A 115343-nucleotide genomic window follows, 5' to 3' on the forward strand; every position below is an offset into this window, starting at 1 on the left:
TAACACTCATTGCGCTCAAGACGCGCGCGGCAGCGCTGTGGCGCGGGTACTTCGATAACGCTTGCATGGTCCACTCCTTCAATTGGCGTGGAGCTTTTTGCAAGGCCTATGCCATTCACTGGAAGTACCGTACGGCCGGGCTGCACCGTGTTGGATCGGAACGGCGGTGTCAAGTAACTGGACAGCCGCTGTCCGGTTTCCCGACACAAGCCCGGCGTCAGGCCGTCACGCGTCGGAGTCAGACAGGCCGAGATTCGCCAGACGGGTGTAGAGCGACTGCCGGCTGATACAGAGCCGGCGCGCCGCTTCGGCGCGATTGCCATCGGCGAGCGCGAGCGCTCGGGCAATCAGTGCGCGTTCAAGTTGAGCGAGGGCGTCGCTCAAAGGTAGGTCGATAAGACTCGCAGGAATCGATTCGGCCGCGCTCGCGCCCGAATCGAACAGGAACGCGAAGTCTTCGCGGGTGAGCAGCGCGGCAGGCGCAAGCGCGCTTGCCCGCTCGATCGCGTTCGCCAGTTCGCGTACGTTGCCGGGCCAGGTGAAGCTGACGAGCAGGCGCTGGGCGTCCGCGGAGAGATGCTTGCGCGCCTGGTCGGACGAACCTGCGAGGGCCACCAGAAAGTGTTCAGCCAGCGGCAGGATGTCCGCTACCCGCTCTCGCAAAGGCGGCATGTGCAGCGGAATCACATTGAGCCGATACGACAGGTCCTGGCGAAACGTGCCCGCTTCGACCATGCCCGGCAGGTCGCGATGGGTCGCGGCTACGACGCGCACATCGACCGCGACCGTCCGGTTGGTACCGAGCGGCGTAATCTCGCGCTCCTGCAGCACGCGAAGCAGCTTCGCCTGCATCGCCAGCGGCATATCGCCGACTTCGTCAAGAAACAACGTACCGCCGTGCGCTTCTTCAAAACGGCCGCGCCGCTCCGCATGGGCACCCGTGAACGCGCCCCTGCCATGACCGAAGAGTTCGCTTTCGAGCAGGTCCTGCGGAATCGCTGCGCAATTCACGGCGACGAATGGGCCGTCGGCGCGCGCTGACGCGCGATGCAGCACGCGCGCGGCCACTTCCTTGCCGGTGCCCGTTTCGCCCGTGATCAACACTGTCGAGTTCGTGCTGGCCGCGCGGCCGAGGCGCTTCTGTACGTCTCGCATGGATTCGCTGATCCCAAGCAACTGCGGTTCACGCGAGGGCGGTTCTTCTGCAAAAGCCTGCGGGGGTTTCGCGACTGTCTCGTCGCTGCGGGCCGCAAGGATGCGCGCAAGGAGCATGGCGATTTCGTCGCGGCCGACCGGTTTCGTTAGATGCTCGTAGGCACCGAGCCGCATCGCGCGAATCGTATTGTCACTGGTTGCATACGCGGTCAGCATCACAACGGGAACGTGCTGCAGACCTGTCAGTCCGCGCAGCGACTCGAGCACCGAGAGACCGTCCGCGTCCGGCAACCGGAAGTCGAGAAAGACGCAGTCGGGCATCGCATGCGCACGCAACAACTCAAGCGCTTCCTTACCCGAGCGCGCCTCCAGCGGCGTGTGGCCAAGGTCGTGGACAGTTTCTGCGAGGCCGTCGCGATAGGCGTCGTCGTCGTCGATGATCAGGATGGTCGCCATGGTATATCGATCACAAAGCAGGTCAGATTTGACTCTTGAGCGAGCCACGCACGGCCGTTATGGGCCGACGCGATCTCACGAACCACGGCAAGGCCAAGACCCGATCCATCGGGCCGGCCCGTCACGAATGGCTCGAAGATGCGCTCGCGCTCGTCCGCACTCACGCCGGGACCATCGTCGATCACTTCCAGCCTGAGCCGTTTGTCGTCGTCAAGGGTGACGGCACGTGCCCGGACCGTCACGTGTCCGCCGGGAGGCGCATGCCGCAGTGCGTTGACGATCAGGTTATCCAGCGCACGTGCCAGTTGCGCAGCATCGAAAGCGAGGCGCGTTGCACAGGAATCGGCTTGCGCCGTCAACGATATGTGCCGGATTTCCGCACTCGACTCGTGCGCACGAACGACATCGACGAGCCATGCCCGCAGATCGACTTCCTTCGCGCGGACGATTACCGGCTGCGTAAGCGCAAGCAGGCTCGCGAGCTGCAATTCGACGCGTCCCACCTGCTCAATGACGGTTCTCAAGGCAGCTTCCCGGCGTGCCTCATCGCCGGCGAGCGCGTTTTCCGCCTTGAGCCGCATCGCTCCCACCGGATTGCGAATTTCATGCGCGATCTGTGCGGCCATCTTGCCCAGCGCGCCGAAGCGTTCTGCCTGCCCGAGTTTCGCGCGTAGTTCGTTCGCTTCGCGCTGAAGACGGTCCGAGCGCTCGACGTATCGGTTGAGCGCGTCGACGATGTCGTCCAGATCGCGTTCGCCGAGCCGCTCGATGTGCCTGCCCTGTTCAAGTCTACCGTTCGGCGCGAGTGCCAGTTCGATTTGCGTGAGGTTACGCTTCCAGCGTCTGAAAGCCATGGCGAGCAATAGCGCCATGATCACGATGATCGCGAGCACCCCGGCCAGAACGGTCGCGGCACGCTGACCATAAGGCCCGAACGGCGGGCGCGCACGCGTAAGCATCCATGCGAACAGGCCGGCATGATGTGGGACAGGACACGCAACAGCGATCACTGCATCAGCACTCGCGGATACCACGTCCGCCCGCATCTGGCCGGTGCTGGCAACGTTTCGAAGCGTACGAAGAATAAGCGGCGTCTCGGCCTCGGGGATATCGCGCTTTACACCGCTGCCTTCATAGGTAGGAAACGCATACGCGAGAAAGCCATTCGGTGCGTTGGCCACCGATACAACACTCCAGAAGCCGCCTTCGATACTTTCCGTGCGGATCAGCACGAGATCGAGCACGGCATGCATGAGGTCGACGTCGGCTTCACCCGGCCTCCGCATCGACAGGTCGTAGCGCGATGCCACCGCCGTGCAGGTCGCGGTTGCCTGTTGTTTCGCGGCATCGACACGCTCCCCGAGCGCTGATGACAACATGAGCCACACGGCCACGCACAGCAGGCCGCACAGGATGGCGACGAGGATCCAGAGCGCGGAAAGCTGCGAAGAAAACGACGGTTTTGGCATGGGAAGCCATATGGGAATCGAGCAAAGATGATCATTAGCAATTTCTCTGCCGCCTTCCATAGCACAGACAGCGCCCGGTCGAGCCTCACGGCGTGATCATTCGATGATGCTGGCGAGAATACGCTGGAATGGTTCAGGCGCGATGGAAGCATCTCGACTTGATAGAAGCGGCGGCATGCCTGACATATCGCTTACGCCGCGCGGCGCGTATCGATGCGCAAAGCCCAGCGCCGCGACAATATGCTGGTTAGAATATCTGGCAATCAGGCGCCGGCGCGTCGCGGCTTTATCCCTGCCTTTTGCAGCAATGCCGGCACCACACAAGGAGACAAGCGATGTGGTTCGTCGGAAAAAGCGAGCTTCTCGCGCTGATCGAACGCAATTGCCTCGAAGAGGTGATGCCGGCCTTCAGCGATCACCGCAGCCTGCGCAAGAACACCCTGATCTATCGCCCTGAAGAGCAAAGCGAATACGTGTACCTGCTGAAAGTCGGCCACGTGAGGCTCTATCGGCTCACCGAGGAAGGCCAGGAAATCACGCTGTCGTTCATCAAGGCCGGCATGATCTTCGGCGACGGCGACGTGCTGAATGAAGCGAGCTACTCGCACTACGCGGAGACACTCGCCGCAAGCCGCATCTGCTATATCCGCAAGGCAGACTTCAAAGACCTGCTGAAGCGGTACCACGTCATCAACCAGTTCGTGCTGCGCAGCCATCATCAGCGCTGGCAGGAAGCACAGAAGCTGATCGAGAATCTGTCGCTGCACGACGTGCGCAAGCGCCTCGTGAATATTCTCGCGATGTTCGCCAGCCAGATCGGCATACCCTTCGCGCATGACGGTGCGGGCGGCGCAGTGCTGATCGACCTGTCGATCGCACAGGACAAGCTGGCGGAGTTTATCGGCACGTCGCGGGAATCGGTGAACCGCCATTTCAGCGATCTGAAAGCCGAAGGCCTCGTCGATACGCACGAACGCAAGATCGTACTGACACCGGCCTTCGTCGCGCAATTTCTGCCAGCCATGACAACTGCGCTCGCCGCCACAGGCGGCACTACGCAATCTGTCGCGAGCAGCGGGCAGGCGCCACAGCATGCGTACAAGGCGCCGCTGGTGCGCGCCTAGTGTGCTGCCTGGTGCGTAGCTGACAGCGCGGCCTTGACCGTCGCCACGCCGCTTTGCGGGCTCGATAACACCGGCACGCGCGTCTGGCCAAGCGACGGTACGAGCCGCGCCATCGATACCTGCGCGAGCACCACTACGTCCACTTCGTCTGCAAGTGCAACGATGGTGCGCCTGAGCACTTCGTCGTGAAGCTCCGCGTCGCCCGCCAGCAGCGCCGCGAATGCTTCTTCGGCGACGCGCTCGATCACACTGATCTCACGGCCCGCTTCGGCTGCTTTCTTGCGGATCAGCCGCACGGTTGGCTCGAGCGTGGTCTTTACTGTGGCCACCACACCAATCCGCGTGCCGAGCCGGCTTGCTTCCTGCGCCATGGTTTCGTCGACCTTGATGATCGGCGTGCGGATCATGCCACGCAACGTATCGACCGCTTCGCCGACCGACGAGCACGCGTTCAGGATGAAATCCGCGCCCATCGCCTGCGCGTTCGACATATACGAGTACAGTCGACTCGTCACTTCGGGCGTCAGGTGTCCGGCGCTGCGTACGTCGTTCAGCAGGCTGTCGTCGACGATATTGATCATCCGCACGTCCGGCAGTTGCGCGGCGAATTGATCCTTCAACGGTTGAACCGTCACCGGACCGGTATGTACTACGACTATCGTGGTCATCTGGATTGCAACTCCGTGTTGAACAAATAGACTGTTGCGGCAAGACGTTATGCGGTTGCCGCCGCCATCACCCGCTCCTGGGTTGCGTCGGAGCGATCGAAGGTGCCGTTCAGGCGTCCTTCGCGCACCACCAGAATGCGGTCGCTGATCGCCAGCACTTCCTGCAGGTCCGACGAGATCGCAATGATCGCAATACCCTGCGCGGCAAGCCGTCCGAGCAGCGCGTGCACTTCCGCTTTCGCGCCGATGTCGATACCGCGCGTCGGCTCATCGACGATCAGCACACGCGGATTGCGTGCAACCCACTTCGCGAGCACGACCTTCTGCTGATTCCCGCCGCTCAGGTTGATCACTTTCTGTTCGATGGTCGGTGTCTTGACGCCAAGCGTGCGCACGAATTCGCGGCAGCACTCGTCTTCGGCCGCGCGCCGCACGAACTGAAACGGCGAGTAAGTTTCGAGGTGCGTCAGGCTGAAATTCTCGCGCACGCTCATGCCCGCTACGAGGCCCTGCCCTTTGCGGTCTTCGGTGACGAAGCCGATGCCGTTGGCGATTGCATCGTGTGGACTGTCGATCTCCACCCGCTTGCCGGCGATCAGCACGTCGCCACGCTTCGCCCGCATTCCGAAGATCATCTCCATGATTTCGGTGCGCCCCGATCCAACCAGCCCCGCAATACCGAGGATCTCGCCGCGATGCACAGCAAAGCTGATGTCGCGAATGCGTGCCGGCGCGTTGTCGTGTGCGTGGAGTTCCAGATTGCGTACTTCGAGCACGACCTCGCGTGTCGCATGCGATGCCGATACCGCATACAGTTCGTTCAGATCGCGATCGACCATCTTGCGCACCAGCCATTCGCGGCTTACCTCCGCCATCGGCGCACTGCCGACGGTTGCGCCATCGCGCAGCACCGTCACGCGGTCAGCCAGTTCGAACAGCTCTTCCAGCCGATGCGAAATATAGACAATGCCAATACCTTGCGTCCGCAGTCGCTTGATCAGGTCGAGCAGAATGCGCGTTTCGTGATGGCTCAACGACGCGGTCGGCTCATCCATGATGATGATCTTCGAATCGCATGAAATCGCCTTGGCGATTTCGACCATCTGCTTCTGGCCCACGCTCAGGCGGCTCACCTGTTCCCGCGGATCGACGCGCATGCCGATCGTTTCGAGCAATACGCGCGCCGCGTCGTTCATCCGCGCGCGGTCGATCATGCCGAAACGCGTCAACGGCTCGCGCGCGAGAAAAATGTTCTCGGCAATGCTCAGGTTTTCGACGACCGACAGTTCCTGATAAATAATGCCGATGCCCAATGCACGCGCATGATTCCCGTCGCGCAATGTCACCGGCGCGCCTTCAATACGGATTTCGCCGCCGGCATCCGGTTCGAGCACGCCGGTGAGAATCTTCATCAGCGTGCTCTTGCCCGCTCCGTTTTCACCCGCCAGCGCCAGCACTTCGCCGGGTGCGATCTCGAGCGTTACGCGGTTCAATGCGCGCACGCCGGGAAACGTCTTCGAGATATCGCGCACCTCGAGGAATGGCGTCATCGGCAGTCCCTGGCTGGTTGCATGGTGCGATTACTTCGTATAACTGCCGAGATTGTTCTTCGTCACCACAGTGACGCCCGTGTCGATATCGCTTGCCTGCTTCTCGGCGCCCTGGATCTGCGACACCAGATGGTCGACAGCCAGCTTGCCCATCGTCACCGGACGCTGCACCATGATCGCCTGGATCGAACCGTCGCGAACGCCCTTCACGGTGTCAGGCAGATCGTCGAACGCGATCACTTCGAGCTTGCCCTTCATCGCACCGAACTCTTTGGTGTTCAGCACCTTTGCCACCGCCGGGCCGCCGACTTGACTGACACCGAAGATACCCTTCAATTGCGGATGCGCACGCAGCGTCGTCTCGACCACTGAAACGCCGCGCGCCAGATCGTCGTCGGTGCCCTGTGTTTCGACTATCTTGATACCCGGATACTTCGCGAGGCCTTTCTTGATGCCTGCGATCCGCTCGTTCAGGTTCACCGCGCCCAGTTGCCCGGTGACGATCGCGACCTCGCCCTGGCCGTTCAAAGCCTTGCCCATCGTCTCCGCCATCGTCTCGCCAGCCGATTCGTTGCTGGTGCCGATATACATCGAGCGGCCGCTATTGGGCGAATCCGAGTCGTAGGTCAGTACCTTGATGCCGCTCTTTTCCGCGCGCTTCATCACGCTTTCGACCGACTTTGGCTCGTTCACCGAAATCGCGATACCGTCGACGTGTTTCGAAATCAGGTCTTCGATAATCTGCACCTGCGTCGAACCCTGAGTGTTCTGCGGCACGACCCATTGGTAATTCACGGAAAGCTTGTCGGCAGCGGCCTTTGCGCCGTTATTGCAATCGTCGAAGAACGGCACCGCCACTTTCGGAATCACCGCGACGGAAATATCCTTCGTGTCTTTCGCGTATGCGCTACCGGCCGGGATCGCACAGAGCGCCGCTGCGGCCGATACCGCGAGCAATGCGCTCAGGCTGCGCGTGTGGAGCGCGCGAGTCAGGGTTCGTTGCATGATGTCGTCTCCAGAATGCGTGGGTTTTTAGGAATTCGAGAACGTCACAACACTGGTCCGGCGCACCCGCCCGACCTGGCCTGCCAGCCTCAGCGCCCTCTATGGCGAAGTCGCCAGATATCGATGCTTACCGCGATCAGGATCACGCAGCCTGTGATGGTTTGCTGTGCATAGGTGTCGATATTGAGCAGCACAACCCCATTGCTGATGATGCCGGCCAGCGCCGCGCCGATAATCGCGCCTTCGACACTGCCAACACCACCCGACAGGCTCGCGCCACCAATCGCGGCGGCCGCGATCACGTCGAGTTCCGCGCCGAAGCCTGCGGCCGGTTCAGCCGACACGAAGCGCGAAAACGCGAGCACACCGGCCAGCGCCGCAATCGCGCCCGACAGCGCATAGACGATGAATTTCACGCGCGCTGTGCGTACGCCGCTTAACCGAGCGGCGGTTTCGTTGCCACCCGTCGCATACACATGGCGGCCAAAGCGCGTGCGCCGCATGACGATCGAAAAGCACACGGCAAGCAGCCCCATCACGACAACAGGAAACGGGATAAAGCCGAGATAACCCTGCCCGAGAAACGTAAAGCCATCAGGCACATCCGGTGTGACGGGCACGCCTTTGGTGATGATGTACATCAGTCCGCGGCCAATCGATAACGTGCCGAGCGTCGCGATGAACGGCGGTAACTGGACACGCGTGACAAGAAAGCCATTGAACGCCCCGACTACGACACCCGTCGCAAGACCCGCCGCAACGGCGACCGTGGCGTCGAGGCCGTGCTGGAACGACAGCGCGGTCACCAATGACGACAGACCCATTACCGATCCGACCGACAGATCGATCCCGCCGGTAATGATCACCAGCATCATGCCGACTGCCATGATGGCCGTCAGCGAGAACGAGCGGAACACGCCCATCAGATTGTTGGTGGTCAGGAAATACGGCGAGAACACACTGATCAGCACGCCGACCAGGATCAACACAGCAAAGATGTTGAATTCGCGCACCCTGACGCAAGCGCGCAGCAGCGCGAGCGGCATCGGCAAAGCGGGCGCGTCGGTTTTCGAAGAAAGGGCTCTCAACGGATAGTCTCCTCGGCGTCGCGCATTGGCATCACAGTGGGCTCGATGCGAGCGTTCGACATCGTGGACGATCATAGGTTGAGAGCGCGCCGCAAAACTGTGACGGGCGTCATACAAACCTATTGGGGTTGTCCCGGGATCAGAGATTGCTGCAGTGCGGCTGACGTGCGGCTTCAATGCGAGTGCAATTGCGCCGCAATAGAGGAAACGACAAAAAATGCCGTGGTGACCCGCAAATCGCGCATCGAACGCGTACGGCAATGCCGACTATGACGCCCGTCACAGAAACGTGCTGCACAAACTCTTAAGCTCTCGACAAGGTCTGCCGGCGCATACACGCGACACGCATCCGGCCCCTCTGACATTCTTTCAAGGAGCAAACCGCATGACGAAGCGAGTGATTGTGACCGGCGGCAGCGGACTCGCCGGAAAATGGGTGGTCGAAAATCTCGTCGAACACGGCTACGAAGTGCTGAACCTCGACCGCGTGCCGATGCCCAAACGCACTGCGCGCACGCTGATCACCGATATCACCGACGCAGGCCAGGTGTTCAACGCGCTCGCATCGAGCACCGCGCCTACGGAATTCGTGCCGGACATCGAGCCGAAGCCGATCGACGCAATCGTCCATTTCGCGGCGATTCCGCGCATCATGGTCACTACCGACAACGAGGTGTTCCGCATCAACGTGATGGGCACCTACAACATTCTGGATGCCGCTTCGAAGCTTGGCATCCGCAAGGTGATCGTTGCATCGAGCGAAACCACCTATGGCGTGGTGTTCGCGCACCGGCATCGCAATCCGCAGTACTTCCCGCTCGACGAGCAATATCCGGTCGACCCGATGGACAGTTATGCGACGTCGAAGGTGATCAACGAAGTAACTGCAAAGGCGTTTCATGCACGCACCGGCGCCGACCTGTACTGCTTCCGGATCGGCAACGTGCTGGATCCGGAAGACTATGCGAAGTTCGAGATGTGGAACAAGGACCCGTCGTTGCGCAAGCGCATCGCATGGAGTTATATCGACGGCCGCGATCTCGCCGAGGCGGCGCGCCTGGGTATCGAGAAAGACGGTCTCGGCTTCGAGGTGATGAATATCGCCGCCGACGATGTATCGTCCGATCTGCCGACTGCGGAACTGCTAAAGCGCTTTTATCCGGAAGTGCCGCTGAAGAAGCAACTCGGCGAGTTTGAGACGCTCTTGAACAATGAGAAGCTGAAGCGTCTGCTCGGCTGGAAGCAGAAGTACTTTTGGCGCGATCAGGCGAAGTGAGACTCACCTCACTTCCATCTCTCCTGCTTGTTTAGCCGGGTTCAGGCGTAGATTGTTTCTGCCGTGCGCCGCGAAGTCTTGCGGCGCACACCGCCCTGCGTGGGCATCGATCCGGTTGCCGTTGAAGTTCGTTAATTCCGCTAATCGTATTAGCAGAAGCGCTAACAGGTTCGTTTTGCCGCTGCCTCAAAGGCGAATCGGACGGGCGGATGATCGATGAGCAGTTTGACGGGTGGCAACGACGGCCTGCGCAGATGTCGGACGAGCAAGGTCGCGCCCCCATGCACAACGCTCGTCCCCATGTTTAATTGCGCCGTCGAGTCAGACACGTGCCGCTTTATCAAGGAAGGTCGTGATATCGCTATCCGATGCTGATACTACCTCGTACTGAGCTGCTGCTCCCGTCCGCCGGGCGTACCTGAAGCACCCGCGGTCAGCTTGCGCCCGGACGACGGGAACACCAGCAGCAACAACACGACACCCGCCATCAGCACCACGGCCAATCCAATCAATCCGTATTGGGCACTTCCCGTCTGGGTTTTCATCCAGCCGACGAACGCCGGGCTCACGAAACCACCCGTGCCGCCAAGACTCGTGATCATCGCAATACCACCCGCCGCCGACGAACGCGGCAGGAACGTCTGCGGAATCGTCCAGAACACGACGAAGCAGCCATAGGAAGCTGCCGCCGCAAGCGCGAGCAATCCGACACCGACCGCCACGTGATGGCCCGCCGCCGGCAGCAGCGCAAACGCGAGCGCCGTCACGGCTGCGCTGCCCGCGACATGCCAGCGGCGCTCCATCGTGCGGTCGGAACTTGCTCCGACCACATACGTCCCCAGCGCCGCCGCGATGAACACCAGTGCAGACAACAGCCCGACGTCGAGGACACTCGCCACACCCAGATCGCGGATGATGGTCGGTGCCCAAAAGCCGATGGCATTGAACGGCATCATGACCGCGAAATAGACGAGCGCCGCGAGATAGACGCGTGGATTCACCAGCGCGCCACGCAGTCCATCGAGATGGCTGGTGTGCTTCGATTTTTCGTCGGCGAGCAGTTCGCGAGCGACGAGGGCTTTCTCGCGCTCGTCAAGCCAGCTCACCTGCCCTGGAGTATCGCCGAGAAGGAAGAACGCCAGAATGCCGAGCGTCACAGCAGGCACGCCTTCCAGCAGAAACAGCCATTGCCACCCGGGCAAACCGCCCACGCCCGCGAGCCGCGTCATGATGAACCCGGAAAGCGGCCCGCCGACAATGCCCGCCACCGCCGTCGCCATCATCAGGAACGCTGTGACGCGTGCACGCCGGGCGCCCGGAAACCAGCAGCTCAGGTAGTAAATGATGCCGGGGAAAAAGCCGGCTTCCGTCACGCCGAGCAGAAAGCGCATCGCGTAGAACTGCGTCGGCGTGCGCACGAACATCATGAGGCTCGACACGAGACCCCACGCGAACATGATGCGAAGCAGCGTGCGGCGCGCACCGATACGCTGCATCCAGAGGTTGCTGGGCACCTCGAAGAGCACGTAGCCGATAAAGAACAGACCCGCGCCCAGGCCGTAGGTCGATTCCGAGAAACCGAGGTCGTGCATGAACTGCAGTTTGGCGAAGCTGATATTCACGCGATCGATGTAGCTGATCACATAGCAGAGAAACAGCAGCGGAATCAGCCGGTAAAACATCTTGCGATACGTGCGCTCGATTTCAGCGGGCGCGTAGTCGCTCGCGTCGTTCTCACCGGTAAGCGAAGAGCTGTGCATGATGGTCTCGCGAAGAAGGCGAATACGATGTTCGGTGGACGCCGCGATGAACGCGGGCGCCCGCTCTCACTACAGCTACATCACGCTTCTATCCGTCGACGACCGCCTGCCTGCGCGGCTCGTCTTCGCGCTCGTCTTCCTGTTTGTCCGCATCTGTCGCCGGCGCGCAGCGCGCGAACGCATCGCCGGCCCGCACGCCCTTGCCCGCTGGCAGCACGAAAAGCGGATTGATATCGAATTCCTGCATGCCGGGCGCGAGATCGAGCGCCATCGCGGACATCGCCACGATCGCATCAGCGAGCGCATCGATGTCGCAGCGTGGCTTGCCGCGTGCACCATCGAGCATCGCAAAGGCCCGCAATTCGCGGATCATCGCATACGCCTGATCATGCGTGACAGGCGCAAGACGCCACGTTACGTCCTTCAAAACCTCGGCATAGATGCCGCCGAGTCCGCACATGATGGCGGGGCCGAACGACGGATCGTTGTCGATACCGACGATCATTTCCACGGCATCGCTGATCTGTTCCTGCACCAGCACGCCTTCGATACGCGCCCCCGGAACGTGACGCCGCGCATTGCTGACGATCTCGTCGAATGCGCTTGCGAGCGTTGCCTCGTCACGCACGCCGACGCGCACGGCGCCCGCCTCCGTCTTGTGTGGAATATCCGGCGACTGGACTTTGACGACAACTGGAAAGCCAATGCTTCGCGCGAATGCGAGCGCTTCGTCTTGGGTCTTCGCAAGCATACTCTTGGGCGCATCGATGCCATAGCAGGCGAGCAAACGCTGGGCGGCGTGCTCGGTCAATTCGCCTGGGCTCTGCGCGATGAGCGCCTGCGCCCTGGTCGCGCGAAGCCGGTCGGATGCGGGCGCCTGTGCGGCGCGAGCAGCCGCTCGCGTACGCTGTGCCTGCGCGTAGCCCGACAGCATCGCGAATGCGCGCCCGCAACGCACAGGCGTCGCGTACAACGGCACGCCCGCCGCTTCGATCACACAGTACGCATCCGACGCCATGTCGCGGCGCGCGTTCCATGCAAGCATCAACGGCTTGTCGGTCGTCTGATAGACGCGCACGACTGCCTCGGCCATCGAAAGCGCGACAGCACCGCTCGCCGCTGCCGCCATGATGGCAATCGAATCGATGCCTGGATCGTCGGCAATGATCTGCAGCGTGTCCGTAAAGATTTGCGGATCGGCAAGGATGCCCGCCGTCAGGTCGACTGGATTGGCAAGCGATGCAAACGCCGGCACGATCGGCTTGAGCGCATCGAGCGTGGCTTGCGAAAGCGGCGGCACCGACATGCCGCGCTCGCTGCACGCATCGGTGATCAGAATTCCCGCGCCGCCCGACAGCGTCACGACCGCGATCCGGTTGCCGCGCGGCAGGCGCTTCGGCTCGAGCGCTTTCGCGTAATCGCCGAGATCGGCGACGTCGCTGACTTCGATCACGCCGGCTTGCCGGAACGCGGTGCGATACAACGTCGATGCGCCGCCCAGGTTGGCCGTGTGCGATGCCGCAGCCTTCGCGCCATCGGCGGTATTGCCGACCTTCCATGCGAGCAGCGGCTTGCCCGCATCGAGCGCGCGCGTCGCGACGGCGACGAGCCGGCGGGCGTCCTTCAATCCTTCAATGTAAGTCGCGATCAGCGACGTTTCCGGATCGTCTATACATGCATCGACGAGATCGAGCAGGCTCACGTCGGCTTCATTGCCTGTCGTGATGAAGTGGCGCAGGCCGATGCCCAGTTCGTCGGCCATCAGCAGAAGCGCGCAGCCGAAGCCGCCGCTTTGCGAAATCAGCGAGAGTCCGCCTGCGCGGTAATTGACGCCAAAGGGCGCGCCGAAGCCCGCATATACGTTTGCCCCGGTGCTGACGAAACCCTGGCAGTTCGGTCCGATCACGCGGATGCCGAACGTAGCCGCGACTTCGGCGCATTCGCGCTGCAATGCCGCGCCCGCTTCGCCCGCTTCTGCAAAGCCCGAGCTGTAGACGATCGCATAGCGCACGCCCTTCTTTCCGCACTCGCGCAACATGTCCGGCACGCGGCGCGCGGCAACGAGAATGAGCGCGAGATCCGGCGTCTGCGGCAAGCTGGCGATATCCGAATAACACGCGACGCCGTCAATCTGCGCGTACTTCGGATTGACGGGATACAGCATGCCGCGATAGCCGTGCTGAAGCAGGAAGCGCATCGGCTGGCCGCTGATCGACTTCGGGTCGTTCGACGCGCCCACGATTGCAATTGCACGCGGCGCGACCAGTCGATTGATGTCGAGCACGCTGCTCATGTTGATGACGTCGTTGGCGCTCATGCGGCACGCGCGGCCGTCGTGGCGACGCCGTCCATATTGTGTGCCGCGCGGCGCAGGGTGATCTTCGCGATGTTCAGCTGATGGATCTGCGTGGTGCCCTCGTAGATGCGAAACGCGCGCACATCGCGATAGAAACGCTCCACCGCATTACCAGCCAGATAGCCACGACCGCCGAGCATCTGCACCGCGCGATCCGCGACGCGTCCGCACATTTCGGACGCGAACATCTTGCACATCGACGCTTCGAGCGAAACATCCGCACCGGCGTCGCGCTTGCGCGCGGTTTCGAGAATCATCGAGCGCGCCGCGTAGATTTCCGTCTGGCTTTCGGCGATGAGCGCCTGAATCAGCTGGAATTCCGACACCGGCCTGCCAAACTGCTCGCGGCGCGACGTATAGGCCACGGCTTCGTCGAGCATGCGGATCGCGGGACCGGTGCACAGCGCCGCCAGATGGATGCGCTGTTTGTTCAGCACCTTCATCGCCGTGCGGAAACCCTGCCCTTCCACGCCGCCGATCAGACAGGACGCAGGCACGCGGCACGCGTCGAAATGCACATCGCCGACGGGCGAGCCGGCCTGACCCATTTTCGCGTACGGTTCGCTGGTCGACAGGCCCGGCGTACCGCGTTCGACGAGGAATGCGGAGATGCCGCCTGCGCCGGGTATCGACGGATTGGTGCGCGCCATCACCGTGAACAGCCCGGCGATCGGCGCATTCGTGATGAAGCACTTGCTGCCGTCGAGCATGTAATGGTCGCCATCGCGGCGTGCAGTGGTGCGCAGCGCGGTCGCATCGGAGCCGGCGTCCGGCTCGGTCAACGCAAATGCGCCCGTCAGCGCGCCCGATGCGATTTGCGGCAGATAGTGCCGCTTCTGCGCCTCAGTGCCATCTGCGATGAGTGCCTCCGAGCCGATGCCCGTATTGGTGCCGACCCGCGCCCGGAACGCCACCGACGCCTGGGATATCTCGAACGCACCGCGTACCAGCTGTTCGGTCGTGAGTCCCGCGCCGCCGTATTCGCGCGGCACGCTCCAGCCGAAATAACCGAGCTTGCGCATGCGTTCCACGAGGTCGTCCGGCACGGCGTCGGCCTGTTCGATCTCGTTCTCGCGCGGGATCGCTTCCTCGCGAACGAAACGCGCTACGTCGGCGAGCATCCAGTCAAAATTCGGGGCCTTGCTGTCCATTCGCTGTCTCCGTGATATCGGTCGATTTATGGACTTACTATCGAACTTTTTCTTTCGGATTGGCAGTGTTGTTCGACTATGCTGAACACAGTTTGGATATGCGGAACATGTGGCTCAGAATGAAGGCGACGCAACGGAGGCATCATGGCACGCAACCCTGCACCGGAAGCCGAGCCGGTGACGAGCGACTATCTGGAATCGAAGGCGCGCTACCTGCCCGACGAGTTCGACGGCGACCGCCAGTTCGCCACCACGCTGGCGCGCGGCCTCGATATCCTGCACTGCTTCACGCCGCGCGATTCGCAACTCGGCAATGCCGAACTCGCGGCGCGCACTGGCATGACGAAGGCGACAATTTCCCGCTTCACCTACACGCTGACGCGGCTCGGCTATCTGCGCGTGAACCGGATGAACAACAAGTTCCAGCTCGGGTCGGCTGTGCTGTCGCTCGGCTATCCGTTGCTCGCGAGTCTCACGGTGAGGCAGATCGCGCGGCCTTCGATGAAGGAACTGGCGGATCACATACGCGGTTCGGTGTCGCTCGGCATGCGCGACCGGCTAAGCGTCGTCTATCTGGAGAGCAGCCGCAGCAGCACGCCGCTCGGGTTGCCGCCGGATATTGGCCTGAGCTATCCGATCGTGCGCACCGCGATGGGCCGCGCGCTCCTTGCCGCGCTGCCCGCTGATCGGCGCGAAGCGTTACTCAACGAGATCGCCGTCAAGTCGCCCGACGACTGGGCGATGTTTCGCGAGCGCGTGCTGCGTGCCATCGACTACTTTCGGGAGCGCGGCTTCTGTGCGTCGTATGGCGATTTGCGGCGCGAAGTTCATGCGGTTGCGGTGCCGATGAAGCCGGCACCCGATGGAGAAATACTCGTGTTCAATTGCGGCGTGCCTTCGTATCTGCTCAAGGATGGACAACTGGAAGGCGATGTTGGACCGCGGCTCGTGTCGATGGTGCGCAGCGTGGAAGGGGCGATGGGGATCTTCTAGCCATGCGTTGCTGGTACAGAAGGCCCGAGCGAATGGCGCCACGAACATGGCGCTCACGCTACGGGCCTTCGTCGCTAGCGTACTTCCGTTGAATCACACTTCGCGCACTTCCCGCATGGGCGCGCGGGTGCGTTGCCGCGTCTCCCATCCTTCTGCCAGTCCGATCTGCGCGTCCGACGGTTGCAAGGTCGAAATGCCCTTCACGAGATCGGCTCCGCGCTCGGCGAGCATGATTGTCGGTGCGTTCAGATTGCCGTTAGGCTCTGTCGGGAAGACCGACGAGTCGATAACACGCAATCCCGCGATACCACGAACCCGCAACTGCGAATCCACTACGGCCATGTCGTCCTCGCCCATGCGGCAGGAACCGCACGGATGCATCGTGCTCTCCAGATTCGTCCTGACGAACGCATCGATCTCCGCGTCGGTCTTCACATCGGGACCCGGCGCAAGTTCGACGTCGCGGAAACGGTCCATCGCAGGTTGCCCGATGATCTCCCGCGTGAGTCGCACGCATCGCCTGAATCCCTCGCGATCCTCTTCGCGCTCCAGATAGTTGAAGCGTATTTCGGGGTGCACGAAAGGATCGACGGATGTCGCGCGCACATAGCCGCGGCTCTTCGGCTTGTTGGGTCCCGTCAGGATCATGAATCCGTGTCCCTTGAACGGTTTGTCGCCGTCGTAGCGCATGGCGGCCGGCAGAAAATGGAACTGGATGTCAGGCCAGCGAAGACCAGCCTCTGAACGGATGAACCCGCCCGCCTCGAAGTGATTACTCGCGCCGAGACCGTCCTTGAACAATAACCAGCGCAAGCCGATCATGAATTTGCTGAACGGATCCATCTTTCCGTTCAGCGTGACGGGCTCCTTGCACGCGTACTGGATGTAGATTTCGGCATGATCCTGCAGGCTTTCACCGACGCCCGGCAGATGATGCTTCACCTCGATTCCCGCCCGACGCAGCACATCGGACGGCCCGATACCCGAGCGTTGCAACAGGTGCGGCGAGCCGATCGGCCCGGACGAAACCAGCACCTCCGCGCGGCAACGTGCCGTATGAACAACGCCACCCTGTTCGTAGACAACACCCGTCGCACGCTTGCCTTCAACGAGAATCTGCCGTGTCATCGCGTGAGTCACGACACGCAGGTTGGGCCGCGTCATCGCTGGGCGAAGATAGGCGTTCGCGGTGGACCAGCGCACGCCATCTTTGACCGTCATGTGCATGGCGCCGAAGCCTTCCTGCATGTGTCCGTTGCAGTCGTCGGTGCCGATGTAGCCCGCCTGCACACCCGCCTCTATCCACGCGCCATACAGCGGGTTTCGCATATTGTTGCCGTTGTTCGTGCAAAGCGGCCCGCTATCTCCCCGATACGTGTCGCCGCCAAACTTGTAGTGCTCCGCGCGCCTGAAATAAGGCAGGCAATGACGATAGCCCCACTCTCTCGCGCCCAGCTCTTCCCATTCGTCGAAATCGTACGCATGGCCACGGATATACACGAGACCGTTGATCGACGACGACCCGCCCAGCACCTTGCCTCTCGGGCAATGCAACTGGCGCCCGTTCAGATGCGGTTCCGGCGTTGTCTGGTATTTCCAGTTGTATTTCTTCGTGTTCATCGGCATCGAAAACGCGCTGGGCATCTGGATGATGACGCTTCGATCGCTGCCGCCGTATTCCAGCACCAGCACGCTGACAGCGGGATCTTCGGTCAGCCGGTTAGCCAGCACGCAGCCAGCCGATCCGGCGCCAACGATGATGTAATCGTATTGCTCGGTTGCCATGATCTTTCCTGATTCGTAATCGTGGTGGCGTAGGTTGTCAGAACCGCTGATCGCCGGTGGTGTATTGCGGCATCGTCTTTTCGACATGGGCGATCACCGCCTCTTCGCGTTCGAGATCGAGCGAGCGGCTCAGCACGTAATACGCGATACCCGACACGAGCAGTCCGACCAGCCATGCTAGATCGAGACTGCCCATCCGGCGTGCTAGCGGGCCGACATACACCTCGTTTGTGCCATCGAAGATGCAGAAGAACGGCACCATGGCTGCAAAACCAATCGCGTACGAAATGAGTCCGCGCGCGCCCCATCGTCCATAGATGTTGTTATGAGGAAGGAAGAAGTGCGGAATCGCGTAACGGCCCTTGCGAACGAAAAAGTAATCGGTGAGATTGACGGCTGTCCAGGGCACGAGGAAGTAAAGCATCACAACCAGATAGATATTCAGGACCGACAGCCCCTTGCCCGACGTGTAGATGCTCAGCGCAATGCCCAGTTGCAGAAGCACGACGAAGATGATTGCGAGAATGCGGACTCGCGTAGTCGGCTCGACTTTGCGGAACGAGTCGACGCCCGTGATCGCCGTGAGTTTCGCGCTGTAGATGTTCATCGCGATCACCGGCAGGAATGCGAGAATCGTGACAGCGACGACGACGCTACCGAAGCCCGGCGCAAGCTCGCTGCCCACCTGATTCAGAGCGACCAGCACATCGGTTGCGTGCAGGTGGTCTCCGAGCCATCCGCCCACTGCGATCATCCAGGCACCCGACAACGATGCGCCGAGAAACACGGCGGCGATCAGTCTGCCGCTCGGTGTGTTCTTCGGCAGATAGCGCGAGTAGTCCGACACATACGGCGCATAGGCAATGTTGTAGCTCGCCGCGGCCGCAAACTGGGCGATGAAACCCGTCCACGCGAAGCCGAGCGGCACGGGTGGCGTCGCGCCCGGTACGACCGCCGGCAACGGCGCATCATGCACCCAATGCAGCAGGACCGCAGCCGTCACGATGCCATACAGCGGCAGCGACAGATACAGCGCCCACTTGAAGCTGCGATGCATCCAGTCGTGGCCGAGAATCGCGAGAATGGCGGCCGGAATCGTGACCACCAGCGCGACCTTGACGGGGTCCCAGCTGTAGAGCGTTTTCAGGCCCTGCATCATCAGCACGAGATTGACGATGTTGAAGCCCGCAAAGACGAACAGCGTCGCCATCAGGACCAGCACGACGCCGCGATAGCCGAACTGCGCTCTCGACTGGATCATCTGCGGCAAGCCGAGATGCGGCCCCTGCGAACCGTGAAACGCCATAAACAACGTGCCGAACATGATGCCGAGCGTACCGGCTATCGTCGTCCACAATGCACTGAGACCCACGCTCGGGCCGACGAACCCGATGGTCATCGTAAAGAACGTGAAGTTGCCGAGAAACCAGAACGGTCCCTGCCGCGAAAGCCGGTCCGTTCGTTCGTGTTCTGGAATGAAGTCGATGGAGTGACCTTCAATCGATCCATGCTCGCTGTCGGCCGCGAAGTTCGTCGCAACCCTGTCCTGTGCTTTCATCGTCTGATCCACCCGGTACGGAAGGTTGATGCAATGAGGATTGGCGTTGCACACGCCGCGCAAGCGCACGGCGGCGTGGCATCCGTGTTCAATCGAGCGTGATCCACACGGCCTTGGTCTCCGTGAGAGCGTCGAGCTGCTCCGAACCCAGGTCCTTGCCGAAGCCCGATTCCTTGAAGCCGCCGAACGGCATCGATGGGTCGATCGTGCTGTGCGCGTTGACGTAGACCGTGCCGGCGTGCAGTTGTGGAATCAGCGCATGCACGCGCTTCAGATCGTTCGAATAGATCGCGGCCGCAAGTCCATACGGCGAGTCGTTGGCAAGCGTCAGGGCTTCGCCGACGTCGTCGAACGGCGTCGTCACGAGCACTGGGCCGAAGATTTCTTCGCGGACAATCTTCATGTCGCTGCGGCAATGCGCGAAGATGGTTGGCTGAACAAAAAACCCCGGCCCGTCCAACGGGCGCGCGCCGTAGAGCACCTCCGCACCTTCGCGGCGCCCTGTTTCAATGTAGGTCATCACGCGGTCCTTTTGCGCTGCCGACACCAGCGGACTGATAAAGCAGTCGCGATCCAGACCCGGCGCAATCTTCAGCGTTCGCGTGTAGTCGACCAGCGCTGCATGGAACCGGTCGTGAAGTTTGCGCTGCACGTACACACGGGTACCGGCGTCGCACACCTGGCCGGCGTTGAAGAACATGCCGTTCGCGACCGCGCGCGCCGCTGCGTCGACATCGGCGTCATCGAGCACAAGTACGGGCGATTTTCCGCCGAGCTCCAGCGTCACCCGCCGGATGCCACCGGCCGCCGCGCTGCCAACCCTGCGGCCCACCTCGGTGGAGCCCGTGAAGGTCACCTTGTCGATGCCCGGATGGCTGGCCATGGCCGCCCCCACTACGCTGCCGCGCCCCGTCACGACGTTGACGACACCATCGGGAAAGCCGGCTTCCTGAACCAGTTCTGCAAAACGCAGTGTCGACAACGAGGTGAGTTCCGCAGGCTTGATCACGACGGTGCAGCCCGCCGCGAGCGCGGCCGCTACTTTCCATGCCATGGTTTGCAGCGGAAAATTCCACGGCACGATCACACCGACCACGCCAACTGGCTCCTTGCGCGTGTACGCCACATAGTTGCCCGGCAACGATGGCTCGACTGTCCGTCCGTGAATCTTCGTCGGCCAGCCGGCGAAATAGCGGAAGGTGTCGACAGTGCCCTGAATGTCGACATCGCGCGCCTGGGAAACGGATTTGCCGACGTCGATCGATTCGATTTCGGCAAGCTCCGTCGCGTGCGTTTCAATCAGGTCCGCGAGCCGGTGAAGCAGCCGTTCGCGCTCCAGCGGCTTGAGGCGCCGCCACGTTCCGCCATCGAATTCCCTGCGTGCAGCGGCAACGGCGCGATCCAGATCGCCTGTCGTCGCCAGTGGAATCTTCGCGATCACGCCTGCTGTGGACGGCTCGATTGCGTCGAGGTATTCGCCGTCCTCGCCAGCCACGAATGCGCCGTCGATCAGCATCCTGTGTGGCCTGTCGAGGAAGTGGCGCGTTGCCTCGCACACGCCATACTGCTCCAGATAATTTCGTACGATGGTATCCATCGTCGTCTCCTTGTTCGTGGTTCGTGCCAATAGCACGCCCACGGTGTTGTCATGGTGTTGTGCGCAGACCGCTGTGCAGCGTGCACAGGCGGCCCGTCTATCGCGCGTGTTTCGCGCGCTCGTGGAAAATGAAGCCGATGGAGTTCATCAGCAGTTGCGCCGCGAGAATCGATGTGACGTCGGCCGGGTCGTACGCGGGCGCCACCTCGACGAGGTCGATTCCGCAGATGTTTCCGTGGCTGCGTCGCGCGAGGCCCTGGATGATTTCGAGCACCTCGTAGTACAGGAAGCCACCGTGACTCGGTGTGCCCGTGCCAGGTGCGATTGACGGGTCGAAGCCGTCGATGTCGATCGTGATGTAGTAGGCGGCGCCTTCGGGGATGCGTGCCAGCACGGCTTCGGGGCCCAGCCGGCGTACATCGCGCACCGAGAGGATGTCGGAGCCCGCCTCGCGAGCGGCATCGTAGTCGGCGCGGTTCGACGACGACACGTTGCGTATGCCGAGCTGCGTCATGCCGACGATGTGATTCATCTCCGACGCGCGCCGCAGCGGATTGCCGTGGCCGTAGCGCACGCCATGCCGCTCATCGACGAAATCCAGGTGCGCATCGAAATGAACGATATGAATCGGACCACGGCCTTCGAACGCCTTGATCACCGGCGCATGGATCGAATGATCGCCGCCCAGGGTCACGGGCATGGCGCCGCATTCGAGAATCTTGCGCACGGCGAATTCGATATTCGCGTTGCTTCTCGCCATATCCGTGTGGACGATATCGGCATCGCCTACGTCCACCATGCGCACCTGGTCGCCGCTCAGGTACAGGACATCGTCTTCGTGGTCGTACGCACCGGAATGGCCGAAGGAGAACAGCGTCGACGCTTCGCGGATGCTGCGCGGGCCAAAGCGCGCGCCCGAGCGCCACTGCGTGCCCATGTCGTTCGGTGCGCCGAGAATCGCGACGTCTGCGTCGATCCTGTCCCAGTCGACGCAAACGGGCGACTTCGCAAACGTGCAGTGGCCCACGAACGGCAGATTGAGCCGCCCAGTTTCGTATGTATTGCTCTGCATCCCTGTCTCCATGTGTCATTCGGTAGAAAACGCGGTTTCATTTCAACCGCCGTTCGAAGACACTATCGGTGGAATTTTTTTGTATAAAAATCCCAAGTATCAAATGTTCATATCGGGATTTCCGAAGCGACGAGGGAGAGGCGCGAGCCATGGTTCAGTTGCAGGATGTAGATCTGAAACTACTTAGGGTTTTCATGAATGTCGTGCGCTGCGGCGGATTCTCGGCCGCGCAGGCGAGCCTGAACGTCAGTCAGTCGACAATCAGCGAACAGATGACCACACTCGAAACGCGGCTCGGACTCAAGCTGTGCGAGCGAGGCAGAGGCGGCTTCCGGTTGACCGAACATGGGATCGCGACTTATGAAGCGGCGCAAAGGCTGCAGGTTGCCGTCGAGACCTTCTGCATGGATACCGATGCGCTGAAGCAGCACATCTCGGGAAAGCTCTATCTCGGCATCATCGACAACACGATCACAGATACGACGTCACCACTGCCCAAGGCGCTGCAGAAGTTCGTCTCGCGTGGACATGATGTGCATGTCGACGTTTATGTCGGCGCGCCTGCCGAACTTGAAGAGCGTGTGCTCGATGGACGCCTGCACGTTGCAGTTGGTCATTTCCCGCTTCATGTACCGGGGCTGGCTTATAACGACCTGTATCTGGAACCCGACGGACTGTATTGCGGCAGTCGAAACGCGCTCTTTGCGAGCGCGACGAATGGCATTGTGCCGAATGACGCTATTGCGGCAAGCCGCATTGTGGCGCGCGGTTATCTGCAGGAAAACGACTTGCGCATGCTGAGCGCGAGCAAGGCTGCGGCGACGGTGGACAACGTCGAGGCACAAGCGATACTCGTGTTGTCCGGTGCATATATCGGGTTTCTGCCGAATCACTACGCCGCCCGCTGGGTCGAGCGTGACGAGATGCGACGCATCAATCCCGGACAGTTCGGCGCACAATGGCCGTTCTGCGCTGCCATACGCAGAGGTTCGGCGATGCCGTCGATCCTGAAGGTATTCATGACCGACCTGAACGAATGTTGCGAAGGGCGGTAGGTGCACACTGTGAGGTGCTTGCAAATGCTGCTTCGGATGCGAGAAGGGACATTCAACTTGCTGCACCGGCCGCTGCATTTGCATACATCCCCACATCCCGCCGCGTCGGTGACGGCTTCGCAGTTCGCGTCGTGAGTGCGTTTCTGGAAGGTCGGTCCGTCGCAGAAGCCGTCGTGCGAGGCAACTGGATTGGTGTCTATCGATCAGTTCATCGGCGACGCGAAATGGCTGCCCATGCGCACGACGTCAGAACAGCATGAGAACGCGAGCGACTTCGTTCACACACGCTCGCGGGTCAAAAATTGATGTATCTGCCCCACGACCGCCGCACCCTCACCGACGGCTGCCGCGACCCGTTTGGTGGAACCGGCGCGAACATCACCGATCGCAAATACGCCAGGCACGCTGGTCTGCAAGTTCAGGCGATATTGCATTTGATCCCGACTCTCCTCAACATCCGGACCGGTGAAAATGAAGCCATGCCGGTCGACGTGGACGCCGCAATCGCTGAGCCATCCGGTGTTGGGATCGGCGCCTATGAACAGGAACACCCTGCAGATATCGAAAATACGTTCCTCCTCGCTCCGGGAGTTGCGAACCCGCACTTGCGTCAAGCTATCTTCATCGCCGTCCAGCCCGACTATTTCGGAATGGGTATGCAACTCGATGTTCGGTGTGGCTTCGATCCGCCCGATCAGATAGCTGGACATGTTCGACGCCAGGCTGCCCTTGCGGATCAGAAGGTGTACCTTCGCAGCGTGACCGGCAAGATAGACTGCGGCCTGGCCGGCCGAATTGCCGCCGCCGACGAGCACGACTTCCTGCATCCGGCACAATCGGGCTTCCACGGGGGACGCCCAGTAGTACACGCCCTTGCCTTCGAATTGCTTGAGATTGGCCAGCGACGGCCGGCGGTAACGCGCCCCGCAGGCTAGCACCACGGTGCGCGCCTTGAGCCGGGTCAGGCTGCCGCACATTTCCACCTGAAGCGGCCAGGTGTCGCAATACAGGCGCCCGGCCGGTGCAGGGATGGCGATCTCGACGCCAAACTTCTCCGCCTGCACATAGGCACGGCCAGTGAGCGCGCCACCCGAGACCCCAGTGGGAAACCCAAGGTAGTTTTCGATACGTGCGCTGGCGCCGGCCTGTCCGCCGTAGGCGCGGGTTTCCAGCACCAGCACGGACAAGCCCTCCGACGCGGCATATACCGCCGTCGCCAAACCAGCAGGACCCGCGCCGACGACAATCACATCCCAAAGCTTCTCTTCGCTTAAAGGACGTAGCAGGCCGATGTTGCGACCCAGTTCAACGATGCTCGGATTCTTGCTCACGCCGATTGCAGGGCAAATCACCAGCGGCCAGTCTTCCCGAGCCGGCTGATAGTGCGCTACCAGTTGCGCAGCCCGTTCGTCTTCGAGCGGGTCCAGAACCGTATGCGGGTGGGCGTTGGCCGTCAGAAAACTCTGCAAGGTGTGGATGCGGCCGTGACCACGCGGGCCTATGATGACGGGCCCGCCGGAATTCCTCTCCAGCAGCGCCACACTGCGTAATATCAGCGCCCGAACGAGGCGTTCGCCAAGATCGGCATGTGCGACTATCAGTGCGCGCAGCTTTTCGGATGACAGACGCACCACCTCCAGGTCGCCTATCGCTATCCCGTCTACCATTTCGGGACGGGCAGACAATTGCCCAATATCACCGGAGAACTGGCCGTACCCCAAGGTGATGATGAGTGAGTTGTTATCGAATCCGTCGTGACAATACAGCGCAATACGCCCCTGGAGCAGAACCAGAATGCCATCGGTTGGTATTCCGGCGCGTAGCACCGGCGCGCCATCGGCAAAGTGCTGCTTCTCGCCGAAGCGGGTGACATGGCGCAGGTCTACCTCGCTGAGCCGGGGATAAATCTGGTGACGCCGCTTGTCAAGATCTGCCGTAGGCAGTGGCGGTTGTTCTTCATCCGACTCGCCAGGAAACTCCGCGCGCTCGCTGGTCATGACGACTCCATATCAGCCGTTCGATAGAAGGGTCTGCGTAGTGTATCCCGTGGAGTCTGACACATTTACTTCGGACGGATCGGCCAGCACCCCGTCGACGCCATCACCTCGGCGATGACCGTCGACAGGATGTAAGCCGACCGCCCGGACAAGCCAAAGCAGTTGAAGCGTGTTCAGAAATCCTGTGCAGTAGGACGCAGCACGATTTCGTTGATATCCACGTTCGCCGGTTCGTCAATTGCATACGCAATCGCTCGCGCCACGGAGTCGGAAGGAATGGCGAGCTTGTAGAACTCCTTGACGAAGTTGCTGCTTTCCTCGTGGCTGCTGCCCAGTTTCAGTTCGGACTCGACTGCGCCCGGCTCGATTGTCGTGGTGCGGATGGAACCACCGACTTCATGGCGCAAGCCTTCCGAGATCGCACGTACGGCGAACTTGGTTCCGCTGTAAACCGTGCCGCCAGGGCTGAAGACTTTAATGCCCGCAACCGAGGCAATGTTGATGAAGTGTCCGCTGCCCTGCTGCTGGAAGACAGGCAACGCGGCGGCGATGCCGTACAGCACGCCCTTGACGTTGATGTCGATCATGCGGTCCCATTCCTCGACTTTAACCTCACTCATCGGAGCGATGGCCATCAGGCCAGCATTGTTGACCAGCACGTCCAGGCGACCGAAGGTCTTCACGGCGATGTCGATCAGATTTTTCACCTGTGCCGCATTGGTCACGTCGGTAGCGACAACTTCGACCTTGCCGCCGGCGGCGCGAATCTCGTCTGCCAGCGCGTTCATCATGTCCACCCGACGTGCACCCAGCACTACCGAAGCGCCGCGTGAAGCCAGCATGCGCGCTGTGGCTGCACCCAGGCCGCTGCTTGCACCCGTAATGACGACGACCTTGCCTGCGATATTGTTGCTCATGATTTTTCCTCGTGAAGGGAGATGAATGAACACTGCATGAACACGAGTGTAAGAAGACCACCTGCACCGGTAAATGGAAATGTTACGATTAGACAATTCCTTTTTATGGAATTGTCTAATCGTGCAAAATCGTCTCGAAATGCTGCGTATCTTCGTGGCTGCGGCTGAGTCGCAAAGCTTCAAGGAGGCAGCGGCGCAGCTTGCCATATCGCCGCAGGCAGTCACACGCGCTGTGCAGGATCTGGAGCGGCTGCACGGAGAAGTCCTGTTTCACCGCAATACTCGCGGAATCCAAGTCACGACTTACGGCGAAGCGCTGGCCGTCCGCGCAAAAGTCAGTGTCCGCGAGCTGGACGAGTTGTTCCTGCAGGCCCCTGTCCGGGAGGCGCAGGAACTGGAAGGCATCGTTCGCGTGACGGCGCCCGTGATGCTGGGCCGCAGATGGTTGATGCCCACGCTGGAAAATCTCGCCAGCACGTATCCGCTCTTGCGCTTCGATATGCATCTGAGCGACGCCCGTGTTGCTGTCGTCGACGACCGCATTGATATCGGCGTGCGTTTCGGCCCGCTGCATGACAACCGTTTCGTGGCCCGTCGCGTCGCAGCGCCGGCATTTCACGTTGTCGGCACTCCTGAACTCATCGCGCGCCACGGCAAGCCTGCCAGCATCGAACACCTGAACGACTTGCCAACGACGGCCTTGCGAGATGTAAGCGCAGGCAAGGCGTGGCCCTGGTACTTTGCGGGCGGCGCCCAAATCATTCCTGGGGCACCGCGTTTTACCAGCAACGACGGCGACGCCGAATGTCAGGCGATCCTCGCGGGAATGGGTTTTGGCCAGATACCTGCGTATCTGGCCGATCCGTATATCGCCACGGGGCAGCTGGTGCCTGTGCTGGAGAAGTTTATGCCGGAGCCGTGGGAAATCTACGTATATCGTCCGCAGCGTGGTCCGGTTCCAACCCGAATTCGCCTGGTTTTCGATGCGTTCGTGGCAGCGTTAGAGCGATATTCCTGATTGCAGGCGAAACACACGCCTACGAGCCTCGCCAGATCGAGGCTGCACAATGGTTCCTCCACGTTACTCAACCAGTTCCACCAACTCAGACCTTCGCCACCCAGTCTGGCCGAGACTGGACTGATCTGACGTTGGTGTGACGGCCAAAGCCGTATTCCGCTACAGATCCAGAACCAGATCAGAGGTCGGCTTGCTGCAACACATCAAGCGAAGTCCTTTATCTATCTCACGCGGACGGATCCCGCCGTTATGCTTCATCTCAACCGTGCCTTCGAGCAACTTTGTCTTGCACGTCCCACAGATCCCCTGGCTGCATGACGAAGGCAGCGGCACGCCTGCTTTGCGCGCAGCAGCGAGCACGGTCTCTGATGTCTGCATCGCAAAGGTCTTTCCGGACCGCGCAAGACGCACCGTAAAGGATCGTTGCGCACTCTCTTGAGGCTCCGGCGCTGCCTCAGTCACCTCGACCGTCTCTGCGAAGTTGAAACTCTCCTGGTGATACCGGGCCGGGTCATACGCTCCGTCGAGCAACAGCTTTCTGACGGCATCCATATAACCCGCTGGCCCGCACGTGAACACTTCCCGCTCCCGATAGTCAGGCACACGCGCTTTCAGTAAATCCAGACTCAGGCGTCCGGTCGGACCTTGCCAGGTGCCATGACTTCCTTGCGCTTCGCAAATATGTATCACCCGAAACGCGCTGGATAGCCGCTCGAGCCCAGCGAGTTCTTCCGCAAAGATGATGTCTTCGGGCGTTCTCGCACTGTGCATGAATACGACATCGCAATTCTGTCCCAGGTCGAACGCCGCGCGCGTCATCGCCATCAACGGCGTGACGCCAGAGCCCGCTGAGAGATAGAGCGCCTTGCGCGACGGCCCGGCCGACGGCGTGAAAATGCCCGAGGGACCATATGCAGACAACGTTTTGCCCGCGGTCATATTCGCATGCAGCCAGTTCGACATCGCGCCGCCCGGCGTCCGCTTGACGGTGATCGACAACGTGTACGGACGTGTCGGTGGCGATGATATCGTGTAGCAGCGGCTCACCGCCGTGCCTTCAATCCCTACGCTGATCGTGATGAACTGCCCAGGCTCGAACGAAAACGGCTGCCCCGCTTCGCTCGCAAACACGAACGTGCGAACGTCGTGAGTCTCGTCCAGTACCCGGCAGCAAACCAGCGTCCGTTGCTCGTGACTCGGCCACTGCGCATCCGCGCGTTCCCAGGTGGAAGACAGACTGAAACGATCAGGCAATTGTGGGCTCTGCTCAAGGATGCAGGGTTCAACGACGTTTTCCATATTGGACTCACACACCGTGTTCTTTCAGACGCGCGTTGTACCAGCGCGAGAATTCGTCCAGCGGCGCTTCGGTAAACATGGAGAATGGCCCCGGACGATACGCTGGATCCTGCGTACCATTGTGTGTATTCGCTACCAGATCGGCATCCTGGGTGGTCGTGGCAACCCAGACTTCCGTCAGCTTTTTCAGATCGTAGTCGACGCCTTCCACGGCATCTTCGTGAACGAGCCAGATAGTGCGCACAAGTGTCTTGTCGGGAGCGAGCGGCAGGATGTAGGCGACCACAGCGTGATCGCTCATGACGTGCGTCCACGAATGATGGCCCCACATGTGCACGTCTCCGAGATCGCGGCGCTGCAGGTCCCCGAACAGCTTCGTGCAGGCGACCTTCGTGTCCATCGTCTGTGATTCGTTGGCGCCTGCGATCACGAGCCGCTGGGTGCGGAAGTTCGTGTGAACGCTTTCATCCAGTGACTCGAAGCGTTCGCAGATCCAGCCGTCCGCTTCCCATGCAGCCTGACTGGCGGCATTTCGCGCAACGTAGTCGTCGTACGCATTCAGTGCATCGTCGCTCTGGCCGTCCGGGCAGAAGCCGAAATCTTCCGCGAGAAATGAATTCGTGAGTTCAGGATGCGTGCCCGCGCAGTGATAGCACTCGCGGTTGTTTTCCATCACCAGCTTCCAGTTGCCGTTCTCGATGATCTCCATTTCATGCGCGATCTTCGTGCGCGTCAGATCGTAGGGCGCGAAGCGAGGCGCCATCACCGTTTCGAGCTTCGAAAAATCCTCGGGTGGTTGGTCGGCAAGGCAAACGAAGACGTGGGCGCCTACCGTCTTCAGATGAACAGGAATCAGGCTGTGGCAAGTGGAATCGAAATCCTTGCCCATGTGCGAGGTGTGGCGCAGGCTGCCGTCGAGATCGTACGTCCATTGATGATACGGACACACGAGCATGCCGACGGTCGCCTTGCCCGGCTGCTTCATGATGCGCGAGCCACGATGACGGCACACGTTGCGATAGGCGCGAATGTTTTCGTCATCGTCGCGCACGATGATGATCGAAGCTTTGCCGATGTCGACGGTATGGACATCACCCGGTTCCGGTACATCCGCGGTGACGCCGACAAGAATCCAGAGCTTGTGAAAGAACACTTCGACATCGGTTTCGAAAACGTCCTGGCGGCCAAACAGTTCGCCCGGCATGCCGTGACCGGCTTCACGGCTATCGAGCAGCTGGCGATGAGTCTTGATGGGGATGACGGTGGACATGTATGCCTCTTGACGGGTGTGCGCCGCAACGCTGTGTGTGCAGCATGGCGTCGAGTATTGAATTGCCAATTTGCACCGTCAATGCGCTTTATTTACCGCCTGACATTCCTTTAAGTCATGTGAGAATATCGCGGAGGCTGGCTGTCGTAACACGCATCAAGATCAGAGACAACGATGAAGACGTCCAGAGAAACGAAGGGTTACCGCAGAATCGTCCCGTCGCTGACTGCGTTGGTCGAATTCGAGGCGGTGGCTCGCCTCGCCAGTTTCACATTTGCCGCCACCGAACTCGGCGTGACGCAATCGGCAGTCAGCCGGCAGATCCGCTTCCTGGAAGAGACCCTGAATGTGCGGCTCTTTCGCCGCGGGCACCGCTCCATTGAGTTGACCGTCGAGGGCGAAGCGCTTTATCTGGTGGTGGCCGAATCCATGCAGAAGATCGCCGGCGTGTTCGATCGTCTGTCGACGACAGGCGTTGAACAACGCGAACTAGTGCTCGCCTCCACTGCCGCGTTCTCGCAGTTCCGGCTATTGCCTCGCCTTGCCAATCTGAAGAAGCTCGAGCCGCCGCTGCAATTGCGCCTGACTACGCAGATGTTTACGGCCGACTTGCGCCATGTCGAAGTGGACGCCGCTGTTCGGTATGGCAAGGGCCAGTGGTCGGACGGCACGTCGACATTCCTGTTCGACGTCGAAATATTCCCCGTCTGTTCGCGCAGATTTCTCGAAGAAAACAGCGTACCCACGTCCCTCGAAGAGCTCGCGACCATGGCTCTGGTCGAATCCGATTCGACGAGCGAGGGGTGGATGGACTGGACTGAATGGTTCCATGCGGTCGGTTATCGCCCGCCACGCCTCAACAAGGTACTGCGATGCAGTCTATACACGGATGCGATACAGGCCGCACGCTATGGACAGGGCATCGCGCTCGGCTGGAGCCGGCTCGTCGACCACCTGCTCATGACAGGTGAACTCATGCGACTCGACGTTGCCACCTGCACGCCCGCCGACGGTTACTTCGTTGTCGTGCCGCACGGGCGCACGTTCTCTCCCGTCATCACGCAACTGATCGAGTGGCTGCGCGGTGATCCCGCCACGCGCTAGGCGTGCGACACATTCGAAGCTTTCAGCGCATATGTGTCTCGCGGACGGATGACTTAAAGTCATGCGACGAGGAAAATAAAGGCCGTTGACCGGCCTTTTCGACGTTCTGATACTGCCAGTCGATCATGTCAGGAGAACAGTCGATGTCGGGGATTTCCACGCTTCACGCCTCAATCTCAGAGACAGCCGATAACGTAGCCGACCTTCCGCCGGGTCTGCTCGATCGCGTCCGCCGCTACCGGCTGGAACGCGTACGCCGCCAGCTACGCGAGAGCCGGGTTCCAGCCATCGTGCTGTACGACCCCGTTAACATCCGGTATGCGACAGACACGTCGAACATGCAGATCTGGACCGGCCGCAATCCGACGCGTTACGTCATGATCTTCGCCGACGGCCCGGTGATCGGATTCGAGTTTCATAGCTGCGAGCACGTATGGGATAACGTGCCCGTCGAAGCAGAACTGCGCAGCGCCGTGTGCTGGAACTATTTCAACGCCGGACCTGAAGCAGCAATCAACGCGAGGCGATGGGCGCGCGAAATCGCCGACCTGCTTCGTCAGCACGCGCCGTCGGAGCAGCGCGTCGCAGTCGATCGGCTCGATCCCGAAGGCCTGCATGCATTGCGCGAACAAGGCATCAATGTGGTGGATGGCCAGGCGATCATGGAGATCGCGCGGACCATCAAGTCCGAGGATGAACTCGTCGTCATGCAGGCCGCTATCGACGTGTGCGAACGCGGCATTCAACGCATGTACGATGTACTGCAGCCAGGCATGACGGAACAGGAACTCTGGGCGCACCTGCACTTCGAAAACATCAAGCTTGGCGGTGAATGGATCGAGACGCGCCTGCTGGCGTCAGGAAGCCGCACGAATCCGTGGATGCAGGAATGCAGTCCAAGGGTCATGCACAAGGGCGAACTCATTGCGTTCGACACGGACCTCGTCGGACCATACGGTTACTGCGCCGACATCTCGCGTACGTGGACGGTCGGTCATGTCCGCCCAACCGATAACCAGCGCCGCCTGTATGCCGCAGCGCATGAGCAACTGCACACGAACATGGCGCTGATCCAGCCGGGCATGACCTTCAATGAGTTTGCCGAACGAAGCTGGAGCATGCCAGCCCAGTTCTTCAAGAACCGCTATAGCTGCCTTGCACATGGAATTGGTATGGTCGACGAGTATCCGTCGATCTCATACTTTCAGGATCACGGCTATAACGGGGCGTTCGAGGCAGGCATGACGCTGTGCATCGAAAGCTATATCGGCGATGAGGGTGGTAACGAGGGCGTGAAGCTCGAACAGCAGGTCCATTTGACGGAGAACGGCTGCACGCCGCTTTCGACGTTCCCGTTCCAGACTGAATGGCTCTGAGCGTTGCGAGCGCATGCGCGGTCGGGTTACCAACCGCGCCTGCCGCTCATAACAGAATCTGGCCGATATATGCGTGCACTCAGGCCACCCCACCCTCAATACCTCGCGTAAAGAATCCCCAATATCATCGCTTCATCATCGAACACTTCGAGCGTATCGGACAGCGCGGTAAGCGGCCCCGCATTGTTGACGAACAGCGCGTAAGCAATCCGCCGGCCGCTCTTCGCGTCGATATAGCCCGCCATGTTCATCGCGACCATCTGGCCATTGCTGTCGATCGTTGCGCCGCTCTTCACGAAAATATGTTCCTTGCCTGCGACATTCTTGCCCACAGCCGCGAGCGATCCGTCGACGCCGAGAATCGACAGCGCGTCGTGATACACGGGATAAACGGGCAGGCGGCTCATTGCCGTCAGCAGCGTGGCCGTCGTGCGGGCGCTCGCCTGGCTATCGGGCGTGCCGCTGCCGTTGGTGGGGAAGTTGAAGCCCGCGCCGTCGAGGCCGAGCGTGCCGGTCAGATAACGGCGCTCCGTGGACAGCGCATCGCCGACGGTGCGCACGCCTTGCGCAAGCCCCTGGTACATCAGGCTCAGATTCGCACCGGTGTTCAGGCTGACCTTCAACACGAGCTTCGCGAATTCGGAGTACGGCATCGAGGTATAGCTAGCGACCTGTGTCGCGCCCGAGTAGTTCTGCGTTGGCGGCAAGGCGGCCGTCTGGTTCAGCTGCACGGCAGGCGCAGACACACTGACGCCCGCGCGCGCCAGCGCGTCGATAAACGCCGTGCGCGCGAATGAAGGCGGATCCTCAACACGCAGAATGCTCACGTAGAGGCCATTGCCGACGAGCGGCGACACGAAGCCGAGCGGTATCGTTGCGGCTGCATCGAGACTCTCCTTGCCCGACAGCGTGCCCTTGCAGCCAGGCGCCGCGAGACACGAGAGCGGCGCCTCGTTCAGCGCATCGCCGGAAACCATGATGTCACTCGTGCTGTTCGCTGCCGTCGTCACGGACGTGCCTTGCATCGTCATCGCGCTGGTGCGCGGCCGCCAGTCGAGCACGCCCGCTGCGCCAACGGATGCGCCCGGTGTCAGCGTCACGTCGATCACGTTCTCGTTGATGACGATCGGCGAGATCAGCACATTGCCATTCGGCACGCGAAACGCGTCGAACAGCCGGTCGTCGATGATCACGTCGCCATCAACTGTCGTGATACCCGACGCCTTCACCTGTTGCGCCAGATCATTCAACGCAGTGAGCGGATCTTCGGGCGTGAGAATCGCGCCGCCGAAGCCGCGCGCGTCGTTGTGGTCGAAGTCGGTGAAATCGACGGTGCCGTCGGCTTTTTGCCGGCCGCCGAACGTCAGATCGCCGGAGGCCTGCAGGATCAGATTGCCCGTCAGCTTGCCGGACCCGTCTACCGTGCCGGTACGGTAGACGGGCGTGACGAAGCGGTGATCCGCGCCGAGCACGTTCAGCGCCGTCGCCACCGAATACAGCTTGCGCACCGAGGCCGTCAGCACGAGCATGTCGGGGGCGAGCGCGTCGAGCACCTGCCCCGTGTTCGCGTCCATCACGACCATCGACCATTGCGATTTCGCGCTCGTATAGCGCGGCTTGCTCATGATCTGCGCGATCGGATCGCCGTCGTCGCTGCTCCCGCAACTCGCGACGAGCATGCAGCAGGCGATCAATGCCAGGAGAGCCTTAAGCGGTGCGCGCATGGCATGCCTCTCGACAGGTTCAGGCGAATGGAGCGGGCCTCGACATCATTGCAGCTTCCAGATCTGCGCCGCGATCGTGCCCTCGTCCTGGAACGCGTTTAGCACCGTATCGAAATCCACGAGTGTCGCGTTGTTCACCGACAGGAAGAACGCGAGACGATGGCCGCTTTTCGCGTCGATATACCCGGCGAGCGCCTGCGCCTTGAGTAGCGGCACGGCCGGTGTCGTCGTGCTCAGCCCGACGTAAGTCCCCGTCTTCGCGTACACCTTCCCCTTCGCGCCTGCGAGCGTCGGGTCGGATTCGAAGTTGGTGACTGTCGTGAGTGAGCCGTCCACACCCAGGAAAGGCAGCGAATCGACGTACGTTGCGTAATCGGGCATCAGGCGCATGCCGCGCAGCAACGCGATAACGGCGGTGGCGTTCGCGGTCGTATCGCCGCCGCCGCTTCCATCGATGAAATGATACTGGTCCGACGCGATCTTGAACGTCGACGACAGTTCCTGCTGTTCCGTCGCAAGCGAACTGGTCATGGTTCGCGAGCCGTTTTTCGCGAGCCCGTACAGCATCAATGTCACGTCCGCGCCGATGTTGTAACTCACCTTATTGACGAAGCGGATGTCCTGCGCATACGGCGCGGAGGTCAGCTGTGCCACCTGTTGCGCGCTCGAATACGAGCCTTGCGCGGGCAGCAGGCCCACTGCGTTCGTGCCGACGGCTGCCGCACTGACCGTCACGCCTGCGCGCGCCAGCGCCTCTATAAACACCGTACGTGCATACGTGGACGGCGCGCTGATGCGGAACGTGCGTATCAGCGGATAGGCGTTGGTCAGCGGCGGCTGCACCGTGGTAGGCACCGTGCCCGACACCGCGCCGGAACAGTTCGCCTGTCCGAAGCATTGCGGCACCTGGTTTTCGGTTGGATCGGGCGTCAGTTCGACTGCGAATTGCGTGGTCGTCGCGTCCGTTTTCAATGTCGACTGCACCGAGAACGCTGCGGAAGTCGGCCGGTAGGTGAACGGAAGCAAAGCTCCGTCCGCGCTCGCACTGAACGAAATATCGACGACGTCGTCGTTGACCAGCATTGGCGTGACATTGAAGCCCGTTTCTTCGCGGAAAGGGAACGCGTCGAAAAGTCGATCGTCGATCACGACATCGCCGTTGACGGTCTTGATGCCAGCGGCCGCCACCTGTGCAGCAAGCGCATCGAATCCCGCCAGCGGATCCGGCGTGGTCAGGATCGCGTTGCCGAGACCGTCGGCTTCGTTGTGATCGAACGCGCTGAGCGCGATGGTGCCGTCCGTGTTGGCGCGGCCGCCCATCGTCAGATCGCCGCTCGCCACCATGATCAGATTACCGGTGAGCACACCGTTGGCGTCGACGGTACCCTGCTTGTAGACAGGCGTCACGTGCTTGTACTGTGCGCCTAGCATGTCGAGCGCATTGCCGGTCGAAAAGAGCTTGCGCACGGAAGCGATGAACACCTGCGAACCCGAATTCATATCGTAGATCACGCGGCCCGTATCCAGATCGACGACCTGCATCGCCCATGTGGCATTCGCGTAAGCAGGCTTTTGCATGATCTGGGTGATCGCGTCGGGAACGGCCGTATTCGCATGATCCGAGCCGCCGCACGAGACCAGCAACAACGCCGACACGATGATGCTCCAGCATGTGTGCTTCCGATCGATTGTCGCGTTCATCGCAGAGGTCTCCCGGCTGTTATGTCGATTGCGAATGAAAGGCGCCGCTCAAGGCTGGTCTTCGTCCACTATTTCCGCCGCCTTGCCCAGCTCGGTGGTTACGATGCGCGCGATTGCATCGGCGGGCCCGCGGCCATCGGGTGTGTCCGCCGTCGTCGCCCAGGTCACGACCGTCGTGTTCGAGCCCGGGTCGTACACCATGAAAGTGTTGAAGCCGTTTATCTGGCCGTTATGCCCGTAGAACGTGCCGAACTTCGCGATACCGAGGCAGTAACCTGGCGAGGCTGGATCGGACGGTACAAGCGCCGTGCAGGTGGACAGACGCTTCGACTGGAGGTCGGCATTCAGATAACCGCCGCCCACCATTCGCTGCACGAATGCAGCGAGTTCCTTGATGGTCGAGATGCCGGAGCCCGCCGTCCAGCCCCATGACGGGCTCGCGTTCGTCACATCCGTCGGCTGCAGCGTGCCGTCTTTCGCGGCGGCCTGGCGCGCGGGCGACAGCGCGGAGTTCGTGGCCGTCTCGGCATTGGTGCCCCACAGGTAGCTATGTGGCGACGGCGCGGGCAGCGACGAATCGGTCTGTGCGGGCAGATAGGTACCCGTCAGACCCAGCGGCGTGAAGAGCCGTGTCTGGATTGCGTCGGCGGCGCTCATGCCCGTCAGTTGCTCGATGATCATGCCGAGCAGCACCGTATTCGTGTTCGAGTAGCCGAAGGATGTATCGGGATCGAAGTCCACAGGATGACTGAACGCGATGGCCAGCACTTCGGCCGTCGTCCAGACTCTGCCCGGCTGCGCGTCGAGCGTCTGGTTGAAGCCAAGGTCGCGTGAGTAGTTGTAAAGGCCGCTTCGCATCGCGAGCAGTTGCTGGATCGTGATTGCGTCGCCGTTGGGCACGTTCGGCACGAACTTGCTGACAGGGTCGCTCAGATTCAGCTTGCCCTCCTGCACGAGTTGCAGGATGACAGTACCCGTCCATGTTTTCGTCACGCTGCCCACGCGAAAGTACGCGTCGACGGGGATTGGCGTGTTGGTGCCACGTTGCGCGGTACCGAACGATTCGAGCCAGTTGCCCTGCGGCGACTGTACGTACACCACCGCGCCGGGCGTCAATGTCGTGCCGAGCAACTGGTTGATCTGGGCGCGCGATGCCGTGACGTAGGCCGGCTCGTTCGACGTCGAGGAACCGCCGCAGGCTGAAAGGCCCATTACGATCAGCAACGCGGAAACACGCACGCCGATCGCGAAGATAGATCGTGATTGCGAAAACAGGCGGAAGAGAGCCATTATTTATTCCTTACGACCTTACCGCAGTGCTTTCTGTGCTTCGCGTCGACAGGTTGATTATGGCACTTGATCTGTCGATTATCCGGATGACCTGACTTGAAACGCTGAGATCAAAAATCACCGGCAATATTTCAAATCTAAAATCGATGCATTCTGCAATTTTCGCATTCTCGTGAATGAGTATAGGAGCTACTCTCCCGATATACATGCGCTTCACGAAGAAAATATTTGCTGCACTGGCGAACCGGCCTAATGATTGGCGGAATACGGCACGAAGATAATCGGGCATATTCGAAGTCCATTTTTATTGGAGAAGGCACTGTCTGATATCGCCGATCTGACTATCTGGCAGCAGAAACGGCGAACAGGATTACCGCTGCGTATGTGCGCTGCGCCACATAAAAACGTTGATGATCTCTCGGGAAGACTTCACCTCAATTCCGTTCACGGGCCGGAATGCGAGCGCCACGATAAGCTCCCTGCCGTTAACGCTCATCGTTGTGTGCGGCGTCGTGATGCGATGCGCAGCAACGGTCATCTTTCATCAGCATTCCCCGCGCGGGTGACGTCGATGTCCGCGTAACCCAGCTTCACAGACGTTCAATCAAGCGCGGATCCCCCGCTGCGCAATACCCATGACACGCGGTGCGCGCCGCGTTGGCCGCGCCGTGCACGAACAGCGGCGCGTCCGAGCGTCGCGACATCGACACCACGATGGACGGCGGCGAAGGCTGCAACGGCAACTCCACCACCTCGCCGCGCGCGATCAGATCGTCGACGAAAAGACGCGGAATCGCCGCCACGCCGAAACCATCGCGCACGAGTTGCACGATCACCGAAATCGACGGCGAGCCCGTGATACGCGTATCCGCGAGCGGCACGCCATTCGCGAGCGCCAGCTTGCCGACGATGTCCTCCAGCGCGCGATGCGGCGCCGTTCCACGGCCGAACGTCAGGATCGGGTGACGCAGCACACGCTTGGCGAGCCCGCTGCGTGAAAGCGGCAATAGCCCCGCGCGCGCGATCCAGTGCACCGGATAGTTCGCGAGCGCATCGCACACCACGGATTCCTCGTCGCTGCCTTCCACGCGAATGATCAGATCGAGATCACCCGCCATCAGTCGCCGCTGCAACACCACGCTGACGTCCACCGCCAGTTCGACTTCGAGTTGCGGGAAGTCGTCCGCGAGACGTCGCATGTAGTCGGCGAGCCAACTATGCACGACCGTCTCGATCACACCGAGCCGCAGCTTGCCGCGCATCGCGCCTTCATGTGAAGCGGCGGCCTGCAACTGACGCGTCGCCTCCACCACGGCCTTCGCATAGCCAAGCAGATATTCGCCGTTCGCCGTGAGCCGGAAATCGCGGCTCTCGCGATCGACGAGCGTGGTCTGCAACTCGTCTTCCAGTGCCTTCAGCCGTTGCGAGATCGCAGCGGGCGTGGCGTGCAACGCGGTCGCCGTGGTGCGGAAGCTGCGCAGCTTGGCCAGCGTGACGAAAGTCTCGAGAAAGCGCGTATTCATAAGCCGAAGGCCGCCAAAGCGACAAGAAGAACCGCTCCAAAAATCTCAACGTGATCGGGGAAAACCCGCGATTCCGTTAAGAAATTCTATTCATTCGACGCAAATAAAACTAGTTGGCGTCAAATTTTCTTCTTTTCTATGCTTTGTCTTACCGCAGAACCAACGCTTCGCACCCTTCACGTTGTACGCAGACGAACCAGAGCAATCGCACGAGTACGCCGACACCATGACTCCATTCGAATTCCGCCAAGCCGTCCGCCATCGCGACTTCCGTGGCCCGACGGCCGGCCATTGCGGCGACTACGCGCAAGCCAATCTCGCGATCCTGCCCGCCACGCACGCGCACGATTTCCTGCGCTTCTGTCACGCGAATCCGAAGCCGTGTCCGCTGCTCGGCGTGGGCGAGCCGGGCGATTTCCGCGTGCCGGTGCTCGGGCGCGATATCGATATCCGCACCGACGTGCCCGCCTACAACGTCTATCGCGACGGCGAGCTGAGCGATCGCGTCGAATCGATCGAGGCGCTCTGGCAGGACGATTTCGTCGTGTTCGCAATCGGCTGCTCGTTTTCGTTCGAACACATGCTCGCGAAGGAAGGCATAGGGCTGCGCCACGTTGAAGAAGGCCGCAACGTGCCGATGTACCGCACCACGATTGCAAACCGGCGGGCGGGCGTATTCGGCGGCGAACTCGTCGTGTCGATGCGCCCGTTGCGCGGCCCCGACGCGATCCGCGCCGTGCAGATCACGAGCCGCTTTCCGGGCGTGCATGGCGCGCCCGTGCATATCGGCGATCCGGCGGAACTCGGTATCGCCGACCTCGCACGCCCTGAGTTCGGCGATGCAGTAACGATCCGCGCAGGCGAGCTGCCCGTCTACTGGGCATGCGGTGTGACGCCGCAAACCGCGCTGATGGCCGCGAAACTGCCGCTCGCCATCGCGCACGCGCCGGGCCACATGCTGATGACGGATATCACCAACGCGTCGCTGGCCATCTTCTGACCGCTCCGGCGGCGCGCAACACGCCGCTTCAAAACATCTCTCACAGCATCTCGAAGCCATCCGGCCAACCGGCCCGGAGGGAATGACGCATCCCTACGCTCTTGCGCGGCTTCGCTTGTAACTCATGCGTCTATCCACAGGAGCATCAGATGGACAGCAAGACACTCACGGCAAGCGTCGACGATGCCGCCGACCTGAGCACAACGGCCGACACGCCAGCACTGTCCTGGTACGCAGAAGCCAGTCCACGCGCCCGCCGCGCGTTCTGGAGTTGCAAGGTCGGCTATATGCTCGACGGCATGGACACGCAGATGCTGTCCTTCGTGATTCCGACGCTCGTCGCGACCTGGGGCATCTCGCTCGCCGACGCCGGCTTCATCGGCACCATGACGCTGCTGTCCTCCGCGCTCGGCGGCTGGATCGCGGGGATTCTGTCCGACCGCATTGGCCGCGTGCGCACGTTGCAACTCACCGTGCTGTGGTTCGCGGTGTTCACCGCGTTGTGCGGTCTCGCGCAGAACTACGGCCAGTTGCTCGCGGCACGCGCGCTGATGGGCTTCGGCTTCGGCGGCGAATGGACGGCGGGCGCTGTGCTGATCGGCGAAGTGATCCGTGCACGCGATCGCGGCAAGGCGGTCGGTCTCGTCCAGTCGGGCTGGGCGCTCGGCTGGGGCATGGCTGCCCTGCTCTACGCCGTGCTGTTTTCCGTCATGGCGCCGGAAATCGCGTGGCGCACGTTGTTCCTGATCGGACTCGTGCCGGCGCTGCTCGTGCTCTTCATCCGCCGCTACGTGAAAGAACCCGAAGTATTCGAGCACGCAAAAGTCCGGCAGCAGCACACGCAGGATACGCCGCGCTTCACCGAAATCTTCTCGCCCCGACTGCTGTCGACGACGCTGCGCGCCGCTCTGCTCACCACGGGCGCACAAGGCGGCTACTACGCGATCACGACATGGCTGCCGACGTTTCTCAAGACCGAGCGTCATCTGACCGTGATGGGCACGGGCGGCTACCTCGCGATGATCATTGCCGGTTCGTATGTGGGCTATCTGTGCAGCGCGTGGCTCACGGACCGCATCGGCCGCAAACCGAACTTCATTCTGTTCGCGCTGGGTTCGATGGCGATTGCGTTCGCGTACACCTCGTTGCCGCTCACGAATGCGTCGATGCTGTGGCTCGGCTTTCCGCTCGGTTTCTTCGCGTCGGGCATTTTCTCCGGCATGGGCGCGTTTCTCACTGAACTCTTTCCGACCCGCGTACGCGGCTCCGGCCAGGGGTTTTGCTACAACGTCGGCCGCGCGATCGGGGCACTGTTCCCCGTGCTGATCGGCACGCTATCGAGCCGTTTCGGTCTCGGCACGAGCATCGGCATGTTCGCAGTGGCTGCGTATGGCGTGCTGATCATCGCCGCGCTCACGCTGCCCGAAACGCGGGGCCGCGAACTCGAAGCTGCCTGAACTGCGCCATTCGCACCTCATTACACTTTTCGCATCAAGACCACGACATGATGAAGCACGATCAAGCCTCCGATGTTTGCACGCCGTCCCGCTGGCAGTTCTGGATCGATCGCGGCGGCACGTTCACCGATATCGTCGCGCGCCGCCCGGACGGCACGCTCACCACGCACAAGCTCCTCTCCGAAAACCCCGAGCAGTATCGCGATGCGGCCGTCGCTGGCATTCGTCATCTACTCGGTCTGCAAGCCGGTGAAGCCATCACGCCGCGCCACGTCGAGATGGTCAAGATGGGCACCACCGTCGCGACCAATGCCTTGCTCGAACGCAAAGGTGAACCCGTCGCGCTCGTCACGACACGCGGCTTTCGCGATGTCCTGCGAATCGCGTACCAGAACCGCCCGCGGCTCTTCGATCTCGACATCGCATTGCCGGAAGCGCTCTATGAGCGCGTGTTGGAAATCGACGAACGCGTGAGCGCGCAGGGCGAAGTCGTCGCGCCCCTCGATCGTGTCGCGGCACAGCGTGCACTGCACGAGGTCTACGACAGCGGCATCCGCGCGCTCGCGATCGTGCTGATTCATGGCTATCGTCACACGTCGCATGAACGCGAGCTCGCAGACCTCGCTCGCGACATCGGCTTCACGCAGATTTCGGTGTCCCACGAAGTCTCGCCGCTCATGAAAATGGTCTCGCGCGGCGACACGACCGTCGTCGATGCGTATCTGTCGCCGATCTTGCGCCGTTACGTGGATCAGGTCGCCCACGAAATGCCAGGCGTGAACCTGCAGTTCATGCAAAGCAGCGGCGGACTGACGCGTGCCGACGTCTTTCAGGGCAAGGACGCGATTCTTTCCGGTCCGGCGGGTGGTATCGTCGGCATGGTGCGCGCAGCGCAGGCCGCAGGCTTCGAGCGCGTGATCGGCTTCGACATGGGCGGCACGTCGACGGACGTCTCGCACTTCAATGGCGAGTTCGAGCGTGTGTTCGAAACGCAGGTGGCAGGCGTGCGCATGCGCGCACCGATGATGAGCATCCATACAGTGGCCGCAGGCGGCGGCTCGGTGCTCGGCTTCGACGGCGCGCGGCTGCGCGTCGGCCCGGAATCGGCGGGCGCCAATCCCGGCCCGGCGGCGTACCGGCGCGGCGGCCCGCTCGCAGTCACCGATTGCAACGTGATGCTCGGCAAGATCCAGCCGGACTATTTTCCGCGTGTGTTCGGTCCGCATGCAAACGAGCCGCTCGATCGCGCTGTCGTCGTGCAACGCTTTCAATCCCTTGCTGAAGAGATTTTTGCGGCGACAGGCCAGCGCCGCACGCCCGAAGAACTGGCCGAAGGCTATCTGGAGATCGCCATCGGCAGCATGGCGAACGCGATCAAGAAGATCTCGGTGCAACGCGGCCACGACGTCTCGCAGTATGTGCTGACCACGTTTGGCGGCGCAGGCGGCCAACATGCCTGCGGCGTGGCCGACGCGCTCGGCATGACGCGCGTGTTCGCACATCCGCTCGCGGGCGTGCTCTCAGCTTACGGCATGGGACTCGCGGATCAGACGGCCATGCGCGAGCGCGCGCTGGAAATCACACTCGACGAAGCATCGCTGCCGACGCTTGAAGCCGCGCTCGATGCGCTCGCGGACGATGCGACACGCGCACTGCTCGACCAGAGCGTGGACGCCGCACGCATTACGACCGAGCGGCGTGTGCACTTGCGTTATCAGGGCACCGATTCGTCGCTCGCGGTGCCGGCGGGCAGCATCGACGCCATGCGTGCTGCGTTCGAGGCGGCCTATCGCCAACGCTACGCGTTTCTGATGGCGGATACGCCGCTCATCGCGGAACTCGCTTCCGTCGAGGCCATCGGCCATTCCGATGCGCCTGTCGACACCGGCAGCCTGCAGAGGCGCGAGGCAGACGACGCGCTGCGTGCACAGACAACCGTACGCATGTATTCGGGTGGTCAGTGGCACGACGCATCGCTCTATCAGCGCGACACGCTGTGCGCCGGCGACACACTCGACGGTCCGGCGATCATCGCCGAAAAGAATGGTACAACTGTGGTCGAACCAGGATGGCAGGCCGAACTCACCGTCCAGGGCAACGTCGTGATGACGCGCGTGCAACCGCTCCCCACGCGACGCTCGATCGGCACCGAAGCCGACCCCGTTCGCCTCGAAATCTTCAACAACCTGTTCATGTCGATTGCCGAGCAGATGGGCTTGCGCCTGCAAAATACGGCCTACTCGGTCAACATCAAGGAACGTCTCGACTTCTCGTGCGCGATCTTCGACGACGAAGGCAATCTGATTGCCAACGCGCCGCACATGCCGGTGCATCTGGGCTCGATGGGTGAAAGCATCCGCACGGTGATCGAGCGCAACCGCGGCGCCATGCGCGACGGCGACGTGTTCATGCTCAACGACCCGTATCACGGCGGCACGCACTTGCCCGACGTGACCGTCATTACACCCGTATTCGCGGACGGTTCGTCCGAACCGCTCTTTTACGTCGGTTCGCGCGGCCATCATGCGGACATCGGCGGCATCACGCCGGGCTCGATGCCGGCGTCCTCGTCACATATCGAAGAGGAAGGCGTGCTGATCGACAACTGGCAGCTCGTCCGCGCAGGCGAATTACGCGATGCCGAAACGCGTGCGCTGCTCGCGTCGGGCCGCTATCCCGCACGCAATATCGCGCAGAACATGGCCGATCTGCGCGCGCAGGTCGCCGCGAATCAGAAGGGTGTGGACGAATTGCGCCGCATGGTCGCGCAATTCGGCCGCGACGTGGTGCTCGCTTTCATGCGTCACGTGCAGGACAACGCCGAAGAGGCCGTGCGCCGCGTGATCGGCGCGCTCAAGGACGGTCGCTATCGCTACGAACTCGACAACGGCGCGGTGATCGACGTCGCGATTCGCGTCGATGCCGCGACACGCAGCGCCACGGTCGATTTCAGCGGCACATCTGCGCAGTTGCCCAACAACTTCAATGCGCCGAAAGCGGTCTGCATGGCGGCCGTGCTCTATGTGTTCCGCACGCTCGTTGGCGACGATATCCCGCTCAACGCGGGTTGTCTCAAGCCGTTGTCGGTGATCGTGCCCGACCGTTCGATGCTCAATCCGGTGTATCCCGCGGCGGTGGTGTCGGGCAATGTCGAGACGTCGTCGGCAATCACCAATGCGCTGTATGGCGCACTCGGTATCGTGGCATCGAGCCAGGGGACGATGAACAACTTCACCTTCGGCGATGCCCGCTACCAGTACTACGAAACGATCGCAGGCGGCAGCGGCGCGGGCAACGGTTTCAGCGGTGTCGATGCCGTGCAGACGCACATGACCAACTCGCGTCTGACCGATCCTGAAGTACTCGAATGGCGCTACCCGGTACGGCTCGAATCGCACCTGATCCGCGCGGAATCGGGTGGTGCGGGACGCTGGCACGGAGGGAACGGCGCGATCCGGCGCATTCGCTTCCTCCGGCCGATGACGGCATCCATTCTGTCGAATAACCGCATTCATGCGCCTTTCGGCGCGGGTGGCGGACGGGCAGGAGGACGCGGCAGTAATCGCGTCGAGCGCGCGGATGGTCAGATCGTCGCTTTAGGTCATATCGCGAGTGTCGAGATGCAGGCGGGCGATGTGTTCGTGGTGGAAACACCGGGAGGCGGTGGTTTCGGGGAAGTCTGACTCTCGCGCAGAGGGACTTGCGTCCAGCGTTGTCGCGCGTGAACCACCACACGCGGCAACGACGCAATCCGGCATGCGCGCGCTAATTACCTCGGGTGACTCACTTAACCCAGGCTGAGAAGATACTCCCTGTCCGCTTGCGGCAACTGCTCGAGCCATCGATTTTCCTGCCCCGGCTGCGGCAATTCATAGCCGTATTCGATCATCTGCAACGGTGGAATTTCGGAGATGTAGACCCAGATAAAACGCCGCTCCACCGAAGCGATCTCCATGACGGATCCGACGATTTTAGACAGGAGCAACTGCTTTCTATCATCCGGACGTCCTGCACGAATATGCCCGTGAACGAAGATCTGATCGTCTCGAAGCGGGCGTCCGCCGATGAAATGATTTCCTCTCGGCACTTCATTGAATATCACCTGCGCAAAGAAGCCTTGTGCTCCCGTCGCTTCGTTGTGGGATTGGGTAATCGCCTGCGCAATCCGCAGCTTCTCGTCTTCACTGAAACGGCCTGCGGCGGCCGACACGACATAAGTAGGCATGGTTGCGTTCCCGATCAATAATTCATCATGAGATGCCAATCGGCATCCCTTGCGATTGGCACGTCGGATGTAGCCACGACCCGCGATTCGAAGTACCATAGATGTAGGTACATCTTATTGAGCAGATCACCCCCGAGTAAGAAGTGTTTACCCTGGAACACTGCGCCTGTACGCGACGTCGGCCCCTTCAGTATGACGGCTGCAATACCAGCATTGATTGAAGGAGATAGAAGTGCAAGAGCCTGTCCGCGATGTCTATCGTGGTTTCGAAATTCTTCTCATCCTCAGACATATTGAAGACGGGAGAATCGAAACAACGTTGTTCATCAACCCAACCGTATCCACTCCACCCGCACTGGCGCAGGCAGCGAAGCAGTCGGGTGGCTCCGTTTTGCATGCCCTCGATGCTGCGAAGCCAATCACGGATCAGATCGAAGCGGCGCACAAAGTCGTCGACGAACTGATCGCCCGTCACGGGCCGCTGCATGCGGCGGCGGTTGCCTCGCGGCCTCAGACGAAGTGATTTTTTAATCGTCCAATGCCTTCCACTTCAATCTCGACCACGTCGCCCGACGCCAGGAATCTGGGTGGTGTGAACCCGATTCCGACTCCGGCAGGTGTGCCGGTCGAAATGATGTCGCCGGGTTCGAGCGTGCATCCAGCAGAAATGACTTCGATCAGCGTCGGAATGTCGAAGATCAGATCCCGCGTGTGAGCATCCTGTCGCAGTTCCCCGTTGACCCATGTGCGAATGGATAGCTCGTCGTGTCGCAACTCATCCGATGTCACGATGAACGGGCCCATCGGACAAAACGTGTCGAGAGATTTCCCCAGAAACCACTGACGATGATTCTTCTGCCGGTCCCGAGCAGTCACATCGTTGATGATCGTGAAACCCCAGATGTAACCGGCGGCATCGGCTCGTTTGATATCACGGCCCGCGCGCCCTATCACGACAGCAATTTCGCCCTCGTAGTCGACCTTGTTCGTTATCTGAGGGTGCGTGGATACCGCATCGTTGGGTCCGACCACTGAGGTAGCCGGCTTGGTAAAGACAGCAGGATAGTCATCAACCTCACTTCCCGCTACGGCGCCAGCTTCGTAGCCGCTCTTCGAAAATTCATACGCGTGCTCGCGATAGTTCTTACCCACACAAAAGATGTTCTTGCGCGGATTGGGGATGGGTGCGAGCAACCGCACATCATCAAGACGTAACGATACGGGATGCTCGGTATCAGCTTCCGCAGAGAACTGCTCATACCGTTCTATCAGGTCGAGCATGCTCGTTACCGGCAGGGGAAAAAACCGCGCGCCGTCTGCGCTTACCCGGCCGACGAGTTGCTTTCCCTCATGTTCGAATGTGGCGAATTTCATGGGATCGTTAATCAGGTCACAAACATCGATTTGAAAAGCTGCATGTCACTTCGGCGCGTACTGCATCTCACCGTTACCAAATGACCAATCCTCACGCGCTACGTCGATAAGACTGATCCACACATCTTCTTTGCGTATCCCTGCCTTTGCGTGGATACCATCCGCGACGGCCTTATAAAAAGCCTTCTTCGTTTCAGTGGTTCTTCCTGCATTCCACACGACTTGAATAAACACGATTTGCGGGCTGTAAGTGATTCCAAGGTATCCCTCTTCCGGATACACCAGTTCGTCTGAAGCGTGACGGGTAATGATCTGAAACTTGTCATGTTGCGGCACATTCGCGACATGGATCATCGCTTCATAAACGACATCGCTGACAGCACGGACAACCTCTCTGGAGGCTGTTTGAGAAATATTGATGCGAGCCAATGGCATGATCCAATTCCTTTCAATGGGCTTGATGTTCCCGGCAACGCCGGATGTCCAGATAGGTTAGAGTGACGCCAGATGTGCGACAAGCGCATAATTTTCATCATCTTTATGATAGGAGCGCATGTTGCTACAAGACATCGAGGCCTTCGTAGCCGTGGCTGACCTGAAGTCCCTAACCAAAGCAGCCGACAAACTTTCGATTACGCAATCAGCAATCTCACGCCGCCTGCAACAGCTTGAAAGCGCACTCGGCGTAGAGCTTCTGGATCGCACGATCAAGCCGCTTGGACTGACGGCAATTGGAAGGCGTGTCTACGAACAGGGGATCCGGTTGCTGCGAGACCGCGACGGCTTGCTGGCGATCACGCAGGAAAGCACCGAGCCCACGGGCACGATACATCTCGGCTTGACACATGCGCTCGCCGACATCGCGATGTTCGACACTGCGATGCAATTGAAAACGAGTTTCCCCGCTTTAGATATAGAACTGCAGACGGGCTGGAGTCCCGGCTTGCTGGAGATGATCAGCGTGGGAGCGCTAGATGCTGCAGCACTTCTCGTGGTCGCCGGAAGCGATTTGCCGAATGACGTGGAGGGACATCTGGTCAAACGCGTCGAGGTCGTGATCGTGCAAAGCGCACTGCATCCTCTGGTCGATTCCCAGTCGGAGATTGATACATTGGCGAACCACAAGTGGGTACTCAATCCACTGGGATGCGGATATCGCGCAGCACTCGATCGGGCGATAGAAGGCAAGGGACGACGGCTGCAAATCAGTATCGACACGCACGGAACCGAGATGCAACTTCGCCTCGTAGCGGCGGGCATGGGCCTCGGCCTCGTGCCGCGTAGCGTCATCGCGGAGAGTGTCCTGCGTGATCAGTTGCAGATTGTCGAAGTCGCAGATTTCTCGCTGCATCTTGACGCGAGAATCGTTCGTGCCTCGCAGCCTGGCAACTTACGTCGAGCCATTGAAGTGTTCGAAAGCACTCTGCAGGAACGCCTGGCATAGAACGAAACAAGCCGCGGCGCCCAGACCAATACCTATGCGCCGCGCCTGTCTTATCCGAGATCGGTCTTCATGACTTCCGTCTCACGGGAACTCGACGCAACCGCTGTCAGTTCGGCCCGCGGCTCGAGCGGACTTACCGAACCATAACCCGACAGTTCGCGCGCCATCGCCTCCCGGTCCAGTTCGCCCTCCCATGCCGACACCACCACCGTAGCCACCGCATTACCGATGATATTCACGAGCGATCGGCACTCTGCCATGAATCGATCGATACCCAGGATGAGGACCATCGCCGCGACGGGCACGGTAGGCACCACCGACAGACTCGCTGCCAGTGCGACAAAGCCCGCACCAACAACGGCGCTTGATCCCTTCGATGTCAACATGGTCACAGCGAACAACGTCAATTCCTGGGCGAGCGTCAGGTGAATGTTTGTCGCCTGCGCCAGAAACATGACCGCCAGCGTCATATAGATGTTGGCACCGTCCAGATTGAACGAATAGCCAGTCGGCACAACCAGTCCGACAACCGCCTTCGAGCAGCCCATCCGCTCGAGCTTTTGCATTAACTGGGGAAGTGCAGCTTCGGAAGTACTCGTGCCAAGGACGATAAACAGTTCCTCTTTCAGGTAGGCAAGAAAGCGAAAAACGTTGAATCCCGCGAATTTTGCAATCAGGCCAAGCACCACGGCGACGAACGTAAATGCTGTCAGATAGAAAACGCCGATCAGTTTCAGCAGGGGGACGAGTGAGCCGATCCCGTATTTTCCGACTGTAAACGCGATCGCGCCGAACGCGCCTACTGGGGCGAATCTGGTAATGATCTTGACGAGAGAGAAGAACACATTCGACAGTTTTTCAATGGCCACCGTGATGCTTTGGACCCGTTCACCTGCTGCAGATAACGCAATGCCGAACATCACCGATACGAAAAGGATTGGCAGCGTTTCACCCTTTGCAAAGGCATCAAAAAACGATGCCGGAATAATCGCAAGAAGAAATCCCGCTATACCGTCCATATGTTCGGCCTGACTCACGAACCCTGAAATCGCGTGCGGATCCAACGATGAAATTGAAACGTTGAAGCCCTCGCCTGGGCGCAGGAAGTGGCCCGATATCAGCCCGATCGCCAAAGCCAATGACGAGACAATTTCAAAGTAGATCAGGGCCTTCCCACCCACTCGGCCTACCTTCTTCAGATCGCCCATGCTTGTGATACCCGTGACCACCGTACAGAATATGACCGGGCCGATTACCATGCGGATGAGCTTGATGAACGCATCGCCGAAAGGCTTCATCGACATCGCGTACGATGGATACAGATGCCCGAGTACGATTCCAACGACAATCGCAAACAGCACCTGAAGATACAGAACTTTATAGAAAGGTTGCTTCATGGTGTCATCCTCACATACCTTGCCGCCTGCGGCGGCTATGGCGCCCTGCCAGCGGGCGCCAATGACTCGTTGCACGAACGGCCAGTTGATCTTCTTCTTTTCCACGCTAGGCGCGGCACAGTTTCGCGGCATCGATTTATCGGCCTGACGCACGCGCGCCCAGAGATCCGGCTCGCACTTGCCAGCCGGATCTACCGTTCAATACTTAGGGAAGTTCTGGTTTCGACGCGGCTATTCGCTGCGCTCGTCTTCGATCCAGTCTTTGTTGAAGCCACCCAGGATCGGGTGATACATTTCGTCGCCTGAATGCTGGGTGAACTCGATATTCAAGCGGTTCGTTTTCAGACCGAGCAATTCCACGCACGCTTCGATCAGTTGTCGCGCAAGCTCTCCACGCTGTTCCAGCGGGCGGCCACGACGGATGTCCAGCATCATGATTGCAGCCTCGTCCGGTTCATCATCGGAGCAACGCCACACACCACCTCTACCCACTTCACGAATCGATACGGTGATGATGTTCGTGTTGACCTTCATCACATCCGCGTAGATTTCACCGATTCGCTTTGCGGCTGCTTTTTTCTGATCCGGGGTGTATTCGTAGGGCACATCGAGTTGCAGATAGGGCATGATTTCCTCAACTGTCGGGATGGGGCGACAGAAGCGCCGGCAAGGCGCTCCTTCGAATTTACTTCGACGCCTGCTGGTTCAGCTTCGCAACCAGCGCATCACCCAGCGCGTGGTCCGAGAAGGGTTGCTGACCCGTAATCAGTTCGCGATCAACGACCACATTGCTCTTCCACGGCTCGGCGATTTGCACGTCGGCACCCGCCTTCGCCAGCGCCTCATCCGTGTAGAACTGGACCTGACCGCCCAGCGGCTTACCCTCGCCTTCCAGCTGCTTCTCTTCTGCGTTCGAGAACACCGTGAGCTTATACCCGGCATACGGCCAGCCTTGCTTGAGCTGATCGATCGATGCCGTGTCATCGGCGATCAAGGCTTTGTCGAAAGCAGCGGGGTTTTTCATGGTCGACAGCAACGCGATCGGGCCGTGGCAGATAATGCCGGTCGGACGACCCGTATCGTGGAAGCTGACCAGAATCTTGCCGAGATTCCTGTCCTTCAGCAGATCCTGCATCGGCGCATGACCGCCTGGCATGAAGAGCCCAACGTAGCCTTGCGTACCCTTGGCCGCGACAGTCGCGAGCTTCATGGGATGCTTGATCCCCGCGAATCCGTCGACGAATTTCAGCGCGTCTTCACGCTTTGCATCGTCGCCGCCGAAGAACATCTTGTTGTTCGAATTCTCATCCATGGAGGGCGTGTCGCCCTTCGGATTGGCGAACACAGGCGTGTAGCCCGCATCGACGATCTGCTTCAGCGGCGTCGCCAACTCGTTCAGATAGTAGCCTGTCTTGTACGTCTTTCCGTCACGAAGATCGAGTGTATGTGCGCTCGACAGAACCACCAGAACCTTGCCGTGCGATTGCGCCGAAGCAACTGTCGGAGCCACCGCAGCGATGCCGAGCGCGAGAACGAGACTGCTGATTTTGAACCTGTTCATGGATGAAAATTACCTTACCAACATTAGTACAACTGTGTAAAAAGAAAATTCCAAAGCTGCGATTAATCTATTTCCATCAACTTGCGAGCGCTCCCCTGCCACAGCGCGGCAATCGACCTTACCTGGATGAAGCCATGGATACGAACTCCCCGTGATCCAGTCCAGCCAAGGCTGTCCTCACCATATTCTCAGCCGCCGTGGCGTAACTCACCCGCCCTCTTACGGCCTCATGGTCAGTGACTTGCAGAAAGCGCCGGTACTTCGATTCAGGCAGAACGACCTGCAGTCTGATTCCCTGATCGCTGAAATCCTGATGCAACGATCTTGAGTAAGCCAGCACATACGCCGCAATTGCCTCGCACATGCCGTTCTTGCATTCGGGCCGGTCGTTGGCGACCGTCGCTACCTGAATAATCGTTCCCGTCCCGCGCGACGCGAATGCGGGTGCAACTGCCCTCGTAAATCGCGTCAATGCCGCCAGATTCACGGCAATGATCGGGCTGATCAGGCTCGTGTCACTTTCCAGCATTGGCGCAGCGGCGCCGATACCTGCATTGTTCACGAGCATCGTGATGCTCGAATCGCTGCGCAGAAGCGACTCGACGCTCTGCACACCAGCAAGCCTCGCAAGATCGGCCTGCACCACCTCGAAGCTACGTCCTGTCTTGTCGGTCAGCTGGCTTGCGAGCGTGTTCATTCGCGCCCGGTTGCGCGCAATCATGATCACGTCATAGCCGCGCTCAGCAAGCTGCTCTGCATAGCACGCACCGACGCCACTCGACGCGCCAGTTACGACTGCAGTTCCCTTGCTGACTCCTTCAATCAAGACATTTCTCCGAGACTTCTAGCTGGTTGATGAGCGTGAATGAATCTTAGATTTATGCGATCATCGGCTCAATGACGTAGATGCAACGTTTCCGGCCATCGACGTTTTCATCCATCGGAGGTTGCCATGCAGAAGGTTGGACTCGTCGTCTATCCTAACTTTCAATCGCTCGGACTCGCGGTCGCAACCGTGTTCGAATACGCGAACATCATGAGCGGCGAGCAGATTTACGATCTGTCGCTGGTTTCAGAACACGGCGGACTCATCAAGTCGTCACAGGGCTTCTCGGTCGAAACCAGTACGTTCGTCCGACGAAAATTCGACACCCTGATCGTGACTGGCGACAACGAAACAGCGCCGCCGAGTGAAGGACTCAAGGCGTACCTGCGCGCGTCGAGCCGGCATTCCCGTCGGATCTGCGCGATCTGCACCGGCGCGTTCGTGCTCGCTGAAGCAGGGTTGCTTGAGGGACGCCGGGCGACGACACACTGGCAGTTCGCGAGAGCGTTCCAGCGCGCCTATCCGAATGTCCAGATGGAAGAGGACCGGATCTTCATGATTGACGGACATATCTGGACCTCCGCCGGCATGAGTGCAGGTGTCGATCTTGCGCTCGCCCTTGTGGAGAAAGATCTGGGGCAGAAGATCGCGCGTGACATCGCCCGAAAGCTGGTGGTGACACACCGACGCGCAGGTGGCCAGTCACAATACTCCGCCTTGCTCGAGCTCGACGCCAAGACGGATCGCGTTCAAAGCGCTCTCGCGTACGCTAGAGAAAACCTGACGTCGGAACTATCGGTAGAGGAGCTTGCGGAAGCTGCCAACCTCAGTCCCCGGCAATTCAGCAGACTCTTTCGCGAGGAGACGGGGCAGTCGCCGGCCAAAGCAATCGAGCGCCTGCGTGTCGAAGCCGCCAGAACCATGATGGAAACGGGTCGTCATCCAATTGACAGGATCGCCCGGGAAACAGGCTTCGGCGACCGCGAGCGTATGCGTCGGGCGTTTCTACGCGCATTCGGCCAGCCGCCACAGTCGATACAACGAACCAGTTCGCCTTCTGTACCGGCTTGACGGACTTCGGGCCTGATCAGGCTTCCGTTAAAGCACTTCGATCAGCAATCCGCCGCCCGTTCTGGGCGGCGACATGAACGGCAGGCTGCTTCCTGTACACGGACGGCTTCCCGCACACCACCTACATCCCCCTGCAACAACGTACCCGCTACAAGAATTTGCCGCGTTTCTGCCATGGCCGGAATCGTTGCGTATATGACATTTGCGACAACGCCGCGCCGGCGTATCTTTCGTCTCGAAGTCGATATTCATCGACCGAACCCATTGGAGAAGATCATGAGCAATTCGAAAGGTACTGCCCTCATCACTGGCGCGTCGGCTGGCATTGGTGCTGTTTATGCGGACCGTCTCGCGAAACGCGGTTACGACCTCATTCTGGTCGCCCGCAATGAAGACCGGCTGAAAGCATTGTCTGCGCGCCTCGCCAGCGAAAGCGGCCGTTCGGTGAAGTACCTGGCCGAAGACCTGAACGACAAGGCTGCCGTCCGCCGTGTCGAAGCCGTGCTGCGCGATGACGCGAGCATCACGATGCTCGTCAACAACGCTGGCGTCGGTTCGGTCAACTCGATCCTGCAAGGCGACGTCGACACGATGGAAGACATGATCGCCCTCAACATCACCGCACTGACGCGTCTCACCTATGCGGCCGCTCCCGCTTTCGTGGCGCGTGGCACGGGTACGATCATCAACATCGCATCGGTGGTCGGTATCGCGGTCGAAATGCTGAACGGTGTGTACAGCGCGTCGAAGTCGTATGTCATCAGCTTTGGCCACGCTCTGCAGCGCGATCTGGCTGGCAAGGGTGTTCGCGTGCAGTCGGTGCTGCCTGGCGCAACTGCTACCGAGTTCTGGGACGTCGCAGGTTATCCGAACCAGAAGACCTCGCCCGTCACGATGTCGGCATCAGATCTCGTCGACGCTGCGTTGGCTGGCCTCGACGCGGGCGAAATCGTGACGATTCCGGGTCTGCATGACGCGGAAGACTGGAACCAGTGGGAAGCCGGCCGTCGCGCGATCTCGCAGAAGTTCGGCAACGCTGTACCTGCCGCGCGTTATGGTCTGACCGCGAGCAAGTAAGTCAGTAGAAATCCGGCATGACAGCGCGCCGTCGTCCCAGCAGAACCTGGGCGACGGCGCAATGCCATCTGCGCGATCGGTGGGATAGTGTTGCCTGTCGCTGTCGGCAGCATGTGCTGATGAATCCGGATCCAGCGAGAGCGAAGGCGCGTGTTGTTACGCCGCCTCAGTCTTCTAGACAGATGTGGAATGCGCGGTCATTTCCTGATCCGTGTCGAGCGACCGGAAATAACCCAGACAGGCGTCGATGAACGTTCTCGTCCTTCGTGGCGTGGAGCTAGCCTGCTGGTACTGCACGCCGAGGTCGATTCCGCCTAACGACATTTCCCCGTCGAAACTCACCTTTCTAAGCTCGCCTCGAGCCAGGTCACGCCGAACAATCACTTCGGGCAATAGCGCGATACCGGCCCCGGCCATCGCAAGTTCTCTTGCGATCGCGCTGGGCACATTCATATCGACGCTTTGCAGCGACAGAGGAGGACATGTGCTGGTATCCGATGAAATTTCGAGGCCTTTTCTCGCAGCCTCTTCGCGCCCATCGATTATCCGATGCTGCGGCAGATCACAAATCGAGTTCAGCGATGCACTCTTGTCGAGATATTGTGGACTGGCTACAAAGACAAAACCGGATCGAAATAGCGGACGATTGACCACCGTAGCGTTGGCTATACGATCAGGCGGATAAATCGACAGGTCGTAACCCGACTCGATCAGATTAAGCGGACTATCCTGTACCGTCAGATGGATTTTTATGCATGGCGCCGTTGCTCCAAACGCGTCGAGCAGGGTCGAAATACCTGCCGCCACGGCAAGCGGATGGGCGACTACTCGCACGTAGCCGCACTCCGATGTTTTGTCGTCGATAAGCCGGCGCTCAGCCTGCTCCAACTCATCGATGATTCTCGAGCAGGAATCGAAATAGTCTCTCGCCGTTTCAGCGAGCGCAACACGGCGCGTGGTTCGATTCAGGAGCCGCGAACTCGTGTGGGTTTCCAGATCGGATATGGCGCGAGAAAGCGCGGCTCTCGAAACATTCAGAATGTCTGCAGCTTTCGTATAGCTTTGCGTTCTTGCGACGGTGACGAATGCACGCATCGATGCGAGTTGATCCATAGCAGTCTCTGCTTGAAAAACGCGTCGCGAACGAAGCTCGCGACGCCGAATACAATCATGGTCTTGTCCATGTAGAACAGATCGTCGTCGATACCGGCATAACCGGCTGCCATGGAGCGTTTGCTGACGATGGCCGGACGTTACTCGAATGGTAAGGAGCCGACGCCATATCCTCAATGACGTAGATGCAATGAATTCGGCCACGCCCGACCGTGCGTGGCAATTCGCAGATGTGCCCGGGAACAAGGCTCTTTGATCACCAGCGGAATGCGTAAGCATTGCTGCGCGCGATGAGCGCCAAAGTATTACGCGGCGCTAGATGGCATTGCGGCGCACGGTCTGAGGCGGCTGCCCCAGTGTGCGCAAGAAAGCGCGCCGCATACGCTCACGATCGGCGAAGCCCGTCTCGTATGCAATGGTTTCGATCGTATGGCGTCCCTGCTCCAGCATCTGTCGCGCGGCTTCGACGCGGAGACGCTCTACAGCCTTCGCTGGCGTTTGACCTGTTTCATCACGAAACGCGCGGCTAAACTGCCGCGAGCTTAAACGTGCCGCTTCGGCGAGTTCTTCCAACGACAGCACGTTCTTCAGATTGGCCCGCGCGTAGTTGATCGCATTTTGAATCCGGTCTGTTTTCGGCGACAACTCCAGAAGCGTCGAATACTGCGACTGACCACCGGCCCGGCGATGATAGAGGACAAGCTGGTGCGCAACGGAGCGTGCGACCTCAATCCCGTGGTCATATTCCACCATTGCTAACGCCATATCGATTCCGGCACTCATTCCGGCCGATGTCCAGATATGACCGTCCTGAACAAAGATCCGGTCCGCGTCTACCTGAACTTCAGGATAACGTCGCTCCAGTTCGGCAGCCTTCATCCAGTGAGTCGTCGCACGGCGATTCGCCAGAAGTCCCGCCTGGGCCAATATGAATGCACCCGTGCATATGGCGGCGATCCTTGGCGTCCTGGCGACTGCACCGCGCAAGTACTTGACCAACCGGGCCGATGCTTCCGGAAGCGCTTCACCGCCGCAAACGATGATGCTGTCGAAGGACGATCTTCCGAGCGGCTCGCTCTGTACTGAAACGGCGGCACTCCCCCGGATTGTGCCACCCGCTTCGGAACGGATTGAGACCTCGTAGTGCTGTACACCGAGGACACGATCGGCGACCTCGAACACTGAGCTGGCCGCAAGACAGACCAGCTGGAAGCCCGGATAAACGATAAAACCAACCTTGTGCATGGCTGACATCCGATGGCGAGATTGGTGGCAATTATGACATTGTCGCCACGCCGGGCAACCCCCAGACTGATGAGATCGGGCACCACCCGTTTGACGGACGCGCGGCTGAACGCGACGACCAGATCGTCGGCATTTATCGCGCTCGCAATCTTCTACAGAATGGAGAACTTCAATGTCCCGGCTCAACGATAAGACCGCCATCATTACCGGCGGCAACTCAGGTATTGGCCTCGCTACGGCCAAAGCATTTCTCGATGAAGGCGCGGCCCGCGTCTATCTCACCGGGCGACGAAAGGCAGAACTGGAAGAAGCGGCGCGCGCGTTGGGAACGCGCGCTGTCGCCGTTCCGGGTGACGTCACCCACCCTGCGGACGTCGATCGTCTCTGTGACCTTGTGAAAGCGGAAGTCGGACACGTCGACGTCGTATTCGCAAACGCCGGCTTTGCAAAGCCATCCCCGCTCGGCAATCTGACCGAGGAACACATCGACGATCTTCTGAACACCAATGTCAAAGGAGTGATTTGGACTGTGCAGAAAACGCTGCCATTGGTTCGCGCGGGCGGCTCGATCATTCTTACTGGCTCGATTGTCGGTAGTAAGGGATTTAGCGGCTGGAGCATCTATAGCGCAACCAAGGCAGCCGTCCGCTCTTTCGCTCGAACATGGGCGTCTGACCTCAAGGGCAAGAATATCCGTGTGAATGTCGTGAGTCCCGGTGTCATCGAAACGCCCGGACACGACAAAATGGGCATCACAAAAGATGAAGTCAGCGGCTTTTTCGATTTCGCTGCCAGCGTCACGCCACTGGCACGAATTGGTCGTGACGACGAAGTCGCGAAGGTCGCGGCCTTTCTTGCATCCGACGACAGCAGCTTTGTGACTGGCAGTGAGTTCTTCGTCGACGGCGGGATTGCTCAAATCTGACGCTGAAACTAACCCCTTAAGCGAATTGCCACACGCCGCCCCAATAAAATGCGCGCGGCGCGTGGCATCGCCTGACAACAGGACAGCACCCACATGTCATCCGCTAACGAACTGATCAACGAATTCTTCGATTGCCTGAGTAACCTCGACACATCGGTCGACCGATGCGTCGATCTCTTCGCCGATGATGGTGTTTTCGAGTTCCCCTATTTTTCGACGCTCGGCATGAACACCCGATTCGAGGGAAAAGAGGCCGTCCGTGAAGTGCTCAATCTCATCCGCTCGCGCTTCTCTTCGTTCACTGTATCGAACATCAGCATCTACGAATTGAAAGGAGGACACGGCCTTTTCACTGAATATCACACGGATGGGTTCATCAACGATACGGACCGCGTGTACGCCCAAGACTATGTGACGCATCTTCTCGAAGAAGGTGGAAAGATCAAGCTGCTGCGCGAATATCTCAACGTGATATCCACCGCACGAATGTTGTTCCCGAATGGTCTCGCAGACGTGCCGGCAGCGGCCAGCGATTAACCCGTTTTCTTCTCTCGCGCCTGATCCAGTGCCAGCTTGACCGCCGTGGACCGTATGGGTAAGTGACGCATTCTTACGCCTACGGCGGCAAATATCGCATTTCCGATGGCAGGCGCCACGACGGTGGTTGGCGGCTCGCCCAGCCCGACTGGCACTTCGGCGCTCTCCACGAAGGCAATATCCATCTCGGGAACATCTGCCATGCGTAGCGGCGTATACGTATCGAGGTTTTTGTCCTTCACGTTTCCGTTCTCGAACTCCGTCCCTTCGTAGAGCGCCATGCTCAATCCCCACAAGGTTCCGCCCTGTGCCTGCGCCATTGCGCCGTCGGGATCAATGATGGAACCGGCGTCAATTTCCATCCAGAGCTTCTGGACGGTGACGAGTCCCGTCTGCCGGTCGACCTTGACTTGAGCTACGCAAGCACACCAGGTCGGCATCTCGCGCTCCTGTCCGAAGGAACTGGCGAGGCCCAACCCGGTATCGGGCGGCAGCGCCCGTCCCCATCCGGCGCGCGCGGCGACACGGCGAATCACATTGGCCTGCCGCAATGCGCCGCCGACCGAATTCGGCGCCGCGCCCGCATTGCGGCTCGTGGCAGTGAGATGCCGCAGGCGGAACGCAACGGAATCGACACGTTGTACATGGGCGACTTCGTCCATGAAGGACTCGAGTGCCCAGTTCGTCCAGCCGGGGGCTACCGCACGCAACCACCCCGGACGAAAACTCTTCTGCGCCAGATCGTTATTGATCGCGCGAACACGTAATGCGCCCACTTCGTACCAGTGATCTGCTCCCGAAATGGAAAACGGGTCGTAGGTCGCGCCATTGGTGCCCTTCTTCAGATTGCCTGGAAACACAGTCAGACTGGGCCAGCCAGCGACGGCCACATGCTCCATCGCTGTCGTCTTGCCATCGTCGTTCCATCCAAGACGTAGCCGCTGCAGCGTGGGCGAACGAAGCGAATCGAGCCGCGTATCGTCTTCGCGAGTAAGCACCATCTTGACCGGGCGGCCGAGCTTCTGTGTAGCTAGCGCTGCGGGGACTGTGTAGTCACCGTTCAGCCGGCGGCCGAATCCGCCGCCAATCAGATAGGTTCGCATGACAATACGATCCGCCGGAACCCGAAGGGCCTTTGCAAGTACTGGAAGAATAAAACCTTGCGCCTGATTACCCGTGTGAATCTCGAATACGCCGTCTTTCTCGAACGCAACTGCATTGACTGGCTCGAGCTGAAAATGGAGGACGCCAGTGGTCGTATATTCTCCTTCGAGTGTTCTTCTGGCGTTCTTGAGCCCGCCGTCTACGTCCCCTCCACCCGTATCGAGCAACGCACCCTGACTGCTGTCGGCAATTAGCGCGGCCGCATGATCGAACAGATCCTTCTCGGACACCGTCGACGTGTCTCCGCTTTGCCACGTGACCTTGATGAGATCCGTGGCACGCAGCGCCGCATAGTATGATTCGGCCAGCACCATCACCCAGCCTGGTACGGTGTTAGAAGGGTCGTCGAGCGCTATGCTTCGAAGATAACCTTTGACGTTACGTGCAGCGCTATCGTCGATTGAAATGACTTTCGATCCGTAGCGAGTGGGCGGTAACTTCGGGCGGCCATAGACCATGCCAGGAATGTCCACGTCGATGCCATAGACAGCCGTACCGGTTGTCTTGTGCGGCACATCGAGTGCGCGGGTCTGCTTGCCGATCAAGGTACGACTGGACGCGGGCTTGATCGGCAATGCTTTCATCTCATCGGCTGAAAAGCGTCGTCCCAGGTTTCCGCGACGAACGATCTCTCCGTAGCCAATCGAGCGCGTGCCTGCGTGAACGGCACCATCTCGGGCAGTACATGCCGCGACAGGCGCGCCCAGCAGTTTTGCGCCTTGCTCGATCAGTGCAACACGCCCCGCCGCCCCTGCCCGGCTGAACACCGGGAAGGTCGCCCACACGGACGTGCTGCCGCCCGTCACCATGAACCCCCATTTGGGATCGGTATCCACGCCGACGATCCTGACCGTGTTCCAGTCGGCTTCGAGTTCATCGGCGAGAATACGCGCGATCGCCGTACCGATGTGCTGGCCCATCTCGGCCTTCGGCACGTTCACCGACACGATCCCGTTGTGATCGATTCCAAACCATACAGTTGGCTCGAAGATCGGCCCCGTCGATTCAACCGTATCCCGCTGCGCGCTGCTGAACGCGTTTAACGCCGAGGCCGTGTTCGAAAAGCCGAACAGCGCGCCGGTTGCAACCGTCGCAACGAGAAAGGAGCGCCGCGAAAGATTGATGGTCTTGCCTTCGACGCTTCGCTGTATCCGACTCATGCCTTGCTCTCCGTCATTGCGCGCGCAGCCTGTTTGATTGCCTCTCGAATGCGGGAATACGTCATGCACCGGCAAAGATTGCCCGTCATCACTGCATCGATATCTGCGTCAGTGGGTTCAGGAAAATCCTTGAGCATCGCGGCTGCCTGCATGATCTGACCTGACTGGCAGTAGCCACATTGCGGAACCTGGATGTCTCTCCATGCGCGCTGAACGGGATGCTCGCCTTGTGGATGCAGCCCTTCGATCGTCGTAATATCGGCGTCCTGGACCGCGCCGAGTTGCGTCACGCAAGAGCGCGTGGGCCGGCCACCGACATGGACCGTGCACGCTCCACACATTCCGATCCCGCAACCGAACTTGGTTCCCTTCAACCCAACCTCGTCCCTGATCACCCATAGCAGAGGCGTTTGCTCCTCCGCGTTGAGCGTGACGTTCCGGCCATTGATACGTATGCGAGTCATCGAATTTCTCCTGGTCCTGCGGCGCGAATCGTTGCGACCTGTTTCGCAAGATCCGTCCATGGCGCTTTGTCGGTACGTGTGTTTCGCAGATATGCGGCGATGGTCGCGACGTCTTCGTCAGTCATCCCGTGCGCAAAGCCCGGCATCACAATGCCGCCTCCGCCCTCTTTCGCACTGACGCCGTAAAGGATCACGCGAATCAGATTCGACGGATCATCGAGGAACACCGCGCTGTTGAGGCCCAGCTCGGGTCGGTTCGGGTTGACGTCCGGCGCCCGGTTGTAATGGCACGAAGCGCACGCCGACACGAATAGACGGCCGCCCGCGTTCCTGATCCGGGTCCCGTCTTGCGCATCGATGGCCAGTGCCGACGTCACCGCTGCCGCTGCGTGATCAGCCCTCGCATCGCCCGCGCCGAGTGATTCGACGTAGGTCACGATTGCCTTCTGATCTTCGGGGTCGAGAACGGCCAGTTCATGCGTCACCGGCGACATCGGACCTGCCGCTGGACCGTGATAGCGGCTGATACCCGTCGTCAGATAGTCCGATAACTCTGCCGACGTCCAGGGTACCGGCGACGGATTAGCCGCGGTCAACGGTGGCGCATACCATCCATCAACGGCTGCGCCCTGGTACAACCGATTCGTCAATTCCTCGCCCAGCGGCCCACGCGGCGTATGACATGCCGAGCAGTGACTCAGGCTCTCTGCGAGATACGCGCCCCGATTCCAGAGTGGTGACTTATCGGGTTGCGGCTCGAATCGCGCTGGATGAAAGAACAACAGTTTCCATCCTGCCTGGAGCGGTCGAAAGCCAAACGGAAATGGCATCTCATTGGGATGATTCTCGGCATGCACCGGCGGTCGGGTCATGATGTACGCGTACAGCGCGTGAACGTCCGCATTCGACAGCTTCGTGAAGTGGTCGTATGGGAACGCCGGGAAAAGATGTGACCCGTCACGCGCCACGCCTTCGTGCATTGCACGCAGAAACGCTGCTTCCGACCATGTACCGATGCCCGTCTCGCGATCCGGCGAGATGTTGGTGGAATAGATGGTGCCGAAGCCGGTTTTCATCGCATAGCCACCTGCGAAGGGTTTCCCACCGGCGACGCTATGACAGCTTGCACAAAACCCTGCTGCCGCGAGGCGCGCACCTTGCTCGATCAGGACTGGCGAGAAGCTCGAAGAATCCGGCGTGGACACTTCGGGAATAGCGGGCCGCCAGGCAAACGCAGCAAATCCGCATATGCCAACGACAACCACGGCCGCGACATACGCGATGACACGCTTCATTCGACTGCCCGTCGACCGTGACGACGCTGGCTCTGCTTCCGGCATGACATGATTTCCTTTGGATAGCTAACTTTCTACAACCGTGAAGGTACCCGCCACCGCCAGGCTTCGGCATTCAAAGAAATCCAACCACTACCTGAAGCAGGACCGGCGAATAACGTTCAGCAACGCAGCCATTCTCGCGGTATCAATCCGCACTCACAATGTCGTATACCCAACGATTCAGGCCATTCACTGCGCCGTCCATCCGCCGTCGATGCGCAGACTCGTGCCGGTGATCATGGCCGCGGCAGGCGACGCGAGGTACAGCACGGCTGCTGCGACCTGGTCAGCGGGAAGCAGACGGCCCATCGGGATTCGATCGAAGACCCAACGGTTGAACTGCTCGTTCTCGAAGAATGGCCGGGTCATCGGGGTATCGACGAAAGTCGGCGCCACGGAATTCACGCGTATTCTCGGCGCAAGCTCGATCGCGGCTGCCTTCGTCAGACCTTCCATTGCATGCTTCGTCATGCAGTACACGGATCGATCAGGCGCACCGACATGTCCCATCTGTGACGAAATATTGATGATGGAGCGGTCACCCGCATCATCGCTTTCAAGCATCTTGCGAACAGCGGCACGTGTTGCCAGAAACGTCGCTCGTACATTCAGGCCGAGGACGAAATCCAGATCCGCCGTTTTGACGTCTGCGAGCCGCGATGGAATATTGGTGCCCGCGTTATTGACGAGGACGTCAAGCGCAGGGAGATCAGAAAACGCCTGCTCCAACTGATCGTCTTTCAACAGATCGCACATCACGGGCGTACACAAACCGCCCTTTCGACGGATCCGGTCAGCAATCTCATTCAATTCCTCCGCGCCCCTGCTGAGCAGATAGACATGCGCACCCGATTCGGCAAGCAAAACAGCGATGTCCGCTCCGAGACCACGGCTCGCACCCGTCACGACAGCGGTCTTTCCATCAAGCCTAAAAAGTCCGTTCGACATATTTCTCTCTAAGGTTCATGTTCGATTGATCGGCTCGCGGCTGCGCATGTCCACACCGTGCGTCCCTTGAACTGCGAAAGCCCATGCGAGGGAAGGCGTGCAGAGTCACGCACAACCAGATGACCCGTCACGATGCGTGGTACAGCCAATTGGTCGCGGTCACTCAAGGCGTCGATAAGAAGCGAGACCGCGTTCTCAACCATCTCATCCAGGGGCTGTGAAAACGTTGTCAGCCGGTATGCGGGCGAAGCGGCGAGTTGAATGTCATCGAAGCCCACGATCGACACCTCTCTGCCCACGTCCAGTCCAAACTCACTGCGCGCGACATCGATTGCTGCCATCGCCATCTGATCGTTCGCGCAAAAAATCGCGTCGGGGCGCCGCGCGGTCTTCAAGAGAACTCTGGTGGCACGGGATGCATCCTCAAGCGAGTAATTTCCGTGCACCTTGAGCGGCGGCCTCGCCCCTTTTTGATGGAGTTGCCACCGGAACCCTGCTTCCCGATCACGACTCGTCGACGACGAATCGAGACCCGCCATGAATGCATAACGACGATGCGACGCAGCTACCAGAAAGGCAGCGATACAGGCTGCACCTGCCCGGTTATCTCCTGTCACACTCGATGCGGCATTGCTATCCGTCTTCCGGTTGACCATCACGACAGGCAGGCCGACCTCCGCACACTCTTCCGCCAGGCGCGACGACAGTTGCGCCGAGACGAGTACTAGCGCATCGAGTCGATACCGAAGGATTTCTTCGAGAATGGGATCGGCAGATGTTCCGTAACGTGCCGTGAACAGCATCACGCGATAATCCTGCACGGAGAGCGCCTCGGACAGCGCATCGACAAGCGCGGCATAGAACGGATTGGTGAGCCCCGGCACCACGACGCCAACAATTTTCGACCTCCCTGTTATCAGGGAGCTCGCGATCAGGTTCGGCCGGTAGCGCAACGCAGCAGCGGCGGCAACGACTTTCGCACGTGTCTGCTCAGAGACGCTCGCGCCTGGCGTGAATACCCTGGACACCGCCGACTGTGAAACGCCCGCAAAGCGAGCGACTTCGTGTGCCGTTACGCGCCGCCGAAGCTCCCGCAGTTGCATCATCTGGGGAAGATCATTGATCGCCTGGTGTTTCATGTTCTGCCTGCCTCAGGCGTCATTCGCACCGGTCGCGGGAACGAACGTATGCGTTGGCGGCGCTTTCGGATCGTTGGCGACGCGCGCGAACAGCGCGCACACCAGCGTGATGCCAGCCGCGATCATCGCGAAGATGGCCACTGGTGTGTAATCGGCGTATCTGGCGAGCAATGCCGTGGCGATCAGCGGCGTGGGGGCGCCCGCGACCAGTGCGCCTAACTGGAAACCTATCGTCACGCCGCTGTAGCGCACCTCGGGGCTAAACATCTCCGCAAACCACGCCGCCAGAGGCGAGAAGACTGCAGCATGGGCAATGCTCAGCACCAGAATCTCGGCAAGCAGGATAAGCGTCGGATTGCCAGTTCCTACCAACTGGAAGAATGGAAACGGCGCCACCACTGCAACCAGTGCGCCGAACACGACCACCTGCTTGCGCCCGACCTTGTCGGATAAGGCGCCAAAAAATGGCTTGGTCAGCAGCTCCAGCGCGGCCGCGATCAGAATGGCGACCAGCACCGTCTTTCGAGGCAAGCCAAGATGGCTTGTCATGTAGGTCAGACCGAAAGTCGTGAATACGTAGTACAGGATGTTGTCGGCAAAGCGCAGTCCGGCTGACAGCAAAATCGCCCGCGGAAAACGTCGCACCGCTTCTACGATCGGCAGTTTGACGGTGGCGTCGGTGTCGAGAACCTTCCTGAAAGCGGGCGGCTCTTCGATACGCAGCCGGATCACCAGTCCAATCGCGACGAGTACAGCACTGAACAGAAACGGAATGCGCCAACCCCACGCCAGGAAATCGGCTTCCGGCAGACGGCTGGCGAGTTCCATTCCGCCCACGGCCATGCACAGCCCGGCAGGAAGACCCATCTGCGGAAAGCTGCCATAGAGGCCCCGCCGGTTCGGATTCGCATGCTCTACGGCAATCAGCGCAGCACCGCCCCATTCGCCTCCCACCGCCAACCCTTGCACGATGCGCAGCAGGATCAGCAGAACCGGAGCGGCCAGCCCAATGTGGCTATACGAGGGCACGAGACCGATGAGGGTGGTGGACATTCCCATCGCAAGCAGCGTCGTGACAAGAACAAACTTGCGCCCGACGCGATCGCCGAGATGCCCTGCAACGATGCCTCCGAACGGTCGCGCGATAAATCCGACTGCGAACGTGCCGAACGCGAGCAACGTTCCCGTCAAAGGATCTCCGCCGGGGAAATACAGCTTGCCAAACACGAGCGCCGAGGTGATTCCGTACAGAAAGAAATCAAACCACTCGATGGCGCTTCCAATAAAACTGGCGATCGCAATCGTCAGCATCTTCGGTGACGAATGCCCTGCCTCGGTCGAACGCTTGGTATCCAAACCCGTCTCCTAATGCATAGGTATGCAACTATTTATGGCCTTACCCACAACGCCTGCCAACGATGCTGTCGATCACGCGTAGGGCGGATCGGGCAACTGTTTGCCGCCGCGAATGATGAATTTGGGAACGTATTCGAGTAGCCCGGTCTCGATACGATCTTCAGAAATGCCGGCGAAGTCGCTGAAAATTGCACTCACTTTCTTGACCAGTGCGAGCTTCGCATCGTCAGATCGGCCCGCGCGAATGTTGCACATGATGAGCGTATCGCCGCCCGGCTCGCCGCCTACATAGCTGCTCTCGGAAGCAAGATCGTTGAAGATCACGCTGATGATTTCCAGCGGGGACTTGATGGTCTCGTTGACGGCGATCGTGATCGCCTTAGCAATCTTCCGTTTGACGTCGACGTTCAGACCGGCGCGTGTGTTGCAAACGATAATGGGCATTACAAATAACTCCTTTCTGGAGATGAATCGGTGTGCTGTCTAAGACCCCGCCTGAATACGTATGCAATTTTCTGAAGGCTGTATCAGGCGTTGATTGCGAAAGGATCGACCACTCTGTTGCATATACATCTATATTGGCGCAATTTGACGGAGAAAAATATGCCTCCCCCCTGTATTCACGCCTTGTTCGGAGCTCACTACGGCGCAATCCATTGAGATGTAGCTACAACTGATGTATATGCATCAGTCTAGTAAAGTTAAATATGCTTTCAACCTGGTGAGTACCCGTACCAACGATTCTCTCGAAAGGTGCTTTGCTGCAAGGTTCCAGGGCCTGAGCGAACCAGTTTCGCGTCGATTGGACGTTCCGCGCCCGGCAGTGATACGATAGTTGCATATACACCTCACAATCTTCAGAGGATTGGCAATGTTCACTGAATGCTATTGCACCCAGTTCAGGCGTTCGGCCAATGCGTTGACGAGTGTCTATGACGACGCTTTGCGCCCGGTCGGCTTGAAAATCACCCAGCTGACGCTTTTGCGTGGCCTCGACCGGTTAGGCGAGGCGACCTACAACGATATTGCGAGCGAACTCTCGCTCGACAAGACGACGATCTCGCGCAACATCAAGCTGTTGATCGACGCTGGATGGGTTGATGTATCAAGCGACGAAGATGCGCGTTACAAGCTGGCGAAGCTCAGCCCCGCCGGTGCTCGTATGTTGAAAGACGCCGAGCCATACTGGCGCGCGGCGCAGACTCAGGTCGAAAAGGAACTCAAAAAGTACCTGAAGGGACCTGCAAAAGCGGTGCTTCTGGAAGCACTCGAAACGCTTCAACAAGTTGGCGGCGAGCGTTAGGCAGCCATGAGTTCGACGCGACGTCTTTGACTCAGAATCTGCTCAACCGCTTCACGGCGAGCGGGAACGGCCTGCGCGCAATCCCGTCGACGCCTGTCAATCGTCAGGCAGGTACGGCCGTTCCATACGGTACCTCGCGATTACCGAAGCGACGCACGCGAATGTTGGCCTGCTCGCCGTGTGCAATCATGCCTTCGATCGCGCACAGCCGCGAACAGTACGATCCGATCAGCGCACTCGCTTCATCCGTCAGCACCTTCTGATACGTACAGGTCTTGATGAACTTGCCGACCCAGAGTCCGCCCGTATAGCGCGCCGCTTTGCCCGTCGGCAGCGTGTGGTTCGTGCCGATAACCTTGTCGCCGTACGCGACATTGGTGCGCGCACCGAGGAAAAGCGCGCCGTAGTTCTTCATATTGTTCAGGAAGTAATCCGGGTCGCGCGTCATCACCTGAACGTGCTCGGATGCGATGCTATCCGCTACCGAAACCATCTCCTCGAGCGTATCCGCCACGATCACAGCGCCGTAGTCGCGCCAGGAGACACCGGCCGTGTTTGCCGTCGGCAGAACTTTGAGCAGGCGCTCGACCTCCGCGATGGTGTCCTTCGCCAACTGCAATGAGTTTGTGAGCAGAATCGCCGGCGTGTTGAAGCCGTGCTCCGCCTGGCCGAGAAGGTCCGTCGCGCACATTTCCGCATCGACGCTGTCGTCGGCGATTACCAGGGTCTCCGACGGTCCCGCGATCAGGTCAATGCCGATGCGACCAAACAGTTGACGCTTCGCTTCCGCGACGAACGCGTTGCCGGGCCCGACCACCATTGCAACCGGGTCGATCGTCTGCGTGCCGAGCGCCATTGCGGCGATGGCCTGAACACCGCCGAACGTGTAGATTTCGTCGGCGCCACCGAGATGCATCGCCGCGACCACGGCCGGATTCGGCTTCCCACCGACAGGCGGCGATGCAGTGATGATGCGAGGAACGCCAGCAACCTTCGCCGTCACGACGCCCATGTGTGCAGAAGCAACCAGCGGAAACTTACCGCCTGGCACGTAGCACGCGACGCTGTCGACGGGCATGTTTTTATGGCCGAGAACCACGCCCGGCAGCGTCTCGATCTCTACGTCACGAATCGACTCGCGCTGTGCCTGGGCGAAGTTTCGCACCTGAGCCTGCGCGAACTTGATGTCTTCGAGTTGCCCCGGCGACAGCGTGCGCACACAGTTCGCAATCTCGTCGTCCGACAGACGGAAGCTTTCGGGCGACCAGTTATCGAACTTCGCCGAGAGTTCGGCGACTGCTACGTCGCCGCGCGATGCGACATCGGCGAGGATACCCGTGACGACGTCACGAACCTTGGCAGCGTCTTGGGAGGAGTCTTCTGCGCTGCGACCGTGCTTCAGATACTGGATTGCCATTTGCATTTCCTTTTTGCGGGTGACGGGAGCAGGCTGCCTGACGTGGAGCGCTTGCCGTGTGGATGCAAATGTAGCGCAACTTTTTATGCAAAATTTGCGCAAATGCTCCAGAATTACCCTAGACGCCGGGTATGACACGATCCGGCAACGTCTGTATCAGACCCTTTCATGCAAATCTATGCAAACCAAAGCACGAACATCGGGACGCTCGAGGCCGTCCAAAGTCAGGCTTGAAGATGTTGCCGGGCGCCTGGGTATATCGGTCTCGACGGTGTCGCGCTCGCTAGCCGGACACCCGGCAATCAGCAGCGAGACGCGCAGCGCGGTCCAGGCCGTCGCTGCGGAACTGGGTTACAGGATGCCGTCGCAAGGCCGGTCCACGCGAAAATCCGCGACCAAACTCATCGGCGTGGTGGTCGGTGCGTTGCATAACCGCTTCATGACGCTGTTGTTGACCCACCTCCATGATGCCCTGCAAGAGTTCGATTATCAGATCACGCTGATGATCGATTCGATGAACGATCCGGAGAACCTGCTGGCGTTTCGGCCGTTGATCGACGGATATCTCGACGGGATGATTTTTGCCACCGCCACGCTCGACTCACCGGTCGTAGCGGAAATGCAAAGAAGGGGGATTCCGCTGGTGCTCGTCGTTCGCTCCGTCGACGATGTTCGCGTGGACACGGTGGAGGTCGACAACGTCCACGCAGGCACCATTGCTGCCGAGCACCTTTATCAACTGGGTCATCGCCGGATCGGGCTGGTGATGGGCGCGCACAACACGTCGACAAGCAGAGACCGCGTGAAAGGGGCGCTTCAGTGGCTGGAGGAAGCGGGCATAGCGCCCACGTCAGTGCCATTGGTGTTCTGTGACTACACCAGCGAAGCGGGATATTCCAGCGCGATCGCAATGTTGAGCGACGCCAATCGCGTCACCGGCATCATCGCCGGAAACGACACGATCGCGCTTGGTGTACTCGAGGCAGCGAAGAGACAGGGCATTGCAGTGCCACAACAACTCTCGGTGATCGGCTTCGACGATATGCCGTTGGCAGGTTCACCCCTGGTGGGATTGACCTCGATCCGTCAGCCCGTCGAAGCGATGGCGCGAACCGCCGCGCGGCGTCTCGTCGAGCGCATTCGAGCCGGAGGTATGGGTGCACCGGTTCACGATGTCTTGCCGATTCAACTGGTACGCCGCGAAACGACGGGACCGGCAGGCTGATCAGACGCAGCCAGCTTAACCGCTGGCGCCATCATGCAAAGCTCGTGCGATGACAGCATCGAGTTGCCCGAAGTCCGGCGGACCGACATATCGCTTTAGAATTTTTCCGTGCCTGTCGACTACCAATGTCGTCGGAGTGAGTTGAACATCGCCGAATGCATGAGCGAGGCGCCCGTCGTCAAGCGTAAGCATGAACGGAAGATGACGGGTCTGCGCGTAGTTCACTGCGTAATCGCGCGGTGTGTAGCTCATGGCAACGGACACAAGTTCCAGCCCTGCTCCGTGGAATCGCCTGTAGGCATCTTCAAGGCTGGGCATCTCTTCGATACAACTCGAACAGTTCGTGTCCCAGAAATCGACAAGGAAAACGTGCCCTCTTAAATCGGAGGTCGTTGATATCTTTTGCCCGGAGAGCAACACGAACGTCGCATCTGGCACCTCCGGTTTCGCCAGCAAAAGATACCCCGTGAGAAACGCGATTAACCCACCCGTCAAAGTCGCGAACATCCACCTTTTTCTACCCGTCAATTTCACTCTCCTAAAGCTGCATCGACGTTAAACGATATCGATCTGAAGAGCCATGTCGGATAGGCATGCTTTTCACGCCATGCTAATAGAACGGCTATGGCTTGAAACGTGGCAGATATGACATTGCGCTGGAGTTGTTGGCATTCGATCCGTGCCGATGTGGTGCAGACATCCGGCTCGCAAAGAGCCGAATTGCGGGTTGAGTCCAGTGTTGTTCGAGGCTTCGTTTCGCCCGCTTGCAGCCTAAGCTTTGACTCAATCTTCTGCAGCGAAACAACGAGAAAACAGCGATGTCCACACGACTTCACCGGGTGTCCCGCACGCTCGGCCTTGCCCTTGTCGCCGCGACATTGTTCATGTCTGGCACAGCGCTAGCCCGACATCCCACCCCGTTCACCTCGTTATCCGCCGACGATCAGATTTTCATCAAGTTGCGTGACGCTGCACGCGACAACGATCCCGCGCGCGCCGCGCGCCTCGCAGGCCTGATTCCGAACTATCCGGCGCCGGCTTATCTCAGCTATTTCCAGATCAAGCCGCGTCTGTTCACTGGCGCGGGGCGTGCGAATCTCGACGCGCCGGACGCACCGGTGCTGTCATTTCTGCAACGCTACGACGGACAGGCGATTGCCGACCGTCTGCGCAACGACTACCTTCGTGTGCTCGGGGCGCGCCACGACTGGCACAATTTCGATTCGCAATATTCGAAGTTCGTGCTGGACGACGACACGCAGGTGAAGTGCTATGCGCTCGAATCCCGTGCCGCACGAGGTGAAAATGTCGCCGACGCGACGCGAGCGCTGCTCGTCGAACCGAAGTGGTACGGTGACGGCTGCGTCGATCTGATCACCGCGCTCAACCGCAACCAGCAGTTCACTTCGGACGACGTGTGGCAGCTGATTCGCCAGGCCTATGAACAAGGCGCGACGACGACAGGCAGCAAACTGGTCGATGCGCTCGGCGCGGCGCGCCCGGATGCGCTGCTCCTCGAGCAGGCGACGAACCAGCCACGCCTGTTGCTCGCGAAAGGCATCCCGCTGGATGCGGCGTCCCATCAACTCGCGCTGCTCGCCATCACACAGTTGGCGCTCGGCGATCCGCAGGCCGCCGAGGCTACCTTTACCGCAATCGCACCGTCGCTCACCCTGGCAGAACGGGCTATCGGTTGGGGCACGATTGCCTATCAGGCGGCGCTCAGGCAGCTACCGGGCGCGGTGAACTGGTACCGGCTGTCGCCGAACGCGCCTTTGTCGAGTCAGGCCTACGAGTGGCGCACGCGCAGCGCGTTGCTGGCCGGAGATTGGACCATGGTGCGCTGGTCGATCGAGCAGATGCCGACCGCGCTGCGCGCACAGCCCGCATGGATCTACTGGTACGCGCGCGCGTTGAAGCAGAGCAACGAGATGGCGGCAGCCGACCAGACATTCCGTACGATCGCGGGTAACTACACCTTCTATGGCCAGTTGGCCTCCGAGGCGCTCGGCCAGCAGATCGTGATCCCGCCGCAGACCAGGGTGACCGACGACGAAGTTGAGCAAGCCGGCCGGACACCAGGTTTCGAGCTGGCAAAACGTTTTTACGCGCTGCACCTGCGCACGGAAGGCAACCGTGAGTGGAACTGGCAGCTGCGCGGCATGAACGACCGGCAGTTGCTCGCAGTCGCCGAGTACGCGCGCCGCATCGAGCTGTATGACCGTGCTGTGAGCACCGCCGACAGGACGCAGACGGAACATGATTTTTCGCTGCGCTACGTGGCGCCATTCCGCACGATTGTCGAGCGCGATACGCGGTCAACCGGATTCGACGTCGGTTGGGCGTATGGCCTCATTCGCCAGGAGTCGCGCTTCATCATCAGTGCGCGCTCGGAGGTTGGCGCGGGCGGCCTGATGCAGGTGATGCCGGACACGGCCGCGATGGTCGCGAGGAAGATCGGGCTTGGTACGCTTTCTCGGGCGAAGATGAACGACATCGACACGAACATCCTGCTCGGCACGTACTATCTCTCGATGATTTACAACCAGCTTGACCGTTCTGCCGTGCTCGCGACCGCCGGCTACAACGCCGGCCCTGGGCGCCCGCGTAAGTGGCAGGCCAACCTGCCGCGTCCGGTGGAAGGCGCGATTTTCGCGGAGACCATTCCGTTCAACGAAACCCGCGACTACGTCAAGAATGTATTGTCGAACACGGTTTACTACGCGGCGCTGTTTGATGGCCGCCCGCAATCGCTGACGGAGCGGCTTGGCCAGATCGAGCCGCGATGAGATCGCCGCAACGCGGATCTGCGGGTCGCACGGGTAAAGTCAGTGCGCCCGCATACGAAAACACCGAAACGCGATCACCGGATACACTGCAGAGAACAGCGTCATGCCCTCCGATAGTAAAGATTCTGGGGATGCCGCGCCTCGGCGAAAAAGAACCAGCGCTCCGCCACGAGCCCCGCATACTGGATCGCCGACGCCGCGCACAGCAGCAATGTCGATAGACCAATCGACCGGATACTGCCTCCGAATGCCACGAGACAGAACGGCACGATAAACACAGCAACGATAAAGGTCCACTTGATGCGCCTGAGCGTCTCAGGCGTTTTGCCGTGAAAGAACTCGCGAAGGTTGAACGCGCCCGCCGTGAAGCCTCGTGAATTCTGCTCGATGCGCGCGCCGGGAATTCCTGTCGCGCTTTGCACCGTCGATCTGGGCGTGAGCCGTGCGTTGCGAACCAGCGATGCGCTCCGCGACACGAAAGCCGCCAGCGTCACCAGGCACGTTGCAACGGCCAGGGCAGGCACGAGCATCGTTGCGAACACGGCGGCGCAAGCTGTCGCGAACGTGAGGCCCGACGCGCAGCCCAGCAGTACAAAATTGACGAGTGTCAGTGGCGTCGCCCATTCCTGCAAGAAACGCAGACACGCGTAGATCATTCCCGTGCAGACGAACAACACTGCACTCGCGACCACCGCGACGATGCCAATCTCAAGCGTATATACCGATGCAAATGCATGCGCGATGCCATAAGCGAACGTGCAAGCCAGAAACGCCGGCAACGCGAGACATTCGCGCGAAAGCCACGACGTGCGCCACATCGCCACCGCGCGCCATGCGCGTTCAGGATGCCCGAGGTGAAAGAACGAAGCGAGCAGCCCCAATGCGCCCAGCAGACACGACAACGCGGCGCCGATCACATAGAACATCGGCGGCACGGCAGCGGCATCAGCAAAGCCAAACCGCGTCGCTGCCTCGACGCCGACGAGCGCGATCAGCAGACCCTGCCCTGCACCGCTCAACGTCGTGAGAAATACCACTGAAAAAGCCGGATTCATGTATGTCTCCCTGCCGTGTTCGAACCTGTATTCCGTTTGCTTGCGGACTCAAAGCCGCCTTGCGAATGAAGCCAGATGAAGCTCGCCGCTCTCAGTCTGCGTTTCGACAGACGCAGACGCGCTCGCAACTTCTTCACTCTTGCCGCACGAACAGGCACCGCCGCCGCATGACGTCACCTTCTGTCGCGGCAGATAGTGATTCGAAGGCCGCGTGCCCCACTCCGGCATGAGCTGATAGCCGCCACGCTCCCTGATCGCCTTCGACACAACCGATTCGGGATCGTGGATATCGCCGAACAGCCGCGCCGAGGTCGGACAGGCGAGCACACAGGCGGGCTTGCGATCGCGTTCGGGCAGCGCCTCGTTATAAATGCGGTCCGAGCACAGCGTGCATTTGGTCATCTCCTTGCGCTTTTCGTCGATTTCGCGGGCGCCGTAGGGACAAGCCCAAGCACAGTATTTGCAGCCGATACAGCGGTCATAATCGACCAGCACCAGGCCGTCTTCCTTGCGCTTGTAGCTTGCCCCGGTCGGACAGACGGGTACGCATGGCGGGTCCTCGCAGTGCAGGCACGACTTCGGAAAATGGATCGTCTCGGCGAGCGGAAACTCGCCGGCTTCGTAGGTCTGAACGCGATTGAAGAACGTGCCGGAAGGATCGGCGTCATAGGGACGAAAATCGGCGAGACTGCCCGCCTCGCCGGACGTGTTCCACTCCTTGCAGCTCGTCACGCACGCGTGGCATCCCACGCAGACGTTCAGATCGATTACGAGCGCCATCTGTGTCATTCGATGCTCCTCGTCTCAGTTCCAGTCAGTTGCGTTGTGTCGTCTTGCGCAGCCGCGCCGCGAACTCGCCGCGCCCCGCGAAATACGTCTGCACGACACGATGAATCCGGGTGGCGACGCTCGAGCCCACTACGCCCGGCATCGTGGCAGGCATCGGCGCGAACTGCGGCAACGTGTGATCGGCGTCTGCTTCGGCGGGATAGATACGCACGCGCACGTCGTACCAGGCCGCCTGTCCCGTCACGGGATCGGAATTCGACGTGCGGACATGACGCGGATCATCAACGGGAATTTCATCCGTGATGACGTGATTCAGCAGGAAGCCGCGTTGCGATTCGTTGGCGTCCGGGCCGAGATTCCAGGCACCCGTCGACTTTCCTATCGCGTTCCACGTCCACACCGTGCCAGGCTCGACAGCCTCGCTGTAATGCGCGATGCAACGCACCTTGCCCCATTGCGATTCGACATAGATCCAGCCACCATCCTCGATGCCTTCGGCGCGGGCCGTACGCGGATTCATGTACAGATAGTTCTCGCCGTGTATCTGGCGCAACCACGCGTTTTGCGAATCCCACGAGTGATACATCGCCATTGGACGCTGCGTAACGGCGGCGAGCGGAAAACGCGCGTGGTCAGTGGCGGCGTGTTCGAGCGGCGGATGCCAGTGCGGCAGCGGATCGAAGTACTGCTCGATGCGCGCGCGCAAATGATCCGGCGGTTGTCGTCCTTTGCTCTTGCCCTGCGCGGCGAGCCTGAATTTCTGCATCACATCCGAATAGAGCGCAATGACGATGGGCGTGTTGAACTTGCGCATGCCTTTCTGTACCGCGAAGTCGAGATACGGCCCGTTGCAATTGCGCATGTACTGCATGTGTTCAGGCAGCGCGTAATGAAAGACGCAGTTGTGTTTCGCGTATTCCTTCCACTGATCCGGATTCGGCTCGCCGACGAGCGCATCCTTGCCGTCCTTGCCGCGCCAGCCCATCAGGAACCCAACGCCTGACCCCGGCGCCGTCTGATGATTGATGATGAACTCCGGATAGTCGCGATACTTGCGCTTGCCGTCCGGCGTCGTGAATGCGGGAAACTTCAAACGGCTCGCGAGTTCGACGAGCACTTCCTGGAACGGTTTGCACTCGCCTGTCGGCGGGACGACGGGCACGCGCACGGAATCGACGGGACCGTCGTACTCGGAGATCGGTCGGTCCAGCATCGACATCGCGTCATAGCGTTCGAGATAAGTCGTGTCAGGCAAGATCAGATCGGCGAAGGCTGTCATCTCAGACTGGAATGCATCGCACACGACAATGAACGGAATCTTGTACTCGCCGTCTTCATTGCGGTCCGCGAGCATCTTGCGGACTTCGACGGTATTCATCGACGAATTCCACGCGAGATTGGCCATGAAAATGAGCAGCGTGTCGATCGGATACGGATCGCCGCGCCACGCATTCGTGATCACACTATGCATGAGTCCGTGCACAGCGAGCGGATACTCCCACGAGAACGCCTTGTCGATGCGCACAGGATCGCCGTTGTCGTGGATAAACAGGTCTTCTGGACCGGCGGGCCAGCCGAGCGGTCCATTCGCGAGCGGCGTGTTCGGCTTGACGTCACCGGGACTGTTCGGCGGTTTCGCCGATGGCGGCACCGCGCGCGGATACGGCGACTTGTGCCGGAAACCGCCCGGCCGGTCGATGGTGCCGAGCAGCGACATCAGCACGGCCAGCGCGCGAATGGTCTGAAAGCCGTTCGAATGGCCGGCGAGCCCACGCATCGCATGAAAGGCTATCGGCGCGCCGGTGACGGTGTCGTGCGTTTCGCCCCACGAGTCGGTCCATTGGATAGGCAGCGTGATCTTCTGATCGCGTGCAACGTCGGCCATTTCGCGTGCTAGACGCCGGATGGTATCGGTGGGAATGCCGGTGATAGTCGATGCCCATTCGGGCGTACAACTCGCCACCTGTTCGCGCAACAGCGCAAATGAAGGCGTAACGGGCGTGCCGTTCGCAAGGGTATAGCGGCCTTCCAGAGCGGGCCGCACACCCGGTGTGTGATGCAGCACTTCCTTCTGGCTGACGGGATCCCACCACAAATGATTCTGCGGGAACAGCGCATTGCATTCTTGCGCATTGTCATCGCATACGAACAGGCCCTGCGTCTCGCTGTCTTCGCGCATGTCGAGCAGTTCGCCTGCATTCGTGTAGCGCTCGACGAACTCGCGGTCATACGCATTGCTTTCGATCAACTCGCGCATCAGCGCCATGAACAGCGCGCCGTCCGTGCCCGGACGGATCGGCACCCATTCGTCGGCAATCGCCGCATAACCGGTACGCACCGGATTGATCGCGATGAAGCGTCCGCCCGCGCGCTTGAACTTCGAAATCGCGATCTTGAGTGGATTCGAGTGATGGTCTTCGGCGGTGCCGATCATGAAGAACAGCTTCGCACGGTCGAGGTCCGGGCCGCCGAATTCCCAGAATGAGCCACCCATCGTGTAGATCATGCCCGCGGCCATGTTCACCGAGCAGAAGCCGCCATGCGCCGCGTAATTGGGCGTGCCGAACTGCTTGGCGAAGAGCCCCGTCAACGCCTGCATCTGATCGCGGCCAGTGAAAAGCGCGAACTTCTTTGGATCGGTGGCGCGCAGATGGGCGAGGCGTTTTTCGAGGACGTCGAACGCGACCTCCCATGAGACGGGCTCGAACTGCGCGCTGCCGCGCAACGCGTCGGGCTTGCGCATCAACGGCTGCGTGAGACGCGCGGGCGAGTACTGCTTCATGATGCCCGACGATCCCTTCGCGCAAATCACGCCCTGATTCAGCGGATGCTCCGGATTGCCGTCGATGTAGCGCACTTCCCCATCGCGAAGATGAACGCGGATACCGCATCGACAGGCACACATGTAGCAAGTCGTCGTCTTGACTTCGAGCTTTTCGTTTTGTGTGCGGGCTTTGTGCTCCATCCAGACCTCCCTGAACCGGTCGTATGCCGCAGCGCACGGTCAGAACGGTTGCCATGAACGACGCTGCGCTGGTTATCAGCCATCATTCACATGCTAGGAGTGAGCTATACAAAAGAAAAATCGCTATTTCGTATCTGAATCATCACGGCAATCGATAGTTCAGGGCCTAAGGCGTGCTGCCGTCGTGCGTACCTGGGCTCGTGCCGGCTCCGACAGCTACCGTCACGCGCAAATTGCCTTTCATTCCGTTGAATCCGCCTTTCGTCCGTAAGCCTCCGCCGCCTGAAAACTTCGTCGAGATGTGAAAACGCCAACCCGCAGGTTGGCGTTTTTCTCAGAGCACGGCTGCTATCAGAACTGGTTCATCGTGTTGTCTTTACCCGCCGCCTTCAAGGCTGCTTCGCCGCTGAAATACTCCTTGTGGTCATCGCCGATGTCCGACCCGGACATGTTCTGATGCTTGACACACGCGATGCCCTGACGGATCTCCTTGCGCTGCACGCCCGCCACGTAACCGAGCATGCCCTGGTCGCCAAAGTATTCTTTCGCGAGGTTGTCGGTCGACAGCGCGGCGGTGTGGTACGTCGGCAGCGTGATCAGGTGGTGGAAGATGCCGGCTTCGCGCGACGAGTCGGCCTGGAAGGTCCGGATCTTTTCGTCGGCGAGCTTCGCCAGTTCGGTCTGGTCGTATTCCACGCTCATCAACTGCGCGCGGTCATAGGCCGATACGTCCTTGCCCTCAGCCTTCATCGCGTCATAGGCCTGCTGACGGAAATTCAGCGTCCAGTTGAACGACGGGCTGTTGTTGTACACCAGCTTCGCGTTCGGAACGACCTTGCGGATTTCGTTGACCATGCCGCCGATCTGGCCGATATGCGGCTTTTCGGTTTCGATCCACAGCAGGTCGGCGCCGTTTTGCAGCGCGGTGATGCTATCCAGCACGCAGCGTGCTTCGCCCGTGCCGGCACGGAACTGGAACAGGTTGCTAGGCAGGCGCTTCGGACGCAGCAGCTTGCCGTCGCGCTTGATGATGACGTCGCCATTGCCCAGCGCGTCGGCCGACAGTTCCTCGCAATCGAGGAACGAGTTGTACTGGTCGCCCAGGTCGCCCGGCGTGTGGGTCACGGCGATCTGCTTGGTCAGGCCGGCACCCAGCGAGTCGGTACGGGACACGATGATGCCGTCGTCCACGCCCAGTTCCAGGAACGCGTAGCGAATAGCGCGGATCTTGGCCAGGAAGTCCTCGTGCGGCACGGTGACCTTGCCATCCTGGTGGCCGCACTGCTTCTCGTCGGATACCTGGTTTTCGATCTGGATGCAGCATGCACCCGCTTCGATGAACTGCTTGGCCAGCAGGTACGTGGCTTCCGCGTTGCCGAAACCGGCGTCGATGTCGGCGATGATGGGCACCACATGCGTGACGTGGTTGTCGATCTTTTCCTGGATGGCGGCCTTCGCAGCGCCTTCTGCTGCATCCAGCTGGCGGAACAGGCCGCCTAGTTCACGTGCGTCGGCCTGGCGCAGGAAGGTGTACAGCTCGCGGATCAGCGCAGTGACCGAGGTCTTTTCGTGCATCGACTGGTCCGGCAGCGGGCCGAACTCGGAGCGCAGCGCGGCCACCATCCAGCCGGACAGATAAAGGTAGCGGCGCTCGGTGCTGTTGAAGTGCTTCTTGATGGAGATCATCTTCTGCTGCCCGATGAAGCCGTGCCAGCAGCCGAGCGACTGCGTGTACTTCGACGGATCGGCATCGTAGGCCGCCATGTCGGCGCGCATGATCCCGGCCGTGTACTTCGCGATATCCAGGCCCGTCTTGAACCGGTTCTGGGCACGCATGCGTGCAGCGTACTCGGGGTTGATCGCACTCCATGCGCTACCGTTGTTCTCTTTCAAACCAGCAACGGCCTTGATGTCGTCTTGATATTGGGTCATGTGTATCTCCTAGGAGCAAAGCGGATTTGACTGAATGATTCATCGTGTCGCCACGTCTTTCGAAGCGAACTGCATGACTAAATAGTAGCGCCGCCCGGGAGAAGTCTTATATAAGACATAAGACATTATTTTCTGTTATTTTTCAATGAGATACGATGCGATTTTTGCAATGCAAAACAAACTTTCAAGCAGCGGAAAAGCGGCGCAGTGGAAATTCGGCGCAAATCCCGCAATATGAAACGGGCTTTCGGAAGTCGGAGAGGGACAAGTGAAGATGGACCGACCGCTGCTGGGAGTTTCGCAGCGACAGATATTCTGGATCGGTCAGGCTCGACCGTCTGGCGAGGCACAGCCTGGGGACCGACCTTCGACACATGCCGAAAGCGTCCTCGCGAACGTCCGTGCTGGCGTGGACGCGTCGAGTCCTCTGGAACAGGAACAGGAACGGGAGCAGATCAGCTCAGTTCGTGACATCTTTCGCATAGGCAACGCATTGCCTCGCGAGCACTTCAGTCGGGTCGACGAGTTGCACGCGTCCTCCATTGCGGCTCACAAATTCACCGGCCGGCAGCAGCATGGGAAGCTCAGTGCATCCGAGGATGATGACTTCCACGCCTCTGGCAATCAGCCCTTCAACTGCTGCGATGAGGTCTTCCTTGCACTGACCCGTCGTAAAGCCCGCCTTGACGCCCGTCTTTCCGTAAATGGCGTCCATCACGCGCACCTGCAACGCGGGGTCCGGCGCGACCTGCCGCAGACCGTGCGATTCAAGTGCCTTTTGATAGACACCGCTTTCGATCGTGCCGGATGTGGCCAGTACACCGATATCGCGCGACTCAGGAAAGACTTCACGCAGATATTGCACCGTGACGGTCAGCATATTGACGACAGGTATCCCAAGATAACGCTGAATCCCGTCGACATATGCGTGCGCCGTGTTGCACGGAATCGCGATGATGTCCGCGCCGCCCTCTTCCAGTTTCTTGCACGTGGCGTAGAGCGAAACGGTTGGATCCAGCCCGTCACCAATCAGGTTTTCCGTTCTGTCTGGAATCTGCGGGTTCTGTTCGACCAGCAGTTTGATGTGATCCTGGTCGCGCGACGCCGGTGTATGGCGAACAACCTTCTCAAGGAAATCGACCGTCGCAGCCGGACCCACGCCGCCTACCACACCGACCTTGAAAGCCGGGGAAGGTGAACCCGCACACCCCGACACAACAGATTGCGCGTACGCCATGTTCGAATCGACAAGAGGCACCTGCAACGGTCCGATGTCCCCGGCGACGAGCGCGATCTCCGTCATGCCCGGCACGATCACGTCGACGCCCTGCTCGATCAGGTCCTCGCAGACAGCGCGCAGCAGCGCCAGAGGGCGGCCGCCCAGATTGCCGCTCTTGATTCCGTCGGGACCATAGATGGCTTCGGTCACCCTGTCCGTATCGTCCGCAGTGCGCGGATGCACGACCTCGAATTCAGGCGCGGCAAAGTAGCGCTCAAAGAGCCGCTTTTCGCGGACGTAATCCGAAGCGAGTACGCCGATACGCTTCGCACCGGGGAACGTCCGCCGTACGTAGCTACGCACTGCCTCGACGATATCCACAATCGGCAGGCTCGTATTGGCTTTCAGTTCATCGATAAACGTATGACTGAGAAAGCAGGGAAGCACGACCATCGTGACGCCACGCTTCTCGAAGTCTCGAATCATGTCGTAGATGTACAGCTTGCGCGCCGTCGTAGCGCTGCTTCCCGCACCCACGCCGCTGAACGGACGCTGCTCGAAGATGACCTCTGCATGCCCGGCATCCGATGAAGCCGGCGTTGCCTTCACGATCTTGAAGAACACATCGGCGCTTGCCAGTGGTCCCAATCCTCCCACTACTCCCAGCTTGCGTTTGCTTTCTGCGAAAGTCGTACTCATTGCGCGCTCGCCTCTACCTGCTCGAACGATGCTTCCGCCGACTTTTCCCCGCGTGCCACTTCCCATTTCGCAATGACGGCAGTCGCTACGCTATTGCCGATCACGTTGGTCATCGTGCGACCCATATCGAGAATCTGGTCGATCGCCAGCACCAGTGCGACGCCGGCTGCCGGCAGATGAAACATCGGCGCAACGGCCGCAACGACCACCACGGAACCACGCGGCACACTTGCCATCCCTTTGCTGCTCAACATCAGGATCAGCAGCATGAAGACCTGCTGCGATAGCGGCATATGCACACCAAACGCCTGGGCAATGAAAATCGCCGCGAACGCCTGATACATCATCGATCCGTCGAGATTGAACGCGTAGCCAAGCGGCAGCGTGAAACCGACCACCTTCTTGTCGACGCCGAACTTCTCCAGTTGCTCAGTGAGGCGCGGATAGGCGGCCTCGCTGCTTGCCGTGGAAAATGCAATCATCGCAGGCTCGCGCACGGCCTTCAGCAGACTCCCCACCTTCCGTCCGAGAAAGACGTAACCGATCGCAATGAGAATGGCCCAGAGGATCAGCAACCCGAGGTAGAACGATCCGATGAGCTTGCCGTAGGTATAGATCACGTCGAGGCCACGCAGCGTCACGGAAGAAGCGATGGCGCCGAATACGCCAACGGGCGCAGCGCGCATCACGTAGTTCGTGAGCCGCAGCATCACCGGGACCATGCCGTCGATCGCCTGAATGACGATGCCAACGCGCGGATCGCGTTTGAGCGCGCTCAGGCCGACACCGAGGAACAGCGAGAAGACCAGGATCTGCAGGATGTCATTGCGCGCCATCGCATCCAGCAAGCTCGTCGGAAACGCGTGGGTGATGACGTCCTTGACGTTCAGTGCCGCGGTGTTGAGCCCCGTGTTCGTTTCGCTGGCGGTGTCGGTCAGATGCAGACCTGCGCCGGGTTCAAGCACGTTTGCCATCACGAGCCCGAGCGCCAGCGAAATGAGTGATGCACCGATGAACCATCCCACCGAGCGTACGCCGATGCGGCCGACATCATCGCCGCCATCCATCCCGGCCAGCCCCGACACGAGTGTCACGAAGACCAGCGGCGCGATGATCATCTTGATCAGCCGGAGAAAGATGTCCGTGACGATCGAAAAATAGCCGGCAACTGCTTTAAGGGTAGCGGGGTCGGCAATATTCGCGTGACACGCGAAGCCAACTCCGATTCCAAGCAGCATGGCCGCCGCGATGCTGATGGTAAGGCGATTCTTCATGTTCATCCGTCCTGTAGCGGCGTGAGCGACGGAGGGTGACCGTCACGCGCGAGAGAAGAATTGAAAGCGGCGCTGGGCGCGGCGCTTTCACCGTAGGACGGATGGTAGGGACGTTAAAAAAGCCGCCAATGCTGATACGACATGTGCTTATGCGAAACTCGCATAATGAGGGAAAACCCTTAATTCAATGCGACGGAGCCCGCGCGAAGGTGATGCCAGAGCGTATCCACGAATTCGCTGCGGTTCGTTGAATCGCGATACGCGCGCAGTTCCACCTGCAGATGCCAGCTCGCCGGCCCCGCCGGCACGAGATCGCCATTGGCAAGCTCCTTCGTGATGGTGCTCTTCGGCAGCCAGGCAACGCCCTCTCCTTCCATGACGAGCTTCTTCAGAACTTCCGCCATGTCGGATTCGTAGTGCAAACGCAGTGACGGTGCGTCTGACGCCTGCTTCAACAGCAATGCCTGGCAACGGCCAAAGTAGCTGGTCTCGGTGTAGGAAACGAGCGGTAGCGGTCGCACCTTGGTCCCAGGCAAGCGGAACCTTGGCGCGGACCGTTCGTTTGGCCTGCTGGCTGGCACCAGCGTATCGATGCCGACAGTGACATGCTCGTACCTGGCGGCATCGAGATGAAGCGGCAGTTCAGGGTGGTGATAGGCGAACATCAGTTCGCAGTTGCCGTTCACGAGCATAAGAATCGAGTCGTGGACGTTCGTGGGAATGACGCGCGCGCGCACCTCGCCAAATTGCGGGGCAAGTGCCTTGAGCCATGCCGGCAGAAAGTTCAGCGCAATCGTGTGTCCCGCGCAGATCTGCAAACTCTTGCCGGCGATCCGCTGCTCGGTACGGATGATGGCTCGCGTATCGAGAAGCCGCGCAAGTACATCGTCGGCGGTCTCCTTGAACAGTTGCCCTGCGGGTGTCAGCACCGGCGGGAAGCTGCTGCGGTCGATCAGTTCGGCGCCGACCCATTGCTCCAGCGACTGGATTCTCCGGCTGAAACCAGACTGCGTGACGTTGCGAAATTCCGCGGCGCGCGAAAAGCTCTGATACTGGGCAAGCGCGATGAAATCTTCAATCCATTTGATTTCCATGTGAGCCTTCGGGACCGTCTTCGGAAGTCGTCGATTTTAGCCGTACAGCGATAACGGGGCCGGGCACTCATTCCTTCCGCCCTCCAGACCCGCTGGTGACGCATCAACGCCGTCATGCAAGGTTTTGTACGCGCAGAATCAAGCCCACGATTTTTCGGCTGCTTACGCTTCGGCTCGTGCGATGCAACAAGGCGACCATGGGGACGCCGTTGACATCTGCCAGTCAGGAGCTATCGGATGCTTACCGCTATCTTGCAGTCCTGCCGCGTACGCGTCGCGGCCATCATCATGTGCCTGTCGGGCTTCGCCGTACCCATGTTGGCGCACGCCGAGGCTTCGCCGGTGCCGGCCGAATGCGCCGCGCTGCAGGCAAAGTATCCGCAATGGAAAGGCAAATCGCTCGTCAACGCGATCAACCCGCATACGCCCGGCTACGAAGCACTCGATCCGAATGACCCCAGCAAATACGTCGGCTTCGATATCGATCTTGGCGAGACCATCGGAAAGTGCCTCGGCTTTTCGGTGACGTACAAGCCGGTCACATTCGCGGCACTGCTGACGACGCTGCAAAGCGGTCAGGCTGACATTGTCATCTCCGATATCTACGCAACCGAAGAGCGCGCGAAAGCCGCCGACTTCATCACCTATTCCAAGGTCTTTGACGGCGTGCTCGTCGCGAAGGGAAATCCGAAGAAAATCACCGGCATCGATGCGTCGATGTGCGGGACGACCGCGGCAGAAAACACCGGCTATGTCGAAGTGCCGCTCATTCAGGCGCTCGCACCGGCCTGCAAGGCGCAAGGCAAGCAGGAAGCCGCCATCCAGCTCTATGACAACAACGCGAACTGCATCCAGGCCATCCTCGCCGGACGCGCCGACACGTACATCAATGACGTGAACACCGTCGATCAGGCTGTGAAGGCTTATCCGGACAAGCTCGAGAAAGCCACTGCCGTGACGCTGCCGTACTACGTCGGTATCGGTGTGCCGAAGAGCAATCCGCAGTTCCGCGAAGCCGTGATGGCCGCACTGATCGCGATCCAGAAGTCCGGTACAGAGAAGGCGCTGCTGAAAAAGTGGGCGCTGGGCGTTGAAAACGAAGCGCCTCCTCAGCTGATCGTCGCGAAGTAAAGCCACTGTCCCAGTCGCTGATCAAAAGGTCGACACGATGGAACTGTTTCTGCACTATTTGACGCTGCCGTATCTCGTGCGCGGTATTGGCTTTACCGTTGCAGTCACGGTGCTGGGGCTGGCCGGCGGTCTTGTCGTAGGTGTCGTGCTGGCGGCGATGCAACTGTCGCGCGTAGGTCCGCTCGCCGCCATTGCGCGCGGCTATACGGTGATCTTTCGCGGCACGCCGCTGATTCTCCAGCTTGTCTTCGCGTACGACGCCTTACCGCATCTCGGCTTGAAGCTCTCGGCCATCGCGGCGGCAGGCCTCGCGCTTGCCGCCAATGAAGGGCCGTTTATCGCCGAGATCCTGCGCGCGGGCGTGCTTGGCGTCGATCGCGGTCAGGTTCTCGCGGGCCAGGCGCTGGGCATGACGCCATCGGTACTGATGCGACGCGTGATATCGCCGCAGGCGATTCGCGCGATCGTGCCGGCACTCGGCAATGAATCGGTGAGCGCACTGAAAAATTCGTCGCTTGCCTCCGTCATCGCCGTCGACGAACTCACGCTGCGCAGCACGCAACTCGCGTCTTCCACGTTCGACTTCTTCGCGATTTTCTTTGCGTCTGGTCTCATGTACCTCGTGCTGACCGGACTCATTGCCGCCATCCAGCTCGTGGCCGAGAGCGCGCTCGATCTTGAGCGCAGCGGCGTCAAAGGCTTTGCGCGTCTGCTGCCGTGGCGACGCGCCGACGCAGTATCAGCGGCCGTGCCGACGAGCGCACCCGATGCCGACGCGACGCGCGACGACAGCGAACTCGACGGCTCATCGGCGCCGCGCTCCGTCGAAGTCCGCAGTGTCGGACAGCGTGCGGCACGCCTTGCCGAGCTTGCAAAGCAGCCCCCTTCAGTACAGATCATCGGCTTGAAAAAAAGCTACGGTACGCAGACTGTGCTCAACGGTTTCGATATGACTGTCCGGGCCGGCGAAGTCGTCGTGGTGCTAGGCCCGAGCGGTTCCGGCAAGAGCACACTGCTTCGCTGCGTCAATCATCTGGAATCGTGGGACGAAGGAAAGATTCGCATCGATGGCCAGCGCATCGGCTATCGGGTCGACGGCAATCAGGCGACGCCTGGCGAACTCGCCAGTCAACGCGCCGCCGCCGGCGTCGGGATGGTCTTTCAGCACTTCAACCTGTTCGCACATCTGTCCGCGCTCGAAAACGTCGCCGGGCCTCTGCGTTGGGTGCATGGCGTCCCAGCCGACGAAGCCGCGCGTCGTGCCCGTGAGTTGCTTGAGCGCGTCGGCCTCGCGCATCGCGCCGATGCGCTGCCGCGTCACCTGTCCGGCGGCCAGCAACAGCGTGTAGCGATTGCACGCGCGCTCGCGCCCAGGCCGCGCGTCTTGTTGCTCGACGAGCCGACTTCCGCGCTCGACCCCGAACTCGTCGGCGAAGTGCTCGATGTCATCCAGCGACTCGCCATCGAAGGCGGGCTGACGATGATCATTTCGACGCATCAGCTGCGCTTTGCCGACCAGGTCGCAGATCGTGTCGTGTTCATGAGCGGCGGCAAGATCGTCGAGGAAGGCCCAGCGCACCAGATCCTTACCCAGCCGCAACATCGTTTGACACGGCGATTCCTGTCGGTCATGGGCGCAGACGACCGGCTCGCTCTCGCAATCTGAAAGTCGCAATCTCAACAAGGAATCGACTGATGAAGCATCACACTCTTCGCGTGTCTCCGGAAACCGTCCATTGGGGCTATTTCAGCAAAGCGGTAGCGCCCGCACTGACCGTGCGTTCCGGCGACCGCGCCACGATTGAGACACTGACGCACCACGCGAACGACGACCACGAACGGATGGTAGCCGGCGACCCCGGTGCAGAAAGCGTGTTCCACTGGACGCGCGAGCATAAGGCGGTGCCCCGTCGCGGCGCCGGTCCGACAGAGGGTCCGTTCAAGCTCGGCTCCGGCGAAGGCGTCGGCGTTCACCTGCTGACCGGACCGATTGCCGTCGAAGGCGCCGAGCCGGGCGACGTACTGGAGGTACGCATCCTTGACGTGCGTCCTCGTCCGAGTTGCAACGCCTGCTATCGGGGCCGTTGCTTCGGATCGAACGTTGCGGCGTCATGGGGATTTCAGTATCACGACCTGATCGAAGAGCCCAAGCCGCGCGAAGTGGTCACCATCTTCGAACTGGATACCTCGGGTGAACCGTTCGCACGTGCCGTGTACAACTACGTGTGGACGCCGCAGACTGATCCCGACGGCATCGTGCATGCAAATATCGATTACCCGGGCGTGCGCGTCGATCACTCACGTGTGAAAAAGCGCGAGGGAATCCTGCCAGATGTGAAAGTGCCTGCTCGCCTGCACTTCGGCACGATGGGTGTTGCGCCTGCAGAATCGGACTTTGTCAGCTCGATTCCGCCTGGCTACACCGGCGGCAACATCGACGACTGGCGCGTCGGAAAGGGGGCCCGGATGTACTACCCCGTAGCGGTCGAGGGCGCGTTCTTCTCCGTCGGCGACCCGCATGCGGCACAGGGCGATAGCGAGCTTGGCGGTACTGCAATCGAAACATCGCTCACGGGTGACTTTGAGTTCGTGCTGCACAAGGCCGCCGACCTCGGTGGGTCCATCCTCGAGGGACTCACGCACCCGCTGCTCGAAACCGACGAGCTATGGTCCGTCTATGGCTTCACATTCCCGAACTATCTCGCAGAGCTGGGCCCAAACGCACAAATCGAAGTCGCGCAACATGCGAGCCTTGACAAGGCAATGCGCGATGCCTTCCGGAAGCTGCGGCGCTTTTTGATGACCGTGCACCGGATGAGCGAAGACGAAGCGATTGCCCTGATGTCCGTAGCAGCCGATTTCGGCGTGACCCAGGTCGTCGATGGCAACTGGGGCATCCACGGTTCGATCCGCAAGGAGATGTTCGGGGCGTTCGCATCGCCCTAATGCGGTGCGTGCGTTGGTCTTCCTGATGCGTCGAACTCCCTGTTCAGTGCATGCGAACAACGAAGACGCGTCGCGCGGATAGCTTGCCAGCCGCGCGACGCGTGCTTATCCACACCCGCTCCAAGGCACACCTGCACATGCGAAAAACAATGGCATGGACGTTGCTTCGCAGTGCCGCAGCGCGAGTCACGCGCACCCGACACGGACGGCGCCTGCCGACAAGCGGACGGCTGTCGCAGGACGGGAGGCAGATTGAGTTTGCAGCGGTTCACTACCGAGTCATATCGCGAAGGCGATCGCTCCAGCGCCTGGCGCGAAGCGCTGTCGCGCCTGGGACTCGGATGGAACGCGCTACCTGCGGGTGGCGCGCTGCAGGCCACGATGCATTCGCAGACTTCCGCTGGCGGCTTCGAGCTGGGCATGATTGCGTCGGTCGCGCAGACACTGCGATTCGACCCGGCGACCAACGATAGTCTTCGACTGCTGCTTCTGATCGACGGCAAAGCGACGCTCTCGGTCGATGGGGTGTCGACGCGGCTGTCAGTCAACGACGTCATCTACGTGCCTGCGCGCGAGCATGCTTCGCTGACGCTCGACTGCGACTTTCGAATCTTCGCCGTGCTCGTGCCGCGGGCGGCTTTGAGCGCGCATCTTCTAGCACCTGCTACGTTGCGCGCAGGCCATATCACAGGAAACGCCGGCATCGGGCAGGTCTTCTCCCGCTTTCTTCGCTCAATCGGAGAAGCCGTCGATACCTTGTCGCGCAATGAGTTGCGACCGCTCGAACTTGCTCTCGCCGAATTCCTCTTTGCGTGCCTGTCAGCCCAGCGAGGCGACAGCGTAAATGGCTTGACCGCGTCGCAGGCTGCAATCTTTGCACGCGCGTGCCGCTCCATCGATGCGCGCCTTGGAGAGTCCAAGCTCAGCGTCCCGGAGATTGCGCAAGAAGCGGGAGTCTCGCCACGCTATCTGCAGAAGCTCTTTGAATCGGCAGGTCAGAGCTTTTCGACTTATCTTCGCGTGCGCCGGCTGGAACGCTGCCGTGCGGAACTGGTCGACCCGCTGCATGAGAAGAAATCGATTTCCGAAATCTGCTTTCGATGGGGCTTCAACGATCCGGCGCACTTCAGCCGCGCGTTTCGCGACCAGTACAGAACGTCGCCGCGCGAGTTCCGTCATGAAGCGAGCCTCGAACTTGCGCGTCAGTTCGTTCGTCGGATCTCACGCGGCTTGCCGCTGGATGCCGACAGTGTTCCCGGAAATGCAAAGGCCAAAGCTGATGAAACCGCGCCGCGATCCGGTCTCTCAGAGGTCATTGCGGCAAGTGACGAAGAGCGAGAAGTGCTCGTGGAATCGCGGCCCGTGCGAAAAGGAAAGCGCGCGCGCCATCACCTGCTGCGTGTGAATGCAAACACGGTGCACTGGGGCTACTTTTCACACGATCTGAAACCGGTCCTCGAAGTCGATAGCGGCGACACGGTGACAATCGAGACGCTCACCCAGCACGCAGCCGACGACTGGGCGCGCATGATTGCCGGCGATGCGGGCGCAGAAAGCGTCTTCCACTGGACGGCCGAACGGAAGAACGTCAATCGACGCGGTGCAGGACCGATCGATGCGTCAATCTATGGTCGCGGTGCGGGCGAAGGTTTTGGCGTGCATATCTGCACCGGGCCTGTGGCCGTGCGGGGTGCAGAGCCTGGTGACGTACTCGAAGTCCGCATCCTCGACGTGCGGCCGCGACGCTGTGCCAATCCGCATTTCGCCGGCCGCGTGTTCGGCAGCAACGCGGCGGCCTGGTGGGGCTTTCACTATCGGGAGTTGCTGACCGAACCCAAGCCGCGTGAAGTCGTGACGATCTACGAGCTCGACGACAGCGAAAGTCACAATCCCCACGCACGCGCGGTCTATAACTATCGTTGGACTCCGCAACGCGATCCGTTCGGCGTGGTGCACGAGACAATCGATTACCCCGGCGTTCCGGTTGACCACACAACCGTCGAAAAGAACTTCGACGTACTCAGAGACGTACGCATACCCGTTCGTCCTCATTTTGGGCTGATAGCCGTCGCTCCACAGCAAAGCGGTCTTATCGACTCGATACCACCGTCCGCGTTCGGCGGAAATCTCGACAACTGGCGCATTGCGCCCGGGACAAGCGTTTATCTCACCGTCGGCGTGCCTGGCGCCCTGCTTTCGGTCGGCGATCCGCACGCGTCGCAGGGCGACTCCGAGTTGTGCGGCACCGCGATTGAATGCTCCTTGACGGGGGATTTTCAGATCATCCTGCACAAGAAAGCTGATCTTGCCGGGAAAACATATGCCGACCTCACGTATCCGCTCGTGGAAACGGCGGACGAATGGGTCCTTCACGGTTTTAGTCACGCAAACTATCTGGCCGAATTCGGCGTGCAGGCTCAAAGCAAGGTGTATGAGAAGTCCACACTCGACCTGGCGATGCGCGATGCTTTCATCAAGACGCGCCGCTTCCTGATGACGACGCAAGGGCTGACCGAGGACGAAGCTATCTCGCTGATCTCGGTTGCGATCGACTTCGGGGTGACGCAGGTTGTCGATGGCAATATGGGTGTGCACGCCATCGTACGTAAGGAGCTATTTGCATCGAGGACGAAGCGGGCAAGCGGTGTGGGGACATCGCCCGACTGAGCCGGGCGGCCCATTCGGGTCTAGACCTCTCCCGACACCTGACGATAACCGCGACTCGTCGTGGCAGAAACGAAGTACGCTTCCAGCGCTTCAGTCGATCGATTGCCTAATGTAGAAATCTGCTCGAGCCAGTCCAGCTCCAGAGGCCATTGACCTTGCTTGATGCGCGGATAGATCGTCTCTGCGTATGCATGCAGTGCCTTTGCACCGATGTTGCCGCTGACACCGAGAAGTCTGTGTAAAGCAGCGTGCGTCGACTCGATGTCATGCGCGGCCACACTGCTCGCAAGATGCGCCTGCAGAGAACGGATCTGTTCGATGCCGCTAAGGAAACTCTGATCTAGCAGGTCGAGCGTTGCGAGTTCATCAAGCTGCATTTCATCGAGCAGTTGCTCGCCCTTTCTCACGCCTGCTTTAGCGACTTCAGTGACGGACGCAGTGCGGTCCGAACCGGCTTCCTTAGAGGTCAAAGATTCCATCCGGGCAAACTGTCTCGCGAGGCATGCGTGAAGCAAGCCGATCTGCACCGGCTTGACCAGCACCTCGTCCATACCGGCACGCAGGCATTCCTGAACGGCACCCACGTCAGCGTGACCCGTGAGCGCGATGATGGGTACCCGGCACGCGCCATCAACGCGTGCGCGGATCGCCAGCGCGGTTTCTACGCCACCCATGCCCGGCATGTTGACGTCCATCAGAATGGCATCAACACCCGGCTGCTCGTCCAACCGGGCGAGAACGGCCAATCCGTGTTCTGCTTCGATGACACCGGCGCCGAAGCGCTCCAGATAACTTTTTGCCACCAGTCTGCTGTAGGTATCGTCGTCGGCCACGATGATCGACCGGCCCGAGAAACCGTCGAACATCTGCTTCGAGCGGTGTCGCGTGCCGCTTTCCAGAAGCGCGCTCAGCGTCGTGATCAGTTCCACCGGGCCGCACGATTTGCTCAGCGTCAGGTCCATGCCGGCTCTTTGCGCGAGAACGCGTGCAATGCCACGATGCTCCGCGGTGTAGCCGGCAATCGGCACGTTCCTGTTGATACCTGTGTTGTCCGCACGGATCTTCTCCGTGGTGGTGTAGCCGTCCATCACCGGCATATTGATGTCCATCAATACGAGGTTCCAGGACGGTGGTTGCCGCAACAGCGCGAGTGCTTCCTCGCCGTTCTCCGCCTCGCTGACCTGTACACCGACTTTGGACAGAACGCGTGACACTCTCGCCCTCTGGTCGGCATCATCGTCCACCACAAGGATGCGCTTGCCGTTGAAGAACGCCGTGGATTGCTCGAGAACCTGGCGCTCGTGTGCTGCGATTTCCTCTCGCGAGATGAGCGGAAATTGCAGTGTGAATTGCGTGAATTTACCCACTTCCGAATCGCATGACACAGTGCCGCCGAAAGAACGCATGGCCCGCTGGCAATACGCAAGGCCCAATCCCGTGCCCGCAGGATTTCCCGTCGTCTGGAAAGGTTTGAACAGTTCCGCCATCACGCCAGGCGCAATACCCGGCCCGGTGTCGTGGACGGTTACCCGCTGGCGATCTACTGTCAGCGTAATCGCCGCAGACGGATGTGACGCAATATGATGAAGCGCGTTCCTGATCAGGTTGAACAGCGCGAACAGGTAGACCGTTTCGTCGACCTTGAAGGTGAAGTCCTCAATGACGCTCAGACTGACCTTGCTGCGTTCCTTTCTGTCACCGAAACCGTACTCGTCGATTGCCTTACGCGTCGTTTCCGCAGCGCTCAGATAGACGAGATGATCCGGGCGAATGGGCTTCGCACTCACCTCGTCGAGCGTCATCGCGATGATCCGCAAGCCGCGGTCGATTGCCAGCTGGCCGTACGTGAGATGGTGAAACAGCAAAGCGGCGCCGTCGGGTGACACGCCGGAAGATGCCTTCGCGCCAGTGATGACAGGAAGCGCCTCGTCCACGCGATCCAGCACATACCGCAACTGGCTGAGCGGATTTCTCATCTCATGGGCAATCGTGCCTGCTAGCGCGCGAAGCGCCTCGTTTCGCGCCTGTGCGGTGATCCCCTTCATGTTGCTGTAGCTGAAGGTCACGCCAGCGCAAATGCCGAACGTGAAAATCGGCAAGTACAGATAGAGAAACAGATGCGAGTCCAGATGGATGGATTGCGGCACCGTCATCCAGGCACACAGTACAGCGAGACCGCCCCCCAGGAACACGTTGAGCGACAGGACCACAAAAGAGGGAAATATGGCAATCAGGAAGAAGACCATGCCCAGTTCGGCCATGGACCACAGTATCGAATAGTGACTGGTCAGCAGGTAATACGTGAAAAAGAACGGTAGCGAGTACGCTACCGTTGCAAAGTAATACCAGGGCAGCAAAGGCGCCATCGCGGCGGGCCAGAAGCGGCGCAAGAGCAGGAGCACACTGGCAACCATGCCGGCAATGCGCATCCCCAGGCTTTCGTTGGGTTGGGGATCGACGTACGTCCACCAGAACCAGTAAACGGGATGTCCAATGGCACCGATTACGCCCACGGCCAGCACGCTGTAATCCGACAGATGGTACGAGTCAGATACCCGTTTGCTGATATAGCCAATGACCCTCGCGATGGCTTTCATGTTGTTTTTCAGCTGTTGTGATTCAGCCTCAGAATCTGAAGCTGCTTACGTTAAATGACATGCCGGCACTGCCTACCCAGCATAACACCCGATCACCCCGGTTGAGGCGGCCGTCGTCTCTGGCCAGTGATATGGCAGCCGGAATCGAGGCCGAGACAAGGTTTCCCGTCTCCGGGTAGATGTGGTACATCTTGTCGTCGATCCCTGCCCGGACGCCGTAGCCATGCCACGCAGCCTTCGAAGACGCATGCGTGAAGACAATGTCGATATCACTCTTCGGGATGGGGAGTTTCGAAAGCACCTCGGTAATCTCATCCGAGTTCTTGTGCAGTTCGTGACCGAAAGATGTAAAACGCATGTCTCCGTTCCTCCCGATCCGTTCAGTCGGGTGACAATAGCCCTCGTAGCCCGGAATCGGGATAGTACAGAGGTCTGACGCCTGTGGCTTGCCCCGGAAAGCAAAGCTGAAGTTATCTGGCTCGTTAGCGACAATCAGGGTTGCCGTCGCCGCCTCTCCAATCGTGAACGACGGCAGCGTGTATTCCAGCTGCGCCTGGTTCTTCAGCATGAAATTCGCGGGGTACAGTGGTCCGCCGTTGAGCATGTTGAACTCGGCATTCACGATCATCGCGTTGCGATACTGGCCGGACTTGAAGAGGCTATCGACAATCGACATCGCGCGTGTCCAGCTCATGCATGCATCGACCACGTCGAAGCACTCGGCGTTGTCGAATCCAAGCGTGCTGGCCATCATGTGGCTATTGCCCGGCTCGAGAAAACCTCTGCCGATACCGACGAAGATAAACAGTTCGATATGCTCCGGCCTCAGGTAGGTCTCGGACAGCGCCTTGCGCGTCGCCATGGCGACGTGGTCGATCGGCGACTCATGGCTGTGGCACCAGCGGCGGTTGACGAGGCCACTACGGTCGAGCAACGTCTTTACGGTTCGCATAGCTCTGTCCATGTCGCCCTCGAACCCGGTCGAATGAAACCGGATCATGTCGACAACCTCTTCGTTGGTGACGGTCCTGGAGGGCAGGCTGACTGCTACGTTCTTGATAAGCATATTGAGTCCATGAAATAGAAGCGGTGAACAAAAACGTGTTCGTGCGGATGCACGCGGAAGCCTCATGTCAGGTTCCGGCCTATGCGGCGTGGGTACCTTAACGTGTTCACCGTCAATCACGGATTTCGTTGTATTGTCCTCGAACCCGGGAAACAGGAAATCGCAGTCCAGGCGTTCCTGTTTATCCAGAAAGCACAGTGGTTGTGGACTGTCCGTATCGGAGGTCGTGCAGGGGCTACTCGCCTGCCGGATGTCGGCAACGCCTCTCTCTGTGCCCGCCCCCGATCCTGCGAGTCGTGCTGTTTGGCGAAGCCAGGTGAAACGGGATGAGCAACAGACAGTTAGTTGCGCTTTGTGCTCGCTAGTTTGGAGTCACCGATCACTATCTTTGCCAAAGAGATGTCGTCGCTGTTCGGCCAGGAGCCTCAGCCGCCCTATGTCAAGAGTTCGACGATCACGACATCGGTGTCGTCGTGCGCCGTCAACGTAAGCCGCGCTTCATCGCGGATAGCGATGCCATCGCGTGGCGCCAGACGGACGTGCCCCACATCGAGCCGCCCATGATCCACAACCAGATAGGCCGACCCTGACATCGGCAACGTGTGTTGCAGCCTCGTGCCTTCGCGTAACGTCGCGATACACACGCGTGCATCGGTATTGATGGGCAGTGCGCCCGCGTTCATGTCGTCCGGATCGCCGCTCGCCAGCGTGATGAAGCGGCCCTCGCGCAGTTCGTGCGAACAGACACGCGTCGCCCAGCGCGGCGTGCCGCCCCGCGTGCGCGGGTGCAGCCAGATCTGGAACAGCCGCGCGGGCGCGTTTTCTTCGTTGCGCTCGGCGTGATGGATCGCAGTACCTGCGCTCATCACCTGAACGGAATCGGCGACGAGCCGCGCGCGATTACCCGCATCGTCTTCATGCGTGATCGCGCCCGAGCGCACCCACGTGACGATCTCGACATCGCGATGAGCATGCAGGCCGAAACCCGAATGCGGCGCGAATTCATCGTCGTTCAATACGTGAAGCGGGCCGAGCGGCGCATGGCCGGCGCACCCCGTTTCGCCAAAACGGAAATGCAGCCGTGCATCGAGCCAGTCGCGCCGGATTGCGCCGAGCGAGAGAAAAGGACGATGTTCGATCATGATGAAGCTCCGTTCGGGCGACCCCGGCGCGGATGCGATCGTCGGTGACCGCATCCGCGTGACCCCGCCACACTCAGATCTGTTGCTGACCGCCATCGACGAACAGCTCGATGCCGTTCACGAAGCTCGCATCGTCCGAGGCGAGGAACAGCGCCGCGCTCGCGATTTCATTGGGTTCGCCCAGACGTCCCATCGGAATCTGCGAGGCCAGGTAGTCGGCGAGACCCTGGCGCTGCGCGGCGTCGTCACCGGCCAGATCGAGCAGGCCGGGCGTGCGGGTTGCGCCGGGGCTGATCGTGTTCACGCGGATCTGGCGATCCTTGAGGTCGAGAATCCAGTTACGTGCGAATGAACGCACCGCTGCCTTCGAAGCCGAATACACGCTGAAGGCCGCCGTGCCCGCGCTGCCTGCCGTCGAACCCGTGAGAATTACCGATGCTCCCGCGGCCAGCAGCGGCAGCGCCTTTTGCACCGTGAACAGCACGCCCTTCACATTGCGATTGAACGTGTCGTCGAAGTGCTCTTCGGTGATGCTGCCAAACGGCAGCATCGAACCGCCGCCTGCGTTTGCGAGCAGCACGTCCAGACGCCCCTGTTCTTCCTTGATCTGCGCATACAGCGCGTCGAGTTCGCCGAGCTTCGTCGAGTCGACGCGGACACCGGTCGCCTTGCCGCCCGCTTCGCGGATGCTCTTCACGGCGGCATCGAGTTCGGCCTGACGGCGGCCCGTGAGATAAACATGCGCGCCTTCAGCCGCGAAGCGCTGGGCGGTGGCGAGACCGATGCCGCTGGTTGCGCCGGTGACGAGTGCGATCTTGTTGTCGAGTTTGCGTGCCATGGTGTTGCTCCTTTCGTTTCGTTCAGTGGATGTTGGGGTTCGGTGTTGCGTGCTGCGATGTGAGGAGAATATCGACGGCCCGATCTTTTCGAAATAGAATTGATTGCAAACCAACGTTGCAAAAATGAAATGATGAGGACGAATGGCGAAGCTGCCTGATTTCGAAGGACTCGCGATGTTCGCGAAGGTCGCCGAGGAGGGATCGTTTGCGGCTGCGGCGCGCACGATGGGCGTATCGGTGGCGACCGTCTCGCGCGGTGTGGCCCGCCTGGAAGACCGGCTGGGCGCGCGGCTGCTCAACCGGACGTCGCGCCAGTTGTCGCTCACCGAGTTCGGCCGGACGATCTGCGAGAAAGCCAGCGATCTCTACCGGCAGGCCGAGGAAGCGGAAAGTGCGGCGCGCGAGATGTCGGTGCAGCCGCGCGGGCTGGTGCGCCTCGCCGTGCCGATGTCGTTCGGGCTGCGCTGGGTCGCGCCGCTGCTGCCGGGTTTCTTTCGCGCCTATCCGGAGGTGTCGATCGACCTGCATCTATCGGATGCGTCGGTCGATCTGGTCGCCGATGGTTTTGATGCCGCGCTGCGTATCGCCGCGTTGCCGGATTCGTCGCTGGTGGCGCGGCGGCTGTGCGCGGTCACGCAATTCGTGGTGGCGTCGCCGGACTATCTGCAGCGCGAAGGGCGGCCGGCGCATCCGCGTGAGCTGGTGGATCGGCCGTGTCTCTCGTACGCGTATCGCGCGCGTAGCGATGTGTGGCGTTTCACGAACGATGCGGGCGAGGAAGAACCGGTGATGCCGACCGGCCCGCTGCGCGTGACGAATGCCGATGCACTATTGCCCATGCTGCTCGATGGACTTGCGATCGCCGAACTGCCCGAATTTATCGCCGGCGAGTATCTGACCGATGGTCGTCTCGAAGCGATCCTGACCGACTGGTCGCTGACGAAGGGCGGTCTGTACTTCGTAACGCCGTCGGCACGCGCGCGACCCGCGAAGGTGGCGGCGCTATCCGATTACTTCGCCGACCATCTCTCCGATCCCACGTGGCGATGGCCGAAGTGATGCGCTGATAGACCTGATTAGCCGCGTCCGCTCGTCGTGAGTCGCTCACTGTGATGTGTGCGCTAAGCCTCGAACGGACATTCAGGATCGCGACGGGCCGTCAGAACGTGTGCCGGATGCCTGCAATAGCACCGAGCTGACCGACTCCCGCGGCAGGCGTAGTGCCACCGCCACCTGCACTGACGGAATAGCGAGCGTGCGCGCTGTTCCACAAGTACGCAACGTTGCCATACACAGCCGTGCGCTTCGACAGGAAGTAGGTAGCACGCATGCTGAGCATCGTCGCCCGCGCGTCCTGCTGCTCGACAATCACGCGGTATGCTTCTCCATCAATGGCGAGAGCGGGGGTGACGTAGTATTGCGCGCCCAGGTAGAACAGATTGGAGCGCACATCGCCGCCTCGCCCGTTCGATTCAACACGCCGGCCGACCCAGCCGCCACCGACCTTCACTCCCGCAAGATTCACGTAGCCGTTCGCCTGAAGCCGCGCATCCTTGTCGCCTGTGCTGGCAATCGGAAACGGCGCGACGCCGTCGAAGAAGTTAGCCGCGGCATTCGTGCCGCCGCGTTGCTCGTCATAGGCCGTCGCCACGCCGAAGTACGTACCATCGTACTTGAGCATCGCACTCCATTCGCGGCATTGATTCACGTCACCCGGCACCTGTCCGGCGCATGTGCCTTGCCCGGGAGAATTGCCCGTGCCGGTGCTGTCCCGTCCGAACGACCAGGTCGCGCCGAGTGTGAATCCATAGAATTTTCCCTTATAGGCAATCGTGTTGTCGCTTCTCGCGTTGGGCAGGAATGCGTCCAACGCGCCGATGCCATAGATGTCCGGCCCGAGAATATCGGCATCGGACAATGCCCAATACGACATCGTGTATTGACGGCCAAGCGTCAGCGATCCCCACGCTCCCTCCAGTCCGACAAGCGCCTGTCGTCCGAATAGCCGGCCGCCTTGACCCGAGTCGCCGCCCTTGAGATTGAAGCCGCTCTCGAGAATGAATACTGCCTTGAGTCCGCCACCCAGGTCTTCCGTGCCGCGCAGTCCCCAGCGCGAAGGCAGTTCGCCCGTGATACCCGGCATCCGGATCACGTGATCGCCTGCGGCGTTTGCGTGGGACACATATTCGATGCCCGTGTCCAGCACGCCGTAGAGTGTGACGCTGCTTTGCGCAAATGCCGTCGTGCTGAAAAGCCCTGCCGCCAGCGCTGCCAACCTGCCGTATTTCATGGAGTCTCCTTAGTCGCGAATCATTTAATCTGGATGACGAACGTATCGTCTCTGGATGAATGCACGCCGGAGATTAGGGTTGGACAATAAAAGCAACAACGGGGAAAACCTCGACGCTGCAAAACCGGTTGAAGCGACGAGGCAACGGCCAAAGGATTTTGCTTCTCGTATTGGAACAGCAGCCTTGGAGAATATTCTATCGGCTGCGCAATGCGCGGAACGAATCTACTGCGATTGAGCTAATACCTTCGCACGCTCACACGAGAAACTCGAACTTGAAATGTATTCAATTCGATATTGAACGAATCGAATCGCGCGCGACAGATCAAAGCCAGCGTCGTACGCGTGCGCAGTATTCGGCATAACGTTGCGCGTGCAAGCGAAACATATGCTCCTCTTCGAATCTGACCTGAATCTGCACGAGCAATTCCGACATACACCAGATAGCGAGTAAGGGCCAACTCCCCACAACGAGCAATTGCCCGAGCATCGTCACCCGGATGCCGAGATAAATCGGGTTGCGCGACAACGCAAACGGTCCCGTCGTGATCAGTTCGGTAGGTGTGCGGCTATCGACACCCATTCGCCACGCGCTGCCCATCGCGGTCTGCGAGATCACGACCCCTACCAACGCGGTGGCCATGCACGCGACACCAATCCATCGAAAGCACTCGCTATCGAGCAGGTTCGCGACGGGTTGTCCACGCTGACCCGTAAAACCATAAACCGCGAGGAACAGTCCGTCGACAACGGGCAGCCACAGGTAGAAACATCGCGCGACGAAATCGCGTGCCGGTTCGTACGTGCAATCAATATGCGGCCAATCACAGCCGTCGTGCCGAACAGAACCGCATGAACGAGAGGAAGAAATCGCCAGAAGCTGGAATCGCTGAGGTGCATAACCTTGTCACACAGGGTGTTTTATTGTGGTGCGCATGTTCTCACAACACGCGGCCACAGAGCGGATGCAATTTCCGGCTCGAACCATTCAGTAGTACGGCGCCTCTCGCGGCGTTCAAGGTGCACGATCATCATATGCATGACGTGCATTTTGGTGTTGCAAGAGTTTCGCTTTTTGGGGTGACCGTGCTATGGCATCTTGAGATCGCCAGGGTGCACATCGAACTGCGTGCATGACGCAAGAACCGTGTGCAAGGCCAACATATCCAAGGAGCAAGCGAAATGTCCGAAAATCCCACTTCAAGCACCAAAGATCAACTTGTCGCACGTTGCCTGCCCTTCCTCAAGGAAGTGAAGGACATGACGACGGGCACCGATGTCGAGCAATGGCTGAACACGAAATACGGCGTCGGTAGCGAGTTGTATCAGGATCTCGCGCGCCTCATCACGCTAGGCGTCGAAGAAGGCTGGGCCGCAAACGTCGAAATCGCCGGCCCGAAGTATCGGCGCGCCCGGCTCGTGGAGCCCACTGCCGATACCTTCTATTTCAGCATCACAGCCGTGCTGATGGACAGCACCGCCAACACGCAAAGCAACCCGGAAGACGCGTTTCGCGGCGATTATCACTCGCACCCTTATGGCGAGTTCAATCTCGTCGTGCCGCTCAACGAAGGCGCGGCGCTCGCGGGGCCGAACGGCTGGTGTTATGGCGGGTGGACCGCGCCTGCGCCGGGAAGCCATCACTTTCCGGAAGCAAAAGGCGGAGCAGTGATTGCGCTGTTCTTCTTGCCGTCGGGGCGCATTGCATACGACGTCAAACCGCCGGTCCAATGAAATGCTAAAGCACTGCGAGCCTCATACGAGGCTCGCAGTGCTTCGCGCAACCGCAACTGTATTGCTTCAGTGTGCAAGCGACTCACCGTCGCGCACTTGTTCTGGCGTCTGTGACGAAGCAGTCGCCTGTTTGATCAGCAGCGCCACGCACGACACCGCGCCTGCTATCGCGACGACCGTGAAAATGCCCGGCAGACTGACCTGCTGCCGGGACAACTGCGCAACCAGGAACGAGCCCGCGATACCGCCAAACCGCCCCACACCGAGCATCCATGCGACGCCTGTCCCTCGTCCTGCCGTCGGATAGAAAGCTGCGGCCAGCGCGGGCATCGACGCCTGTGCGGTATTCACCAGCACGCCAGCTATAAACACGGTACACATCAGCAAACCGATACTGCCCATCGCCTGACCGATCGCATACACGGCAATCGCGCCTGATGCATATGCAGCAGCCACCACACGATTCGGATTGAAGCGGTCCATCAGCACCCCGCACAACACCGTACCCGCGCCGCCGAGCGGAAACAGTGCGGAAACGAGAGCGGCACGCTGCGGCGTCAGTCCGGCATCCTTGAGCAACACGGGCATCCAGTTCACGAGCCCATAGAAAATGACGAGACCCATGAAATAGCACAGCCACAGCATCACGGAACCCAGAATGAACGGACGCGACAGCACGATGCGAATCCCGCCCTCGCGTGCAGCGTGCTTTACGCTTTCCTGCATGACGAACGCATCCGCCGAGCGCACGTCGGGGCTGATACGCACCAGCACCTTGCGGATCTTTTCGGCAGGCTGCTGCTTCGCCACCATGTAGCGGATCGACTCCGGCAAGCGAAGCGCGAGCGCGACGGCAAGCAGCAACGGCACCGCGCCGCCTAGCAGCAGCACACTGCGCCAGCCGAACTGCGGAATCATCCACGCAGCGAGAAATCCGCCGAATGCCGCGCCCAACGGAAAGCCGCAGAACATCAGATTGACGATAGTCGCGCGCCGCCCGTCAGGGCTGAATTCACTCATCAACGTGACTGCATTCGGCATCGCGGCGCCGAGTCCGACGCCTGTCACGAAGCGCAGCGTAGTCAGCTCCTCCAGGTCCCGCGCAAAGGCGCAAGCGCAACACGCCGCGCCGAATAGCAGCACCGACGAGACCAGCACGACGCGCCGCCCGCATCGGTCGGATAGCGGCCCTGACAGCAGCGCGCCGCACGCGAGTCCGAACAGTGCGGCACTGAGCACGGGTGCGAGCATCGCCCTGCTGATATGCCACTCCGACAGCAGCGAAGGCGCGATAAAGCCGATCGCAGCCGTATCGAAACCGTCCATCAGCACGATGACGAAGCACATCGCGAACACGAGCCACTGAAAGCGGGAAAAACGATGCGCGTTGATAAGCGCCTGTACATCGACAGTCCTTGTCTCTTCCATTACATCCTCACTGATGGGATTGAACTGTCGGCGTCGCCTCAACAGCGTGAGCTGCGTGCATCGCCGAACTATCGGGCGCAGATTAAGAGCACCAAATTTGGCCAACAACCCGGCGAATCACGCAAAGCACGCGCAGATCCCCGTCACGCGACGCCGAAGCATTGCGCGATACTCGCGAGTTGATTCAAAAACCCCTGTTTTTCGTGGCTATTTCGACGACATTCACGTGTCGACATGCAGCGCGAACGCATTGTGAATTGTTTGCATACCGATCTTGAACAGCTTCGATCAGCAGCTGCGCACCTGGCGTGCGACGTCCGCGAGTTGATGCCTCAGCCATTGCAACGCGGGGTCGGCGTCGTTGCGTTCGTGCCAGACGGCACGCACGGCAACGTCGGGACACGCATAGGGCGTAGGGCACATTTTCAGTTCGCCATAGCGCTCCAGTTCGCGACCCAGCGACGACGGCACGAGCGCCAGCATATTGCTGTGGCGAAGCAGCGCGGGAATCGCGAGCGAGTGCGCGACGGACATACGCATGCGCGGCATCTCGGCGTGAGGAGAGAACGCGCGGTTGAGCGCATCGCGATTGAACATCTCCGATTGCCGCGCAAGCCCTCTTTCGACGATGAAGCCGCTCACCGCGCCCTCCTCCTCGCCGCCCTGCGAGATCGCAATGAGCGGATGGGCGAGCAGGTCGTCGCGTGTGACGGGGCGCCCGGCGATCGGATGATCGCGATGAAGCAGCAGGACGTCGGTCTGCTCCCAAAGCGTCAACGAGCGCAGGCGCGCGGGCACGTCCGCGAAAATGCCGATCGCCATGTCGATCCTGCCAACGTCGATCTGACCCGCGAGATCGAGGCGCGTCGATGGCCTCACCACCAGATCGACCAGCGGCGCTTCCGCGTGCAGCCGCTGACTGAGACGGCCGAGCACCAGCGACGTGATGTAGTCATTCGCCGCAACCACGAACTTGCGTTGCGCGACGCCCGGATCGAACGCATCGACGCCCAGCGCGGCCCGAATCAGCTGAAGCGCGCCGCGTACCTGTGCAGCCATGCCGAGCGCGCGCACAGTCGGCTCCATGCCTTTGCCCGTGCGCACGAACAGATCGTCGCCGACCACATCGCGCATCCGCGCTAGCGCGTGACTGATCGCCGACTGGCTCAGATGCAGACGCTTGCCCGCGAGAGCGAGATTGCGGTCTTCGAAAATCGCGTCGAACACCCGCAACAGGTTCAGGTCGATACGGTCTGCTGACATGGTTCTACGCCTTTTGATGTGCGTCTGCCTGATCCGATGCATGACGATAGCGGCGACAGCTCGCACCGAATGCTTCGAAAAGGGCACGCGAAAGCGCGTCGTGCTCCAGCATCACTTCCGGATGCCACTGCACGCCGAGCGCGAATGCATGTCCGTCGAGGCGGCAAGCCTCGATCAAGCCATCCGCCGCGCGCGCTTCCACCACGAGTCCCGGCGCGAAGGACGCCACACCCTGACGATGCAGCGAATTCACGCGCACGCGTGGTGCATTTGCGAGTGTCGACAACATGCCCGCCGGCGTGAGTTCGACTTCGTGACGATATCGATAGCGCGTGTGCAGATCTTCGGACAGGTCTTCGAGGTGATCGGCCGAATGCCCGCTCGCGTGAATATCGGCGTGCAGCTTGCCGCCGAAAGCGACATTCATCTCCTGAAAGCCGCGGCAGATCGCGAGCATCGGCATGCCGCGCCCGGCAGCGCCTCGCATCAGCGCCAGCGCGACGTGATCGCGGTCGGGATCGACGAGCATGCCGTCGATAGCGTCGCCGCCATACCGGTGCGCTTCCAGATTGGACGCGCCACCCGGAAACAGCAATCCGCTTACGGCATCGAGATAACTGTCGAACGTTTCGATGCCGCGCGTCGCGGGAATCAGCACAGGACTTACGTTCGCGCCCGTCATCAGCGCGTGGACATAGCTGTGTTTGGCGCTGTGCAGATCGTGTTCGCCAGCGAAGAAGCGGTCACACACGACGCCGACAAGCGGACGTCCAAGCCTTGCATCAATCATCATGCGACGCCTCGTATCGCGTGCGTTGCGCTGCCGGCAAGCGATTTCAGATCGAACGCGGGATCGCGTACCTGCCCGGCCGACACGTGTGTGCCGCTTGCGAGCAGCTTGCGCGCGAGCATGTGATCCTGCGGCCGGTTGATGCTGTCGACGGCGATCAGTGTGTTGTCGCGGAAGTAGAACAGCGAGCATTTCCTCTCTTCGACCGAACCGCGCACGGCAAAGTCGGTGAAGCCCGTATTCACGCCCGCCATCTGCAACTTCAGGTCGTATTGATCGGACCAGAACCACGGCAACGCGCGATACGGCTCGGGTCGCCCGAGGATCGATGCTGCTGCTGTTTTCGCCATATCGTTGGCGTTCTGCACGGATTCGATCCGGCACGCGCGCGCGCCCGACGGCGCCCAATGCGGGACGAACGATGCGCAGTCGCCCGCCGCGACGATCGACGGATCGCTCGTGCGCGCGCAGGCATCGACGGCAATGCCGCCTTCCACGTGCAACCCGCAGTCCGCGGCGAGTTCGGTGTTCGGGCTCACGCCGATACCGACCACCACCAGATCGCCAGGCAGACGCGCGCCGTTGTCCAGTTCGACGGCGACGCGGCCATTCACGTCATGCAGCGCCGCCACCTTGCGGCCGAGTTCGAACGCGACGCCGCGCTCGACGTGTGCCCGCAACATGAAGTCCGATATCCACGGCGACGCAACGCGTGCGAGCAGCCGCGACTCGGCTTCCACGACGGTCACGTCGAGTCCTTGCTGACGCAGCGATGCAGCCGCTTCGAGGCCGATATAGCCACCGCCGATCACGACGGCCTGCCGCGCCGTACGCGCAGTCTGCGCGAGCTGCCTTGCATCGCGCAGATCGCGAAGATAGTGAACGGCACGGTGTTCTGCGCCCACGCAGTCGAGCTTGCGAACGCGCGCGCCCGTCGTCAGCGCGAGATGGTCGTACGCGATGCACGAACCGTCATGCAGTTCGATCTCGCAACGCTCGCGGTCGATGCGGGTTGCGCGCACCGACGGCATCCACTCGATGTTTTCTTCGTCGAAGAAAGCCTGCGAACGCAGCGGTAAGCGCGCCTCTGCAAAACCGCCCGTCAGAAAGCCCTTCGACAGCGGCGGGCGTTGATACGGCGCGTCGGGTTCGTCGCCGAGCAAAACGATGCGACCATCAAAGCCCATTTCCCGCACAGACGCAGCGAGCTGAACGCCCGCATACGACGCGCCGACAATCACAAGGGTGCGTTGCATGATGTCACCCCTGCCGCGGCGGAATCTGCACGACGAGGCCATCCGTTGCGTGCATCACGACGAGCTGGCAACTCAGGCGGCTTTCGGGGCGGCGTTCCGCAGCTACGGCGTCGAGCAGTTCCAGTTCAGATTCGTCGGGTAACGGCAGGTCCGCCGTCGACGATGCGTCGACATACACATGGCACGTCGCGCACGACAGGCAGCCGCCGCATTCGGCATCGATGCCGCGCACGTTGTGGTGGATTGCGGCTTCCATCACGCTGGTGCCGGCGGCTACGTCGATGGCGCGGCGCTCGCCGTCGCGCAGAATGTAGGTGACGATAGGCATGACTTCTCTCCTTGATGGGAACACCATCAGAACGTTTCGAAATACTCCCGGTGTTCCCACTCGGTCACTTCCAGATTGAAGCGGTCGATCTCCGCTTCCTTGAGCTTGCAGAAATAGTCGACGAACGCGCTGCCGAAACCTTCGCGCAGGCAGTCGTCGGCACGCAATGCGGCGATGGCGTCGCTCAACGTGCGCGGCAGCGCGTCGGCCTGCGTTTCGTAGGGCGTGTCCGCCGACGGCGGCAGTTCGAGCTTGCGTCGCAATCCGTCGAGCCCCGAGATCACTTGCGAACCGAAATACAGATACGGATTCGCGGTCGGTTCGCCGACGCGGTTTTCGACGCGCGTCGCGGAGTCGTTGGGACCGCCCAGCACGCGCAGCATCACGCCACGGTTGTCGCAGCCCCAGATCGCGCGATCGGGCGCATTCGAGTACGGCCGATAACGGCGATAGCCGTTGATAGTCGGCGTCGACAAGGCCGTGGCGCCCTGTGCATGCGCAAGCAGCCCGGCAAGATAGCGCTGGCCCGTGACCGAGAGCGGCGCGCCCGATTCCGTCGGCATGAAGGCGTTGGTGCCGTTGGCAAGATGCACGAGCGACTGATGCAGATGCCATCCGCTCGATACGACATTCGGAATGCGCGGACGGCACATGAAGGTTGCGTGATAACCGTTGCGCTGGCAGATCTGCTTCACTGCGCTGCGAAACAGGATCATGTCGTCGGCGCTCTTGATGCCCGTGGTCGGCGCGAACGTGAACTCGAACTGGCTCGGCCCGTATTCGACTTCGAGCGAGCGCACGGGCAACCCGAGGCCGTCGATGTTGCGCCTGAGCAATTCCATCACGCCATCGACGGCGTCGTAGCGTAACTCCGTCAGATATTGATAGCCGTGCGACAACAGTTCGATATCGGGTGGCATGCCCGGCTGCCCCGAATGCTCGGGCTTCATGTGGGGATCGGTGACCTTGAAGACATGAAACTCGACTTCGAGACCGGACATGAATTCGAAGCCGTGATTGCCAAGCTGCTCCAGCGCACGCCGGAACAGATGGCGCGTTGCAAACGGCACGGGTCGGCCGTTCGCGAAGTAGACGTCGCACAGCACCCAGCCCGTATGCGGTGCCCATGGCAGCACGCGGAAGGTTTCGGGATCGGCGACCATCAGCGTGTCGCAGGCGCCCTGCATTTCGGGCATGTCGAAGCCGCCGCCCGTCGTGAACACAGGGAACACCGTGCGGTGCGACGTGTCTTTGGCGAGCAGCGTGCTCGTCAGCGTGACGCCGCTCTTGAGCGCGCGGATCGCTTCGTCGACGACGAGCGTCTTGCCGCGCAGCAGTCCATGTTGATCGGGGAAAGAAAAACGCACCACCTGCACATCGCTCTTTTTGAGCCGTTCGAGCAGCGCGGCACAGGCCGCGTGCTGGTCGTCCGTCCACAAGCCGTGGGTTTCGACAAATGACATGTTGCTTCGCGTGGCCGCTCGACGGCCGCGCGCTCCATTGTGGTTGCGGGATGTGTCGTCAGGCTTTCGGTGCGGGCCACGGCGCGGCTTCGCGACGCTTCACGTCGGATGCTTTCCAGTAGTCGTCCCAACCGTCGGCGGGGCCGATGCCGTCGATCGACGCCGGTCCTGTCAGATGCGCGGCCTGCTGTTCGTCGATCATCATCAGCGTCTTCTCGCCTGCCTGCGTTTTTTCGATTGCATCCACCAGCAGACGGCGGTACGCGATGATGCCCTTGTCGGTCGTGCCCAGATGTTCGCGCGTGCGGTCCTGGATCGCGCCCTGCGATTCGACCGCCCACTGGTCGTGAACGTTGATGTCGAAGCCCATGCCCGTATAGGTCTGGGTCTGCTGTTCATCGGCGTTGAAACCATAGTGGTTGCGCCGGTTCTTGCGCGACGTGTAATCCGGCAGTTCGTACAGTTCGAGCCGTTGCTCGCGCATCTGCGCCTTGTCGGTCGGCGCACCGAAGCTGGTGAAAATTGCGTACCAGTAGCAGTTTTCGTCATCGACGGGCACGTGCCATTGCGTGATCGTCATTTCCGCGCTCATCGGAATCACGAATGCCTGCGGAAACACGACATTGGTCACGCGCACATGCGTCTGCGTGTCGTCGAGCGGACGCTTCGCTATCAGGCGAAGTCCATAGTCAGCGGGGCCGACGAGAATCTCTGGCGATTCGAATTCCCGCAGCACCTTGGTAATAGGCATATCCGAATCCGCCGATGCGCCGCGAAACTGCTTGCCATAACTCTCGCTTACGTCTTCGTCTTCGAAAAAGCGGTGCAGAAACGAAGCGTGCGCCGGATCGATGCCGACTTCGAGCGCCTGCAGCCAGTTGCATTCGAATAGACCTTTGAAGGCGAACGTGTATTCGCCCGGCGCGGCGAAGCAGTCGAAGTTCGGAAAGGCGGGCGGCTCGCCGGTACCGATGTACGCGAACAGAATGCCGCTGCGCTCGACCACGGGATACGCGCTTTGCCGCACCTTCTTGCAGAGCGTGCTGCCGACGGGTTCGCCCGGCGTCGACAGGCATTGACCGTCGACATCGAAGAGCCAGCCGTGGAATGCGCAACGCAGACCGCCTGCTTCGAGGCGGCCCGCCGCCAGGTCCGCGCCGCGATGCGGACAATCGCGGTCGAGCATGCCGTAGCGCCCCTGCTCATCCTTGAACACGACGAAGTCCTGGCCCATCAGCCGCACCGCACGCACGGGACGCTGCGCGGGTAGTTCCTCGACGAGCGCCACCGGCTGCCAGTAATTGCGCAGAAGCTGCCCGGCGGGCGTGCCCTTGCCTACCCGCGTAATCGTGTCGTTTTGCTGCGAACTCATCATGGCTTGTCTCCGGTTTCAGTGAATGCAAGTGGACGATCTCTGTATGCAGAACGCCTCTCGATGAGCACGAAGAATAGGCCTGAGAATTCATTTTTTCAATCTTTGTATGCAGTAAGACATGCTTTGAAAGCGCGTTTAGACTCAAAATACCTTGCCGTAATATTCATATGTTGTTGTTTTTACGCTGTTTTTTATAACTAACCAGGGATTTCCCGCAAATCGGACCGAAGAGCGAAAAATGGGAGATTTAGGGCTAATTGCATACAGCGACGAACACCTAAAGAGATAAATCTGAGCTCAAGCACCATCCAGGATCGCTCATGCTCTACAATCAGGCGAACAAACGGCGCGGCATCGCGCCCGCCAAGGCACCGGAGAATGAAATGGAATCCCAGCAAGAACGCGTGTTGGTATATCTGCGCGACCTGATCCTCAAGGGCGAATTCGCTCCTGGTGAACGCCTTGGTGAAGTCGCGCTCGCGGAGCGGTTGCAGGCGTCGCGCACGCCCGTCCGGCTTGCGCTCACGACGCTCGAACAGGAAGGTCTCGTCGAGCCGTCTCCAGCAGGCGGCTACGTGATGCGTCGAATCACGGCCGCTGAAATCGCCGATGCCATTGCCGTGCGCGGACACCTCGAAGGCATGGCCGCGCGCCTCGTGGCCGAGCACGGCGTGCCACGTCAGTTATCAAACGGTCTGAACGAATGCCTGCGCGCAGGCGACCGCCTGCTCGCGAAGAGCGAACTCGATCTCGACGATTACGCTGCCTACACGGACATGAACAGCCGCTTTCATAAGCTGATCGTCGAAGGCTCGGGCAACGCGGCGCTGATCCGCGCGATCGACATGAACAACCGTTTGCCGTTCGCCGCGGCGAGCGCGATGCTGCCGATGCAGTCTGCGATCGAGGAAGGCCGGCAATGGCTCTTCATGGCGCATCAGCAACATCACAGCCTGGTGCAGGCGATGGAACGCGGCGAAGGAGCACGCGCGCAATCCCTCGCGACCGAGCATGTGCAGATCGCGCAAAGAAATCTGACCTATGCGCTGGAGCGCCCAGAGGTGTATTTGAAGCTCGCGCCTGCGTTGCAGCTCGTAGCGGAAGCAGTGCTTTAAGCGCAATTCTGTTGAACGTCGGTGCGCACCGCGCGCACTGCACGGCGGCCAATCCTGTTTGCTGCAACTCGGTCTTGCACCGATTTCACCGCAGCGCGTCCCTCGCCCGTGTCATCATGGCTCGACATTTTCAAAGCCGTGGAGATCGGTCCAAAATGAATTCGGACGCCTGCATTGTCGACGCTATTATCCGATCGCGAAAAGCAGTTCGCGTCTTTCGTTCCGACGCGGTAGCGAGAGAAGACATCGTTGCGATTCTCGATGTAGCACGTACTGCGCCGAGTAATTCGAACATGCAACCGTGGCGTGTTCATGTGTTGGGCGGCCGCGCCAAACAGCAGCTGAGCGATGCGCTAGCCATTGCTCATGCCGATGAAACGCATCCACCGCTGCAACACATGCCGGAACCTTTGCCCGATTCATTCAGGTCGAGGCAGGAAGATTTCGGGGCGCGCTACTACGGCGCTCTCGGCATCGACAAGCGTGACGTCGATGCACGCTCCCGGGCTACGGGCAGAAACTTCGATTTCTTCGGAGCGCCCGTCGGCATGATCTTCACGATTGATGCGTGCCTGAAGAAGTACAGCTGGCTCGATTACGGGTTGTTCCTTCAAACCATCATGATTGCGGCGCGCGCTCGGGGACTCCACACTTGCCCTCAGGTCTCGTTCGTGCGTTATCAGGCCGTTATTGCAAAGCATCTCGAGATCGAACCGGGTCACGACGTGGTCTGCGGAATGTCTCTCGGTTACGCGGATGACCATTCCGCCGTCAATCGACTCGACATCCCACGCGAGTCGGTAAGTTGTTTCGCGCGATTTTCAGGCCTCGACGAACAGGCCTGACGCAAGCCCTTTCTCGCCGTGCGGTGCACGGCATCTCACGAGTACCGCGCTGATAGTCCGCCGGACTGTCTGGACACGGTCGTCAATCGAATTATCTTCCGCAGTTTCTATTTCCTATTCCTTTTTTAGAATCATGACCATCAAAGTTATTGCACTATGCGGCAGCGGCCGTCGCCATTCATTGAATCGCAAACTTCTGGAAATTTCGGCGCAGGGCGCGCGCGAAGCCGGCGGCGAGATTACGTTTATCTCATCTGCGGACTATCAGTTGCCTATCTATGAAGGCGACGTCGAACACACGCACGGCGTTCCCGACAGCGTGAGAGATCTTCAGCGGCTCTTCGAGGAACACACGGCGCTACTCGTGGCATCGCCGGAGCACAACGGCGGCTATTCCGCATCGCTGAAGAACGCGATCGATTGGATCAGTCGACCGCTCGCAAACGGTAAGCCCGGGATTCCGTTGATCTCAACGAAGGTGGCCGCGGTCGTGTCCGCATCGCCGGGCCCGATGGGAGGTGTTCGTTCGATGCTCGGCATGCGAGGAGTATTGGAAAAATTAGGCGCCATCGTTATTCCGCAGGGATTTTCTCTTGGTAACGCGCATCTGGCATTCACCGAAACCGGTCGGCTCGCCGACGAAAAGGCGGACGCCGAGGCCCGATTGGTCGGTTCTCGCCTGGTCGAAGTGACGCGACAGCTTTCTCGCCAATAAGCAGGATGACTCAGTGAAAAGCGCTTTGGACGGCGCTTCTGTCTGCGAGACTGACACGACCACTGACGTCTGTGCGCGTGCCCCGTAGCCAGGCGGCCTTTACGACCACGCGCGACGATCGTTTCGCGCGCTTAATGCAGAAAACATAACTGGCTCTACAAGAAACAGTCCACTTACTTTCCGCGAACCTTCCACAGGACTGTCACCGAGCTGCTTTCCGCCATCAAGCAATAGCGCGTGGTCATTCATCTAGAGTGGTAATTCACCTCAGTCAGAAACTTAAAGTTCATGCAAGCAGCGCCGTTAAATAGCTTGCCCGTGTCTGAATGTTGCCTTGAGAGTGGCCTCTATCCAAAGACACCGGCCAATGGCGTCCGCACCCCCAATCCACAAATAAAAAATCATGGATAACAAAAGGCTTTCAACTTCTGCAGTCGCGAGTTTTATCGTTGCAACAACGGTACTCACAGGTTGTGCTTCACTTCCGAAAACAGATCTCGCCGCCAACAATCGTGAAAAGCTCCGCTCGATCGCTATGCTGGATGTCACCGAGCCGCGCGGAGCGAGCGTGGTCAACCTTGGGGGTGCTGCCGGAGCATTTGGCTTGATTGGTGGACTGGTGCAAGGTGGGATCAACGCCAATCATACGAGTACATACACGCAGCGTGTGGCGAGCGAAAAGATTGCCTTTGCTCCCGTCGTAAGCGATAGCCTGACAACGCGCCTGTCCAGTAATGGCTACGAAATTGTCTCGTTGCACGACCAGCACGCCAAGCTCTCAAGCGACGGCAAGTCCGACGACTTCTCCGATATCAAGACCAACGCCGACGCCATCCTGAGCGTGTGGATCACTTCGTTTGGCTACGTATCCCCGCCGGAATCGAGCGACTTCATTCCGTGGGTGGTTGTCCGCGCTCGTCTGCTCGACTCGAAGTCCAAGCAAGACATGTACTTCAAGACATTCGCCTGCGGCTGGGATATCAAGGCCAATTCTGTCCACGTCGAAGCGGATACAAAATATCACTACGGCAGTTTCGGCACCTTGATCGACCAGTTCGATCAGTCGGTCGCAGGCCTCAAGGATTGCGAGCAGGCAGTTGTCGCCGCAATTGGGCAGGATCTGATGAAGTCGCAATAAAGGGTGGTGATGAGTGCAGCGGCCGCCCTCGGCATGGCCGCGCATGATCGCCCAGGACAGGCATACGAAGCCACGACGCGCGCGTGAAAGCAGCACTGCTAACGTGGCGAACCGGAGACAAAGAAGGTTTCATCGTCAACGATTCAGGCGATTACTTCGAATAACCGCTCTTGCCCGGTTCCACCCGCTCGACGATAACGCCGCAAGGCTACCTTCGACGTCGTTCACTCGCTTTGATTTCTCCTCCCGCGCGAGCGGGCCGGGCCAGTGCAGTACTTGTCTGAGCTGCTCACGTGTCACGCTGAACGCTCTCGCCCCCGATTCCCGCACGGAACCAGAGCCACGAGCCGTACTGGGGTCAACCCTCACAAGCAGGCTTGTCCGGACAACTCCCGCAAAAACCCGCATCATTCCCACTCAGTGGGAATTCAATTTTTGTCCAGCGGGAGCCACGTGGCATTCTGCTGGTCATCGTCATCGCGTCTCTTCCGGTCCAGGAACGACTGTGAAACAGGAAACAGGTGTCATCGGCGCCGAGCGCCTGCTGCTCGTGTTGACCGCGCTCGCCAGCCACGGCAATGCCATGTCCGTGAAGGACATGCTCGCTGCGACCGGTCTCGCGCAAAGCACGCTTTACCGGCAAGTCGCGCTGCTCAAACGCTGGGGCTTCGTCACAGAAGATGCCGGCTTCTATGCGCCCGGTCCTATCAGCCTTCAGCTCGCGCTCGGCTTCGACATCAATTCGATGCTGGTCGAAGCGAGCCGCGACGGCATGACGCAACTGTCGCGCACGACGCAAGAAAGTGTCGGGCTCATCGTCGCCGTGAACGATCAGGTGATCTGCCTCGAAATGATCGAGAGCACCCACTCGCTGCGCTGCTCGTTCGAAAAGGGCCGCGCGGTACCGTTGCGCGCGGGAGCATCGGCAAAGTCGCTGCTGGCGTTCATGTCCGACAAGACGCGAGCCGAAACGCTCGAACGCCAGTTTGCCGGCAACGACGCGGCCCGCGCCGCCCTCGAGGCAGAACTGGAAAGCATCCGCGCGCGAGGCTACGCGATAAGTGACAGCGAAGTCGACCCGGGCGTATGGGGTATCAGCGCACCCGTGTTCCGACGCCCGTCGCGCGGCGCCGGCGCCAGCGCATCGATCACGCTGATGGCGCCGTCCTCGCGCGCCGCAGGCCGCGAACAGCAACTCGCTGAGCGGACCGTGCGCACCGCCAACGCTATTTCCGCCCGGCTGCAAGCCGCCTGAATCTACCCCGACAACCGGCCACACACCTCTGGAGCCCACACAATGAAACTGAAGAACCTTCTTTCCGCCGCGAGCCTCGGCATTGCCATCATTGCGGGCTCACCCGGCACCGCTGCCGCACAAGACGCAAACGTACTGAACGTCGCAACCGACGCGACCTTCCCCCCGATGGAATTCGTCGACAAGGGCCAGCGCACGGGCTTCGACATCGACATCATGAATGCACTCGCCAAGGCGATGGGCAAGCAGATCCAGTGGACCGACATCGACTTCAAGGGGCTGATCCCCGGCCTGATCGCGCATCGCTTCGATGTAGCGATCTCCGCCATCTACATCACACCTGAACGCGCCCAGGTCGTCGACTTCACGCAACCCTACTTCGCGGGCGGCCTCTCAGCGCTCGTCAAGGCCGATTCCCCGATCAAGACGCTCGCCGATCTCAACGGCAAGAAAGTCACCGTGCAGGTCGGCACGAAGTCGGTCAACTTCCTGCGCGACAACTACCCGCAAGTGCAGCGCGTGGAAGTCGAGAAGAACCAGGAGATGTTCGATCTGGTCGGCATAGGCCGCGCGGATGCGGCGGTGACGGGCAAACCCGCTGCGTATCAGTTCGTGCGCACGCGTCCCGGTTTCCGCGTACTGGACAAGGAACTGACGACGGAAGCGTATGGCATCGCCGTGCGCAAGGACGAACCGCAGTTGCGCGATCAGATGAACGCGGCGCTCGCAAAGATCAAGGCCGACGGCACGTACGATGCAATCGTGAAGAAGTGGTTCAGCGCAAGCGCCAACGCGAAATAACCGGCGGATCTGACTCATGCAACTCGACTTCACACCGGCCTTCGCCGGTTGGGCCGATATTGCGCATGGCGCGCTGGTCACGGTGGAAGTGACGGCCGCTGCGCTCGTGCTCTCGTGCCTGCTTGGGCTCCTGATCGGCATTGGCCGCCTTTCGCCGCAGCGTCGTCTGGTCTATGGCTTTTGCACCGGCTATCTGATCTTCTTCCGCGGCACGCCGTTGCTCGTGCAACTGTTTCTGCTGTTCTTCGGCTTGCCGCAGTTCAACATCCTGTTGCCCGCTTTTGTGTGCGGCATGCTCGGACTCGGGTTGTATTCGGCGGCTTATGTCTCGGAGATCGTGCGGGGCGCGATCCAATCCGTGGATCGCGGACAGATGGAAGCGGCCCGCTCGATCGGCATGTCCGCGGGACAGGCAATGCGCGCAATCATTCTTCCTCAAGCTGTCGTACGCATGATTCCGCCGCTCGGCAACGAGTTCATCGCGCTTATCAAGAACTCGGCGCTGGTGTCGCTCCTGACCATCGACGACCTGATGCACGAAGGACAGAAGATCATCAGCGTGTCGTACCGCTCACTCGAGGTGTATCTCGTCATTGCGCTCGTCTATCTCGTGCTCACGCAGACGACCAATTACGTGCTTCATCGCGTCGAGCGCCGGCTGCGCGCAGGAGGGATGGTTCAATGAACAACGCTCAACCTGTCGTCAGTATTCGCGAGCTGACGAAATCGTTCGGCACGCATCGCGTCCTGAACGGCATCGACTTCGATATCCAGCCAAGCCAGGTGGTGGTCGTGATCGGGCCGAGCGGTTCCGGCAAAAGCACGTTCCTGCGCTGCTGCAACGGTCTGGAACGGCCGGAGCGCGGAACCATCGATATCTGCGGGCGTCGCCTCGTCGATCACGGCACGATGCTCAAGGAGCGTGAACTCAACGCGCTGCGTACCGAAGTGGGCATGGTGTTCCAGTCGTTCAACCTGTTTCCGCATCTTTCGGTGCTGCACAACATCACCGTCGGGCCACGCATGCTGCGTGACGCGTCGAAAGCCGATGCTGAAGCGGCCGCGCTCGCGCTGCTCAAGAAGGTTGGCCTCGAACACAAGGCGCATGCGATGCCGGCCAGTCTGTCAGGCGGCCAGAAACAGCGCGTCGCAATCGCGCGCGCGCTCGCGATGCAGCCGCGCGTCATGCTGTTCGATGAACCCACGTCCGCGCTCGATCCTGAACTCGTCGGCGAAGTGCTGCAGGTGATGAAGCTGCTCGCCGCCGAAGGCATGACGATGCTCGTCGTCACGCACGAAATGGGCTTCGCGAAGGAAGTCGCCGATATCGTTGTCGTAATGGACGGCGGAGAGATCGTCGAGGCCGGTCCGCCCGCACACATTTTTTCGACGCCGACGCAGCCTCGCACGCGCTCGTTCCTGCAAGCGGTGTTGTCGCGCTCGTAAGCAGATCGGATCAGGCTCTCCGTTAAATCGGAAACGCGAGAGCCCGCACACCTTCCTCATTTCAATCCATCGCACCATCTTCGGGCAAGGAAATTCCCCAATTGCGCGCGCAATTTTTTTCCACTTGCGCCGCAATTTTTTGATTGTGCATTATGTGTTGTGCACAGCACAAATGCACATCACGTACCGATGGGGATGTCCATGAGTCTCTCTGCCTTTGCCGCTGCGCCAGCAGCAGGTGCAATCGATACGACGCGCGCGTCGGGTACGGACCGCCTGAAGGTCCAGCAACTCAGTCATGCATTTCGGACTGCCGATGGTGTCGATGTGCCGATCTTCGAGCGTCTCGACTTCAGCGTGAAAAGCGGTGAGATCGTGTCGATTGTCGGCCGAAGCGGCGCCGGCAAGAGCACGCTGTTCAATCTCGTTTCAGGGTTGATCCAGCCGCAATCGGGTCATGTCAGCGTGGGGGCGCGCGAAGATGGCAGCGCGGGCCGCATCGCCTACATGCTGCAAAAAGACCTGCTGATGCCGTGGCGCACGGTGTTGCAAAACGCGGTGCTCGGCATCGAGCTGTATCGTAAGGTCAAAGCGGCTGATTACGAACGCGCACGTCAGATGCTGTCACGTTACGGACTGGGCGCCGTGGCCGACGCTTACCCACATTCGCTTTCCGGCGGCATGCGCCAGCGCGTGGCACTGACGCGCACGCTGCTCGTCGATCCCACACTCGTGCTGCTCGACGAGCCGTTTTCAGCGCTCGACTATGAGACGCGGCTCGCACTTGAAGACGAC

The 115343-nt window shown here is 60.3% G+C and carries 93 protein-coding genes and 2 pseudogenes (1 of these 95 running past the window's edge); 35 read left to right on the forward strand and 60 right to left on the reverse strand.

The annotated features are described in order from the left end of the window. Positions 1-225: 225 nt before the first annotated feature. Both G3O01_RS11245 and G3O01_RS11250 read right to left on the reverse strand, forming a co-directional pair. Positions 226-1611: a sigma-54 dependent transcriptional regulator gene (locus tag G3O01_RS11245; RefSeq protein WP_205804711.1), complete on the reverse strand. Its 1386-nt coding sequence runs from the start codon at positions 1609-1611 to the stop codon at positions 226-228. Next, positions 1596-3080, reverse strand: coding sequence for a HAMP domain-containing sensor histidine kinase (locus G3O01_RS11250; protein ID WP_205804712.1), 1485 nt, complete (start codon positions 3078-3080; stop codon positions 1596-1598). The genes G3O01_RS11245 and G3O01_RS11250 overlap by 16 nt, the downstream gene beginning before the upstream one ends. A 335-nt stretch (positions 3081-3415) precedes the next feature. Between G3O01_RS11250 and G3O01_RS11255 the strand changes: the two genes are divergently transcribed. Beyond that, a complete protein-coding gene (locus G3O01_RS11255; RefSeq protein WP_205804713.1) occupies positions 3416-4204 on the forward strand; it encodes a Crp/Fnr family transcriptional regulator in 789 nt (262 codons plus the stop codon). Here the strand turns inward: G3O01_RS11255 and G3O01_RS11260 are convergent. From G3O01_RS11260 to G3O01_RS11275, 4 genes are all read right to left on the reverse strand, one after another. Continuing rightward, complete coding sequence (locus G3O01_RS11260) at positions 4201-4872, reverse strand: aspartate/glutamate racemase family protein (RefSeq protein ID WP_205804714.1); 672 nt, start codon at positions 4870-4872, stop codon at positions 4201-4203. The two genes, G3O01_RS11255 and G3O01_RS11260, sit on opposite strands and share 4 nt — an antisense overlap. A 47-nt stretch (positions 4873-4919) precedes the next feature. Next, positions 4920-6422, reverse strand: coding sequence for a sugar ABC transporter ATP-binding protein (locus G3O01_RS11265; RefSeq protein ID WP_205804715.1), 1503 nt, complete (start codon positions 6420-6422; stop codon positions 4920-4922). A gap of 30 nt (positions 6423-6452) precedes the next feature. Beyond that, a complete protein-coding gene (locus G3O01_RS11270; RefSeq protein WP_205804716.1) occupies positions 6453-7427 on the reverse strand; it encodes a sugar-binding protein in 975 nt (324 codons plus the stop codon). Positions 7428-7516: 89 nt separating this feature from the next. Next, a complete protein-coding gene (locus tag G3O01_RS11275) occupies positions 7517-8473 on the reverse strand; it encodes an ABC transporter permease (RefSeq protein WP_205805135.1) in 957 nt (318 codons plus the stop codon). 427 nt (positions 8474-8900) lie between these two features. Here G3O01_RS11275 and G3O01_RS11280 point away from each other — a divergent pair, with 427 nt between their 5' ends. Next, positions 8901-9791, forward strand: a complete 891-nt coding sequence (locus tag G3O01_RS11280) for an NAD(P)-dependent oxidoreductase (protein WP_205804717.1) — start codon at positions 8901-8903, stop codon at positions 9789-9791. 377 nt (positions 9792-10168) lie between these two features. Here G3O01_RS11280 and G3O01_RS11285 read toward each other — a convergent pair whose 3' ends face one another. The 3 genes from G3O01_RS11285 to G3O01_RS11295 form a co-directional block, all read right to left on the reverse strand. After that, positions 10169-11551, reverse strand: a complete 1383-nt coding sequence (locus tag G3O01_RS11285; protein WP_205804718.1) for an MFS transporter — start codon at positions 11549-11551, stop codon at positions 10169-10171. Positions 11552-11639: 88 nt separating this feature from the next. Further along, positions 11640-13868, reverse strand: coding sequence for an acetate--CoA ligase family protein (locus G3O01_RS11290; RefSeq protein WP_241023854.1), 2229 nt, complete (start codon positions 13866-13868; stop codon positions 11640-11642). Then, entirely contained in the window at positions 13865-15058 is a 1194-nt protein-coding gene (locus tag G3O01_RS11295) for an acyl-CoA dehydrogenase family protein (protein ID WP_205804719.1), read from the reverse strand. The genes G3O01_RS11290 and G3O01_RS11295 overlap by 4 nt, the downstream gene beginning before the upstream one ends. A 144-nt stretch (positions 15059-15202) precedes the next feature. Here G3O01_RS11295 and G3O01_RS11300 point away from each other — a divergent pair, with 144 nt between their 5' ends. After that, on the forward strand, positions 15203-16051 hold the full coding sequence (locus tag G3O01_RS11300; protein ID WP_205804720.1) for an IclR family transcriptional regulator: 849 nt from the start codon (positions 15203-15205) through the stop codon (positions 16049-16051). A 93-nt stretch (positions 16052-16144) separates the two neighbouring features. Here G3O01_RS11300 and betA read toward each other — a convergent pair whose 3' ends face one another. From betA to speB, 4 genes are all read right to left on the reverse strand, one after another. Continuing rightward, positions 16145-17836: a choline dehydrogenase gene (gene betA, locus G3O01_RS11305; protein WP_205804721.1), complete on the reverse strand. Its 1692-nt coding sequence runs from the start codon at positions 17834-17836 to the stop codon at positions 16145-16147. Positions 17837-17873: 37 nt separating this feature from the next. Further along, positions 17874-19394, reverse strand: a complete 1521-nt coding sequence (locus tag G3O01_RS11310; protein WP_205804722.1) for a cytosine permease — start codon at positions 19392-19394, stop codon at positions 17874-17876. Between the two features lie 88 nt (positions 19395-19482). Continuing rightward, complete coding sequence (locus G3O01_RS11315) at positions 19483-20991, reverse strand: aldehyde dehydrogenase family protein (RefSeq protein ID WP_205804723.1); 1509 nt, start codon at positions 20989-20991, stop codon at positions 19483-19485. Positions 20992-21088: 97 nt separating this feature from the next. Continuing rightward, complete coding sequence (gene speB, locus G3O01_RS11320; RefSeq protein ID WP_205804724.1) at positions 21089-22063, reverse strand: agmatinase; 975 nt, start codon at positions 22061-22063, stop codon at positions 21089-21091. 149 nt (positions 22064-22212) lie between these two features. Between speB and G3O01_RS11325 the strand changes: the two genes are divergently transcribed. Both G3O01_RS11325 and G3O01_RS45270 read left to right on the forward strand, forming a co-directional pair. Next, positions 22213-23118: a LysR family transcriptional regulator gene (locus G3O01_RS11325; RefSeq protein ID WP_205804725.1), complete on the forward strand. Its 906-nt coding sequence runs from the start codon at positions 22213-22215 to the stop codon at positions 23116-23118. Positions 23119-23225: 107 nt separating this feature from the next. After that, positions 23226-23424: pseudogene (locus tag G3O01_RS45270) on the forward strand (hypothetical protein); the annotation flags it as partial. Here G3O01_RS45270 and G3O01_RS11330 read toward each other — a convergent pair. Then, positions 23397-25115, reverse strand: coding sequence for an FAD-dependent oxidoreductase (locus G3O01_RS11330; protein ID WP_205804726.1), 1719 nt, complete (start codon positions 25113-25115; stop codon positions 23397-23399). The pseudogene G3O01_RS45270 and the gene G3O01_RS11330 overlap by 28 nt on opposite strands. Positions 25116-25288: 173 nt before the next feature. Further along, positions 25289-26032, reverse strand: coding sequence for an SDR family oxidoreductase (locus tag G3O01_RS11335; RefSeq protein WP_205804727.1), 744 nt, complete (start codon positions 26030-26032; stop codon positions 25289-25291). 121 nt (positions 26033-26153) lie between these two features. Here G3O01_RS11335 and G3O01_RS11340 point away from each other — a divergent pair, with 121 nt between their 5' ends. After that, the gene (locus tag G3O01_RS11340; RefSeq protein ID WP_205804728.1) at positions 26154-27050 is read left to right on the forward strand and encodes a LysR family transcriptional regulator; all 897 of its coding nucleotides are present in this window, start codon (positions 26154-26156) and stop codon (positions 27048-27050) included. Between the two features lie 159 nt (positions 27051-27209). Here the strand turns inward: G3O01_RS11340 and G3O01_RS11345 are convergent, their stop codons facing one another. Together G3O01_RS11345 and G3O01_RS11350 are read right to left on the reverse strand one after the other, a co-directional pair. Continuing rightward, complete coding sequence (locus G3O01_RS11345; protein WP_205804729.1) at positions 27210-28349, reverse strand: hybrid-cluster NAD(P)-dependent oxidoreductase; 1140 nt, start codon at positions 28347-28349, stop codon at positions 27210-27212. 7 nt (positions 28350-28356) lie between these two features. Beyond that, the gene (locus G3O01_RS11350; RefSeq protein WP_205804730.1) at positions 28357-29619 is read right to left on the reverse strand and encodes an aromatic ring-hydroxylating dioxygenase subunit alpha; all 1263 of its coding nucleotides are present in this window, start codon (positions 29617-29619) and stop codon (positions 28357-28359) included. Between the two features lie 174 nt (positions 29620-29793). Between G3O01_RS11350 and G3O01_RS11355 the strand changes: the two genes are divergently transcribed. Next, positions 29794-30723 carry a LysR substrate-binding domain-containing protein gene (locus G3O01_RS11355; protein WP_205804731.1) on the forward strand — a complete coding sequence of 310 codons (930 nt, stop codon included), beginning with the start codon at positions 29794-29796 and terminating at the stop codon, positions 30721-30723. 143 nt (positions 30724-30866) lie between these two features. Then, on the forward strand, positions 30867-32099 hold the full coding sequence (locus G3O01_RS11360) for a Xaa-Pro peptidase family protein (RefSeq protein ID WP_205804732.1): 1233 nt from the start codon (positions 30867-30869) through the stop codon (positions 32097-32099). A 95-nt stretch (positions 32100-32194) separates the two neighbouring features. Here G3O01_RS11360 and G3O01_RS11365 read toward each other — a convergent pair whose 3' ends face one another. The 4 genes from G3O01_RS11365 to G3O01_RS11380 form a co-directional block, all read right to left on the reverse strand. Then, on the reverse strand, positions 32195-33823 hold the full coding sequence (locus G3O01_RS11365; RefSeq protein ID WP_205804733.1) for a D-alanyl-D-alanine carboxypeptidase: 1629 nt from the start codon (positions 33821-33823) through the stop codon (positions 32195-32197). Positions 33824-33868: 45 nt separating this feature from the next. After that, positions 33869-35524 carry a D-alanyl-D-alanine carboxypeptidase/D-alanyl-D-alanine-endopeptidase gene (dacB, locus tag G3O01_RS11370; protein ID WP_205804734.1) on the reverse strand — a complete coding sequence of 552 codons (1656 nt, stop codon included), beginning with the start codon at positions 35522-35524 and terminating at the stop codon, positions 33869-33871. A 48-nt stretch (positions 35525-35572) separates the two neighbouring features. Continuing rightward, positions 35573-36814: a serine hydrolase domain-containing protein gene (locus G3O01_RS11375; protein WP_205804735.1), complete on the reverse strand. Its 1242-nt coding sequence runs from the start codon at positions 36812-36814 to the stop codon at positions 35573-35575. 590 nt (positions 36815-37404) lie between these two features. Further along, positions 37405-38337: a LysR family transcriptional regulator gene (locus tag G3O01_RS11380; protein ID WP_205804736.1), complete on the reverse strand. Its 933-nt coding sequence runs from the start codon at positions 38335-38337 to the stop codon at positions 37405-37407. 181 nt (positions 38338-38518) lie between these two features. Here G3O01_RS11380 and G3O01_RS11385 point away from each other — a divergent pair, with 181 nt between their 5' ends. From G3O01_RS11385 to G3O01_RS11395, 3 genes are all read left to right on the forward strand, one after another. Then, positions 38519-39337, forward strand: coding sequence for a putative hydro-lyase (locus tag G3O01_RS11385; protein WP_277403022.1), 819 nt, complete (start codon positions 38519-38521; stop codon positions 39335-39337). 149 nt (positions 39338-39486) lie between these two features. Further along, a complete protein-coding gene (locus G3O01_RS11390) occupies positions 39487-40794 on the forward strand; it encodes an MFS transporter (protein ID WP_205804738.1) in 1308 nt (435 codons plus the stop codon). A gap of 50 nt (positions 40795-40844) precedes the next feature. Further along, on the forward strand, positions 40845-44477 hold the full coding sequence (locus G3O01_RS11395; RefSeq protein ID WP_205805138.1) for a hydantoinase B/oxoprolinase family protein: 3633 nt from the start codon (positions 40845-40847) through the stop codon (positions 44475-44477). Positions 44478-44581: 104 nt separating this feature from the next. On the opposite strand, the gene G3O01_RS11400 is transcribed toward G3O01_RS11395, so the two are convergent. Continuing rightward, positions 44582-45019 (reverse strand): tautomerase family protein, encoded by a 438-nt coding sequence (locus tag G3O01_RS11400; RefSeq protein WP_205804739.1) that lies wholly within the window; start codon positions 45017-45019, stop codon positions 44582-44584. Between the two features lie 217 nt (positions 45020-45236). Between G3O01_RS11400 and G3O01_RS11405 the strand changes: the two genes are divergently transcribed. After that, positions 45237-45542, forward strand: a complete 306-nt coding sequence (locus G3O01_RS11405) for a hypothetical protein (protein ID WP_205804740.1) — start codon at positions 45237-45239, stop codon at positions 45540-45542. Here the strand turns inward: G3O01_RS11405 and G3O01_RS11410 are convergent. Beyond that, positions 45530-46393, reverse strand: coding sequence for a fumarylacetoacetate hydrolase family protein (locus G3O01_RS11410; protein WP_205804741.1), 864 nt, complete (start codon positions 46391-46393; stop codon positions 45530-45532). The genes G3O01_RS11405 and G3O01_RS11410 overlap by 13 nt on opposite strands. 45 nt (positions 46394-46438) lie before the next feature. Then, positions 46439-46828 carry a tautomerase family protein gene (locus tag G3O01_RS11415; RefSeq protein WP_205804742.1) on the reverse strand — a complete coding sequence of 130 codons (390 nt, stop codon included), beginning with the start codon at positions 46826-46828 and terminating at the stop codon, positions 46439-46441. Between the two features lie 118 nt (positions 46829-46946). On the opposite strand from G3O01_RS11415, the gene G3O01_RS11420 reads away from it, so the two are divergent. After that, positions 46947-47837, forward strand: a complete 891-nt coding sequence (locus G3O01_RS11420; RefSeq protein ID WP_205804743.1) for a LysR family transcriptional regulator — start codon at positions 46947-46949, stop codon at positions 47835-47837. A 50-nt stretch (positions 47838-47887) separates the two neighbouring features. Here the strand turns inward: G3O01_RS11420 and G3O01_RS11425 are convergent, their stop codons facing one another. From G3O01_RS11425 to G3O01_RS11440, 4 genes are all read right to left on the reverse strand, one after another. After that, entirely contained in the window at positions 47888-49234 is a 1347-nt protein-coding gene (locus tag G3O01_RS11425; protein WP_205805139.1) for a dicarboxylate/amino acid:cation symporter, read from the reverse strand. Positions 49235-49465: 231 nt separating this feature from the next. Beyond that, positions 49466-49861: a tautomerase family protein gene (locus G3O01_RS11430; protein WP_205804744.1), complete on the reverse strand. Its 396-nt coding sequence runs from the start codon at positions 49859-49861 to the stop codon at positions 49466-49468. 58 nt (positions 49862-49919) lie between these two features. Beyond that, positions 49920-50795: a type 1 glutamine amidotransferase domain-containing protein gene (locus G3O01_RS11435; protein ID WP_205804745.1), complete on the reverse strand. Its 876-nt coding sequence runs from the start codon at positions 50793-50795 to the stop codon at positions 49920-49922. A gap of 118 nt (positions 50796-50913) precedes the next feature. Continuing rightward, a complete protein-coding gene (locus G3O01_RS11440; RefSeq protein WP_205804746.1) occupies positions 50914-51621 on the reverse strand; it encodes an SDR family NAD(P)-dependent oxidoreductase in 708 nt (235 codons plus the stop codon). Positions 51622-51747: 126 nt separating this feature from the next. Between G3O01_RS11440 and G3O01_RS11445 the strand changes: the two genes are divergently transcribed. Both G3O01_RS11445 and G3O01_RS11450 read left to right on the forward strand, forming a co-directional pair. Continuing rightward, on the forward strand, positions 51748-52692 hold the full coding sequence (locus G3O01_RS11445) for a GlxA family transcriptional regulator (RefSeq protein ID WP_205804747.1): 945 nt from the start codon (positions 51748-51750) through the stop codon (positions 52690-52692). Between the two features lie 273 nt (positions 52693-52965). Further along, positions 52966-53769, forward strand: coding sequence for an SDR family oxidoreductase (locus G3O01_RS11450; protein WP_205805140.1), 804 nt, complete (start codon positions 52966-52968; stop codon positions 53767-53769). A gap of 174 nt (positions 53770-53943) precedes the next feature. Here G3O01_RS11450 and G3O01_RS11455 read toward each other — a convergent pair whose 3' ends face one another. From G3O01_RS11455 to G3O01_RS11465, 3 genes and pseudogenes are all read right to left on the reverse strand, one after another. Next, the gene (locus G3O01_RS11455; protein WP_205804748.1) at positions 53944-54882 is read right to left on the reverse strand and encodes a LysR family transcriptional regulator; all 939 of its coding nucleotides are present in this window, start codon (positions 54880-54882) and stop codon (positions 53944-53946) included. Between the two features lie 38 nt (positions 54883-54920). Further along, positions 54921-55031: pseudogene (locus tag G3O01_RS45275) on the reverse strand (NAD(P)(+) transhydrogenase (Re/Si-specific) subunit beta); the annotation flags it as partial. A 166-nt stretch (positions 55032-55197) separates the two neighbouring features. Next, a complete protein-coding gene (locus tag G3O01_RS11465; protein ID WP_205804750.1) occupies positions 55198-56127 on the reverse strand; it encodes a GlxA family transcriptional regulator in 930 nt (309 codons plus the stop codon). Positions 56128-56299: 172 nt separating this feature from the next. Between G3O01_RS11465 and G3O01_RS11470 the strand changes: the two genes are divergently transcribed. Together G3O01_RS11470 and G3O01_RS11475 are read left to right on the forward strand one after the other, a co-directional pair. Then, positions 56300-57052, forward strand: coding sequence for an SDR family oxidoreductase (locus G3O01_RS11470; protein WP_205804751.1), 753 nt, complete (start codon positions 56300-56302; stop codon positions 57050-57052). Positions 57053-57145: 93 nt separating this feature from the next. Continuing rightward, positions 57146-57589 (forward strand): nuclear transport factor 2 family protein, encoded by a 444-nt coding sequence (locus G3O01_RS11475; RefSeq protein WP_205804752.1) that lies wholly within the window; start codon positions 57146-57148, stop codon positions 57587-57589. Here the strand turns inward: G3O01_RS11475 and G3O01_RS11480 are convergent. From G3O01_RS11480 to G3O01_RS11510, 7 genes are all read right to left on the reverse strand, one after another. Next, positions 57586-59913 carry a molybdopterin cofactor-binding domain-containing protein gene (locus tag G3O01_RS11480; protein WP_205804753.1) on the reverse strand — a complete coding sequence of 776 codons (2328 nt, stop codon included), beginning with the start codon at positions 59911-59913 and terminating at the stop codon, positions 57586-57588. The genes G3O01_RS11475 and G3O01_RS11480 overlap by 4 nt on opposite strands. Beyond that, complete coding sequence (locus G3O01_RS11485; protein ID WP_205804754.1) at positions 59910-60377, reverse strand: (2Fe-2S)-binding protein; 468 nt, start codon at positions 60375-60377, stop codon at positions 59910-59912. Before G3O01_RS11485 ends, G3O01_RS11480 begins: the two co-directional genes overlap by 4 nt. Next, the gene (locus G3O01_RS11490) at positions 60374-61672 is read right to left on the reverse strand and encodes a cytochrome c (RefSeq protein ID WP_205804755.1); all 1299 of its coding nucleotides are present in this window, start codon (positions 61670-61672) and stop codon (positions 60374-60376) included. Before G3O01_RS11490 ends, G3O01_RS11485 begins: the two co-directional genes overlap by 4 nt. Before the next feature lie 231 nt (positions 61673-61903). Continuing rightward, the gene (locus G3O01_RS11495) at positions 61904-62662 is read right to left on the reverse strand and encodes an SDR family oxidoreductase (protein WP_205804756.1); all 759 of its coding nucleotides are present in this window, start codon (positions 62660-62662) and stop codon (positions 61904-61906) included. Positions 62663-62670: 8 nt separating this feature from the next. Further along, positions 62671-63801, reverse strand: coding sequence for a LacI family DNA-binding transcriptional regulator (locus G3O01_RS11500; protein ID WP_205804757.1), 1131 nt, complete (start codon positions 63799-63801; stop codon positions 62671-62673). A gap of 12 nt (positions 63802-63813) precedes the next feature. Continuing rightward, entirely contained in the window at positions 63814-65157 is a 1344-nt protein-coding gene (locus G3O01_RS11505) for an MFS transporter (RefSeq protein WP_241023856.1), read from the reverse strand. A 72-nt stretch (positions 65158-65229) separates the two neighbouring features. Beyond that, a complete protein-coding gene (locus tag G3O01_RS11510) occupies positions 65230-65601 on the reverse strand; it encodes a tautomerase family protein (RefSeq protein WP_205804758.1) in 372 nt (123 codons plus the stop codon). A 475-nt stretch (positions 65602-66076) separates the two neighbouring features. Between G3O01_RS11510 and G3O01_RS11515 the strand changes: the two genes are divergently transcribed. Next, a complete protein-coding gene (locus tag G3O01_RS11515; protein ID WP_241023857.1) occupies positions 66077-66460 on the forward strand; it encodes a MarR family winged helix-turn-helix transcriptional regulator in 384 nt (127 codons plus the stop codon). A 103-nt stretch (positions 66461-66563) separates the two neighbouring features. Here the strand turns inward: G3O01_RS11515 and hisD are convergent, their stop codons facing one another. Next, complete coding sequence (gene hisD, locus G3O01_RS11520) at positions 66564-67877, reverse strand: histidinol dehydrogenase (RefSeq protein ID WP_205804759.1); 1314 nt, start codon at positions 67875-67877, stop codon at positions 66564-66566. Between the two features lie 58 nt (positions 67878-67935). Between hisD and G3O01_RS11525 the strand changes: the two genes are divergently transcribed. Next, positions 67936-69102, forward strand: coding sequence for a LacI family DNA-binding transcriptional regulator (locus tag G3O01_RS11525; RefSeq protein ID WP_346779171.1), 1167 nt, complete (start codon positions 67936-67938; stop codon positions 69100-69102). 15 nt (positions 69103-69117) lie between these two features. Here the strand turns inward: G3O01_RS11525 and G3O01_RS11530 are convergent, their stop codons facing one another. Further along, positions 69118-69609 carry a TlpA disulfide reductase family protein gene (locus tag G3O01_RS11530; protein WP_205804760.1) on the reverse strand — a complete coding sequence of 164 codons (492 nt, stop codon included), beginning with the start codon at positions 69607-69609 and terminating at the stop codon, positions 69118-69120. A gap of 311 nt (positions 69610-69920) precedes the next feature. Here G3O01_RS11530 and G3O01_RS11535 point away from each other — a divergent pair, with 311 nt between their 5' ends. Beyond that, positions 69921-71891 (forward strand): lytic transglycosylase domain-containing protein, encoded by a 1971-nt coding sequence (locus G3O01_RS11535; RefSeq protein ID WP_205804761.1) that lies wholly within the window; start codon positions 69921-69923, stop codon positions 71889-71891. Positions 71892-71992: 101 nt separating this feature from the next. Here the strand turns inward: G3O01_RS11535 and G3O01_RS11540 are convergent, their stop codons facing one another. The 7 genes from G3O01_RS11540 to G3O01_RS11570 all read right to left on the reverse strand — a co-directional run bounded on the left by G3O01_RS11540 (position 71993) and on the right by G3O01_RS11570 (position 82918). Beyond that, entirely contained in the window at positions 71993-72946 is a 954-nt protein-coding gene (locus G3O01_RS11540; protein WP_205804762.1) for a DmsC/YnfH family molybdoenzyme membrane anchor subunit, read from the reverse strand. 48 nt (positions 72947-72994) lie between these two features. Next, complete coding sequence (locus G3O01_RS11545; RefSeq protein ID WP_205804763.1) at positions 72995-73735, reverse strand: 4Fe-4S dicluster domain-containing protein; 741 nt, start codon at positions 73733-73735, stop codon at positions 72995-72997. Between the two features lie 25 nt (positions 73736-73760). Beyond that, positions 73761-76700 carry a molybdopterin oxidoreductase family protein gene (locus tag G3O01_RS11550; protein ID WP_205804764.1) on the reverse strand — a complete coding sequence of 980 codons (2940 nt, stop codon included), beginning with the start codon at positions 76698-76700 and terminating at the stop codon, positions 73761-73763. Positions 76701-77051: 351 nt separating this feature from the next. Continuing rightward, positions 77052-78632: an isocitrate lyase gene (locus G3O01_RS11555; protein ID WP_205804765.1), complete on the reverse strand. Its 1581-nt coding sequence runs from the start codon at positions 78630-78632 to the stop codon at positions 77052-77054. A gap of 460 nt (positions 78633-79092) precedes the next feature. Beyond that, complete coding sequence (locus G3O01_RS11560; protein WP_205804766.1) at positions 79093-80550, reverse strand: amino acid racemase; 1458 nt, start codon at positions 80548-80550, stop codon at positions 79093-79095. After that, positions 80547-81824, reverse strand: a complete 1278-nt coding sequence (locus tag G3O01_RS11565; RefSeq protein ID WP_205804767.1) for a dicarboxylate/amino acid:cation symporter — start codon at positions 81822-81824, stop codon at positions 80547-80549. The genes G3O01_RS11560 and G3O01_RS11565 overlap by 4 nt, the downstream gene beginning before the upstream one ends. A gap of 179 nt (positions 81825-82003) precedes the next feature. Continuing rightward, positions 82004-82918: a LysR substrate-binding domain-containing protein gene (locus G3O01_RS11570; protein ID WP_205804768.1), complete on the reverse strand. Its 915-nt coding sequence runs from the start codon at positions 82916-82918 to the stop codon at positions 82004-82006. 237 nt (positions 82919-83155) lie between these two features. Between G3O01_RS11570 and G3O01_RS11575 the strand changes: the two genes are divergently transcribed. The 4 genes from G3O01_RS11575 (at position 83156) to G3O01_RS11590 (ending at position 89662) form a co-directional block, all read left to right on the forward strand. Next, entirely contained in the window at positions 83156-84049 is an 894-nt protein-coding gene (locus tag G3O01_RS11575) for an ABC transporter substrate-binding protein (RefSeq protein ID WP_205804769.1), read from the forward strand. 37 nt (positions 84050-84086) lie between these two features. After that, complete coding sequence (locus G3O01_RS11580) at positions 84087-85715, forward strand: amino acid ABC transporter permease/ATP-binding protein (RefSeq protein ID WP_205804770.1); 1629 nt, start codon at positions 84087-84089, stop codon at positions 85713-85715. Positions 85716-85744: 29 nt separating this feature from the next. Further along, positions 85745-86995 (forward strand): acetamidase/formamidase family protein, encoded by a 1251-nt coding sequence (locus G3O01_RS11585; RefSeq protein ID WP_205804771.1) that lies wholly within the window; start codon positions 85745-85747, stop codon positions 86993-86995. 252 nt (positions 86996-87247) lie between these two features. Beyond that, on the forward strand, positions 87248-89662 hold the full coding sequence (locus G3O01_RS11590; RefSeq protein WP_205804772.1) for an acetamidase/formamidase family protein: 2415 nt from the start codon (positions 87248-87250) through the stop codon (positions 89660-89662). 20 nt (positions 89663-89682) lie between these two features. On the opposite strand, the gene G3O01_RS11595 is transcribed toward G3O01_RS11590, so the two are convergent. The 4 genes from G3O01_RS11595 to G3O01_RS11610 form a co-directional block, all read right to left on the reverse strand. Beyond that, positions 89683-92259, reverse strand: a complete 2577-nt coding sequence (locus G3O01_RS11595) for a response regulator (protein WP_205804773.1) — start codon at positions 92257-92259, stop codon at positions 89683-89685. Between the two features lie 28 nt (positions 92260-92287). Further along, positions 92288-93325, reverse strand: a complete 1038-nt coding sequence (locus G3O01_RS11600; protein WP_205804774.1) for a 3-oxoacyl-[acyl-carrier-protein] synthase III C-terminal domain-containing protein — start codon at positions 93323-93325, stop codon at positions 92288-92290. Between the two features lie 434 nt (positions 93326-93759). Next, positions 93760-94467 carry a pirin family protein gene (locus G3O01_RS11605; protein ID WP_205804775.1) on the reverse strand — a complete coding sequence of 236 codons (708 nt, stop codon included), beginning with the start codon at positions 94465-94467 and terminating at the stop codon, positions 93760-93762. A 73-nt stretch (positions 94468-94540) separates the two neighbouring features. Next, entirely contained in the window at positions 94541-95305 is a 765-nt protein-coding gene (locus G3O01_RS11610; protein ID WP_205804776.1) for an SDR family oxidoreductase, read from the reverse strand. Between the two features lie 142 nt (positions 95306-95447). Here G3O01_RS11610 and G3O01_RS11615 point away from each other — a divergent pair, with 142 nt between their 5' ends. Then, entirely contained in the window at positions 95448-96365 is a 918-nt protein-coding gene (locus G3O01_RS11615; RefSeq protein WP_205804777.1) for a LysR family transcriptional regulator, read from the forward strand. A gap of 100 nt (positions 96366-96465) precedes the next feature. Here the strand turns inward: G3O01_RS11615 and G3O01_RS11620 are convergent, their stop codons facing one another. After that, on the reverse strand, positions 96466-97596 hold the full coding sequence (locus G3O01_RS11620) for a porin (RefSeq protein WP_205804778.1): 1131 nt from the start codon (positions 97594-97596) through the stop codon (positions 96466-96468). Between the two features lie 325 nt (positions 97597-97921). Beyond that, positions 97922-98239, reverse strand: coding sequence for an isoprenylcysteine carboxylmethyltransferase family protein (locus tag G3O01_RS45280; RefSeq protein ID WP_241023858.1), 318 nt, complete (start codon positions 98237-98239; stop codon positions 97922-97924). 539 nt (positions 98240-98778) lie between these two features. Between G3O01_RS45280 and G3O01_RS11630 the strand changes: the two genes are divergently transcribed. Next, positions 98779-99330, forward strand: a complete 552-nt coding sequence (locus G3O01_RS11630) for a DUF4863 family protein (protein ID WP_205804779.1) — start codon at positions 98779-98781, stop codon at positions 99328-99330. 66 nt (positions 99331-99396) lie between these two features. Here the strand turns inward: G3O01_RS11630 and G3O01_RS11635 are convergent, their stop codons facing one another. The 7 genes from G3O01_RS11635 to G3O01_RS11665 all read right to left on the reverse strand — a co-directional run bounded on the left by G3O01_RS11635 (position 99397) and on the right by G3O01_RS11665 (position 107233). Beyond that, positions 99397-100758: an MFS transporter gene (locus G3O01_RS11635; RefSeq protein ID WP_205804780.1), complete on the reverse strand. Its 1362-nt coding sequence runs from the start codon at positions 100756-100758 to the stop codon at positions 99397-99399. Positions 100759-101046: 288 nt separating this feature from the next. Next, the gene (locus G3O01_RS11640; protein WP_205804781.1) at positions 101047-102021 is read right to left on the reverse strand and encodes a LysR substrate-binding domain-containing protein; all 975 of its coding nucleotides are present in this window, start codon (positions 102019-102021) and stop codon (positions 101047-101049) included. Between the two features lie 4 nt (positions 102022-102025). Further along, positions 102026-102814 carry a gamma-glutamyl-gamma-aminobutyrate hydrolase family protein gene (locus tag G3O01_RS11645; RefSeq protein ID WP_241023859.1) on the reverse strand — a complete coding sequence of 263 codons (789 nt, stop codon included), beginning with the start codon at positions 102812-102814 and terminating at the stop codon, positions 102026-102028. Continuing rightward, complete coding sequence (locus tag G3O01_RS11650; protein ID WP_205804782.1) at positions 102811-104067, reverse strand: FAD-dependent oxidoreductase; 1257 nt, start codon at positions 104065-104067, stop codon at positions 102811-102813. The genes G3O01_RS11645 and G3O01_RS11650 overlap by 4 nt, the downstream gene beginning before the upstream one ends. Positions 104068-104071: 4 nt before the next feature. Beyond that, entirely contained in the window at positions 104072-104395 is a 324-nt protein-coding gene (locus G3O01_RS11655) for a 2Fe-2S iron-sulfur cluster-binding protein (RefSeq protein ID WP_205804783.1), read from the reverse strand. A gap of 26 nt (positions 104396-104421) precedes the next feature. Then, positions 104422-105858 (reverse strand): glutamine synthetase family protein, encoded by a 1437-nt coding sequence (locus G3O01_RS11660; RefSeq protein WP_205804784.1) that lies wholly within the window; start codon positions 105856-105858, stop codon positions 104422-104424. 58 nt (positions 105859-105916) lie between these two features. Then, on the reverse strand, positions 105917-107233 hold the full coding sequence (locus G3O01_RS11665) for an aromatic ring-hydroxylating dioxygenase subunit alpha (RefSeq protein WP_205804785.1): 1317 nt from the start codon (positions 107231-107233) through the stop codon (positions 105917-105919). A gap of 383 nt (positions 107234-107616) precedes the next feature. Between G3O01_RS11665 and G3O01_RS11670 the strand changes: the two genes are divergently transcribed. The 9 genes from G3O01_RS11670 to G3O01_RS11710 all read left to right on the forward strand — a co-directional run. Next, positions 107617-108348 (forward strand): GntR family transcriptional regulator, encoded by a 732-nt coding sequence (locus tag G3O01_RS11670; RefSeq protein WP_205805144.1) that lies wholly within the window; start codon positions 107617-107619, stop codon positions 108346-108348. 155 nt (positions 108349-108503) lie between these two features. Continuing rightward, a complete protein-coding gene (locus G3O01_RS11675) occupies positions 108504-109193 on the forward strand; it encodes a nitroreductase (protein WP_205804786.1) in 690 nt (229 codons plus the stop codon). A gap of 133 nt (positions 109194-109326) precedes the next feature. Next, the gene (locus G3O01_RS11680) at positions 109327-109908 is read left to right on the forward strand and encodes an NAD(P)H-dependent oxidoreductase (RefSeq protein WP_205804787.1); all 582 of its coding nucleotides are present in this window, start codon (positions 109327-109329) and stop codon (positions 109906-109908) included. Positions 109909-110311: 403 nt separating this feature from the next. Then, the gene (locus tag G3O01_RS11685) at positions 110312-111046 is read left to right on the forward strand and encodes a hypothetical protein (RefSeq protein WP_241023860.1); all 735 of its coding nucleotides are present in this window, start codon (positions 110312-110314) and stop codon (positions 111044-111046) included. Positions 111047-111551: 505 nt separating this feature from the next. Next, the gene (locus tag G3O01_RS11690; protein ID WP_205804788.1) at positions 111552-112301 is read left to right on the forward strand and encodes an IclR family transcriptional regulator; all 750 of its coding nucleotides are present in this window, start codon (positions 111552-111554) and stop codon (positions 112299-112301) included. Between the two features lie 42 nt (positions 112302-112343). Beyond that, complete coding sequence (locus G3O01_RS11695; protein ID WP_205804789.1) at positions 112344-113102, forward strand: transporter substrate-binding domain-containing protein; 759 nt, start codon at positions 112344-112346, stop codon at positions 113100-113102. Positions 113103-113118: 16 nt separating this feature from the next. Then, a complete protein-coding gene (locus G3O01_RS11700; RefSeq protein ID WP_205804790.1) occupies positions 113119-113787 on the forward strand; it encodes an amino acid ABC transporter permease in 669 nt (222 codons plus the stop codon). Continuing rightward, complete coding sequence (locus G3O01_RS11705; protein ID WP_205804791.1) at positions 113784-114548, forward strand: amino acid ABC transporter ATP-binding protein; 765 nt, start codon at positions 113784-113786, stop codon at positions 114546-114548. The genes G3O01_RS11700 and G3O01_RS11705 overlap by 4 nt, the downstream gene beginning before the upstream one ends. Before the next feature lie 201 nt (positions 114549-114749). Continuing rightward, positions 114750-115343: the 5' portion of an ABC transporter ATP-binding protein gene (locus G3O01_RS11710; protein WP_241023862.1), read on the forward strand. The gene runs 264 nt beyond the window's last position; the window shows 594 of its 858 coding nt (coding positions 1-594); its start codon is at positions 114750-114752; its stop codon lies off the right edge, out of view.

The sequence above is a fragment of the Burkholderia sp. Ac-20365 genome (assembly GCF_017104715.1).
Lineage (GTDB): Bacteria > Pseudomonadota > Gammaproteobacteria > Burkholderiales > Burkholderiaceae > Paraburkholderia.

Excerpts from the sequence above, each read along its gene's own strand:
- G3O01_RS11245 (WP_205804711.1), bottom strand. The coding sequence starts at position 1,611 with ATGGCGACCATCCTGATCATCGACGACGACGACGCCTATCGCGACGGC.
- G3O01_RS11250 (WP_205804712.1), bottom strand. The coding sequence starts at position 3,080 with ATGCCAAAACCGTCGTTTTCTTCGCAGCTTTCCGCGCTCTGGATCCTC.
- G3O01_RS11255 (WP_205804713.1), top strand. The coding sequence starts at position 3,416 with ATGTGGTTCGTCGGAAAAAGCGAGCTTCTCGCGCTGATCGAACGCAAT.
- G3O01_RS11260 (WP_205804714.1), bottom strand. The coding sequence starts at position 4,872 with ATGACCACGATAGTCGTAGTACATACCGGTCCGGTGACGGTTCAACCG.
- G3O01_RS11265 (WP_205804715.1), bottom strand. The coding sequence starts at position 6,422 with ATGACGCCATTCCTCGAGGTGCGCGATATCTCGAAGACGTTTCCCGGC.
- G3O01_RS11270 (WP_205804716.1), bottom strand. The coding sequence starts at position 7,427 with ATGCAACGAACCCTGACTCGCGCGCTCCACACGCGCAGCCTGAGCGCA.
- G3O01_RS11275 (WP_205805135.1), bottom strand. The coding sequence starts at position 8,473 with ATGCCGCTCGCGCTGCTGCGCGCTTGCGTCAGGGTGCGCGAATTCAAC.
- G3O01_RS11280 (WP_205804717.1), top strand. The coding sequence starts at position 8,901 with ATGACGAAGCGAGTGATTGTGACCGGCGGCAGCGGACTCGCCGGAAAA.
- G3O01_RS11285 (WP_205804718.1), bottom strand. The coding sequence starts at position 11,551 with ATGCACAGCTCTTCGCTTACCGGTGAGAACGACGCGAGCGACTACGCG.
- G3O01_RS11290 (WP_241023854.1), bottom strand. The coding sequence starts at position 13,868 with ATGAGCGCCAACGACGTCATCAACATGAGCAGCGTGCTCGACATCAAT.
- G3O01_RS11295 (WP_205804719.1), bottom strand. The coding sequence starts at position 15,058 with ATGGACAGCAAGGCCCCGAATTTTGACTGGATGCTCGCCGACGTAGCG.
- G3O01_RS11300 (WP_205804720.1), top strand. The coding sequence starts at position 15,203 with ATGGCACGCAACCCTGCACCGGAAGCCGAGCCGGTGACGAGCGACTAT.
- betA (WP_205804721.1), bottom strand. The coding sequence starts at position 17,836 with ATGGCAACCGAGCAATACGATTACATCATCGTTGGCGCCGGATCGGCT.
- G3O01_RS11310 (WP_205804722.1), bottom strand. The coding sequence starts at position 19,394 with ATGAAAGCACAGGACAGGGTTGCGACGAACTTCGCGGCCGACAGCGAG.
- G3O01_RS11315 (WP_205804723.1), bottom strand. The coding sequence starts at position 20,991 with ATGGATACCATCGTACGAAATTATCTGGAGCAGTATGGCGTGTGCGAG.
- speB (WP_205804724.1), bottom strand. The coding sequence starts at position 22,063 with ATGCAGAGCAATACATACGAAACTGGGCGGCTCAATCTGCCGTTCGTG.
- G3O01_RS11325 (WP_205804725.1), top strand. The coding sequence starts at position 22,213 with ATGGTTCAGTTGCAGGATGTAGATCTGAAACTACTTAGGGTTTTCATG.
- G3O01_RS11330 (WP_205804726.1), bottom strand. The coding sequence starts at position 25,115 with ATGACCAGCGAGCGCGCGGAGTTTCCTGGCGAGTCGGATGAAGAACAA.
- G3O01_RS11335 (WP_205804727.1), bottom strand. The coding sequence starts at position 26,032 with ATGAGCAACAATATCGCAGGCAAGGTCGTCGTCATTACGGGTGCAAGC.
- G3O01_RS11345 (WP_205804729.1), bottom strand. The coding sequence starts at position 28,349 with ATGGAAAACGTCGTTGAACCCTGCATCCTTGAGCAGAGCCCACAATTG.
- G3O01_RS11350 (WP_205804730.1), bottom strand. The coding sequence starts at position 29,619 with ATGTCCACCGTCATCCCCATCAAGACTCATCGCCAGCTGCTCGATAGC.
- G3O01_RS11355 (WP_205804731.1), top strand. The coding sequence starts at position 29,794 with ATGAAGACGTCCAGAGAAACGAAGGGTTACCGCAGAATCGTCCCGTCG.
- G3O01_RS11360 (WP_205804732.1), top strand. The coding sequence starts at position 30,867 with ATGTCGGGGATTTCCACGCTTCACGCCTCAATCTCAGAGACAGCCGAT.
- G3O01_RS11365 (WP_205804733.1), bottom strand. The coding sequence starts at position 33,823 with ATGCGCGCACCGCTTAAGGCTCTCCTGGCATTGATCGCCTGCTGCATG.
- dacB (WP_205804734.1), bottom strand. The coding sequence starts at position 35,524 with ATGAACGCGACAATCGATCGGAAGCACACATGCTGGAGCATCATCGTG.
- G3O01_RS11375 (WP_205804735.1), bottom strand. The coding sequence starts at position 36,814 with ATGGCTCTCTTCCGCCTGTTTTCGCAATCACGATCTATCTTCGCGATC.
- G3O01_RS11380 (WP_205804736.1), bottom strand. The coding sequence starts at position 38,337 with ATGAATACGCGCTTTCTCGAGACTTTCGTCACGCTGGCCAAGCTGCGC.
- G3O01_RS11390 (WP_205804738.1), top strand. The coding sequence starts at position 39,487 with ATGGACAGCAAGACACTCACGGCAAGCGTCGACGATGCCGCCGACCTG.
- G3O01_RS11395 (WP_205805138.1), top strand. The coding sequence starts at position 40,845 with ATGAAGCACGATCAAGCCTCCGATGTTTGCACGCCGTCCCGCTGGCAG.
- G3O01_RS11400 (WP_205804739.1), bottom strand. The coding sequence starts at position 45,019 with ATGCCTACTTATGTCGTGTCGGCCGCCGCAGGCCGTTTCAGTGAAGAC.
- G3O01_RS11410 (WP_205804741.1), bottom strand. The coding sequence starts at position 46,393 with ATGAAATTCGCCACATTCGAACATGAGGGAAAGCAACTCGTCGGCCGG.
- G3O01_RS11415 (WP_205804742.1), bottom strand. The coding sequence starts at position 46,828 with ATGCCATTGGCTCGCATCAATATTTCTCAAACAGCCTCCAGAGAGGTT.
- G3O01_RS11420 (WP_205804743.1), top strand. The coding sequence starts at position 46,947 with ATGTTGCTACAAGACATCGAGGCCTTCGTAGCCGTGGCTGACCTGAAG.
- G3O01_RS11425 (WP_205805139.1), bottom strand. The coding sequence starts at position 49,234 with ATGAAGCAACCTTTCTATAAAGTTCTGTATCTTCAGGTGCTGTTTGCG.
- G3O01_RS11430 (WP_205804744.1), bottom strand. The coding sequence starts at position 49,861 with ATGCCCTATCTGCAACTCGATGTGCCCTACGAATACACCCCGGATCAG.
- G3O01_RS11435 (WP_205804745.1), bottom strand. The coding sequence starts at position 50,795 with ATGAACAGGTTCAAAATCAGCAGTCTCGTTCTCGCGCTCGGCATCGCT.
- G3O01_RS11445 (WP_205804747.1), top strand. The coding sequence starts at position 51,748 with ATGCAGAAGGTTGGACTCGTCGTCTATCCTAACTTTCAATCGCTCGGA.
- G3O01_RS11455 (WP_205804748.1), bottom strand. The coding sequence starts at position 54,882 with ATGGATCAACTCGCATCGATGCGTGCATTCGTCACCGTCGCAAGAACG.
- G3O01_RS11465 (WP_205804750.1), bottom strand. The coding sequence starts at position 56,127 with ATGCACAAGGTTGGTTTTATCGTTTATCCGGGCTTCCAGCTGGTCTGT.
- G3O01_RS11470 (WP_205804751.1), top strand. The coding sequence starts at position 56,300 with ATGTCCCGGCTCAACGATAAGACCGCCATCATTACCGGCGGCAACTCA.
- G3O01_RS11475 (WP_205804752.1), top strand. The coding sequence starts at position 57,146 with ATGTCATCCGCTAACGAACTGATCAACGAATTCTTCGATTGCCTGAGT.
- G3O01_RS11480 (WP_205804753.1), bottom strand. The coding sequence starts at position 59,913 with ATGAGTCGGATACAGCGAAGCGTCGAAGGCAAGACCATCAATCTTTCG.
- G3O01_RS11485 (WP_205804754.1), bottom strand. The coding sequence starts at position 60,377 with ATGACTCGCATACGTATCAATGGCCGGAACGTCACGCTCAACGCGGAG.
- G3O01_RS11490 (WP_205804755.1), bottom strand. The coding sequence starts at position 61,672 with ATGAAGCGTGTCATCGCGTATGTCGCGGCCGTGGTTGTCGTTGGCATA.
- G3O01_RS11495 (WP_205804756.1), bottom strand. The coding sequence starts at position 62,662 with ATGTCGAACGGACTTTTTAGGCTTGATGGAAAGACCGCTGTCGTGACG.
- G3O01_RS11500 (WP_205804757.1), bottom strand. The coding sequence starts at position 63,801 with ATGAAACACCAGGCGATCAATGATCTTCCCCAGATGATGCAACTGCGG.
- G3O01_RS11510 (WP_205804758.1), bottom strand. The coding sequence starts at position 65,601 with ATGCCCATTATCGTTTGCAACACACGCGCCGGTCTGAACGTCGACGTC.
- hisD (WP_205804759.1), bottom strand. The coding sequence starts at position 67,877 with ATGGCAATCCAGTATCTGAAGCACGGTCGCAGCGCAGAAGACTCCTCC.
- G3O01_RS11530 (WP_205804760.1), bottom strand. The coding sequence starts at position 69,609 with ATGTTCGCGACTTTGACGGGTGGGTTAATCGCGTTTCTCACGGGGTAT.
- G3O01_RS11535 (WP_205804761.1), top strand. The coding sequence starts at position 69,921 with ATGTCCACACGACTTCACCGGGTGTCCCGCACGCTCGGCCTTGCCCTT.
- G3O01_RS11540 (WP_205804762.1), bottom strand. The coding sequence starts at position 72,946 with ATGAATCCGGCTTTTTCAGTGGTATTTCTCACGACGTTGAGCGGTGCA.
- G3O01_RS11545 (WP_205804763.1), bottom strand. The coding sequence starts at position 73,735 with ATGACACAGATGGCGCTCGTAATCGATCTGAACGTCTGCGTGGGATGC.
- G3O01_RS11550 (WP_205804764.1), bottom strand. The coding sequence starts at position 76,700 with ATGGAGCACAAAGCCCGCACACAAAACGAAAAGCTCGAAGTCAAGACG.
- G3O01_RS11555 (WP_205804765.1), bottom strand. The coding sequence starts at position 78,632 with ATGACCCAATATCAAGACGACATCAAGGCCGTTGCTGGTTTGAAAGAG.
- G3O01_RS11560 (WP_205804766.1), bottom strand. The coding sequence starts at position 80,550 with ATGAGTACGACTTTCGCAGAAAGCAAACGCAAGCTGGGAGTAGTGGGA.
- G3O01_RS11565 (WP_205804767.1), bottom strand. The coding sequence starts at position 81,824 with ATGAAGAATCGCCTTACCATCAGCATCGCGGCGGCCATGCTGCTTGGA.
- G3O01_RS11570 (WP_205804768.1), bottom strand. The coding sequence starts at position 82,918 with ATGGAAATCAAATGGATTGAAGATTTCATCGCGCTTGCCCAGTATCAG.
- G3O01_RS11575 (WP_205804769.1), top strand. The coding sequence starts at position 83,156 with ATGCTTACCGCTATCTTGCAGTCCTGCCGCGTACGCGTCGCGGCCATC.
- G3O01_RS11580 (WP_205804770.1), top strand. The coding sequence starts at position 84,087 with ATGGAACTGTTTCTGCACTATTTGACGCTGCCGTATCTCGTGCGCGGT.
- G3O01_RS11585 (WP_205804771.1), top strand. The coding sequence starts at position 85,745 with ATGAAGCATCACACTCTTCGCGTGTCTCCGGAAACCGTCCATTGGGGC.
- G3O01_RS11595 (WP_205804773.1), bottom strand. The coding sequence starts at position 92,259 with ATGAAAGCCATCGCGAGGGTCATTGGCTATATCAGCAAACGGGTATCT.
- G3O01_RS11600 (WP_205804774.1), bottom strand. The coding sequence starts at position 93,325 with ATGCTTATCAAGAACGTAGCAGTCAGCCTGCCCTCCAGGACCGTCACC.
- G3O01_RS11605 (WP_205804775.1), bottom strand. The coding sequence starts at position 94,467 with ATGATCGAACATCGTCCTTTTCTCTCGCTCGGCGCAATCCGGCGCGAC.
- G3O01_RS11610 (WP_205804776.1), bottom strand. The coding sequence starts at position 95,305 with ATGGCACGCAAACTCGACAACAAGATCGCACTCGTCACCGGCGCAACC.
- G3O01_RS11615 (WP_205804777.1), top strand. The coding sequence starts at position 95,448 with ATGGCGAAGCTGCCTGATTTCGAAGGACTCGCGATGTTCGCGAAGGTC.
- G3O01_RS11620 (WP_205804778.1), bottom strand. The coding sequence starts at position 97,596 with ATGAAATACGGCAGGTTGGCAGCGCTGGCGGCAGGGCTTTTCAGCACG.
- G3O01_RS45280 (WP_241023858.1), bottom strand. The coding sequence starts at position 98,239 with ATGGCCACCGCGTTGGTAGGGGTCGTGATCTCGCAGACCGCGATGGGC.
- G3O01_RS11630 (WP_205804779.1), top strand. The coding sequence starts at position 98,779 with ATGTCCGAAAATCCCACTTCAAGCACCAAAGATCAACTTGTCGCACGT.
- G3O01_RS11635 (WP_205804780.1), bottom strand. The coding sequence starts at position 100,758 with ATGGAAGAGACAAGGACTGTCGATGTACAGGCGCTTATCAACGCGCAT.
- G3O01_RS11640 (WP_205804781.1), bottom strand. The coding sequence starts at position 102,021 with ATGTCAGCAGACCGTATCGACCTGAACCTGTTGCGGGTGTTCGACGCG.
- G3O01_RS11645 (WP_241023859.1), bottom strand. The coding sequence starts at position 102,814 with ATGATGATTGATGCAAGGCTTGGACGTCCGCTTGTCGGCGTCGTGTGT.
- G3O01_RS11650 (WP_205804782.1), bottom strand. The coding sequence starts at position 104,067 with ATGCAACGCACCCTTGTGATTGTCGGCGCGTCGTATGCGGGCGTTCAG.
- G3O01_RS11655 (WP_205804783.1), bottom strand. The coding sequence starts at position 104,395 with ATGCCTATCGTCACCTACATTCTGCGCGACGGCGAGCGCCGCGCCATC.
- G3O01_RS11660 (WP_205804784.1), bottom strand. The coding sequence starts at position 105,858 with ATGTCATTTGTCGAAACCCACGGCTTGTGGACGGACGACCAGCACGCG.
- G3O01_RS11665 (WP_205804785.1), bottom strand. The coding sequence starts at position 107,233 with ATGATGAGTTCGCAGCAAAACGACACGATTACGCGGGTAGGCAAGGGC.
- G3O01_RS11670 (WP_205805144.1), top strand. The coding sequence starts at position 107,617 with ATGGAATCCCAGCAAGAACGCGTGTTGGTATATCTGCGCGACCTGATC.
- G3O01_RS11675 (WP_205804786.1), top strand. The coding sequence starts at position 108,504 with ATGAATTCGGACGCCTGCATTGTCGACGCTATTATCCGATCGCGAAAA.
- G3O01_RS11680 (WP_205804787.1), top strand. The coding sequence starts at position 109,327 with ATGACCATCAAAGTTATTGCACTATGCGGCAGCGGCCGTCGCCATTCA.
- G3O01_RS11685 (WP_241023860.1), top strand. The coding sequence starts at position 110,312 with ATGGATAACAAAAGGCTTTCAACTTCTGCAGTCGCGAGTTTTATCGTT.
- G3O01_RS11695 (WP_205804789.1), top strand. The coding sequence starts at position 112,344 with ATGAAACTGAAGAACCTTCTTTCCGCCGCGAGCCTCGGCATTGCCATC.
- G3O01_RS11700 (WP_205804790.1), top strand. The coding sequence starts at position 113,119 with ATGCAACTCGACTTCACACCGGCCTTCGCCGGTTGGGCCGATATTGCG.
- G3O01_RS11705 (WP_205804791.1), top strand. The coding sequence starts at position 113,784 with ATGAACAACGCTCAACCTGTCGTCAGTATTCGCGAGCTGACGAAATCG.